This window comes from Streptomyces sp. PSU-S4-23 (assembly GCF_055632315.1).
Window position 1 is genome coordinate 1,855,775 of the sequence record NZ_JBVMUU010000002.1, and the last position, 115,343, is coordinate 1,971,117.

At 72.1% G+C, this 115,343-nt stretch carries 98 protein-coding genes, 1 tRNA gene and 2 pseudogenes (2 of these 101 running past the window's edge); 37 read left to right on the plus strand and 64 right to left on the minus strand.

Annotated features, from left to right (window positions below; translation table 11 throughout):
• A protein-coding gene (gene polA / locus ACZ79I_RS09285; protein WP_471495925.1) for a DNA polymerase I crosses the window boundary here: on the minus strand, nt 1-673 show its start. It extends 2,054 nt beyond the left edge of the window; the window shows 673 of its 2,727 coding nt (coding positions 1-673); its start codon is at nt 671-673; its stop codon lies beyond the left edge, outside the window.
• A 188-nt stretch (nt 674-861) separates the two neighbouring features.
• Between polA and ACZ79I_RS09290 the strand changes: the two genes are divergently transcribed.
• The 8 genes from ACZ79I_RS09290 to ACZ79I_RS09325 all read left to right on the plus strand — a co-directional run bounded on the left by ACZ79I_RS09290 (nt 862) and on the right by ACZ79I_RS09325 (nt 10,437).
• Nucleotides 862-3,141, plus strand: coding sequence for an FdhF/YdeP family oxidoreductase (locus ACZ79I_RS09290; protein ID WP_471495926.1), 2,280 nt, complete (start codon nt 862-864; stop codon nt 3,139-3,141).
• Between the two features lie 54 nt (nt 3,142-3,195).
• Nucleotides 3,196-3,684, plus strand: a complete 489-nt coding sequence (locus ACZ79I_RS09295) for a PaaI family thioesterase (RefSeq protein ID WP_471495928.1) — start codon at nt 3,196-3,198, stop codon at nt 3,682-3,684.
• A gap of 187 nt (nt 3,685-3,871) precedes the next feature.
• Complete coding sequence (locus ACZ79I_RS09300) at nt 3,872-4,654, plus strand: hypothetical protein (protein WP_471495930.1); 783 nt, start codon at nt 3,872-3,874, stop codon at nt 4,652-4,654.
• Nucleotides 4,655-4,764: 110 nt separating this feature from the next.
• Nucleotides 4,765-5,985: a branched-chain amino acid ABC transporter substrate-binding protein gene (locus ACZ79I_RS09305; RefSeq protein WP_471504842.1), complete on the plus strand. Its 1,221-nt coding sequence runs from the start codon at nt 4,765-4,767 to the stop codon at nt 5,983-5,985.
• A 129-nt stretch (nt 5,986-6,114) separates the two neighbouring features.
• Nucleotides 6,115-7,041, plus strand: a complete 927-nt coding sequence (locus ACZ79I_RS09310; protein WP_471495932.1) for a branched-chain amino acid ABC transporter permease — start codon at nt 6,115-6,117, stop codon at nt 7,039-7,041.
• Nucleotides 7,042-7,046: 5 nt separating this feature from the next.
• A complete protein-coding gene (locus tag ACZ79I_RS09315; protein WP_471495934.1) occupies nt 7,047-8,846 on the plus strand; it encodes a branched-chain amino acid ABC transporter permease in 1,800 nt (599 codons plus the stop codon).
• A gap of 8 nt (nt 8,847-8,854) precedes the next feature.
• Nucleotides 8,855-9,724: an ABC transporter ATP-binding protein gene (locus ACZ79I_RS09320; protein WP_471504844.1), complete on the plus strand. Its 870-nt coding sequence runs from the start codon at nt 8,855-8,857 to the stop codon at nt 9,722-9,724.
• The gene (locus ACZ79I_RS09325; RefSeq protein WP_471495936.1) at nt 9,721-10,437 is read left to right on the plus strand and encodes an ABC transporter ATP-binding protein; all 717 of its coding nucleotides are present in this window, start codon (nt 9,721-9,723) and stop codon (nt 10,435-10,437) included. The genes ACZ79I_RS09320 and ACZ79I_RS09325 overlap by 4 nt, the downstream gene beginning before the upstream one ends.
• Nucleotides 10,438-10,546: 109 nt before the next feature.
• Here the strand turns inward: ACZ79I_RS09325 and ACZ79I_RS09330 are convergent, their stop codons facing one another.
• Nucleotides 10,547-11,197, minus strand: a complete 651-nt coding sequence (locus ACZ79I_RS09330; RefSeq protein WP_471495938.1) for an ANTAR domain-containing response regulator — start codon at nt 11,195-11,197, stop codon at nt 10,547-10,549.
• Nucleotides 11,198-11,299: 102 nt separating this feature from the next.
• Between ACZ79I_RS09330 and ACZ79I_RS09335 the strand changes: the two genes are divergently transcribed.
• Nucleotides 11,300-11,374, plus strand: a tRNA-Leu gene (locus ACZ79I_RS09335).
• A 351-nt stretch (nt 11,375-11,725) separates the two neighbouring features.
• Here the strand turns inward: ACZ79I_RS09335 and pyk are convergent.
• Both pyk and ACZ79I_RS09345 read right to left on the minus strand, forming a co-directional pair.
• Nucleotides 11,726-13,162, minus strand: coding sequence for a pyruvate kinase (gene pyk, locus ACZ79I_RS09340; protein WP_471495940.1), 1,437 nt, complete (start codon nt 13,160-13,162; stop codon nt 11,726-11,728).
• 242 nt (nt 13,163-13,404) lie between these two features.
• Nucleotides 13,405-14,112 (minus strand): SIMPL domain-containing protein, encoded by a 708-nt coding sequence (locus tag ACZ79I_RS09345; RefSeq protein WP_471495942.1) that lies wholly within the window; start codon nt 14,110-14,112, stop codon nt 13,405-13,407.
• A gap of 139 nt (nt 14,113-14,251) precedes the next feature.
• Here ACZ79I_RS09345 and ACZ79I_RS09350 point away from each other — a divergent pair, with 139 nt between their 5' ends.
• Nucleotides 14,252-16,057: a bifunctional metallophosphatase/5'-nucleotidase gene (locus ACZ79I_RS09350; protein WP_471495944.1), complete on the plus strand. Its 1,806-nt coding sequence runs from the start codon at nt 14,252-14,254 to the stop codon at nt 16,055-16,057.
• 52 nt (nt 16,058-16,109) lie between these two features.
• On the opposite strand, the gene ACZ79I_RS09355 is transcribed toward ACZ79I_RS09350, so the two are convergent.
• From ACZ79I_RS09355 to ACZ79I_RS09375, 5 genes are all read right to left on the minus strand, one after another.
• Nucleotides 16,110-17,519, minus strand: a complete 1,410-nt coding sequence (locus ACZ79I_RS09355) for a lysine N(6)-hydroxylase/L-ornithine N(5)-oxygenase family protein (RefSeq protein ID WP_471495946.1) — start codon at nt 17,517-17,519, stop codon at nt 16,110-16,112.
• Nucleotides 17,516-18,871: a pyridoxal phosphate-dependent decarboxylase family protein gene (locus ACZ79I_RS09360; protein WP_471495948.1), complete on the minus strand. Its 1,356-nt coding sequence runs from the start codon at nt 18,869-18,871 to the stop codon at nt 17,516-17,518. The genes ACZ79I_RS09355 and ACZ79I_RS09360 overlap by 4 nt, the downstream gene beginning before the upstream one ends.
• Before the next feature lie 189 nt (nt 18,872-19,060).
• Complete coding sequence (gene pepN, locus ACZ79I_RS09365) at nt 19,061-21,559, minus strand: aminopeptidase N (RefSeq protein WP_471495950.1); 2,499 nt, start codon at nt 21,557-21,559, stop codon at nt 19,061-19,063.
• A 294-nt stretch (nt 21,560-21,853) separates the two neighbouring features.
• Nucleotides 21,854-22,204, minus strand: coding sequence for a chorismate mutase (locus ACZ79I_RS09370; RefSeq protein WP_471495952.1), 351 nt, complete (start codon nt 22,202-22,204; stop codon nt 21,854-21,856).
• A 563-nt stretch (nt 22,205-22,767) separates the two neighbouring features.
• A complete protein-coding gene (locus tag ACZ79I_RS09375; RefSeq protein ID WP_471504846.1) occupies nt 22,768-23,538 on the minus strand; it encodes a S1 family peptidase in 771 nt (256 codons plus the stop codon).
• Between the two features lie 241 nt (nt 23,539-23,779).
• Between ACZ79I_RS09375 and ACZ79I_RS09380 the strand changes: the two genes are divergently transcribed.
• Together ACZ79I_RS09380 and ACZ79I_RS09385 are read left to right on the plus strand one after the other, a co-directional pair.
• The gene (locus tag ACZ79I_RS09380) at nt 23,780-24,682 is read left to right on the plus strand and encodes a hypothetical protein (protein WP_471504848.1); all 903 of its coding nucleotides are present in this window, start codon (nt 23,780-23,782) and stop codon (nt 24,680-24,682) included.
• Between the two features lie 37 nt (nt 24,683-24,719).
• Nucleotides 24,720-25,439 (plus strand): ankyrin repeat domain-containing protein, encoded by a 720-nt coding sequence (locus ACZ79I_RS09385; protein ID WP_471495954.1) that lies wholly within the window; start codon nt 24,720-24,722, stop codon nt 25,437-25,439.
• A 165-nt stretch (nt 25,440-25,604) separates the two neighbouring features.
• Here ACZ79I_RS09385 and ACZ79I_RS09390 read toward each other — a convergent pair whose 3' ends face one another.
• Both ACZ79I_RS09390 and ACZ79I_RS09395 read right to left on the minus strand, forming a co-directional pair.
• Entirely contained in the window at nt 25,605-26,513 is a 909-nt protein-coding gene (locus ACZ79I_RS09390; RefSeq protein WP_471495956.1) for an SDR family oxidoreductase, read from the minus strand.
• Between the two features lie 168 nt (nt 26,514-26,681).
• Nucleotides 26,682-27,416 (minus strand): SDR family oxidoreductase, encoded by a 735-nt coding sequence (locus ACZ79I_RS09395; protein ID WP_471504851.1) that lies wholly within the window; start codon nt 27,414-27,416, stop codon nt 26,682-26,684.
• Nucleotides 27,417-27,594: 178 nt separating this feature from the next.
• Here ACZ79I_RS09395 and ACZ79I_RS09400 point away from each other — a divergent pair, with 178 nt between their 5' ends.
• The 4 genes from ACZ79I_RS09400 to ACZ79I_RS09415 are packed head-to-tail and all read left to right on the plus strand — an operon-like array spanning nt 27,595 to nt 31,075.
• Nucleotides 27,595-28,338: an enoyl-CoA hydratase family protein gene (locus ACZ79I_RS09400; protein WP_471495958.1), complete on the plus strand. Its 744-nt coding sequence runs from the start codon at nt 27,595-27,597 to the stop codon at nt 28,336-28,338.
• Nucleotides 28,339-29,265 (plus strand): CoA transferase subunit A, encoded by a 927-nt coding sequence (locus ACZ79I_RS09405; RefSeq protein WP_471495960.1) that lies wholly within the window; start codon nt 28,339-28,341, stop codon nt 29,263-29,265.
• Nucleotides 29,262-30,017 carry a CoA-transferase subunit beta gene (locus tag ACZ79I_RS09410; protein ID WP_471495962.1) on the plus strand — a complete coding sequence of 252 codons (756 nt, stop codon included), beginning with the start codon at nt 29,262-29,264 and terminating at the stop codon, nt 30,015-30,017. Before ACZ79I_RS09405 ends, ACZ79I_RS09410 begins: the two co-directional genes overlap by 4 nt.
• Complete coding sequence (locus tag ACZ79I_RS09415; RefSeq protein WP_471495964.1) at nt 30,017-31,075, plus strand: NAD(P)H-dependent flavin oxidoreductase; 1,059 nt, start codon at nt 30,017-30,019, stop codon at nt 31,073-31,075. The genes ACZ79I_RS09410 and ACZ79I_RS09415 overlap by 1 nt, the downstream gene beginning before the upstream one ends.
• On the opposite strand, the gene ACZ79I_RS09420 is transcribed toward ACZ79I_RS09415, so the two are convergent.
• From ACZ79I_RS09420 to ACZ79I_RS09430, 3 genes are read right to left on the minus strand one after another with little or no spacing between them, the layout of a single operon-like run.
• Complete coding sequence (locus tag ACZ79I_RS09420; protein ID WP_471495966.1) at nt 31,059-32,216, minus strand: acetyl-CoA C-acetyltransferase; 1,158 nt, start codon at nt 32,214-32,216, stop codon at nt 31,059-31,061. The two genes, ACZ79I_RS09415 and ACZ79I_RS09420, sit on opposite strands and share 17 nt — an antisense overlap.
• Nucleotides 32,217-32,254: 38 nt before the next feature.
• The gene (locus ACZ79I_RS09425; RefSeq protein WP_471495967.1) at nt 32,255-32,866 is read right to left on the minus strand and encodes a TetR/AcrR family transcriptional regulator; all 612 of its coding nucleotides are present in this window, start codon (nt 32,864-32,866) and stop codon (nt 32,255-32,257) included.
• A 15-nt stretch (nt 32,867-32,881) separates the two neighbouring features.
• On the minus strand, nt 32,882-33,667 hold the full coding sequence (locus ACZ79I_RS09430; RefSeq protein ID WP_471495969.1) for an SDR family oxidoreductase: 786 nt from the start codon (nt 33,665-33,667) through the stop codon (nt 32,882-32,884).
• A gap of 47 nt (nt 33,668-33,714) precedes the next feature.
• Between ACZ79I_RS09430 and ACZ79I_RS09435 the strand changes: the two genes are divergently transcribed.
• Both ACZ79I_RS09435 and ACZ79I_RS09440 read left to right on the plus strand, forming a co-directional pair.
• The gene (locus tag ACZ79I_RS09435; protein ID WP_471495971.1) at nt 33,715-34,854 is read left to right on the plus strand and encodes an acyl-CoA dehydrogenase family protein; all 1,140 of its coding nucleotides are present in this window, start codon (nt 33,715-33,717) and stop codon (nt 34,852-34,854) included.
• On the plus strand, nt 34,854-35,810 hold the full coding sequence (locus ACZ79I_RS09440) for an acyl-CoA dehydrogenase family protein (RefSeq protein ID WP_471495972.1): 957 nt from the start codon (nt 34,854-34,856) through the stop codon (nt 35,808-35,810). The genes ACZ79I_RS09435 and ACZ79I_RS09440 overlap by 1 nt, the downstream gene beginning before the upstream one ends.
• A gap of 28 nt (nt 35,811-35,838) precedes the next feature.
• Here the strand turns inward: ACZ79I_RS09440 and ACZ79I_RS09445 are convergent, their stop codons facing one another.
• On the minus strand, nt 35,839-36,564 hold the full coding sequence (locus tag ACZ79I_RS09445) for a vWA domain-containing protein (protein ID WP_471495974.1): 726 nt from the start codon (nt 36,562-36,564) through the stop codon (nt 35,839-35,841).
• A gap of 146 nt (nt 36,565-36,710) precedes the next feature.
• Here ACZ79I_RS09445 and ACZ79I_RS09450 point away from each other — a divergent pair, with 146 nt between their 5' ends.
• Nucleotides 36,711-40,151, plus strand: coding sequence for an NACHT domain-containing protein (locus ACZ79I_RS09450; RefSeq protein WP_471495976.1), 3,441 nt, complete (start codon nt 36,711-36,713; stop codon nt 40,149-40,151).
• Nucleotides 40,152-40,323: 172 nt separating this feature from the next.
• On the opposite strand, the gene ACZ79I_RS09455 is transcribed toward ACZ79I_RS09450, so the two are convergent.
• The 3 genes from ACZ79I_RS09455 to ACZ79I_RS09465 form a co-directional block, all read right to left on the minus strand.
• On the minus strand, nt 40,324-41,787 hold the full coding sequence (locus tag ACZ79I_RS09455; RefSeq protein ID WP_471495978.1) for a glutamate synthase subunit beta: 1,464 nt from the start codon (nt 41,785-41,787) through the stop codon (nt 40,324-40,326).
• Nucleotides 41,780-46,402, minus strand: a complete 4,623-nt coding sequence (gltB, locus tag ACZ79I_RS09460; protein ID WP_471495980.1) for a glutamate synthase large subunit — start codon at nt 46,400-46,402, stop codon at nt 41,780-41,782. Before gltB ends, ACZ79I_RS09455 begins: the two co-directional genes overlap by 8 nt.
• A 373-nt stretch (nt 46,403-46,775) precedes the next feature.
• Complete coding sequence (locus ACZ79I_RS09465) at nt 46,776-47,507, minus strand: VIT1/CCC1 transporter family protein (RefSeq protein ID WP_471495982.1); 732 nt, start codon at nt 47,505-47,507, stop codon at nt 46,776-46,778.
• A 269-nt stretch (nt 47,508-47,776) separates the two neighbouring features.
• Between ACZ79I_RS09465 and ACZ79I_RS09470 the strand changes: the two genes are divergently transcribed.
• The 6 genes from ACZ79I_RS09470 to ACZ79I_RS09495 are packed head-to-tail and all read left to right on the plus strand — an operon-like array spanning nt 47,777 to nt 54,789.
• Complete coding sequence (locus ACZ79I_RS09470; RefSeq protein ID WP_471495983.1) at nt 47,777-48,958, plus strand: ADP-ribosylglycohydrolase family protein; 1,182 nt, start codon at nt 47,777-47,779, stop codon at nt 48,956-48,958.
• The gene (locus ACZ79I_RS09475) at nt 48,955-50,085 is read left to right on the plus strand and encodes an ADP-ribosylglycohydrolase family protein (protein WP_471495985.1); all 1,131 of its coding nucleotides are present in this window, start codon (nt 48,955-48,957) and stop codon (nt 50,083-50,085) included. Before ACZ79I_RS09470 ends, ACZ79I_RS09475 begins: the two co-directional genes overlap by 4 nt.
• A gap of 7 nt (nt 50,086-50,092) precedes the next feature.
• The gene (locus tag ACZ79I_RS09480) at nt 50,093-51,373 is read left to right on the plus strand and encodes an ADP-ribosylglycohydrolase family protein (RefSeq protein ID WP_471495987.1); all 1,281 of its coding nucleotides are present in this window, start codon (nt 50,093-50,095) and stop codon (nt 51,371-51,373) included.
• 1 nt (nt 51,374) lies between these two features.
• Nucleotides 51,375-52,763: an ADP-ribosylglycohydrolase family protein gene (locus tag ACZ79I_RS09485; protein WP_471495988.1), complete on the plus strand. Its 1,389-nt coding sequence runs from the start codon at nt 51,375-51,377 to the stop codon at nt 52,761-52,763.
• Nucleotides 52,760-53,950, plus strand: a complete 1,191-nt coding sequence (locus ACZ79I_RS09490; protein ID WP_471495990.1) for a CaiB/BaiF CoA transferase family protein — start codon at nt 52,760-52,762, stop codon at nt 53,948-53,950. The genes ACZ79I_RS09485 and ACZ79I_RS09490 overlap by 4 nt, the downstream gene beginning before the upstream one ends.
• Nucleotides 53,947-54,789 carry an HpcH/HpaI aldolase/citrate lyase family protein gene (locus tag ACZ79I_RS09495; protein ID WP_471495992.1) on the plus strand — a complete coding sequence of 281 codons (843 nt, stop codon included), beginning with the start codon at nt 53,947-53,949 and terminating at the stop codon, nt 54,787-54,789. Before ACZ79I_RS09490 ends, ACZ79I_RS09495 begins: the two co-directional genes overlap by 4 nt.
• A 527-nt stretch (nt 54,790-55,316) precedes the next feature.
• On the opposite strand, the pseudogene lgt reads toward ACZ79I_RS09495, so the two are convergent.
• The 11 genes and pseudogenes from lgt to hisI all read right to left on the minus strand — a co-directional run.
• A pseudogene (lgt, locus tag ACZ79I_RS09500) lies at nt 55,317-56,142 on the minus strand (prolipoprotein diacylglyceryl transferase); the annotation flags it as partial.
• A gap of 110 nt (nt 56,143-56,252) precedes the next feature.
• Nucleotides 56,253-57,032, minus strand: a complete 780-nt coding sequence (locus ACZ79I_RS09505; RefSeq protein ID WP_471495994.1) for a DsbA family protein — start codon at nt 57,030-57,032, stop codon at nt 56,253-56,255.
• 98 nt (nt 57,033-57,130) lie between these two features.
• Nucleotides 57,131-57,946 carry a tryptophan synthase subunit alpha gene (trpA, locus tag ACZ79I_RS09510; protein WP_471495996.1) on the minus strand — a complete coding sequence of 272 codons (816 nt, stop codon included), beginning with the start codon at nt 57,944-57,946 and terminating at the stop codon, nt 57,131-57,133.
• Nucleotides 57,943-59,229, minus strand: coding sequence for a tryptophan synthase subunit beta (trpB, locus tag ACZ79I_RS09515; protein ID WP_471495998.1), 1,287 nt, complete (start codon nt 59,227-59,229; stop codon nt 57,943-57,945). Before trpB ends, trpA begins: the two co-directional genes overlap by 4 nt.
• Before the next feature lie 159 nt (nt 59,230-59,388).
• Nucleotides 59,389-59,586: a tryptophan biosynthesis modulator TrpM gene (gene trpM / locus ACZ79I_RS09520; RefSeq protein ID WP_471496000.1), complete on the minus strand. Its 198-nt coding sequence runs from the start codon at nt 59,584-59,586 to the stop codon at nt 59,389-59,391.
• Nucleotides 59,587-59,608: 22 nt separating this feature from the next.
• The gene (trpC, locus tag ACZ79I_RS09525) at nt 59,609-60,418 is read right to left on the minus strand and encodes an indole-3-glycerol phosphate synthase TrpC (protein ID WP_471496002.1); all 810 of its coding nucleotides are present in this window, start codon (nt 60,416-60,418) and stop codon (nt 59,609-59,611) included.
• Nucleotides 60,419-60,641: 223 nt separating this feature from the next.
• The gene (locus ACZ79I_RS09530) at nt 60,642-61,100 is read right to left on the minus strand and encodes a DUF2752 domain-containing protein (protein ID WP_471496003.1); all 459 of its coding nucleotides are present in this window, start codon (nt 61,098-61,100) and stop codon (nt 60,642-60,644) included.
• Nucleotides 61,101-61,202: 102 nt separating this feature from the next.
• Entirely contained in the window at nt 61,203-61,439 is a 237-nt protein-coding gene (locus tag ACZ79I_RS09535) for an HGxxPAAW family protein (RefSeq protein WP_471496005.1), read from the minus strand.
• A gap of 114 nt (nt 61,440-61,553) precedes the next feature.
• Nucleotides 61,554-62,192, minus strand: a complete 639-nt coding sequence (locus ACZ79I_RS09540) for a TIGR02234 family membrane protein (RefSeq protein ID WP_471496007.1) — start codon at nt 62,190-62,192, stop codon at nt 61,554-61,556.
• Nucleotides 62,193-62,255: 63 nt separating this feature from the next.
• Nucleotides 62,256-63,734 (minus strand): anthranilate synthase component I, encoded by a 1,479-nt coding sequence (locus ACZ79I_RS09545; RefSeq protein ID WP_471496009.1) that lies wholly within the window; start codon nt 63,732-63,734, stop codon nt 62,256-62,258.
• Between the two features lie 11 nt (nt 63,735-63,745).
• On the minus strand, nt 63,746-64,147 hold the full coding sequence (gene hisI / locus ACZ79I_RS09550; protein ID WP_471496011.1) for a phosphoribosyl-AMP cyclohydrolase: 402 nt from the start codon (nt 64,145-64,147) through the stop codon (nt 63,746-63,748).
• Nucleotides 64,148-64,229: 82 nt separating this feature from the next.
• Between hisI and ACZ79I_RS09555 the strand changes: the two genes are divergently transcribed.
• Entirely contained in the window at nt 64,230-64,865 is a 636-nt protein-coding gene (locus tag ACZ79I_RS09555; RefSeq protein ID WP_471496013.1) for a TIGR03085 family metal-binding protein, read from the plus strand.
• Between the two features lie 43 nt (nt 64,866-64,908).
• Here the strand turns inward: ACZ79I_RS09555 and ACZ79I_RS09560 are convergent, their stop codons facing one another.
• The 10 genes from ACZ79I_RS09560 to hisD form a co-directional block, all read right to left on the minus strand.
• Nucleotides 64,909-66,180 (minus strand): MFS transporter, encoded by a 1,272-nt coding sequence (locus ACZ79I_RS09560; protein ID WP_471496015.1) that lies wholly within the window; start codon nt 66,178-66,180, stop codon nt 64,909-64,911.
• Nucleotides 66,181-66,192: 12 nt separating this feature from the next.
• On the minus strand, nt 66,193-66,780 hold the full coding sequence (locus ACZ79I_RS09565) for an ArsR/SmtB family transcription factor (RefSeq protein WP_471496016.1): 588 nt from the start codon (nt 66,778-66,780) through the stop codon (nt 66,193-66,195).
• A gap of 84 nt (nt 66,781-66,864) precedes the next feature.
• Nucleotides 66,865-67,620, minus strand: a complete 756-nt coding sequence (gene hisF / locus ACZ79I_RS09570; RefSeq protein ID WP_471496018.1) for an imidazole glycerol phosphate synthase subunit HisF — start codon at nt 67,618-67,620, stop codon at nt 66,865-66,867.
• Between the two features lie 64 nt (nt 67,621-67,684).
• A complete protein-coding gene (locus ACZ79I_RS09575; RefSeq protein ID WP_471496019.1) occupies nt 67,685-68,077 on the minus strand; it encodes a RidA family protein in 393 nt (130 codons plus the stop codon).
• Nucleotides 68,074-68,799, minus strand: coding sequence for a bifunctional 1-(5-phosphoribosyl)-5-((5-phosphoribosylamino)methylideneamino)imidazole-4-carboxamide isomerase/phosphoribosylanthranilate isomerase PriA (priA, locus tag ACZ79I_RS09580; protein ID WP_471496021.1), 726 nt, complete (start codon nt 68,797-68,799; stop codon nt 68,074-68,076). Before priA ends, ACZ79I_RS09575 begins: the two co-directional genes overlap by 4 nt.
• Nucleotides 68,800-68,802: 3 nt before the next feature.
• Complete coding sequence (gene hisH / locus ACZ79I_RS09585) at nt 68,803-69,450, minus strand: imidazole glycerol phosphate synthase subunit HisH (RefSeq protein WP_471496023.1); 648 nt, start codon at nt 69,448-69,450, stop codon at nt 68,803-68,805.
• Entirely contained in the window at nt 69,441-69,605 is a 165-nt protein-coding gene (locus tag ACZ79I_RS09590) for a hypothetical protein (protein ID WP_471496025.1), read from the minus strand. Before ACZ79I_RS09590 ends, hisH begins: the two co-directional genes overlap by 10 nt.
• A 4-nt stretch (nt 69,606-69,609) precedes the next feature.
• A complete protein-coding gene (hisB, locus tag ACZ79I_RS09595) occupies nt 69,610-70,203 on the minus strand; it encodes an imidazoleglycerol-phosphate dehydratase HisB (RefSeq protein WP_471496027.1) in 594 nt (197 codons plus the stop codon).
• On the minus strand, nt 70,200-71,309 hold the full coding sequence (locus tag ACZ79I_RS09600) for a histidinol-phosphate transaminase (protein WP_471496029.1): 1,110 nt from the start codon (nt 71,307-71,309) through the stop codon (nt 70,200-70,202). The genes hisB and ACZ79I_RS09600 overlap by 4 nt, the downstream gene beginning before the upstream one ends.
• Complete coding sequence (gene hisD, locus ACZ79I_RS09605; protein ID WP_471496031.1) at nt 71,306-72,631, minus strand: histidinol dehydrogenase; 1,326 nt, start codon at nt 72,629-72,631, stop codon at nt 71,306-71,308. Before hisD ends, ACZ79I_RS09600 begins: the two co-directional genes overlap by 4 nt.
• A gap of 865 nt (nt 72,632-73,496) precedes the next feature.
• Here hisD and ACZ79I_RS09610 point away from each other — a divergent pair.
• The 4 genes from ACZ79I_RS09610 (at nt 73,497) to ACZ79I_RS09625 (ending at nt 76,811) form a co-directional block, all read left to right on the plus strand.
• Nucleotides 73,497-75,077 (plus strand): oxidoreductase, encoded by a 1,581-nt coding sequence (locus tag ACZ79I_RS09610; RefSeq protein WP_471496033.1) that lies wholly within the window; start codon nt 73,497-73,499, stop codon nt 75,075-75,077.
• Nucleotides 75,078-75,378: 301 nt separating this feature from the next.
• Entirely contained in the window at nt 75,379-76,119 is a 741-nt protein-coding gene (locus ACZ79I_RS09615; RefSeq protein WP_471496035.1) for an LON peptidase substrate-binding domain-containing protein, read from the plus strand.
• 25 nt (nt 76,120-76,144) lie between these two features.
• Nucleotides 76,145-76,645, plus strand: a complete 501-nt coding sequence (gene ybaK, locus ACZ79I_RS09620) for a Cys-tRNA(Pro) deacylase (protein ID WP_471496037.1) — start codon at nt 76,145-76,147, stop codon at nt 76,643-76,645.
• Between the two features lie 91 nt (nt 76,646-76,736).
• On the plus strand, nt 76,737-76,811 hold the full coding sequence (locus ACZ79I_RS09625; protein WP_465269763.1) for a hypothetical protein: 75 nt from the start codon (nt 76,737-76,739) through the stop codon (nt 76,809-76,811).
• A gap of 140 nt (nt 76,812-76,951) precedes the next feature.
• On the opposite strand, the gene ACZ79I_RS09630 is transcribed toward ACZ79I_RS09625, so the two are convergent.
• From ACZ79I_RS09630 to ACZ79I_RS09645, 4 genes are all read right to left on the minus strand, one after another.
• Nucleotides 76,952-77,641, minus strand: a complete 690-nt coding sequence (locus tag ACZ79I_RS09630) for an AAA family ATPase (protein ID WP_471496039.1) — start codon at nt 77,639-77,641, stop codon at nt 76,952-76,954.
• 34 nt (nt 77,642-77,675) lie between these two features.
• Nucleotides 77,676-78,491 (minus strand): ABC transporter permease, encoded by an 816-nt coding sequence (locus tag ACZ79I_RS09635; protein WP_471496041.1) that lies wholly within the window; start codon nt 78,489-78,491, stop codon nt 77,676-77,678.
• Nucleotides 78,492-78,582: 91 nt separating this feature from the next.
• Nucleotides 78,583-79,599, minus strand: coding sequence for an ABC transporter ATP-binding protein (locus ACZ79I_RS09640; protein ID WP_471496043.1), 1,017 nt, complete (start codon nt 79,597-79,599; stop codon nt 78,583-78,585).
• Nucleotides 79,600-79,744: 145 nt separating this feature from the next.
• On the minus strand, nt 79,745-80,956 hold the full coding sequence (locus ACZ79I_RS09645) for an NYN domain-containing protein (RefSeq protein WP_471496045.1): 1,212 nt from the start codon (nt 80,954-80,956) through the stop codon (nt 79,745-79,747).
• 224 nt (nt 80,957-81,180) lie between these two features.
• Between ACZ79I_RS09645 and ACZ79I_RS09650 the strand changes: the two genes are divergently transcribed.
• Complete coding sequence (locus ACZ79I_RS09650) at nt 81,181-81,378, plus strand: hypothetical protein (protein ID WP_381086585.1); 198 nt, start codon at nt 81,181-81,183, stop codon at nt 81,376-81,378.
• 70 nt (nt 81,379-81,448) lie between these two features.
• On the opposite strand, the gene dnaE is transcribed toward ACZ79I_RS09650, so the two are convergent.
• Nucleotides 81,449-84,985, minus strand: a complete 3,537-nt coding sequence (gene dnaE / locus ACZ79I_RS09655) for a DNA polymerase III subunit alpha (protein ID WP_471496047.1) — start codon at nt 84,983-84,985, stop codon at nt 81,449-81,451.
• Nucleotides 84,986-85,356: 371 nt separating this feature from the next.
• On the opposite strand from dnaE, the gene ACZ79I_RS09660 reads away from it, so the two are divergent.
• The 4 genes from ACZ79I_RS09660 to ACZ79I_RS09675 all read left to right on the plus strand — a co-directional run bounded on the left by ACZ79I_RS09660 (nt 85,357) and on the right by ACZ79I_RS09675 (nt 90,112).
• The gene (locus ACZ79I_RS09660; RefSeq protein WP_471496049.1) at nt 85,357-86,682 is read left to right on the plus strand and encodes a DUF2252 domain-containing protein; all 1,326 of its coding nucleotides are present in this window, start codon (nt 85,357-85,359) and stop codon (nt 86,680-86,682) included.
• A gap of 91 nt (nt 86,683-86,773) precedes the next feature.
• Nucleotides 86,774-87,460 (plus strand): hypothetical protein, encoded by a 687-nt coding sequence (locus ACZ79I_RS09665; protein WP_471496051.1) that lies wholly within the window; start codon nt 86,774-86,776, stop codon nt 87,458-87,460.
• Between the two features lie 74 nt (nt 87,461-87,534).
• A complete protein-coding gene (locus tag ACZ79I_RS09670) occupies nt 87,535-88,347 on the plus strand; it encodes a thioredoxin domain-containing protein (protein ID WP_471496053.1) in 813 nt (270 codons plus the stop codon).
• Between the two features lie 103 nt (nt 88,348-88,450).
• On the plus strand, nt 88,451-90,112 hold the full coding sequence (locus ACZ79I_RS09675) for an alkaline phosphatase D family protein (protein WP_471496055.1): 1,662 nt from the start codon (nt 88,451-88,453) through the stop codon (nt 90,110-90,112).
• A 7-nt stretch (nt 90,113-90,119) separates the two neighbouring features.
• On the opposite strand, the pseudogene ACZ79I_RS09680 reads toward ACZ79I_RS09675, so the two are convergent.
• Nucleotides 90,120-90,721: pseudogene (locus tag ACZ79I_RS09680) on the minus strand (dienelactone hydrolase family protein).
• Between the two features lie 111 nt (nt 90,722-90,832).
• On the opposite strand from ACZ79I_RS09680, the gene ACZ79I_RS09685 reads away from it, so the two are divergent.
• A complete protein-coding gene (locus ACZ79I_RS09685) occupies nt 90,833-91,942 on the plus strand; it encodes a mechanosensitive ion channel family protein (RefSeq protein ID WP_471496057.1) in 1,110 nt (369 codons plus the stop codon).
• Between the two features lie 10 nt (nt 91,943-91,952).
• On the opposite strand, the gene ACZ79I_RS09690 is transcribed toward ACZ79I_RS09685, so the two are convergent.
• From ACZ79I_RS09690 to ACZ79I_RS09710, 5 genes are all read right to left on the minus strand, one after another.
• Nucleotides 91,953-92,693, minus strand: a complete 741-nt coding sequence (locus tag ACZ79I_RS09690; RefSeq protein WP_471496059.1) for an SDR family NAD(P)-dependent oxidoreductase — start codon at nt 92,691-92,693, stop codon at nt 91,953-91,955.
• Between the two features lie 73 nt (nt 92,694-92,766).
• A complete protein-coding gene (locus tag ACZ79I_RS09695; protein WP_471496061.1) occupies nt 92,767-93,234 on the minus strand; it encodes a GNAT family N-acetyltransferase in 468 nt (155 codons plus the stop codon).
• Complete coding sequence (locus tag ACZ79I_RS09700) at nt 93,231-94,175, minus strand: RluA family pseudouridine synthase (protein WP_471496063.1); 945 nt, start codon at nt 94,173-94,175, stop codon at nt 93,231-93,233. The genes ACZ79I_RS09695 and ACZ79I_RS09700 overlap by 4 nt, the downstream gene beginning before the upstream one ends.
• Nucleotides 94,176-94,226: 51 nt before the next feature.
• Entirely contained in the window at nt 94,227-94,847 is a 621-nt protein-coding gene (gene lspA, locus ACZ79I_RS09705) for a signal peptidase II (protein ID WP_471496065.1), read from the minus strand.
• A gap of 78 nt (nt 94,848-94,925) precedes the next feature.
• On the minus strand, nt 94,926-96,113 hold the full coding sequence (locus ACZ79I_RS09710) for a TraR/DksA family transcriptional regulator (RefSeq protein ID WP_471496067.1): 1,188 nt from the start codon (nt 96,111-96,113) through the stop codon (nt 94,926-94,928).
• Nucleotides 96,114-96,735: 622 nt separating this feature from the next.
• Between ACZ79I_RS09710 and ileS the strand changes: the two genes are divergently transcribed.
• Nucleotides 96,736-99,873, plus strand: a complete 3,138-nt coding sequence (gene ileS, locus ACZ79I_RS09715) for an isoleucine--tRNA ligase (RefSeq protein WP_471496069.1) — start codon at nt 96,736-96,738, stop codon at nt 99,871-99,873.
• 197 nt (nt 99,874-100,070) lie between these two features.
• On the opposite strand, the gene ACZ79I_RS09720 is transcribed toward ileS, so the two are convergent.
• The 14 genes from ACZ79I_RS09720 to ACZ79I_RS09785 all read right to left on the minus strand — a co-directional run.
• Nucleotides 100,071-101,258 (minus strand): DivIVA domain-containing protein, encoded by a 1,188-nt coding sequence (locus ACZ79I_RS09720; RefSeq protein ID WP_471496071.1) that lies wholly within the window; start codon nt 101,256-101,258, stop codon nt 100,071-100,073.
• 52 nt (nt 101,259-101,310) lie between these two features.
• Complete coding sequence (locus ACZ79I_RS09725) at nt 101,311-101,601, minus strand: YggT family protein (RefSeq protein WP_381086541.1); 291 nt, start codon at nt 101,599-101,601, stop codon at nt 101,311-101,313.
• Nucleotides 101,602-101,651: 50 nt separating this feature from the next.
• Complete coding sequence (locus ACZ79I_RS09730) at nt 101,652-102,293, minus strand: cell division protein SepF (protein ID WP_471496073.1); 642 nt, start codon at nt 102,291-102,293, stop codon at nt 101,652-101,654.
• A 129-nt stretch (nt 102,294-102,422) separates the two neighbouring features.
• Complete coding sequence (locus tag ACZ79I_RS09735; protein ID WP_471496075.1) at nt 102,423-103,142, minus strand: YggS family pyridoxal phosphate-dependent enzyme; 720 nt, start codon at nt 103,140-103,142, stop codon at nt 102,423-102,425.
• A gap of 6 nt (nt 103,143-103,148) precedes the next feature.
• A complete protein-coding gene (gene pgeF, locus ACZ79I_RS09740; protein ID WP_471496077.1) occupies nt 103,149-103,877 on the minus strand; it encodes a peptidoglycan editing factor PgeF in 729 nt (242 codons plus the stop codon).
• On the minus strand, nt 103,874-105,058 hold the full coding sequence (gene ftsZ, locus ACZ79I_RS09745) for a cell division protein FtsZ (protein WP_471496079.1): 1,185 nt from the start codon (nt 105,056-105,058) through the stop codon (nt 103,874-103,876). The genes pgeF and ftsZ overlap by 4 nt, the downstream gene beginning before the upstream one ends.
• Nucleotides 105,059-105,337: 279 nt before the next feature.
• Complete coding sequence (locus ACZ79I_RS09750) at nt 105,338-106,123, minus strand: cell division protein FtsQ/DivIB (protein ID WP_471496081.1); 786 nt, start codon at nt 106,121-106,123, stop codon at nt 105,338-105,340.
• A 168-nt stretch (nt 106,124-106,291) separates the two neighbouring features.
• Entirely contained in the window at nt 106,292-107,386 is a 1,095-nt protein-coding gene (gene murG / locus ACZ79I_RS09755; protein WP_471496083.1) for an undecaprenyldiphospho-muramoylpentapeptide beta-N-acetylglucosaminyltransferase, read from the minus strand.
• A 6-nt stretch (nt 107,387-107,392) separates the two neighbouring features.
• Entirely contained in the window at nt 107,393-108,742 is a 1,350-nt protein-coding gene (gene ftsW / locus ACZ79I_RS09760; protein ID WP_471496085.1) for a putative lipid II flippase FtsW, read from the minus strand.
• 135 nt (nt 108,743-108,877) lie between these two features.
• On the minus strand, nt 108,878-110,302 hold the full coding sequence (gene murD / locus ACZ79I_RS09765; protein ID WP_471496087.1) for a UDP-N-acetylmuramoyl-L-alanine--D-glutamate ligase: 1,425 nt from the start codon (nt 110,300-110,302) through the stop codon (nt 108,878-108,880).
• Entirely contained in the window at nt 110,284-111,357 is a 1,074-nt protein-coding gene (gene mraY, locus ACZ79I_RS09770; protein WP_381086516.1) for a phospho-N-acetylmuramoyl-pentapeptide-transferase, read from the minus strand. Before mraY ends, murD begins: the two co-directional genes overlap by 19 nt.
• Complete coding sequence (locus ACZ79I_RS09775; protein ID WP_471496089.1) at nt 111,354-112,784, minus strand: UDP-N-acetylmuramoyl-tripeptide--D-alanyl-D-alanine ligase; 1,431 nt, start codon at nt 112,782-112,784, stop codon at nt 111,354-111,356. Before ACZ79I_RS09775 ends, mraY begins: the two co-directional genes overlap by 4 nt.
• Nucleotides 112,785-112,788: 4 nt before the next feature.
• On the minus strand, nt 112,789-114,498 hold the full coding sequence (locus ACZ79I_RS09780; RefSeq protein ID WP_471496091.1) for a UDP-N-acetylmuramoyl-L-alanyl-D-glutamate--2,6-diaminopimelate ligase: 1,710 nt from the start codon (nt 114,496-114,498) through the stop codon (nt 112,789-112,791).
• 36 nt (nt 114,499-114,534) lie between these two features.
• A protein-coding gene (locus ACZ79I_RS09785; protein WP_471496092.1) for a peptidoglycan D,D-transpeptidase FtsI family protein crosses the window boundary here: on the minus strand, nt 114,535-115,343 show its final stretch. It continues 1,150 nt past the right edge of the window; the window shows 809 of its 1,959 coding nt (coding positions 1,151-1,959); its start codon lies beyond the right edge, outside the window — the gene reads right to left on this strand; the stop codon is at nt 114,535-114,537.

The following is a 115,343-nucleotide window of genomic DNA, read 5'->3' on the forward strand; positions in this document are numbered from 1 at the left end:
ACTGGTTGATCCACTTCGCGGCCGTCTTCTCGCCGACCCCGGGGATGCCCGGCAGGTTGTCCGAGGGGTCGCCGCGCAGCGCCGCGAAGTCCGGGTACTGCGCCGGCGTCAGCCCGTACTTCTCCAGGACCTTCTCCGGGGTGAACCGGGTCAGCTCCGAGACGCCCTTCGTCGGGTACAGCACCGTCGTGTTCTCGGTGACCAGTTGGAAGGAGTCGCGGTCCCCGGTGACGATCAGCACCTCGAAGCCCTCGCTCTCGGCCTGGGTGGCGAGCGTGGCGATGACGTCGTCCGCCTCGAATCCCTCGACCGCGAAGCGCGGGGCGTGCATGGCGTCCAGCAGCTCCCCGATCAGCTCCACCTGGCCCTTGAACTCGTCCGGGGCCTTCGAGCGGTTCGCCTTGTACTCGGTGAACTCCTCGGAGCGCCAGGTCCTGCGCGAGACGTCGAAGGCCACCGCGAAGTGGGTGGGCGCCTCGTCGCGCAGCGTGTTCGCCAGCATCGACGCGAAGCCGTAGATCGCGTTCGTCGGCTGGCCCGTCGCGGTCGTGAAGTTCTCCGCGGGCAGCGCGAAGAACGCGCGGTACGCCAGTGAGTGCCCGTCCATGAGCATCAGCCGGGGACGGCCGCCGCCGGAGGTCTTCTGGGTCTTCTTCGATGCTGTCTCTGCCACGTCCCCGATCCTGCCACGCCCCACTGACAGCGGGAGCCGCCCGTGAGCCACGGGACCGCCCGCCGGGACCGACGGCGGCCGCCCGTGTCCGACCGGCCGGCGGGCGGAAACCGGGCGAGGGCGTCGACGGTGGCCCGTGCGAGGATCGAAGACGCAGCCCACACAGGTACGCGAAGGGGAGAGCCGAGATGGCCAGCAAGCCGCCCAAGGGTGACCCGGTGCAGGACGCTCCGCAGGTCGCCGAGCCCCAGCACGCGGCCGCGGGTCTTCCCGCCATCGGGCACACCCTGCGCGTCGCCCAGAAGCAGATGGGCGTGCGCCGCACCGCGCTCACCCTCCTTCGCGTCAACCAGAAGGACGGCTTCGACTGTCCGGGCTGCGCCTGGCCCGAGCCCGGCCACCGGCACACGGCGGAGTTCTGTGAGAACGGCGCCAAGGCGGTCGCCGAGGAGGCCACCCTGCGCCGGGTCACCCCGGAGTTCTTCGCCGCGCACCCGGTGGCCGACCTGGCGACCCGCAGCGGCTACTGGCTGGGCCAGCAGGGGCGCCTGACCCACCCCGTGTACCTCCCGGAGGGGGGCGAGCGCTACGAGCCCGTCACCTGGGAGCGCGCCTTCGGCATCATCGCCGAGGAGATCGCCGCGCTCGGCTCCCCCGACGAGGCGGTCTTCTACACCTCGGGCCGCACGAGCAACGAGGCGGCGTTCCTCTACCAGCTCTTCGCCCGCGAACTGGGCACCAACAACCTGCCCGACTGCTCGAACATGTGCCACGAGTCGTCCGGCTCCGCGCTCTCCGAGACGATCGGCATCGGCAAGGGCAGCGTCCTCCTGGAGGACCTCTACCGGGCGGACCTGATCATCGTGGCCGGGCAGAACCCCGGCACCAACCACCCGCGCATGCTCGCGGCCCTGGAGAAGGCCAAGGCGAACGGCGCGAAGGTCATCAGCGTCAACCCGCTCCCCGAGGCGGGCCTGGAACGCTTCAAGAACCCGCAGACCCCCCAGGGCATGCTCAAGGGCGCGGCCCTGACCGATCTGTTCCTGCAGATCCGCCTCGGCGGGGACCAGGCCCTCTTCCGTCTCCTCAACAAGCTGGTCATCGAGACGGAGGGCGCGGTCGACGAGGAGTTCGTACGCGACCACACGCACGGCTTCGAGGAGTTCGCCGAGGCGGCCCGCGCCGCCGACTGGGACGAGACCCTCGCGGCGACGGGCCTCACCCGCGCGCGGATCGAGGAGGCCCTCCGCATGGTCCTGGCCTCCCGCCGCACCATCGTGTGCTGGGCCATGGGCCTGACCCAGCACAAGCACTCGGTCCCCACCATCCGCGAGGTCGTCAACTTCCTCCTCCTGCGCGGCAACATCGGCCGGCCCGGCGCGGGCGTGTGCCCCGTGCGCGGCCACTCGAACGTGCAGGGCGACCGCACCATGGGCATCTTCGAGCGCCCCGCCCCCGCCTTCCTGGACGCCCTGGAGAAGGAGTTCGGGTTCGCGCCGCCGCGCGAGCACGGCTACGACGTCGTACGGGCCATCCGCGCCCTGCGCGACGGCGAGGCGAAGGTCTTCTTCGCGATGGGCGGCAACTTCGTGTCGGCCTCCCCCGACACCGAGGTGACCGAGGCCGCCATGCGCCGCGCCCGCCTCACCGTGCACGTCTCGACCAAGCTGAACCGCTCGCACGCGGTCACCGGCGCGCGCGCCCTGATCCTGCCCACCCTCGGCCGCACCGAGCGCGACCTCCAGGGCAGCGGCGAGCAGTTCGTGACGGTCGAGGACTCCATGGGCATGGTGCACGCCTCGCGGGGGCGGCTGGAGCCCGCGAGCCCCCACCTGCTGTCCGAACCGGCCATCGTGTGCCGTCTGGCCCGCCGCGTGCTCGGCGCCGGCAGCACGGTGCCCTGGGAGGAGTTCGAGAAGGACTACGCGACCATCCGCGACCGCATCGCGCGGGTGGTCCCCGGCTTCGAGGACTTCAACGCGCGCGTGGCCCGCCCGGGCGGCTTCGCGCTCCCCCACGCCCCGCGCGACGAGCGCCGCTTCCCGACGGCCACCGGCAAGGCCAACTTCACGGCGGCCCCCGTCCAGTACCCGAAGCTGCCCGAGGGCCGGCTCCTTCTGCAGACCCTGCGCTCGCACGACCAGTACAACACCACGATCTACGGCCTGGACGACCGCTACCGCGGCATCAGGAACGGCCGCCGCGTCGTCCTCGTCCATCCCGAGGACGCCCGCGCGCTGAGCGTGGCGGACGGCTCGTACGTCGACCTGGTCAGCGAGTGGCACGACGGCGTCGAGCGCCGGGCGCCCGGCTTCCGCGTCGTGCACTACCCCACCGCCCGGGGCTGCGCCGCCGCCTACTACCCCGAGACCAACGTCCTGGTCCCGCTGGACGCCACCGCCGAGACCAGCAACACCCCCGCCAGCAAGTCCGTCGTGGTCCGCCTGGAACAATCGGCGACCGACTGAGCGTTTGCTCAGCCAGCAGCCGAGTAACCGATCACCACGAACGGAGCCGTACCCATGGGCGAGCAGCACGCCGTGAAGTTCCCGCAGGACGTCGTCGACGAGTACGCCGCGCTCGGCGTCGACCTGCCCGCCCTGTTCTCCGCCGGGCACCTCGGCACCCGCATGGGCGTCCAGATCGTCGAGGCGTCCGCGGACCGGGTCGTCGGCACCATGCCGGTGGAGGGCAACACCCAGCCGTACGGACTGCTGCACGGCGGCGCCTCCGCGGTCCTCGCCGAGACCCTCGGCTCCGTCGGCTCCATGCTGCACGGCGGCAGCTCCAAGATCGCCGTCGGGGTCGACCTGAACTGCACCCACCACCGGGGGGTGCGCTCGGGCCTGGTCACCGGTGTCGCCACACCCGTCCACCGGGGGCGCTCGACCGCGACGTACGAGATCGTGATCAGCGGCGAGGACGGCAAGCGGGTGTGCACCGCCCGTCTCACCTGCCTGCTGCGCGACGTGAGGCCGGGCGACGCGGAGCAGGTCCCGGCGGCCGGCTGACACCGAGGGGGCGGCCGGGTACCGGGGCCGCCCCCCTCGCCTCCGTGCCCCGGTCACCCTGCCGAGCACCCCGGCCGGCCGGGGCCCCACCGCGGGTCCGCCCCGGCTCCCGGGCGCGGCACGGCGCGTCACCACACCTTCCGGGCCCCGCCCGGGGCCCCTACCGTTGCCCCATGAGGCCCCGGCCATGAGCGGCATCGGACCGGTCGAACCGGCCGAACCGGCCGAACCCCGGACCGGTCACGACGTCATCGGCAGCGACCCGCCCCGGCTGTCCGACCGCTGGGCCCGGCTGCCGGCACGCACCCGCGCGGCGGTCCTGGGCACCGCCGCGGCCCTCGCCGTCACGGGCGCCCTCCTGCTGCCGCCCGCGCCCGCCTCCACGGCGCCCCCGCAGCCGGACCTGCCGCCCTGGCCCGCGAACGTGACCGAGTTCACCTACGCGGGAGTCGCCCGCCGGGCCACCGCCGCCTCCCCCACCGGCACCTTCCGCTTCGACATCTCCGTCCGCAGCGGCCCGCCCGTGACCGTCTACGACATCACGGCCGGGTTCACCGGCCTCCACGCCCGGACCACCCCGGACACGTCCGTCAGCGTGCCCGTCGGGACCGCACGCCGCATCGGGCTGGAGATATCCGTGGCCGACTGCGCGGGGCTGCCGCTGAATCCGGACCTTCCTTTTCTCGATGTAACGCTGCGTAACGCGCGCGCAATACAACAGCACAGTTTCATCTTCAGCGGCGCCTACTCCCGGGACCTTTCCGCACTCCTCCACACGGTCTGTGACGCCTCCGGGCGCCGGGCTCGTCCACGGCCGACGGGAAGTGCGGGTTCTCAAAATGCGGACCGCGCGGAAATTCCGCCAAACCGTCCAAGAGCAGCCATCCCCGATACCCACCAACCGGCACGTCATAACAAGAAAGTCACAAGCCAGCCTTCGACGATGCCCATCCTGTCAGACCGGGCTTAGAGTCACGGCCAGTCACCGCTCCATCGGGAGTTCGGTACCAGCGCGGCACTCGCGCCGCCCCACAAGAGGCGGCCACGCTGCGGAAAGGACTGATTGTGCGACAGCGTTCTCTGGTGATCCTCACCTCCGTGCTCACCACCGGAGCTCTGACCCTCACCGCGTGCGGCTCCCGCGACAACAACAGCGACAAGGGCGGCGACAGCGGCACCACCATCACCATCGGCGTGGACGCCCCGCTCTCCGGGGAGAACTCGACCACCGGCCTCGGCATCCAGTACGGCGTCCAGATCGCCGTCGACGACGCCAACAAGAAGAACACCGTTCCCGGCGTGAAGTTCGCGGTCAAGGCCCTGGACGACAAGGCCCAGCCCGCCAACGGCCAGCAGAACGCCACGGCCCTGGTCGGCGACAAGACCGTCGTCGGCGCCGTCGGCCCGCTGAACTCCGGCGTCGCCCAGTCGATGCAGCAGGTGTTCGCCTCCGCCAACATGGTCCAGATCTCGCCGTCGAACACCAACCCGACCCTGACCCAGGGCAAGGACTGGCAGACCAAGAAGACGCGTCCGTACAAGACGTACTTCCGCACCGCCACCACCGACGCCCTCCAGGGTGGCTTCGCCGCCGACTACGCCTACAACGGCCTCAAGAAGAAGAAGGCCTTCGTCGTCGACGACAAGCAGACCTACGGCGCCGGCCTCGCCAAGATCTTCAACGACACGTTCAAGAAGGTGGGCGGCAAGATCGCCGGCACCGACCACGTCAACACCGGCGACAAGGACTTCGGCTCCCTCGTCACCAAGATCAAGAACTCCGGCGCCGACATCCTGTACTACGGCGGCCAGTACGACGAGTCCGAGCTGATCACCAAGCAGCTCAAGGACGCCGGCGTCAAGATCCCGCTGATGGGCGGTGACGGCATGTACGCCACCACCTACATCCAGACCGCCGGCAAGGCGGCCGAGGGCGACCTCGCCACCGCCGTCGGTGTCCCCGTCGACACCCTGCCCGCCGCCAAGACCTTCGTGGACACCTACAAGGCCAAGGGCTACAAGGGCGACTACGGCGCCTACGGCGCCTACGCCTACGACGCCGCCACCGCCATCATCAACGCGGTCAAGGCCGCCAAGGACGCCAACGGCGGCAAGCTGCCCACCGGTGACGACCTGCGCGCCAAGGTCGTCGAGGGCGTCCAGAAGAGCGACTTCGAGGGCATCTCCGGCCACATCTCGTTCGACGAGTTCGGCGACACGACCAACAAGCAGCTCACCGTCTACCAGGTCGAGAAGGGCGCCTGGAAGGCCGTGAAGACCGGCACGTACAACGCCAGCTGACCTTTCACCCCAGCAGTGCACCGACGGGCCGCGCGGAAGGAGGACCCCGACCGCGCGGCCCGTCTCCTTACATCCCGTCCTGCACATGACAGTGCACAACACGACCACCAGTGACATGGAGGCCATGCGGTGAACACCCTGCCGCAGCAGCTGGCCAACGGGCTGCTCCTAGGCTCGATGTACGGGCTGATCGCCATCGGCTACACGATGGTGTACGGCATCGTCCAGCTCATCAACTTCGCACACGGCGAGATCTTCATGACCGGGGCCTTCGGTGCGCTCACGGTCTCCCTGATCCTGCCCTCCGGCACTCCGATGTGGGCCCTGGTGCCCCTGATGCTGATAGGCGGTGGCATCGTTGCCATCCTCATCGCCGTCGGAGCCGAACGGTTCGCCTACCGGCCACTTCGCGGAGCCCCGAGGCTGGCACCACTCATCACCGCCATCGGCCTTTCCCTGGCCCTCCAGGAAGTCGTCCGCAACTTCTACCCCCAGGCGGACCGCGCCCGCCCCTTCCCCGGCCTGGACGCCACGCACGACCTCGGCTCCGTCACCATCAAGGACGCCGACATCTTCCTGATCATCGCCGCCGCGGTCTGCATGGCGGCACTCGCCGTCTTCGTCCGCCGCAGCCGCACCGGCCGCGCCATGCAGGCCACCGCCCAGGACCCCGACACGGCACAGCTCATGGGCATCGACACCAACCGCATCATCGTCGTCGCCTTCGCCATCGGCGGCTTCTTCGCCGCCGTCGCCGCCGTCGCCTACGGCCTCAAGTACGGCAGCATCGACTACCGCATGGGCTTCCTCATGGGCCTCAAGGCGTTCACCGCGGCCGTCCTCGGCGGCATCGGCAACATCTACGGCGCCATGCTCGGCGGCGTCGTCCTCGGCATCGCCGAGACCCTCGCCTCCGCCTACATCGACAACATCCCCGGCATGCAGCAGCTCGGCGGCGCAAGCTGGGCCAACGTCTGGGCCTTCTGTCTCCTCATCCTCGTGCTGCTGTTCCGGCCCCAGGGCCTCCTCGGCGAGCGCGTCGCAGACAGGGCGTGATCACCATGACCGACACGAAGACCCCAGAGATCCCCGAGACGCCCATGGCCACCGAACGCGGTCTCATCCCGCTGCCGCCCGCCGCCGCCCGCGCCCTCACCCTCGTCGGCGGCATAGGCACCACGGCCTCCGCCTTCCTGGCCTGGACCTGGACCGCCGACTTCCCCGGCGACCTCACCGTCTACGGCTACCCCGGCGGCCTGCAGTGGCTGACCTTCACCGCCGGCATCCTCGTCGCCCTCTTCGCCCTCGCCGGCTACGGCGTCAAGGGCCTCGGCTGGCTCACCCCGGCCCGCAACAACGCGCCCACGGTCCTCGCCGCCCTCGGCGCCTTCGGCACCACCTGGTTCACCGTCATCGCCATCGCCGCCAAACTCGGCGGACTGGTCAACCTCGAACCGGGCGGCTACGTCGCGGCGGTCGCCTCGCTCCTCACCGCCCTCGGCGCCCTCGCCCTCCCCCAGCCCGGCGGAGAGTCCGCCAAGGACACCCTGCGCGCCGCCATCGCGAAGCCCGACCGCATCCCGCCGGCCGGCGCCACCGCCCCCTGGATCCAGCGCGCCGTCATCACCGCCGTCACCGCCATCGGCCTGTTCGCCTTCGCCTACGGCATCGACACCGAGTACGGCGAACTCTTCATCGGCTACCTCATCGTCGTCGTCTTCGCCGTCTGGGCGGCGCACACCGCGGGCCTGCTCGACCGCTTCTCGCACATCGTCGCCGGCAACCGCAGCTTCACCCTCGCGATGGGCTTCGTCGCCGCCATCGCCTTCCCCCTCACCCAGTCCGACGACCACTACGCCAACATCGGCGTCAACATCCTGATCTTCGGAACGGTCGCCCTCGGCCTCAACATCGTCGTCGGCCTCGCCGGCCTCCTCGACCTCGGCTACGTCGCCTTCCTCGGCGTCGGCGCCTACACCGCGGCCCTGGTCTCCGGCTCCGAGTTCTCCCGCTTCTCCGGCGTCCAGTTCCCCTTCTGGGCCGCCGCCCTCTCCGGCGCCGCCGCATCCCTCGTCTTCGGCGTCCTCATCGGCGCCCCGACCCTGCGACTGCGCGGCGACTACCTCGCCATCGTCACCCTCGGCTTCGGAGAGATCTTCCGCATCGCCGTCAACAACATGGACGGCGACTCCGGCCCGAACATCACCAACGGCCCCAACGGCATCCCCTCCATCCCCGACCTGAAGTTCTTCGGGTTCGACTTCGGGCAGGCCCACGACCTCGGCAGCTTCACCATCGGCCGGTTCGCGAACTACTACCTGCTGATGGTCCTCATCATGGCCATCGTCGTCCTCGTCTACACCCGCGCCGCCGACTCCCGCATCGGCCGCTCCTGGATCGCCATCCGCGAGGACGAGACCGCCGCCACCGCCATGGGCATCAACGGCTTCCGCGTCAAGCTCATCGCCTTCGCCCTCGGCGCCTCCCTGGCCGGCCTCGCAGGCACCGTCAGCGCCCACGTCACCTACAGCGTGGTCCCCAACCCCTATCAGTTCGCCGGATCCACACCCCCCAACTCGGCCTTCCTCCTGGCCGCCGTCGTCCTCGGCGGCATGGGCACCGTCGCAGGCCCGCTGCTGGGCGCCGCCCTGCTGTACCTGCTCCCGGAGAAGCTCGTCTTCCTCCAGGACAAGTCCCTCCTCGCCTTCGGCATCGCCCTGATCCTGCTGATGCGCTTCCGGCCTGAGGGCATCATCGCCAACCGCCGCCGCCAGCTCGAATTCCACGAGACCGGCCAACTCGACGTACCAGCACAAGAAACACTCGCCGACGAACCGGCCGTCACCAAGGCGGGGGCGTGACCACCACCATGACCACACCAGTACTCGAAGCCCGCGCCGTCACCATGCGCTTCGGCGGCCTCACCGCCGTACGCTCCGTCGACTTCACCGTCAACAGCGGCGAGATCGTCGGCCTCATCGGCCCCAACGGCGCCGGCAAGACCACCTTCTTCAACTGCCTCACCGGCCTGTACATACCGACCGAAGGCACCGTCTCCTACAAGGGCACCGTCCTGCCGCCCAAGCCGCACCTGGTCACCCAGGCCGGCATCGCCCGCACCTTCCAGAACATCCGGCTCTTCGCCAACATGACCGTCCTGGAGAACGTCCTCGTCGGACGCCACACCCGGACCAAAGAGGGCCTCTGGTCCGCCCTGCTGCGCGGCCCCGGCTTCAAGAAGGCCGAGAAGGAGTCCGAGGAGCGGGCCATGGAGCTCCTCGACTTCGTCGGGCTCGCCCCCAAGCGCGACCACCTCGCACGCAACCTGCCCTACGGCGAACAGCGCAAGCTGGAGATCGCCCGGGCGATGGCCAGCGAGCCGGGACTCCTCCTGCTGGACGAGCCCACCGCCGGCATGAACCCGCAGGAGACCCGCACCACCGAGGAACTGGTCTTCGCCATCCGCGACAAGGGCATCGCCGTCCTCGTCATCGAGCACGACATGCGCTTCATCTTCAACCTCTGCGACCGCGTCGCCGTCCTCGTCCAAGGCGAAAAACTCGTCGAGGGCACCTCCGAGGTCGTCCAGGCCGACGAACGCGTCGTCGCCGCCTACCTCGGCACCCCCTTCGAAGGCGAACCCGGAGAAGAGGAGGCCGCCGAGGTCGCGGCGGCCGAAGCCGTCGCCGACGCGCCCGCAGACAGCACCACCGGCAGCACCAAGGGAGAGACCCAGTGACCGCACTGCTCGAGGTCGAAGACCTCAGGGTGGCCTACGGCAAGATCGAAGCCGTCAAGGGCATCTCCTTCACCGTCGAGGCCGGCCAGGTCGTCACCCTCATCGGCACCAACGGCGCCGGCAAGACAACCACCCTGCGCACCCTGTCGGGCCTGCTCAAGCCCACCGGCGGCAAGATCGTCTTCGACGGCAAGCCACTCACCAACGTCCCCGCCCACAAGATCGTCGCCCTCGGGCTCGCCCACTCCCCCGAGGGACGGCACATCTTCCCCCGCCTCACGATCGCGGAGAACCTCCATCTCGGCGCCTTCCTCCGCAAGGACAAGGAAGGCATCGAAAAGGACATCCAGCGCGCCTACGACCTCTTCCCCATCCTGGGCGAACGCCGCAAGCAGGCCGCAGGTACCCTCTCGGGCGGCGAGCAGCAGATGCTGGCCATGGGCCGCGCCCTCATGTCCCAGCCCAAGCTGCTCATGCTCGACGAGCCCTCCATGGGCCTCTCGCCGATCATGATGCAGAAGATCATGGCGACCATCGCCGAACTGAAGTCCCAGGGCACCACCATCCTGCTCGTCGAGCAGAACGCCCAGGCGGCACTGTCACTCGCCGACCAGGGCCATGTGATGGAGGTCGGCAACATCGTCCTGTCCGGCACCGGCCAGGACCTGCTGCACGACGAATCCGTACGCAAGGCGTACCTCGGCGAGGACTGAACGGCTCCCGTCGCGGCGTCGGCGTACACACCGAGGCCCGCACCCCGGCGTCAGGGGGTGCGGGCCTCGCCGTACGCGCGCCGCCGCGGGCGTCAGCCCTTCGCGGGCGTCAGCCCTTCGCGGCCTTCTTCTCCTCCGCGTCCTGGATGACGGCCTCCGCGACCTGCTGCATCGACATACGGCGGTCCATGGACGTCTTCTGGATCCAGCGGAAGGCGGCCGGCTCCGTCAGCCCGTACTCGGTCTGCAGCACCGACTTCGCCCGGTCGACCAGCTTGCGGGTCTCCAGCCGCTGGGCGAGGTCCGCGACCTCCTTCTCCAGCGTCTTCAGCTCGTTGAACCGCGAGACGGCCATCTCGATCGCCGGTACGACATCACTCTTGCTGAACGGCTTCACCAGATACGCCATGGCACCGGCGTCACGTGCCCGCTCCACGAGGTCGCGCTGCGAGAAGGCGGTCAGCATCAGCACCGGGGCGATGCTCTCCTCCGCGATCTTCTCGGCGGCCGAGATGCCGTCCAGCTTGGGCATCTTCACATCCAGGATCACCAGGTCGGGCCGGTGCTCACGGGCCAGCTCGACGGCCTGCTCACCGTCGCCGGCCTCACCGACGACGTGGTAGCCCTCCTCCTCGAGCATCTCTTTGAGGTCGAGCCGGATGAGGGCCTCGTCCTCGGCGATGACGACACGGGTCGTCAGCGGAGGCACATGCGACTTGTCGTCGTCGGCGACGGGCTGGGGCGACTCGGCGGAGGTCACGGGGGCTCCTTGTCCGGGGCAGGCCAGGTACTGCTCCCAAGAGCCTACCTAGCTGCGGTAAGGTGGTGCCTCATGGGGGCACCCTCCCCCTTAGTTTCCAAGGCCCCAGTACTCCAACTGGTCAGAGAGGCCGCTCTCAAACAGCGGACAGTGTGGGTTCGAATCCCACCTGGGGCACTTTTCCTTGGATTCCAAGGCCGCACACCGAAGAAGCGGATGTTCACCGCCGCCATGAATGGCACAGGGTGACCATGCCTCTCGACTCGAACCGCTCAACTCCGTGCCCACGATGCCGCGACACCCCTGGCGCACCCGACGAGCCCGCCGCCTACGCCTGCTTACGGGGGCTCTATCTCGGAGACGGCTGCGTGAGCTACCTCAGAAGGGGCGTCCACTTCCTCCGCATTGCGTGCGCCGACTGGACGACTCGCCTGGTCGCCGGTGAACGCAAGCGCAACGTACACGTGGGCCCCAAGTACTGACCACCGCCCCCAGCGTGGGGAAGGACCGCGGGGAGGGCCACGGCCCCTACCTCGGCCTGTCTTCCTCTCCGATGCGGTGCACCCGGACCATGTTCGTCGAGCCCGGCACCCCGGGCGGCGAGCCGGCCGTGATCACCACGGTGTCGCCCTTCTGGCAGCGGCCGTACTTCAGCAGCAGTTCGTCGACCTGGTCGACCATCGCGTCCGTGGAGTCGACGTGCGGGCCCAGGAACGTCTCCACGCCCCAGGTGAGGTTGAGCTGGGAGCGGGTGGCCGGGGCGGGCGTGAAGGCCAGGAGGGGGATCGGGGAGCGGTAGCGGGACAGTCGGCGGGCGGTGTCGCCGGACTGGGTGAAGGCGACGAGGAACTTCGCGCCGAGGAAGTCGCCCATCTCGGCGGCCGCGCGGGCGACGGCGCCGCCCTGGGTGCGCGGCTTGCTGCGTTCCGTCAGCGGGGACAGGCCCTTGGCGAGGATGTCCTCCTCCGCCGCTTCCACGATGCGGGCCATCGTCCTGACCGTCTCGGTGGCGTATTTGCCGACGCTGGTCTCGCCGGAGAGCATCACCGCGTCCGTGCCGTCGATCACCGCGTTGGCCACGTCGGATGCCTCGGCCCTGGTCGGGCGGGAGTTGTCGACCATCGAGTCGAGCATCTGGGTGGCGACGATGACGGGCTTGGCGTTGCGCCTGGCGAGCTTGATGGCGCGTTTCTGGACGATGGGGACCTGTTCCAGGGGCATTTCGACACCGAGGTCGCCGCGGGCGACCATGATGCCGTCGAAGGCGGCCACGATGTCGTCGATGTCCTCGACGGCCTGCGGTTTCTCGATCTTGGCGATGACGGGGAGGCGGCGGCCCTGCTCGTCCATGATGCGGTGGACCTCCGTGATGTCCCGGCCGCTGCGGACGAAGGAGAGGGCGATGACGTCGAAGCCGGTGCGCAGGGCCCAGCGGAGGTCGTCCTCGTCCTTCTTGGAGAGGGCGGGGACGGAGACGGCGACGCCGGGGAGGTTGAGTCCCTTGTGGTCGGAGACCATGCCGCCTTCGACGACGGTGGTGTGGACGCGGGGGCCGTCGACGGAGGTGACTTCGAGGGCGACCTTGCCGTCGTCGACGAGGATGCGTTCGCCGGGGGTGACGTCGGCGGCCAGTCCGGCGTAGGTGGTTCCGCAGGTGTGGCGGTCGCCTTCGGTGCCTTCCTCGACGGTGATGGTGAAGGTGTCGCCGCGTTCAAGGAGTACGGGGCCTTCGGTGAACCGGCCGAGTCGGATCTTCGGGCCCTGAAGGTCGGCGAGGATTCCGATGCTGCGGCCGGTCTCGTCGGCGGCCTTCCGCACGCGCTGGTAGCGCTCCTCGTGGTCGGCCTGGCTGCCGTGGCTGAGGTTGAAGCGGGCGACGTCCATTCCGGCTTCTACCAGTGCCTTGATCTGGTCGTACGAGTCGGTGGCGGGTCCCAGGGTGCAGACGATCTTTGCTCGGCGCATGGTTCGAGCCTAGGGCTTACCGGCGGGTAGAGAATTGGCCGGGCGTGACTACTCAACAACCTTTGGGTGAAGCATTATTGACAAGTGTTGAATTGTGCGGTGGCGTGCTCCGATGAGCATCCCGGGATATTCCCGGGGGTGTTCCTGGGGTGTTCCTGGGGTGTTCCCGGTGGCCGCCGGGTCTCTTCCGGCCCGCCTGTCCGCGGTTTTCCGGGCCTGGCCCCGGGGGGTTGTCCGGGTGACTACAGCCGCGGGGGCGCCATGGTGAACCGGGCGTTGACGCGGGCGTAGATGTGCTGGCGCTCGGGTTCGAGGTCGAGGGGCGCGGCCTCTTCGGGGGCGGCGGCACCGTAGGCCATGGACCGCATGGCGGGGGCGGCGGCGACCGCGATGGGGTGGGCGTCCTCGGCGCCGATGTCGGCGAGTTCGACGAGGGCGGTGAGGGTGGTGTCGAGGGCCTCGGCGTACTCGCGGGCGCGCTGTACCGCCTCGCGTACGGCCTGCTGCCGGGCCGTACGGTGGGCGGGTGAGTCGGGGCGGAGGGACCACCAGGGGCCGTCGACGCGGGTGAGTTCGAGGTCGGCAAGGCGGGTGGTGAGTTCGCCGAGCGCGGTGAAGTCGGTGAGTTCGGCGGTGAGGTGCACACGGCCGTGGTAGGCGCGGACGCGTTCGCCGCGGCCGTACTTGGTGAGTTCGGGGCTGAGGGTGAAGGCTCCGGTCTCCAGTTTCTCGACCGCCTGCCCGTAGCTCTTGATGAGGTCGAGGGCGGCGGCGTTGCGGCGTGTGAGGTCGTCGAGTGCGGTGTGGCGGTCGGTGCCGCGGGCGCTGACGGTGACGCCGATGCGGGCGATCTCGGGGTCGGCTTCGAGGTGGGCCTCTCCGCAGACGGCGATGCGGGGGGCGTCGGGGGTGCCGTAGGGAGCGGGGGCCGGGGCGGGGCTGGAGGTCATACGTCCCACTCTGTCACCGATGCGCCGTGGGGGTGCATGTTCCGGTCATCAGATCGCAACCTGCGGGGTCTGTTGCGGTTCGTCATGGACAAGCCAGAATCTACGCGCGTCGTTGACCGTTTTCCGAGGAGTCGCAGACATGCCGTTGAACCGCCGGAAGTTCCTGAAGAGATCCGCTGCGACCGGGGCGGGGGTGGCGCTGACGGGTGCCGCGGCGGCTCCGGCGGCCCGCGCCGCGTCGGGCGTCCCGTCGGGCGGGCGCCGCAAGCGGTACTCCCTGACGGTGATGGGTACGACGGATCTGCACGGGCACGTGTTCAACTGGGACTACTTCAAGGACGCGGAGTACGCGGACAAGGCGGGCAACGCCCAGGGGCTGGCGCGGATCTCGACCCTGGTCAAGCAGGTCAGACAGGAGAAGGGCCACTGCAACACCCTGCTGCTGGACGCGGGCGACACGATCCAGGGCACTCCGCTGGCGTACTACTACGCCAAGGTCGATCCGATCACCGCCGAGGACGGTCCGGTGCATCCGATGGCGCAGGCGATGAACGCGATCGGGTATGACGCGGTGGCGCTCGGGAACCACGAGTTCAACTACGGCATCGAGACGCTGCGGGCGTTCGAGGCGCAGTGCCGCTTCCCGCTGCTCGGTGCGAACGCGCTGGACGCGAAGACGTCGAAGCCGGCGTTCCCTCCGTATGTCATCAAGAAGTTCCGGGTCCGGGGCGCCCCGCCGGTGAGGGTGGCGGTGCTGGGTCTGACCAATCCGGGTATCGCGATCTGGGACAAGGCGTATGTGCAGGGCAGGCTGACGTTCCCGGGTCTGGAGGAGCAGGCGGCGAAGTGGGTGCCGAAGCTGCGGTCGATGGGCGCGGACGTGGTGGTGGTGTCGGCGCACTCGGGCGCGTCGGGTACGTCGTCCTACGGGGACCAGGTGCCGTACGTGGAGAACGCGGCGGCCAATGTGGCCAGGCAGGTTCCGGGGATCGACGCGATCCTCGTGGGGCACGCGCATGTGGAGATCCCGGAGTTGAAGGTCACGAACGAGCAGACGGGGCGGACGGTCGTGCTGTCCGAGCCGCTGTGCTACGCGGAGCGGCTGACGCTCTTCGACATCGAGTTGGTGTTCGAGAGGGGCAGGTGGGAGGTGGAGTCGGTCGCGGCGTCCCTGCGCAACTCCAACGCCGTCGCCGACGACCCGGAGATCACCCGGCTGCTGTCCGACGAGCACGCGGCCGTGGTGGCGTACGTGAACCAGGTCGTGGGCGAGGCGACGCAGACGCTGACGACGGTCGAGGCGCGCTACAAGGACGCCCCGATCATCGATCTGATCACCACGGTGCAGGAGGATGTGGTCAGGGCGGCGCTGGCGGGCACGGAGTACGCCTCGCTGCCGGTGATCGCGCAGGCGTCGCCGTTCTCGCGGACGTCCGAGATCCCGGCCGGTGAGGTGACGATCCGGGATCTGTCGAGTCTGTACGTCTACGACAACACGCTGGTGGCGAAGCTGATGACGGGCGCCCAGGTGCGGGCGTACCTGGAGTACTCGGCGGAGTACTACGTGCAGACGGCGGCGGACGCCGCGGTCGACGTGGACAAGCTCACCAACGCGAACAACCGTCCCGACTACAACTACGACTATGTGTCGGGCCTCCGGTACGAGATCGACATCGCGCAGCCGGCGGGTTCGCGGATCAGGAACCTGACGTTCGGCGGTGCGGTGCTGGACGACGCGCAGCAGTTCGTGTTCGCGGTGAACAACTACCGCGCGAACGGCGGTGGCGCCTTCCCGCACGTCGCGACGGCACGGGAGGTGTGGTCGGAGTCGACGGAGATCCGGACCAGGATCGCGGAGTGGGTGACGGCGAAGAAGGTCCTGGATCCGCGGGACTTCGCGTCGGTGGACTGGAAGCTGACCCGGAACGGCACGCCGGTGTTCTAGCTGCGCGCGCCCCGTGAGGCCGACGGCGCCCCGTGAGGGCGCCGTCGCGCTTCTAGCGTCCGTCGGCGAGGGGCGCGAGGGCCTCGCCCCGCCGGGCGGGCGGGATCGGGGCGGGTTCCTGGAGGCCGAAGGTCGTGAAGGCGGTGCGCCGGGGCAGCGGGTAGGGGTCCTTGCCGGTGAGGGAGTTGAGGATGGTGGCGCTGCGCCAGGCGGCGAGCCCGAGGTCAGGGGTGCCGACGCCGTGGGTGTGGAGTTCGGCGTTCTGGACGTAGACCGAGCCGGTGACGGCGGGGTCGAGGACCATGCGGAACTGGCCGTCGATGCGGGGGCGTTCGCTCCTGTCGCGGCTCAGGTGCCGGTCGAGTCCGGCGAGGATGCGGTCCAGGGGGCGCTCGCGGTAGCCGGTGGCGAGTACGACGGCGTTGGTGGTGAGGCGCGAGCGGGTGCGCTGCTGGACGTGTTCCAGGTGCAGTTCGACCATGGTGGTGGCGATGCGTCCGGCGGTGCGGACGTGGACGCCGGGGGTGAGTACGGCGTCGGGCCATCCGCCGTGGAGGCTGCGCCGGTAGAGCTCGTCGTGGATGGCGGCGATGGTGTCGGTGTCGATGCCCTTGTGGAGCTGCCACTGGGCGCAGATGAGGCGGTCGCGGACGGGTTCGGCGAGGCCGTGGAAATAGCGCGTGTAGTCGGGGGTGAAGTGTTCCAGGCCGAGCTTGGAGTACTCCATGGGGGCGAAGGCCTCGGTGCGGGCGAGCCAGTGGATCCTCTCCCGGCCGGCGGGGCGGTGGCGGAGGAGGTCGAGGAAGACCTCGGCACCCGACTGGCCCGCGCCGATGACGGTGATGTGGTCGGCGGCGAGGAACGCCTCCCGGTGCTGGAGATAGTCCGCGGCGTGGATGACGGGCACGCCGGGGGTGTCGACGAGGGGTTCCAGGGGTTCGGGCACGTACGGCGCGGTGCCGACGCCCAGGACGATGTTGCGCGCGTGGGTGCGGCCGAGTGAGGTGGCCGCGCCGTCCTCGCCGATGTGGAGGAAGTCGACTTCGAAGACCTCGCGTGCGGGGTTCCAGCGGACGGCGTCGACCTGGTGGCCGAAGTGGAGTCCGGGGAGGTTGCCGGCGACCCAGCGGCAGTAGGCGTCGTACTCGGCGCGCTGGATGTGGAAGCGCTCGGCGAAGTAGAAGGGGAAGAGGCGGTCGCGGGCCTTGAGGTAGTTGAGGAAGGACCACGGGCTGGTCGGGTCGGCGAGGGTCACCAGGTCGGCGAGGAAGGGCACCTGGAGGGTGGTGCCGTCGATGAGCAGGCCCGGGTGCCAGTCGAACCCGGGGCGCTGTTCGTAGAAGGCGGTGTCGAGTTCGGCCAGGGGGTGGGCGAGGGCGGCGAGGGAGAGGTTGAGCGGGCCGATGCCGATGCCGACCAGGTCGCGGGGGGTGTCGGGCTCGTGGTGTCGGGGGTGGGTCATCGGGGCGTGCTTCCTTCCACCAGATTCAGGAGCGCGGCCAGGTCGCCGGGCCGGGTGTGGGGGTTGAGGAGGGTGGCCTTGAGCCAGAGGCGGCCGTCGAGGCGGGCGCGGCCGAGGACGGCGCGGCCGTCGTGCAGGAGGGCGCGGCGGACGGCGGCGACGGTTTCGTCGGACGCGGCGGCGGGCCGGAACAGGACGGTGCTGATGGTGGGCCGGTCGTGGAGTTCGAAGGCGGGGTGCGCCCGGACGAGGCGGGCGAACTCCTGTGCGCGGGCGCAGACGTGGTCGGTGAGGGAGCCGAGTCCGGTGCGGCCGAGGGCCTTGAGGGTGACGGCGATCTTGAGGATGTCGGGCCGGCGGGTGGTGCGCAGGGAGCGGCCGAGGAGGTCGGGGAGGCCGGCTTCGGTGTCGTCGTCGGCGTTGAGGTAGTCGGCGCGGTGGCGCAGTGCGTCCAGGTCGTGGGGGTCGTGGACGGCGAGGAGGCCGGCGGCGACGGGCTGCCAGCCGAGTTTGTGCAGGTCGAGGGTGATGGTGTGGGCGCGGTCGAGGCCGGTGAGCCGTGCGCGGTGGTGGTCGCTGAAGAGGAGTCCGCCTCCGTAGGCGGCGTCGATGTGGAGGCGGGCGCCGTGGTGGGCGCTGAGTTCGGCGATCTCGGGCAGCGGGTCGATGAGCCCTGCGTCGGTGGTGCCGGCGGTGGCGGCGACGAGGAGGGGGCCGGTGAGGCCGGCGAGGGCGGCGGCGAGGGCCGCGGGGTCGAGGATGCCGCGGGGGGCGGGGACGACGACGGGTTCGGGCAGCCCCAGGAGCCAGGCGGCGCGGGTCAGGGAGTGGTGGGCGTTGGATCCGCAGACGAGCCGGACGCCGCCGTGGGATTCGCGGGCGAGGAGGAGGGCGAGCTGGTTGGACTCGGTGCCGCCGGTGGTGACGAGGGCGTCGGCGGCGCCGGCCTCACTGGCCAGGGCCCGGGTGACGAGCGCCTCCAGTTCCGAGGCGGCGGGCGCCTGGTCCCAGGAGTCGAGGGAGGGGTTGAGGGCGCAGGCGGCAAGGTCGGCGGCGGTGGCAACGGCAAGGGGCGGGCAGTGCAGATGGGCGGCGCACAGCGGGTCGGCGGGGTCGGCGGAGCCCTCGGCGAGGGCGTGGACGAGGGCTCGTAGCGCGTCCGGGTCGCCCTCCTGCGGCAGTACGTCGCCGGCGGCGTCGCGCACTCGTGCGGCGACCGCTCGGGGCCCGCCCGCGGGCAGCGGGCCGCCGCGTGATCGTGCGCCCTCCCGCAGGGCGTGGAGGACGGTGTCCAGCAACGGCCGCAGCGCGGCGGGGCCTTGGGGTCCCGAGGCGAGGGGCGGCAGGCTCATGGGACGTCCTCCAGGCGCTCGGCGGGCGGGTCAAGCCGCCTGCGAGGGTCCGGCCCACCCGAAGAGGACAACGATCAGACCGGGAGGGGGTATTGCCGGGGGACGGAATGGTTGGCGGTGTGGTAAGGCAGTAGCGTTCCCGGTACCGGCCGGCGCCCGGTGTCGGACCGCGCGCCGGCCGGCCGGGGGCTATGCCTCGCGGATGCGCAGGGCGCGTCCCAGGTCGTCGAGTTGGTCGACGAGTGTGCGGTGCAGGGCGGGGGTGAGGTCGGCCTCGCGCAGGCACTGCTCGCCCCGGCTGAGGGTGTCCGCGGAGACGAGGTGGCGGGGGAAGGCCCAGCGGCCGGCGGCGACGGCGACGGCGGGGCCGCGGCGGGCGGCGACGGCGGGCGCGTCGCTCCAGTAGCGGTCGGCGTACTCCTCGACCAGGTCGGCCTGTTCGGGCTGCCAGAAGCCCTGGGCGGTGGCGGTGAACAGGTAGTTGGAGAGGTCGTCGGTGGTGAACATGGCCTCCCAGGCGCGCCGTTTGGCATCGGGGTCCGGGAGTGCGGCGCGGCAGCGGGCGGCGCCTTCCCGGCCGGTGGCGCTCGGGTCGCGGTGGAGTTCCCCGGCGATGGTGGGCTCGTCGACGGCGCCGAGGACGGCGAGCCTGCCGAGGATGCGCCAGCGCAGTTCGGGGTCGAGTTCGGGTCCGCCGGGCACGGTGCCGTCGGCGAGCCAGGCGGCGATGGTGTCGGGGTGGGCGGCGGCGTCGATGAAGTGGCGTACGGCGGTCAGCCGCAGGCCGGGGTGCGAACCGTCCTCGGTGCGGCGGATGAGGTCGCGGCACAGGCTGGTGAGGGTGGTGAGCGCGGCGGGCCGGTCGGCCGCGGGCAGATAGCAGTCGGCGACGTGGACGGAGGCGAAGGCGAGGACGCCTTCGGCGAGGGCCAGGTCCGTCTCGCGCGGCAGATGGGCGCGGGCGGTCTCCAGGTAGGCGGCGGCGGGGAGGTGGCCGTCGCGCACGGCGTCGCGCAGGGCGTTCCAGACGACGGCCCGGGTGAGCGGTTCGGGCAGTCCGGACAGGGCCCCCCGCAGGGTCTGGAAGGACTCGGGGTCGAAGCGGACCTTGGCGTAGGTGAGGTCGCCGTCGTTGAGCAGGAGCAGGGCGGGGCGCTTGCCCAGGGGCCGTGGCGCGCTCTGCGGGATGTCCAGGGCGAGGCGCTCGCGCAGGGTGAGGCCGCCGTTGTCGGCGAGGTCCTGGTCGTAGAGGCCGACGGTGATGCGGTGCGGGCGGCTGCCGTGGTGGTCGACGGTGAGCGAGCAGGTGCCCTCGGCGTGCGTGAGCCGGGGGGTGAGGGTGTCGACGCCGCTGGTGCGCAGCCAGGTGTCGGCCCAGGCGTGCACGTCGCGTTCGGTTGCGCTGGCGAGGGAGTCGATGAAGTCGGCGAGGGAGGCGTTGCCGAAGCGGTGGCGGGCGATGTGGGTGTTGATGCCGGCGAGGAAGTCCTTCTCGCCGAGCCAGGCCACCAGTTGCCGCAGGGCGGAGGCGCCCTTGGCGTAGGAGATGCCGTCGAAGTTGAGGAGCGCGGAGGCGGTGTCGTCGACCGCTTCGGGGGCCACGGGGTGGGTGGAGGGGCGTTGGTCGGCGTCGTATCCCCAGGACTTGCGGGCGACGCCGAAGTGGGTCCATGTGTCGGTGAAGCGGGTGGCTTCGGTGAGGGTCTGGTAGCCCATGTACTCGGCGAAGGACTCGTTCAGCCAGATGTCGTCCCACCAGCGCAGGGTGACGAGGTCGCCGAACCACATGTGGGCCATCTCGTGGGCGATGACCATGGCGCGGGTCTGCCGCTCGGTGTCGGTGACGGCGGAGCGGTAGACGAAGTCGTCGCGGAAGGTGACGAGGCCGGGGTTCTCCATGGCGCCGGCGTTGAACTCGGGGACGAACGCCTGGTCGTAGGAGTCGAAGGGGTAGGGCTCCTCGAACTTCTCGTGGTAGCGGTCGTAGCACTGGCGGGTGATCTCGAAGAGTTCGTCCGCGTCGGCGTCGAGGTGGGGGGCGAGGGAGCGGCGGCAGTGGATGCCGAAGGGCAGCCCGCGGTGTTCGGTGTGCACGGAGTGCCAGGGTCCGGCGGCGACGGCGACCAGATAGGTGGAGATGACGGGCGTGGTGGCGGCCCGCCAGGTGCCGTTGCCGTCGTGTGTGGTGGTGCCGTTGGCGAGGACGCTCCAGCCGTCGGGTGCGGTGACCGTCAGGTCGAAGACGGCCTTGAGGTCGGGCTGGTCGAAGGCGGCGAAGACGCGCTGGACGTCGTCCAGGAACAGCTGGGTGTAGACGTAGGTCTCGCCGTCGGTGGGGTCGGTGAAGCGGTGCATGCCCTCGCCGGTGCGCGAGTAGCGCATGAGGGTGTCGAGGCGCAGTTCGTGCTCCCCCGCGGGGAGGGCCTTCAGCGGCAGCCGGTTCCCGACGAGGGTCTCCGGGTCGAGGGGCTGTCCGTCGAGGGTGGCGGAGCGCAGTTCGGCGGGCTTGAGCTCGACGAAGGTGTCCGTGCCGTCCTGGTCCGAACGCACCGTGAAGCGGATGACGGTACGGGAGTCGAAGGTCTCGTCGCCACGGGTCAGGTCGAGGGTGATCTCGTAGCGGTGGACGTCGAGGAGCCTGGCACGGGTCTGCGCTTCGTCGCGCGTCAGTACGGACATGAGGGACATGCTGCCCGATGCCGCCGACAGCGCACAGGGGCGGTCCGGTACACGTTCTATGTCCGTCTCCGGGGGCGCTCCCGGACTGGTGGGGGCGCCGGTCGTGCGCCCCCGGGCGCCCGCTTCATCCGGGTGACGCACCGCCTCCCGGAGGCCGGCGGCCGACGCCGGTGGTGGTCTCATTCCGCCGGGCGTGCCCGGGATCGTGCCGCGGCTCGCGCGCCGGGGCCGGCGCCGCGGCATCGCGGGCCCGGTCGGTCCGGTCAGGGGGCTCGCCGCGGCATGCCCGGCCACCCCCGCCGGTCACTCTCCCGGGGCGGGGGTGCTGCCCGTGACGTCCTCGGCGATGCGTTCGTGGTGGCGGATGACCTCGGCGACGATGAAGTTCAGGAGCTTCTCCGCGAACGCGGGGTCGAGTTTGGCGCTCTCGGCGAGCCGGCGCAGCCGGGCGATCTGGGTGGCCTCGCGGGCCGGGTCGGCGGGCGGCAGCTGGTGCGCGGCCTTGAGGTGGCCGACCTGCTGGGTGCACTTGAAGCGTTCGGCGAGCATGTGGACGACGGCGGCGTCGATGTTGTCGATGCTGTCGCGCAGCCGGGCGAGTTCGGCGCGCACGGCCGGGTCGACTTCGCCGTTGGCGGTGTGGCGGGTGGTCATGGGCGCCCAGCCTACGGGGCGTGCGGGTCCTCGATCGCCACCGCTTCGGTGCCGGATCAGGCCCGCAGGGTGCGAGGGATCGCCGCCGGAGCGCACGGGTTCCGGGCCACGGGCCCGCGATGCCGCGGCACGAGCCCGGCGCGCGAGCCGCGGCACGAGCCCGGGCGCGCCCGGCGGAGGCTCTCGGTCCTGCGGAGGTGGCCGGGAGCGGGCGCGCCCCGGACGGAGGCCGGGCGGTCGGTGCAGGAGTGCGCGACACGGCCGGGGCCGAGGGGCCGGTGTCGTGCCGGGCGCGGATTCCGGGCGCCGGGGCGCCCCCGGACGGGTCGCCGCTGTCGCGGCGGGCCCGGACCGGCCGACCGGCCCGGTGACCACGACGGCGGGCCCGGACCCGGCCGGTGACAGCCGCGGGCCCAGACCGGACCGGTGACCACGCTGGCGGGCCCGGACCGGACCGGTGACCGCGGCGGCGGCCGGGCGCGGCGGATGGCGGGAGGGGGCGCCCGCGGCCGGGGCGGGCCGCGGGCGCCCGCGTACCCGCGAGGGGTACGCGCGGATTCCGGTCAGAGGCCCGAGGCGGCCTGGGCTATGTCGGCCGCGAACGTGGAGACCTCGGTGTAGACGCCCGGGTAGCCGGGCCGTGCGCAGCCCTGGCCCCAGCTGACGATGCCGACCTGGACGTAGGCGCCGGTGTCGTCCTTGCGGAACATGGGCCCGCCGGAGTCGCCCTGGCAGGTGTCGACGCCGCCCTGCGGGAAGCCGGCGCAGATCTCCTCGCCGGGCACCAGATCGCTGCCGTACGCCTGCTCACAGGTGGCGTCGTCGACGAAGGGGACCGTGGCCTTGAGCAGGTAACGCTGCTGGCCGCCGCCCTCGCGGGCGGCGCCCCAGCCGGCGACGGTGAAGTCGCCGCTGTTGTACGCGGTGGTGGTGGCGGTCTTCAGGGTGGGCAGGTCGATGGGCTGGGCGAGCTTGATCAGGGCCCAGTCCCTGCCTTTGCCGTTGTAGCCGGGGGCCTGCAGCACCTTGGTCGACTTCACCTTGATCGCGCTGCCGCTCTGCAGGTCGACGACGCCCGCCGTGGCGGTGATCGAGGTGTTGGAGCCGGATCCGCTCACACAGTGCGCGGCGGTCAGGACGATGTTCTTGGCATACAGCGCACCGCCGCAGCCCATGGAGAGCCGGACCATGAACGGGAACTCGCCCTGCGCGGCCCGCGTCCCGCCGACGACGGGCTGGGGGGCGGCATGGGCGGACAGGGGCTGGAGCGAGAGGGCGGCCAGCGCGACGGCGACCGTCGCGAAGGCTCTGTTGAGGCCGCCGATCTTCTTCAGGAGCTTCAACGCGTTTCCTTCCGTGGGGGGTTGACCGCATGGCGGCAGCACGGAAGAGCGTCAATGACATGCTCCCGCCAAGACTGTGCAAATTATTTGAAGCGCCGAGGGGGGCGACAAGAAGGGTTTTCCGGCCACAGGGCCGTGCGACGCCCCGTCCGGGCGCCCGCGCACGCCCCGCCACCAGGAGGAAGCGCGCCTACAGTGGAAGGCAGTGCTGGCGTCTTCAGGGGGTGCGGCCGTGGCGAACGGCGGACCGGTGGAGCACGGCTATCCGCATCTGGAGACGGTGCGGTCGGCCATCACCGCGCTGTACAAACGGCTCTCGTACGACACCATCCACACCTTCGCGACCAGCGTGAGCCCCGCCGACGTGGCGTTCTGCGACCAGGACGACCTGCACCTGGGCGCGCAGCGCGTGGCACGGGAACTCGTGCGGCACTTCCGGCTGCCCGACGCCCGGATCATCGTCAGCTTCCGTGAGATGACGCACGCGGCGAACGTCGAACTGGCCGCGGGTCCCGAGTACTTCGTCGAACTCAACGACCGGTTCCGCACCCACCGCCGGGACATCGGCGCGGCGCTCGCGCACGAGGTGATGCACGTCTACCTGCACCGTCTGGGCCTGTCCTTCCCCGGCACCCGTGACAACGAGATCCTCACCGACACGGCGACGACCTACCTGGGCGCGGGCTGGCTCCTCCTCGACGCCTTCCGCGAGGACGCGATGTCGTCGCAGAAGCTCGGCTATCTCACCCCGGAGGAGTTCGGCTACGTCCTCGCCAAGCGGGCGCTGCTGTTCGGCGAGGACCCGGCCGTCTGGTTCACCAGCCCGCAGGCGTACACGGCGTACACCAAGGGCATGGCGCAGGCCCGCCGCGACGAGCAGCAGCCGCCGCTGACCGCCGCCGGCTGGACGGGCCGCCACCGCTACGCCAAGGACCGCCGCCAGGCCCAGGACCACCCCTCCGCCGGCCCCGGCCCGCATCCGGGAGTCCCGTACTCCTTCACCTCCTCCGGCCACGGCCCGCTGCGCGTGTCGTTCCCGTGCCCGACCTGCCGGCAGCGGATCAGGGTGCCGGTACGGGGGCGGGTGCGGGCGCGCTGCGCGCTGTGCCGTACGGTGCTGGAGTGCGACACGTGAGACGCGGCCGCGACCGGTGAGGCACGGACCGCGGAGGTTGTTCACGGCGGTACGCGAAGGGGACGAGGACGCGATCCTGCGACTGCTGCGCGCGGGTGTGAGCCCCGAGTCGGCCGACGAGGAGGGCCGGACCGTCCTGTACGAGGCCGCGGTGAGCGGCGCGCCGGGCACCGCAGGGCTGCTGCTGGCGGCCGGCGCCGACCCCGACCGCCTCAGCGAGGGCGCCGACGCGCCGCTGTGCGGCGCGGCGTGCGGGGGCCGCACCGAGGTCGTGCGAGTGCTGCTGGCGGCCGGGGCGACGCCGGATCTGGCCGAGGAGGGCGGGTTCCGGGCACTGACGTGGGCGGTGCGGTGGGGGCACGCGGAGGTCGTACGGGCGTTGCTGGCGGCGGGCGCGGACCCGGATCTGCCCGGCCCCACCGGCGAGCCCCCGCTGGTGGCGGCCGCCCGGCGCGGCTCCCCCGGCTGCGTGCGTGCCCTGCTGGCCCACGGGGCGCGGGCGCGGCGGGAGGCGCTGGCCGAGACCCGGCGCCTGCGGGCGCCGGACGTCGCGGCGGAACTCCGTGCGGGCCTGGAGGCGGCGTACGGCCCCGGCCACACGTACGTCACGCGCCGCTGGGAGCAGGAGCCCGGCACGGTGACCGTGGAGGTCACGCTGGTGCGCGACGGCATGACGGTGGCGGGCGACAACCGGCAGACCGGACACGACGCGATCGTCCGCCTGTTGGAGGACGTGCCCGCAGCGGGCGGCGGATGAGGCGGGCGGAAGCCCTCGTCCTCACCCCTGGTGGGCGCCACCGCCCGCCGGCGCGGTGCCGTGCACGGCACCGCGCAGTACACGAACACGGCCGTCAACCACGACATCGCCCCGGGCGCAGGGCCGCGTCGTGCGCAGGGCCGCGTCGTGCGCAGGGCCGCGTCGCTACTCCGCCCCGTACACCGGCCCCGGCGCCTCGGCCTCCGCCAGCAGCTTCAGTGCCGCCTCCCCCGCCTCGGCCGGGCTCCAGCGCGCGCCCTTGTCGGCGGTCGGGCCCGGCCGCCACCCCTCCATGACGGTGATCCGCCCGCCCTCGGCCTCGAAGACCCGCCCGGTGACCCTGGCGCTCCCGGCGGAGCCCAGCCAGACGACCAGGGGCGAGACGTTCTCGGGGGCCATCGCGTCGAAACCGGCGTCCGGCGCTGCCATCGCCTCGGCGAACGTGCGCTCGGTCATCCGGGTGCGGGCGGCCGGAGCGATGGCGTTGACCTGCACGCCGTAGCGCCCGAGTTCCGCCGCCGCGACCAGCGTCAGCGCGACGATCCCGGCCTTCGCCGCGCTGTAGTTCCCCTGCCCCACCGAGCCCAGCAGCCCCGCCCCGCTGCTGGTGTTGACGACACGGGCGCGGGGGGCGCGTCCCGCCTTCGCCTCGGCCCGCCAGTGCGCCGCCGCGTGCTTGAGCGTCAGGAAGTGGCCCTTGAGGTGGACGCGCAGCACGGCGTCCCAGTCGTCCTCGTCGAGGTTGACCAGCATCCGGTCGCGCAGGAACCCGGCGTTGTTGACGAGGGTGTCGAGGCGCCCGTACGTCTCCAGGGCGGTCGCCACCAGCGAGGCGGCCCCGGCGTCCGTCGCGATGTCGCCGCCGTGGGCGACCGCCTCCGCGCCGGCCGCGCGGATCTCGTCGGCGACCCGGCCGGCCGGGCTGTCGGCGCCGGGCGCCCCGTCGAGGCCGACCCCGAGGTCGTTGACGACGACCTTCGCGCCCTCGGCGGCGAACGCGAGAGCGTGGGCGCGGCCCAGACCACGGCCCGCACCGGTCACGACCACTACCCGGCCATCGGCGATACCCGTCACATCTGTCCCCTTGTCGTCGTGTCGATGGATCGATCCATCGATGTAAACCGTCAGTGACGTGCCGTCATCCGTGACGTGCCGTCATCCGTGACGTGCCGTCATCCGTGACGTGCCGTCATCCGTGACGTGCGGTCACCCGTGACGCGCCGTCATCCGTGACGTGCGGTCTCATGTGCGGCGGTTGACGGTCGCCGCGTCGAGGAACGCCGGGCGTTCCCCTCCCCCGTGGACCAGCAGGCTCGCACCGGTGATGTACGCGGCGGCGTCCGAGGCGAGGAAGACGGCGGCCTCGCCGACGTCGGACGGCTCGGCGAGCCGCCCGAGCGGCACGGTGCGGGAGACGGCCGCCACGCCGTCCTCGCCCCCGTAGTGGAGGTGGGACAGCTCGGTGCGGACCATCCCGACGACCAGCGTGTTGACCCGCACCCGCGGCGCCCACTCCACGGCCATGGACCGGGCGAGGCTCTCGACCCCGGCCTTGGCCGCCCCGTACGCGGCCGTGCCCGGTGAGGGCCGGCCGCCGCTGACGCTGCCGATCATCACGACCGCTCCGCCGGCACGCCTGAGGTGGGGGTAGGCCGCGAGCGAGACGGTCAGCGGGGCGAGGAGGTTGAGCGCGACGACCCGGGCGTGCCGTTCGGGTGCGGCGTCGGCGAGGAGCCGGTAGGGGGCGCCGCCCGCGTTGTTGACCAGCACGTCGACGCGGGGCAGCGCGTCGAAGAAGTCCCGTACGGCGGTGGGGTCGCACACGTCGAGCGCGACGAACTCCATGCCCGGCAGGGGGACTTCGGGAGGCCGGCGGGCGCACACCACGACCTCCGCGCCGGCCGCGGCGAAGGCCCGGGCGATCCCGGCCCCGACGCCGCGGGTGCCGCCGGTGACGACGGCGGTCCGGCCGTGCAGGCTGCGGACGGTCCCGCCGGAGTCCCCGCGCGCGCCGGAGTCCCCGCGTGATGGTCCGTCGCCCGACGCCGGGGACGGAACGGCTGAGTTGTCCACAGGGCCTCCCGCCGGAATGCGATGACTGCTAGCGTCGAATCGCACCTAACAAACGTTTGGTGGAAAGGTAGCTGATGTGTCCATGGGTGTCTCCACCTCGTGCCCGGAAAAAGGGATCGCGGTCGTCACGGTCGACTTCCCACCGGTGAACGCGCTGCCGGTGGGCGGCTGGTTCGCCCTGGCCGATGTCGTGCGGTCGGCGGGCCGCGACCCGGAGGTCCGCTGTGTCGTGCTGGCCGCCGAGGGGCGCGGTTTCAACGCGGGCGTGGACATCAAGGAGATACAGGCCCGGGGCAGCGAGGCGCTCATAGGGGCCAACCGCGGATGCTTCGAGGCGTTCGCGGCGGTGTACGAGTGCGAGGTGCCGGTCGTGGCGGCCGTGCAGGGCTTCTGCCTGGGCGGCGGGATAGGACTGGCGGGCAACGCGGACGCGATCGTGGCGAGCGAGGACGCCGTCTTCGGGCTGCCCGAGCTGGACCGCGGGGCACTGGGCGCGGCCACCCACCTGGCGCGGCTGGTCCCCCCGCACCTGATGCGCGCCCTGTACTACACCGCGCGGACGGCGACGGCGGCCGAACTGCACGCGCACGGCTCGGTGTGGCGGGTCGTACCGCGGGAGGGGCTGCGCGCGGCCGCCCTGGAGCTGGCCCGCGAGATCGCCGCCAAGGACGGCGAGCTGCTCCGTCTCGCCAAGGCCGCGATCAACGGCATCGACCCGGTCGATGTCCGCCGTAGCTACCGCTTCGAGCAGGGCTTCACCTTCGAGGCGAACCTGAGCGGCGTGGCCGGCCGTATCAGGGACACCTTCGGGACAAAGGGGGCGTAGATGGGCGACAAGACGATGACCGCCGACGAGGTCGTCTCCCGGCTGGAGAGCGGCATGACCCTCGGCATCGGCGGCTGGGGTTCGCGCCGCAAGCCGATGGCCCTGGTGCGGGCGCTGCTCCGCTCGGAGGTCACCGATCTGACGGTCGTCTCCTACGGCGGCCCGGACGTCGGCATGCTCGCGGCCGCCGGACGGATCCGCACCCTGGTCGCCGCCTTCGCGACCCTCGACTCGATCCCGCTCGAACCGCACGTCCGGGCGGCGCGCGAGAGCGGCGCCTTCGAACTGGTGGAGATCGACGAGGCGATGTTCATGTGGGGGCTGCACGCGGCGGCCAACCGGCTGCCGTTCCTGCCGGTGCGGGCGGGCATCGGCTCGGACGTGATGCGGGTCAACCCCGGCCTGCGGACGGTCACGTCACCGTACGAGGACGGGGGGCCGTTCGCGCGCCGGGCCCGCCCGGACGCGCCCGGGGATGCCGTCGCTCCCGGCGGGGGCGGGCCCGGTGCCCGCGAGGAGTTCGTGGCCATGCCCGCGCTGCGGATGGACGCCGCCCTGGTCCATGTCAACCGTGCCGACCGGCTGGGCAACGGCCAGTACCTGGGCCCGGATCCCTACTTCGACGACCTGTTCTGCGAGGCCGCCGACGCGGCGTACGTCTCGTGCGAGCGGATCGTGGACACGGCGGAGCTGACGAAGGAGGCGGCGCCGCACACCCTGCTCGTCAAGCGGCACACCGTGACCGGCGTGGTCGAGACGCCGAACGGCGCGCACTTCACGTCCTGCGCACCCGACCACGACCGGGACGAGCCCTTCCAGAAGCACTACGCGACCACGGAGTGGCCCCGGTTCGCCGAGCGGTTCCTCGCCGGGGACGAACAGACCTATCAGTCGGCCGTCCGGGCCTGGCACAAGGAGCGGTCATGAGCGGAGCGACCCGCGCCGAGTACTGCGTGATCGCCTGTGCCGAGGCATGGCGCGGCGCGGGGGAGATCCTCGCCAGCCCCATGGGCCCGGTCCCGTCCGTCGGGGCGCGCCTCGCCAGGCACACCTTCTCCCCGGACCTGCTGCTCACCGACGGCGAGGCGATGCTCGTGGGCCTCGACGGAACGGTGGAGGGCTGGCTGCCCTACCGGCAGCATCTGGCGCTGGTCACCGGTGGCCGGCGGCACGTGATGATGGGTGCGAGCCAGATCGACCGCTTCGGCAACCAGAACATCTCGTGCGTCGGCGACTGGGCACGGCCCCGACGGCAGCTGCTGGGGGTGCGCGGCGCACCGGTGAACACCCTCAACAACCCGACCAGTTACTGGATACCGCGGCACTCGCGGAGGGTGTTCGTCGAGCGGGTCGACATGGTGTGCGGGGTGGGGTACGACCGGGCGGCCCGGCACCCGGCCTCCGCCCGCTTCCACCGCATCCCGCGCGTGGTGTCCGACCTCGGCGTCTTCGACTTCGCCACCCCGGACCGGTCGATGCGGCTGGCCTCGCTGCACCCGGGGGTGACGGTGGAGGAGGTGCGCGAGGCGACGGGCTTCGAGCTGACGGTCCCGGACGAGGTGCCGTACACCCGCGAACCGACGCCGGACGAGCTGCGGCTGATCCGCGAGGTGATCGATCCGCGGGGGACACGGGAGCGTGAGGTTCCCGATCGGTCCGCCGAGAGCGGAGGACGCTGATGGACACCGCGCTCACCCGGCTCGTCGGCATCCGGCACCCGGTCGTCCAGACGGGCATGGGCTGGGTGGCCGGGCCGCGGCTGGTGTCCGCCACGGCGAACGCGGGCGCGCTGGGCATCCTGGCCTCCGCGACCATGACGCTCGACCGGCTGCGGGAGGCGATACGGGAGGTCCGGTCGCGTACGGACGCGCCGTTCGGGGTGAATCTGCGCGCGGACGCCTCGGACGCGGCCGACCGGGTGCGGATCCTCGTCGAGGAGGGCGTGCGGGTGGCGTCCTTCGCGCTGGCACCCTCCCGTGAGCTGATCGCCGGGCTGAAGGCGGCGGACGTGATCGTGATGCCGTCCGTGGGCGCCCGGCGGCACGCGGAGAAGGTGGCCGCCTGGGGTGCGGACGCGGTGATCGTGCAGGGCGGCGAGGGCGGCGGTCACACCGGTGAGGTGGCGACGACCGTGCTGCTGCCGCAGGTGGTGGACGCGGTGGACATCCCGGTGGTGGCGGCGGGCGGCTTCCACGACGGGCGGGGGCTGGTGGCGGCGCTGGCGTACGGGGCGTCGGGGGTGGCGATGGGCACGCGGTTCCTGCTCACCTCGGACTCGACGGTGCCGGACCCGGTGAAGGCGAGATATCTGGCGGCGACCGTGAAGGACGTCACCGTGACGAGGGCGGTCGACGGACTGCCGCACCGTATGCTGCGCACCCCGCTCGTCGACGCGCTGGAGCGCGCGGGCCGTGCGCGGGCGCTGCTGCACGCGGTGCGCCGGGCGTCCGGCTTCCGGAGGCTGTCGGGCCTGACGTGGCGGCGGATGGTCCGCGACGGCCTCGCGCTGAGGCACGGCAAGGACCTGACCTGGAGCCAGGTCCTGCTCGCCGCGAACACGCCGATGCTGCTCAGGGCCGCCATGGTGGAGGGGCGGACGGACCTCGGGGTGATGGCGTCCGGGCAGGTCGCCGGGGTGATAGGTGACCTGCCCTCGTGCGCGGAGCTGGTGGAGCGGATCATGGCGGAGGCGGAGGAGGCGCTGGCGTCGCTGGGATCCCTCAGAGCCGCTCGATGATCGTCACGTTCGCCTGGCCGCCCCCCTCGCACATCGTCTGCAGTCCGTAGCGGCCGCCGGTGCGCTCCAGTTCGTGCAGCAGGGTGGTCATCAGCTTGGCGCCCGTGGCGCCCAGGGGGTGGCCGAGCGCGATGGCGCCGCCGTTGACGTTGACCTTCTCCGGGTCGGCCCCGGTCTCCTTCAGCCAGGCGAGGACGACCGGGGCGAACGCCTCGTTGATCTCGACGAGGTCGATGTCGTCGATGGTGAGGCCGGTCTTCTTCAGCGCGTGCGCGGTCGCCGGGATCGGCGCCGACAGCATGCGGATGGGGTCCTCGCCGCGCGCCGAGAGGTGGTGGACCCGGGCGCGCGGGGTCAGGCCGTGTTCCCGTACCGCCCGCTCGGAGGCCAGCAGCAGGGCCGCCGCTCCGTCGGAGACCTGCGAGGAGCAGGCGGCGGTGATGGTGCCGCCGTCGAGGACCGGCTTCAGCGCGGCCATCTTCTCCAGCGAGGTGTCCCGGCGCGGGCCCTCGTCGGCCGTGACATCCCGGTGGGCGACGACCTCACGGTCGAAGCGGCCCTCGTCGATCGCCCTCAGGGCCCGCCGGTGGGAGCGCAGCGCGAACTCCTCCTGGTCGCGCCGGCTGATGCCCCACTTGGCGGCGATCAGTTCGGCGCCGTGGAACTGGTTGACGGGCTGGTCGCCGTAGCGGGCCCGCCACCCCTCGCTGCCCGCGAACGGCCCCTGGGTGAGCCCCAGCGGTTCGGCGGCCTGGCGGGAGGCGAAGGCGATCGGGATCTGCGACATGTTCTGGACACCACCCGCGACCACCAGGTCCTGGGTGCCGGAGAGCACGGCCTGCGCCGCGAAGTGCACGGCCTGCTGCGAGGAGCCGCACTGGCGGTCCACCGTCACACCCGGCACCTCCTCGGGCAGCCCGGCCGCCAGCCAGCAGGTGCGGGCGATGTCCCCGGCCTGCGGCCCCACCGTGTCCAGGCAGCCGAAGACGACGTCCTCCACGGCGGCCGGGTCGATGCCGGAGCGCGCCATCAGGGCCCCCAGCACATGCGCGCCCAGGTCCGCCGGATGGACCCCGCTCAGGCCACCCCCGCGCCGCCCGACGGGCGTGCGGACCGCTTCGACGATGTATGCCTCGGCCATGGTCAACTCCTCCACATGGGACGGCCGTTCGGATGCGACTAGGTGCGCACGGCGATTCCGTCGAGCACCATCGACAGGTACTGCCGGGCGATCTCCTCCGGGCTGTGCTGTCCGCCGGGCCGGTACCAGGACGCCGCGACCCACACCGTGTCGCGCACGAACCGGTAGGTGAGCCGGACGTCGAGGTCGGACCGGAACACCCGGGCGGCGACCCCGCGCTCCAGCGTGGACAGCCATGCCTTCTCGAACTTGCGCTGCGATTCGGCGAGGAACGCGAACCGTTCCTGCGCCGCCAGCTGCCTGGACTCCTTCTGGTAGATCGCGACGGCCGCGCGGTGCCGGTCGATCTCCCGGAAGGACTCGGTGACCAGTGCCTCAAGCGTCTCCCGCGGACCGAGTCCGGCGTCCAGGACGGTGTCGTAGCCGTTCCACAGCTCGTCCAGGAACGTGCGCAGGATCTCCTCCAGCATCGACTCCTTGGAGTCGAAGTGGTAGTAGAGGCTGCCCGCGAGCATCCCGGCGTGATCCGCGATCGTGCGGACGGTGGTGGCGTTGTAGCCCTGCTCGGCGAAGACCTCGGCGGCGGTGTCGAGGAGTTCACGACGGCGGGCCGGCGCGGCGGTCACCTGGGGCTTCTTCTTGGTCGGCACGGATCCATTGTCGTCCTAGGCGTGCTGGCTGCTGACGGCGACCACCTCGCCGGTCATGTACGAGGAGTAGCCGGACGCCAGGAAGACGATCACGTTGGCGACCTCCCACGGCTGTGCGTAGCGCCCGAAGGCCTCCCGCGCGGTCAGCTCCTCCAGCAGCTCGGGCGTCGTCACCTTCACCAGGTGCGGGTGCATGGCGAGGCTCGGCGCGACGGCGTTCACCCGCACCCCGTACGGGGCCGCCTCGATCGCCGCGCACCGGGTCAGGGCCATGACGCCCGCCTTCGCGGCGGCGTAGTGGGCCTGGCCGGCCTGGGCGCGCCAGCCGATCACGGAGGCGTTGTTGACGATCACGCCGCCGCCCGTCTCCCTCATCGCGCGCAGGGCCGCCCGGGTGCAGCGGAACGTGCCGTTCAGGGTCACGTCCAGCACCGTCGTCCACTGCTCGTCGGTCATGTCGGCGAGGGGGGCCGTGCCGCCCAGGCCGGCGTTGTTGACGACGATGTCGAGGCGCCCGTGCATCTGGACGGCCGTGTCGAAGAGGGCCCGCACCTGGGCCTCGTCGGTGACGTCGCAGGGGACCGCCGCCACCGCCCCGGCGAACCGCCGGCCCAGCTCCGCCTCGTACTCCTTGAGCCGGCGCACATGAGCATCGCTGATCACCACCCGTGCGCCCTCTTCCAGGAACCGGCACGCCGTCGCCCCTCCGATCCCCGCCCCGGCCGCCGCGGTGATGACGGCGGTGCGGCCCTTCAGCAGCCCGTGGCCGGGTACGTACGACGGACTCTCGACGTCTGTCATGGGCCCACGCTAACCTACCAAACACTTGTTAGGGAAGGACGGTGACCGTGGACCTCACGCACTCCCCCGCCGACGAGGGCTTCCGCGCGCAGGCCCGCGCCTGGCTCGCCGCGCACGTGCCCGCCGTCCCGCTGCCCTCCCTGGAGACCGAGGAGGGCTTCGCGGCGCACCGCGCGTGGGAGGCCGAACTCGCCGCGGACCGCTGGTCGGTGGTGTCCTGGCCGGCCGCGTACGGCGGACGGGACGCGGGGCTGGTGCGCTGGCTGGTCTTCGAGGAGGAGTACTACGCGGCGGGCGCGCCGGGCCGCGTCGGCCAGAACGGCATCAACCTGCTGGCGCCGACCCTCTTCGAGTACGGCACGCAGGAGCAGCGGGCGCGTGTCCTGCCGCCGATGGCGTCGGGCGAGGTGGTCTGGGCGCAGGCGTGGTCCGAGCCGGAGGCGGGCTCGGACCTGGCGTCGCTGACGTCGAAGGCGGTCCGCACGGAGGGCGGGTGGCTGCTGCGGGGTCAGAAGACGTGGTCGTCGCGGGCGGCCTTCGCCGACCGCGCGTTCGGGCTGTTCCGCAGCGACCCGGAGGCGCCCAGGCCGCACCAGGGCCTCACCTACCTCATGTTCGACCTGCGCGCGCCCGGGGTGACGGTACGGCCGATCGGCCGTCTCGACGGCAAGCCGGCCTTCGCCGAGCTGTTCCTGGACGACGTCTTCGTGCCCGACGAGGACGTGATCGGCGAGCCGGGCCGGGGCTGGCGGATCGCCATGTCGACGGCGGGCAACGAGCGCGGGCTCACGCTGCGCTCACCCGGCCGTTTCCTGGCCGCCGCCGGCCGGCTGGTCGAGCTGTGGCACGCCCGGGGATGCCCCGTCGAGGCGCGGGACCGGGTGGCCGACGCGGTGATCGGGGCCCGGGCGTACCAGTTGTTCACCTACGCGGGCGCGTCCCGCTTCCTCGACGGCGAGGCCATCGGCCCGGAGTCCAGCATGAACAAGGTGTTCTGGTCGCAGTACGACATAGCGCTGCACGAGACGGCGCTCGAACTGCTGGGCGCGGAGGGCGAGTCGGCGGACACCGGCTGGGCGGAAGGCTATGTCTTCTCCCTCGCGGGCCCCATCTACGCCGGCACCAACGAGATCCAGCGCGACATCATCGCCGAGCGCCTGCTCGGCCTGCCGAAGGGCCGCCGCTGATGCGTTTCCTGCTCACCGGCGAACAGCGCGCCTTCGCCCGCTCGCTGGACGCCCTGCTGACCGCCGCGGACACACCGGCGGTCGTACGGTCATGGAGTACCGGCGACCACACGGCCGGACGGGCGCTGTGGTCCCGGCTCGGCGAGGCGGGCGTCTTCGCGCTGGCGGTCCCGGAAGCGTACGAGGGGCTGGGCCCGCTTCCCGTCGAACTCGCCGTGGCCTTCGTGGAGCTGGGCCGCCATGCGGTACCGGGGCCGGTGGTGGAGACGGTGCTCGCGGCGGCCCTGCTCGCGGGGGCGCCCGAGCAGGCCGAGCGGCTGCTGCCCGGGACGGCCGCGGGCCGGGTGATGGTCACGGTCGGCGCGCCGTACGCGCTGGACGGTGACGCGGCCGACGCCGTACTCGCCCTCACCGGCGGGGAGGTGTGGCTGTCCCCCGGCTGCCGGCCGGAGGTCCGGCCGTCGCTGGATCCGGCCCGCAGGCTGGCCACCCCGCTCCCCGGCGGCCGGCTCCTGTCCCCCGCAGTCCCGTCCGGCGCCCTCGCCTGGGCCCGTCTGGCCACCGCGGCCCAGGCCCTGGGCGTCGGCCTCACCCTGCTCGACAGAACCGTCGCGTACGTCAGGCAGCGGGTCCAGTTCGGTGTGCCCATCGGCTCGTTCCAGGCGGTCAGGCATCGGCTGGCCGACGCGAAGACCGCTCTGGAGTTCGCGCGGCCGCTGCTCTTCGGCGCCGCCCTGTCGATGAGCCCCGGGGACGTCGCGGCCGCCAAGGTCGCGGCCTGCGAGGCGGCCTACGCCACCGCCCGGACCGCCCTCCAGTTGCACGGGGCGATCGGCTACACCGCCGAGTACGACCTGTCCCTGTGGCTGACGAAGGCCCGTACGCTGCTCACCGCGTGGGGGACGCCGGCGCAGTGCCGGGCCGCCGTCGTCGACGCCGTCCGCCCGGGCCCGTGAGAGCGCGCCGCCCGTCCGGCCCGCCGGCTCACCCCGGTGCCATGATCCCCTGCGCCCGCGCCGCCGCCAGCCACTGCGGGAACTCGCCCACCAGACGGTCGTACAACGCGTCGTCGGACACCTCCCGCGGGTCCGGGCCGGCGTGGAAGAACCCGGCGTTGTCGACGACGCGCCTGTGCGGCACGGCCAGTTCGTCGAGCCTGCGCAGAAAGTCGAACTGCTTGCTGCCGGGGTCCCCGAACCCGATGAACTGCCAGAACATCGGCAGCCGGGCCGCCTTGCACAGGTACCGTTCCGCGGCGAGCTTGTTGACGGGACCGCCGTCGGTCTGGAAGACGACGAGCGCGGGGTCCTTGGAGCCGCTGTCGAGGTAGTGGTCGATGACGGCGTCCATCGCCAGGTGGTAGCTGGTCTTGCCCATGTGCCCGAGCCCGGCCACGATCCGGTCGATCCTGCCCCGGTGGTCGGCGAGGGAGATGTCGGTGACCGCGTCGATGTCCGTGGAGAAGAAGACGACCGGCACGCTCCCGTCGTCGTCGAGGTGCGCGGACAGCCCGAGCACCCGGTCGGCGAGCGCCTGCACGCTGCCGTCCTTGTAGTACGGCTTCATGGACCCGGAGTGGTCGACCACCAGATAGACGGCCGCCCGCTGCCCGCCCAGTCCGTGCTTGCGCAGCGAGACCCCGGCGCTCTTGTAGAGGCCGACCAGCGCGGGCGCGGCCTCCTCCACCTTGGCGAGGCTGATGGCGGCCATGGGACTCCCTTCGGTCGCGGGGGACGGGTGCCGAGAGGCTACGCCACCGCCCTCCCGCGGTTCCGCGAACCGTGCGCCCCGCCCGGACACCTCCTGCCCGGACGCGAACCGGGGCCGCTGGGAAGGGAGTTCAGTACGCTGGCGGAGTGGGGGACAACCGGATCCACGGTGGCCGATTCGAGCACGTGGTGCAGGCACAGCACATCGGGCACGTGCACTTCCACGTCCCGCCGCCCCGGCCCCGGGCGCTCGCATGGCGGCTGCGGCAGATCTCGGCGGTCGGGCTCGCGTGCGGTGGTGGCGCGCTGCTCCTGCTGGGCCGCTACCGGTCTTCCGCCGTGGCCCCCGGGGCGGCGGCGGCCGTGGGGGTGCTGTGCCTGGCGGCCGCCGTGTGCGTGGAGCTGCTGGCGCTGTGGGATCTGCACGCCCAAAGACGCCCGGAGCACCGGCCGTCGGTCGCGGAGCTGGAGCGGGCCACCGACGAGCTGGCCGAGGTGCTGAAGGACCGTTACGACCGCGACGAGCGGCTGTCGCGCATCCACGACCCCTTCCCCATCCCCGTGCGCTGGACGGCCGCGGACCCGCTGCTCACCGACCACTGGCCCAACATCCGCCGGGCCGGGCCCGCGTCGCCGGACGGCCACGGCGCCGGCCCGCCCCTGGAGGTGGACGGCCGCTTCGACGAGATCGCCGGCCTGTTCACCTCCCTGCCCGTGCAACGGCTCGTGGTGCTCGGCGGCCCCGGTGCCGGGAAGTCGGTGCTGGCCCTCCACCTCGCCCGTAGGCTCGTGGGGGCACGCGGCCCGGCCTCCGCGGACCCCGTCCCGGTGGTCTTCCCGCTCGCGTCCTGGGACCCGAGGCACGACGGCCTGTGGAACTGGGCGGCCGGCCGTATCGCCGCGGACCATCCCACGGTCGTGGCCCGACGCGGCGCCGGCGCGCACGCGCTCGCCCTGGCGCTGATCACCTCGGGGCGCGTCCTGCCGGTCCTGGACGGCTTCGACGAGCTGCCCGGGCCCTCCCAGGCCGGCGCCCTGCGGGAGTTACGGGCCAGCCTCGCGGGTCCCGCCCGGTTCCTGCTGACCAGCAGGACGGAGGAGTACGCGGCGGCCGTCGAGGCCGGGAACACGGTGCTCCCGTCGACCGCCGTGGTGGAACTGCAGCCGCTGACCGCCGACGAGGTCGCCGCCTACCTTCCCCGTACCGCCCGCAGGACCAGTCGCGACGACGCCTCGCGTACCGCGTGGGAGCCCGTGCTGCGACGGCTGAACGACCCCGCGGACCAGAGCCGTGAGGTGCGGGTGCTGCGGGCCGTCCTCGGCACTCCGCTGATGATCGGCCTGGCCCGGGTCGCCTACAGCGACGGCGGCGCGGGCGCCGATCCGGCCGAACTGCTGTCCGCAGGCCGCTTCACCACCCGAGCGGCCGTCGAGCAGCACCTGTTCGACACCTTCCTGTCGGCGGCCTACGGCGGAGCGCTCGACGACCGCGCCGGACGGCCCGCCTGGGCCGCGGACGACGCCAGGCGCTGGACCGGTTTCCTCGCCCGGCATCTGCGCGCCTCGGCGACGCAGGACCTGGAGTGGTGGCGCCTCGACGAGGCGGTGCCGCGCGCCCTCCGCATCCTGGTGGCGCTGCCGGCGTTCGCCCTGATCATGCTGGCCGTCCAGACCGCGCACTTCGGCACTCCGTCGTGGCACAAGTGGGTGGGGCTGCCGTTCAGCGCGGCCGTGGCGCTCGTCATGGCCGGCACGCTGAGCGCGGACCTGGCGGACCCCGAGCCGCTCCCCGGGCCCCAGCGGCTCCACCGGCCGTCCGGGGCACGGCTGCGAACGGCGGTCCGCAGCGGGCGGCACTGGGCGAGTACGGCGTTCTTCCTGTGCGGCATGACACTCGGCACCACGGCCATGGTGCTGCTGTCTCCCGGCACCGGCCGCACGCTGGCGGTCCTGGGGACGGTCTGGTTCGCCGTGCACCGGACGGCTCGTCTCGCCGGCTCGCTGCGCAGACCCGCCGACCCGGCCGAGGCGACGGAGCCGTCGGTGCTGCTGGTCGCCGACCGGAAGGCCACGATCGCCCTGGCGGTCTTCGATCTGCTCGGTCCCGCACGGTACGCCGAACACCACAAGAGTCTGTTCGGCTTCGTCCTCTGGTCCGTTGCCTGGTGGCAGCTCATCGTGGCGCACGACCTCCTGGACCCGGCCGACCGGGCGCGCGCGGGCGCCTGTTTCCTGGCGGCCTCGCTGTGCCACGGCGTGGCGATGTCGGCCTGGGGCCGCTACACGGTGGCCCGGTCCTGGCTGGCTCTCACGGGCCGACTGCCCTGGCGGCTCATGGCCTTCCTGCGGGACGCGCACGCACGCGGAATCCTGCGGCAGGCGGGCGGGGTGTACCGGTTCCGGCACATCGAGCTCCGCAACCGGCTGGCCCGTACGTCCGAGCCGGCCTCCGCACCGGAGCCGGCACGGAAGTGGCGGGCACGGTTCTCCACGTGGGTGAGGGCCGTCGCGTCGTTGGGGGTCGTGGGCATGCTCCTGCTGCCGATGGGCGTGCTCTCCATGGCCCCGCCCGCGCCGTACACGGCCGTGCCCCGGGCGTGTGCGCTGCTCGACGATCATCTGCTCGGCCAGGTGATGTCGGATGCGGTGAAGACCGCGGACGGCGCGCACGCCTGCGGGGCCGGCGAGCAGTCGCCGTTCCGTCCGGACGTCAGCGTCGATCTGCGGACGTTCGTGACCGGCATGAGCGCCCACGGCCCCACGTACCAGTCGGCGACCACCATGATGCACGGCGTCCCGTTCGCCTCCGGCCCGGTGAAGGGCCTCGGCGACGAGTCGCTCGAAGGAACCCGGTACGCGCCGCATGCGCACATGGAGGGCTACCAGTACACCGCCGTGCTGGCCGCCAGGGTCGCCAACGTGGTCGTGGTGGTCACCTACACCGAGGAGTTCGCCAAGGAGTCCCGGGCCGTCGAAGTCGCCCGCGTCCTCATGCGGGCGGCCCTGCGGCGCGCGCACCTCGCGCCGAAGCACCGGCAGTCGGCCCAGCGCCCACTCGGCGACCTGCCGCGCACCAGGCTCCCGTCGGACACCCGGTTCGCCCACTACTCCCGGCAGACACCGCAGACCCTGGTGGGAGCCCACTGGGGTGCGGCCGAGCGGTCCCACCTCTGGCGGCTGCCCGGCTTCGACTACGTGTTCCGGGCGCCGAAGTACATCGACTGCAAGGCGCCGGCCCAGGACGGCACCGTGATCTGCACGTCCGCGGGGCCCAAAGGCGTACGCCTCCCCCGCCTCCGGCTGTCGCTCGCCTCCCACCACTGCGTCCGGCCGTGCGCCGACGCCGCCCGCTTCTGGCACGCCCGCCCCGGCTTCGCCTCCACCCCGTGGAAGCGGGTCAGCCCGTCGGTGTGGTACGCCGAGGACACGCGTGAGGCCGGCACGTACCGCATGGTGCTCGCCCGTTCCGCCTCCTACGGGAAGAGGGACGTGTACCTCGTGTGGGCCCGGGCCGAGACCGGTGCCTCCGGCCGGGCCCTGGCACAGAAGATCATCAACGATCTCTGCACACAGACCGGTGGTCGCTGACCGCCGGCCCGAACGGCCCCGGCGGCCCCGGCAGCCCCGGCCCCGGCGGCCCCGGACATGCGACGGCGCCTGCCCCGTCGTCCGGTCGGGGACGTGGGGGCAGGCGCCGTCCGTGTCCGTACACCGTTGTACGGGACGCGGATGAGTGACCGTCAGGTCACGCCCGGGGCCGTCAGACCATCAGCGCGCGGTCCGTGGGCCGGACCGGGGCCGGCAGGTCGCTGGCGCCCGTGAGGTAGCGGTCGACGCCGCGCGCCGCCGAGCGGCCCTCGGCGATCGCCCACACGATGAGCGACTGGCCGCGGCCCGCGTCACCGGCCACGAACACACCCGGGACGTTGGTCTGGAAGCCGGCGTCGCGCGCGATGTTGCCGCGCTCGTCCAGCGCCAGGCCGAACTGCTCCACCAGGCCGTTGTCCTGGTCGGTGCCGGTGAAGCCCATCGCCAGCGTCACCAGCTGCGCGGGGATCTTCCGCTCGGTGCCCGGCTTCTGCGTCAGCCTGCCGTCCACGAACTCGACCTCGATCAGGTGCAGCCACTGCACGTTGCCGTCCTCGTCGCCCTCGAAGTGGGTCGTCGAGACGGAGTAGACCCGCTCGCCGCCCTCCTCGTGCGCGGAGGTGACCTTGTACAGCATCGGGAAGGTCGGCCACGGCTGGGAGACCGGGTTCCGCTCATCGCCCGGACGGGGCATGATCTCCAGCTGCGTGACGGAGGCCGCGCCCTGCCGGTGGGCCGTGCCCACGCAGTCCGCGCCCGTGTCACCGCCGCCGATCACGACCACGTGCTTGCCCTCGGCCGAGATCGGCGAGGTGACGTAGTCGCCCTCCTGGACCTTGTTGGCCAGCGGCAGGTACTCCATGGCCTGGTACACGCCCTTGAGCTCCCGGCCGGGCACCGGCAGGTCGCGGGCGGTCGTCGCGCCCGCCGCGATCACCACGGCGTCGTACCGCTTGCGCAGGTCCGCCGCCTTGACGTCCCGGCCGATCTCGACGCCCGTGCGGAAGCGGGTGCCCTCCGCGCGCATCTGCTCGATGCGGCGGTTGATGTGCCGCTTCTCCATCTTGAACTCGGGGATGCCGTAGCGCAGCAGACCGCCGACCCGGTCCGCGCGCTCGTACACCGCGACCGTGTGGCCGGCCCGGGTCAGCTGCTGGGCCGCGGCCAGGCCCGCGGGCCCGGAGCCGATGACGGCCACGGTCTTGCCCGACAGGCGCTCGGGGATCTGCGGCCTCACGGTGCCGCTGTCCCACGCCTTGTCGATGATCGAGACCTCGACGTTCTTGATGGTGACCGGCGGCTGGTTGATACCGAGGACGCACGCCGACTCGCACGGAGCGGGGCACAGCCGGCCGGTGAACTCCGGGAAGTTGTTCGTGGCGTGCAGCCGCTCCGACGCCTCGGCCCAGTCCTCGCGGTACGCGTAGTCGTTCCACTCGGGGATCAGGTTCCCCAGCGGGCAGCCGTTGTGGCAGAACGGGATGCCGCAGTCCATGCACCGGCTGGCCTGCGTGCTGATGATCGGCAGCAGCGAGCCGGGAACGTAGACCTCGTTCCAGTCCTTGACGCGCTCGGCCACCGGGCGGGACGTGGCGACCTCGCGGCCGTGCGTCAGGAAGCCCTTGGGATCAGCCATTGGTCGCCGCCTCCATCATCTTCTCGGTGATCTCGGTCTCGGAGAGACCGGCTCGCTCGGCGGCGTCCTTGGCGGCGAGCACTGCCTTGTACGTGCTGGGGATGATCTTGCTGAAGCGGTCCACGGCGACGGACCACTCGGCGAGGAGCTTCCCGGCGACCGTGGAACCGGTCTCCTCGGCGTGGCGGCGCACCACGTCGTGCAGCCACTGCTTGTCCGCGTCGTCCAGCGCCTCGACGGCGTCGAGGTTGCCGGCGTTGACGTTGTCGCGGTCGAGGTCGATGACGTAGGCGATGCCGCCCGACATGCCGGCCGCGAAGTTGCGGCCCGTCTCGCCGAGCACGACGGCGTGGCCGCCGGTCATGTACTCGCAGCCGTGGTCGCCCGCGCCCTCCGAGACCACGAGCGCACCGGAGTTGCGGACGCAGAACCGTTCGCCGGTACGGCCGCGCAGGAACATCTCGCCGCCGGTCGCGCCGTAGGCGATGGTGTTGCCCGCGATCGTCGAGTACTCGGCGAGGTGGTCGGCGGTGCGGTCGGGCCGCACGATCACACGGCCGCCGGACAGGCCCTTGCCGACGTAGTCGTTGGCGTCGCCCTCCAGGCGCAGCGTGACACCGCGCGGCAGGAACGCACCGAAGGACTGGCCCGCCGAGCCGGTGAAGGTGATGTCGATCGTGTCGTCGGGCAGGCCCGCGCCGCCGAACTTCTTCGTCACCTCGTGGCCGAGCATGGTGCCGACCGTGCGGTTGATGTTGCGGATCGCGACCTGGGCGCGCACCGGCTGGGCGTCGTTCGCCGAGTCCGCGGCGAGGGCGTCGGCGGCGAGCTTGATCAGCTCGTTGTCGAGCGCCTTCTCCAGGCCGTGGTCCTGGGCGACGAGCTGGTGGCGCACCGCGCCCTCGGGCAGCTCGGGCACGTGGAACAGCGGCTCCAGGTCCAGGCCCTGCGCCTTCCAGTGGGTCACGGCCCGCGTCACGTCGAGGACCTCGGCGTGGCCGACGGCCTCCTCGATGGAGCGGAAGCCCAGCTCCGCGAGGAGCTCGCGGACCTCCTGCGCGATGAACTCGAAGAAGTTCACGATGAACTCGGGCCTGCCGGAGAAGCGCTCGCGCAGCACCGGGTTCTGGGTGGCGATGCCGACCGGGCAGGTGTCCAGGTGGCAGACGCGCATCATGACGCAGCCGGAGACGACCAGCGGCGCCGTCGCGAAACCGAACTCCTCGGCGCCGAGCAGCGCGGCGATGACCACGTCGCGGCCGGTCTTGAGCTGGCCGTCGGTCTGCACGACGATGCGGTCGCGCAGGCCGTTGAGCAGCAGCGTCTGCTGGGTCTCGGCGAGGCCGAGCTCCCAGGGACCGCCGGCGTGCTTCAGCGACGTCAGCGGGGAGGCGCCCGTACCGCCGTCGTGGCCCGAGATCAGGACGACGTCCGCGTGCGCCTTGGAGACACCCGCGGCGACCGTGCCGACGCCGACCTCCGACACCAGCTTCACGTGGATCCGCGCCTGCGGGTTCGCGTTCTTCAGGTCGTGGATCAGCTGGGCCAGGTCCTCGATGGAGTAGATGTCGTGGTGCGGCGGCGGCGAGATCAGCCCGACGCCCGGCGTCGAGTGACGGGTCTTGGCCACCCACGGGTACACCTTGTGGCCGGGCAGCTGGCCGCCCTCGCCGGGCTTGGCGCCCTGGGCCATCTTGATCTGGATGTCGTCCGCGTTGACCAGGTACTCGGAGGTCACGCCGAAGCGCCCGGAGGCCACCTGCTTGATCGCGGAGCGGCGCGCCGGGTCGTACAGGCGCTCGGGGTCCTCGCCGCCCTCACCGGTGTTGGACTTGGCGCCCAGGCGGTTCATGGCGATGGCGAGGGTCTCGTGCGCCTCCTTGGAGATGGAGCCGTACGACATGGCGCCCGTGGAGAAGCGCTTGACGATCTCGGAGACCGGCTCGACCTCGTCGACGGGGATCGGCGCACGGTCGGACGTGAGGCCGAACAGGCCGCGCAGCGTCATCAGTCGCTCGGACTGCTCGTTCACCCGGTCCGTGTACTTCTTGAAGACGTCGTAGCGGGCCGTGCGCGTGGAGTGCTGGAGGCGGAAGATCGTCTCCGGGTCGAACAGGTGCGGCTCGCCCTCGCGGCGCCACTGGTACTCGCCGCCGATCTCCAGCGCGCGGTGCGCGGGAGCGATGCCGGAGGCGGGGTACGCCTTGGCGTGCCGGGCGGCGACCTCCTCGGCGATGACGTCGATGCCTACGCCGCCGATCTTGGTGGCGGTGCCGTTGAAGTACTTCTCGACGAAGGCGTCGTCGAGGCCGACGGCCTCGAAGACCTGGGCGCCGCGGTAGGAGGCGACGGTCGAGATGCCCATCTTGGACATGACCTTCAGGACGCCCTTGCCGAGGGCGTAGATCAGGTTGCGGATGGCCTTCTCGGGCTCGATGTCCGGCAGGAACGTTCCGGCCCGGACCAGGTCCTCGACGGACTCCATCGCCAGGTACGGGTTCACGGCCGCGGCGCCGTAGCCGATGAGCAGGGCGACGTGGTGGACCTCGCGGACGTCGCCGGCCTCGACCAGCAGGCCCACCTGGGTGCGCTGCTTGGTGCGGATGAGGTGGTGGTGGACGGCCGCGGTGAGCAGCAGCGACGGGATCGGGGCGTGCTCGGCGTCCGAGTGGCGGTCGGAGAGGACGATCAGGCGGGCGCCGTTGCCGATCGCGGAGTCGGCCTCGGCGCAGATCTCCTCGATGCGCGCGGCGAGGGCGTCGCCGCCGCCGCTGACCCGGTACAGGCCGGACAGCGTGGCGGCCTTCATGCCCGGCATGTCGCCGTCGGCGTTGATGTGGATGAGCTTGGCCAGCTCGTCGTTGTCGATCACCGGGAACGGCAGCACGACGCTGCGGCAGGAGGCCGCGGTCGGCTCCAGCAGGTTGCCCTGCGGGCCCAGCGACGAGCGCAGGGAGGTGACCAGCTCTTCGCGGATCGCGTCCAGCGGCGGGTTGGTGACCTGGGCGAACAGCTGGGTGAAGTAGTCGAAGAGCAGGCGCGGGCGCTCGCTCAGCGCGGCGATCGGCGAGTCGGTGCCCATCGAGCCGATCGGCTCGGCGCCGGCCTTGGCCATCGGCGCGAGGATGACGCGCAGCTCCTCCTCGGTGTAGCCGAAGGTCTGCTGGCGGCGGGTGACCGAGGCGTGCGTGTGCACGATGTGCTCGCGCTCGGGCAGGTCGCCCAGTTCGATCTCGCCGGCCTCCACCCAGTCCGCGTAGGGCTGCTCGGCGGCGAGGGCCGCCTTGATCTCGTCGTCCTCGATGATGCGGTGCTCGGTGGTGTCGACGAGGAACATGCGGCCGGGCTGCAGGCGGCCCTTGCGGACGACCTTGGCGGGGTCGATGTCGAGGACGCCGACCTCGGAGGCGAGGACGACGAGGCCTTCGTCGGTGACCCAGTAGCGGCCCGGGCGCAGACCGTTGCGGTCGAGCACAGCGCCGACCTGGACGCCGTCGGTGAAGGTGACGCAGGCCGGGCCGTCCCAGGGCTCCATCATCGTGGAGTGGAACTCGTAGAAGGCGCGCCGCTCCGGGTCCATGGCGTCGTGGTTCTCCCACGCCTCCGGGATCATCATCAGCACGGAGTGCGGCAGGGAGCGTCCGCCGAGGTGCAGGAGTTCGAGCACCTCGTCGAAGGAGGCGGAGTCGGACGCCTCCGGCGTGCAGATCGGGAAGATCCGCTCCAGCTTCTCCTGGGGACCGAACAGGTCGGAGACCAGCTGGGACTCGCGGGCGCGCATCCAGTTGCGGTTGCCCTTGACCGTGTTGATCTCGCCGTTGTGCGCGATGAAGCGGTACGGGTGGGCGAGCGGCCAGCTCGGGAAGGTGTTCGTGGAGAAGCGCGAGTGGACCAGCGCGATCGCGGTGGCGAACCGGCGGTCGGACAGGTCCGGGAAGAAGGGCTCCAGCTGGCCGGTGGTCAGCATGCCCTTGTAGACGATCGTGCGCGCGGACAGCGACGGGAAGTACACGTCGGCCTCGCGCTCGGCGCGCTTGCGCAGCACGAAGGCCGTGCGGTCCAGGTCGATGCCCCTGCTGACGCCTCCCCCGGACTCCGTCCGGGAGGTGCCCCCAGCCACGAAGAGCTGGCGAAAGACGGGCATCGTGGCGCGGGCGGTCGCGCCGAGGAGCTCGGGGGCGACGGGTACCTCGCGCCAGCCGAGGACGGTCAGGCCCTCCTCCGCGGCGATCGCCTCGATCCGGGCGACGGCCTCGGCGGTGTCCTCCTCGGGCAGGAAGGCGATACCGACGGCGTAGGAGCCCGCCTCGGGCAGTTCGAATCCGGCCACCTCGCGGAAGAAGACGTCGGGGACCTGGGCGAGGATGCCCGCGCCGTCGCCCGAGTCGGGCTCGGAGCCGGTGGCACCGCGGTGCTCCAGGTTGGTCAGAACCGTCAGCGCCTGCTCGACCAGCGCATGGCTCGCCTCACCGGTGAGGGTGGCCACGAAGCCGACGCCACAGGCGTCGTGCTCGTTGCGGGGGTCGTACATACCCTGCGCAGCAGGGCGAGCATCCATGAACGACCAGTTCTGGCCGTTCTCGGAGTGCTGGGACGGCTGGCGCGGTGTGCGCATCGGCTCTCCCGTCGTCGTCGTGGCATGTGCAAGTGCCGAGGGACGACGTTGGCCCTCTGCGCAAAATTTCGTGCAGGTTACATGATGGAGTGGCTCTCGTGAACCGGATAGCTCGTTCCAGCATGCGGACATCGTCGGGGCGTGGTAGGGATGTCACGCGCGACGACGATGGGATCAAGGGGGCACGAACGGACAGGTCGGTGCCCGTCGGCCCGGGGTGCGGTGGACATCGTCGCCCACCGCGACAGGTGCGGAGCAGGCGTCATTGCCCGCGGCGCTTACGGCTCATGCCCCGTGGTCATGCGGTCGAAACCGCCGGGTAACAACTACTTGTGCGGTCCCTCGCACCGGCAGCACACACAGGGGGCGACACTCATCCTACGGCGGTACCGAACAAAGTACCCAGGACGTACGTCACACCCGCCGCCGCACCGCCCAGCGCCAGCTGCCGCACACCGCTGAACCACCAGGTGCGCGCCGTCACCTTGGCCACGACCGCGCCGCACGCGAACAGCCCGATCAGGGCGACCAGCAGGGCGGGCCACAGGGCCCGGGCCCCGAGCAGATACGGCAGGACCGGCAGGATGGCGCCGAGCGCGAACGCCCCGAAGCTGGAGACCGCGGCGACCATCGGGGAGGGCAGCTCGCCCGGGTCGACGCCGAGCTCCTCGCGCGCGTGTATCTCCAGGGCCTGCTCGGGGTCGCGGGAGAGCTGCTTGGCGACCTTGCGGGCGAGGTCCGGGTCGACGCCGCGCGCCTCGTACAGCGCCGCCAGCTCCTCCTCCTCGTCCTCGGGGTGCTTCCTGAGCTCGCGGCGCTCCACTTCGAGCTCGGCCTCGACGAGCTCGCGCTGCGAGGCGACAGAGGTGTACTCGCCTGCGGCCATGGAGAAGGCGCCGGCGGCCAGGCCCGCGAGCCCCGTGATGATGATGGTCTGCCGGCTGACCGCTCCGCCGGCCACACCCGTGATCAGGGCCAGGTTGGAGACCAGCCCGTCCATCGCGCCGAAGACGGCCGGGCGCAGCCAGCCACCGTTCACATCACGGTGCGTGTGGTTGTCGCGGTGCGCCTCGTGCAGCGTCGCTTCGGTCTCGATGATGGCCATGGCCGGCCCCCCAGAGGTGCGTGATTGGACTGCTTCCACTTTTCGACAACTACAAAAGTACGCTCGGATTTTCTGTCCCGCCAGCAAGGAAAGGCTGGGCTAACCTGCGCGTTTGTCTGTGGAGGCCACTCGTGAGAGTACCCGCATCCCGGTGTCGGACGGGTGATGCTGAGGTCCCTCAGGCTCTGACGGGCCCCTCCGGTGGGACAGATCACAGGGGGCTCCGTCGCCCCGGGACGAGGGGGGTGCCCTGAGAGGAGTGGCACCGCATGGGTTCCATCGCCCGTATTCCCCCGGCCCCCGCACCCGAGGACGCCGCCGGTCTGCGCGAACGGGCGCGCGGTGCGCTGCTCGGCCTCGCCGTGGGGGACGCGATGGGCGCGCCCGCCGAGAACATGAAACCGTCGGAGATCCGCGCCCGCTGGGGCCGCATCACAGGGTACGTGGCGCAGCAGCCCTCCGGCACGGACGACACCGAGTACGCGATCTTCTCGGGACTGCTGCTGGCCCGGCACGGCTCGGCGCTCACCGTCGCGCACGTCGAGTCGGCCTGGCACGAGTGGATCGCGGACCGCGACGAGGGGCCGTTCCGCGGGGCGGGGTTCAGCGAGCGGGGCACGCTGGAGAACCTCAGGCGGGGCCTCGCGGCACCCATTTCGGCGCAGCACCGGCACGCCTGGAGCGACGGCCTGGCCATGCGCGCGGCCCCCTTCGGCGTCTTCGCCGCGGGACGCCCGGCGGAGGCCGCCCGGCTGGTGGCGATCGACGGCTCGGTGAGCCACGAAGGGGAGGGCATCTACGGCGGACAGGCCGTCGCGGCCGGGGTCGCGGCGGCGATGGCGGGCGCGCCGACGAGCACCGTGGTGGCCTCGGCCCTCGCGGTCGTCCCCGAGGATTCATGGACGGCCCGCTCCCTGCGCCGCGCGGTCGCCGCGGCCCACCGCGGCGCCCGCGCCGTCCGCTCCGCGGTGGTGATCGGCGGCTATCCCTGGACGGACCTGGCCCCCGAGGCGGTGGCCCTGGCCTTCGGCGCGTACGCGGCGGCGGACGGCGACTTCCCCGAGTCGGTGCTCACCGCGGTCAACATGGGCCGGGACGCCGACACCACGGCCGCGGTCGCCGGGGCCCTGGCGGGCGCGGCGCGCGGCGTCTCGGCGATCCCGGCCGAGTGGGCCGCGGCGATCGGCCCGGCACGCGGCCGCTGCCTGCCGTCCATGGAGGGGCACCACGTGCTGGACGTGGCGGAGTTGCTGACGCCGGGCGAGGGCGGGAAGTGGGGGGCGGGGATCGCCGGGGTGTGGGGGGCGGGGATCGCCACAGGGCGGGAAGACCTCGTGGAGCACGCCGGCCCCGCGCGCCCGCACTCCGGCCCCGCGCGGGGCGGTTGCCGGGCGCGTCCCGGTCCCGCGGGGTGCGCGCCTGCGGGCGACGGGGGGAAGGCGGGGCCGTGAACGCGTGCGCCGGCCCCCGCCGTATCGAAGGGCTCCTGCTCGGGCTCGCCGCGGGCGACGCCGCCGGGTGGCCCGCCGCCCGGCACCGCGCCGCCCGGATGCCCGAGTGGACCCGGCGGCTGACCCGGGAGCTGGACACCTTCGCCGAGCAGAACGCGACCACCACCCTGCCCGTCCCCATCGCCCTCAACCAGCCGCCGGAACCGCTCAGGCTCGGGCCGTCGGACGACGCCGAGTGGGCGGCGTTCGCCGCGGAGGCCGTGCTGCGGGCCGGGGACGACGGCGCGCTCGGCGACCTCGGACGGCAGCGGCGGATGCGCGCGGCCATCGACCTGTCCTGGAACGCCGTCGCCAGCGAGGTCGCCGCCGCAGCCGAGCGCGCGCCCGAGGTCGAGTCGGCGCTCCTGCCGCTGCGCGCCCGTATCTCCGTACGCGCGGGGCTCGGCAACCTCGCCGCCGGTCTGCGGCCGCCCGCCACCGGTCACGACAACCCGCACTACTTCGACGACGCGGCCTGCGTGCGGGCCTGCGTCCTCGCGGTGGCACATCCGGGCGATCCCCGACTCGCCGCGGAACTCGCCGAGTTCGACGCCCGCTACACGCAGGACGGCGACGGGGTGCACGGCGCGCGCGCCATGGCCGCGGCCCTCTCGCTCGCTCTGACCGGGGAGGCCGTGGACACCTGCGTGGCGGCCGCCCTGGCGGAACTCCCCGAGTCGACCGAGATCGGCCGCAACGCCCGGCACGCGCTGCTGCTGGCCCGCGACGGCGACGGAACCTTCTCCGTCGTGCCGTTGCTGGAACACCAGATCGTCGACCACGTCTACAGCTACGGCATCGCGGCCGCGGAGACCGTCCCGGTCGCACTCGCGCTGGCGACGGCAGCGCGCGGCCGGATCGCGGAGGCGGTGCCCGCCGCGGCCTGCCTGTCACGGGTCGCCGACTCCGCCCCGGCGCTGACGGGCGCCCTCACGGGTGCCCTGGGCGGAGGCGATGCGATCCCGCCCGCCTGGCGCGACGCCTGCCGCACCCTCTCGGGCTGTGTGCTCCCCCGCCTGACCGGCACCGACCTCGTACACCTCGCCGAACTCCTGGAGGCGACGGAACTGGTCGCTCCAGGTGGATGATTCGGGCATGACGCCCACTCCTGACGAGACACTCACTCCCGACGAGACGCATGTTTCCGACGGGAGGCCCGCCTCCGCCGGACAGCCCGCACCCGGCGCGACTCCCACTCTCGGCGCGACTGCCACTCTCGGCGCAACTCCCACTCTCGGCGCGACTCCCACTCTCGGTGAACGCATCACCGGCGCCCTGGTCGGCGCCGCCGTCGGCGACGCCCTCGGCGGACCCGTCGAGGGCCGCTCCCCCGAGGAGATCGTCGAGCGGCACGGCGGCCGCGTGCACGGGATCGTCGGGCCCTGGCACGGCGACGCCTGGCGCACGGCCCGCCCCATCGCCCCGTACCACAAGGGCGACGGCCACGTCACCGACGACACCTTGATGACCCATGCGCTGGTCCGCGTGTACGCGGCCGTCCGCGACCATCTCGACGCCTACGCGATCGCCGACCACCTGGTCCCCGACCTGATGGCCAACCCCCGCTGGATTCCGGAACTCGAGGCGGAGGCGATCCCCCTCCAGCGGGTCTTCCTCGCGGAGAAGTGGCTGGTGGCCCGGCTGCACTACGGCCACGCCGACCCCCGCGAAGCCGGCGTCGGCAACATCGTCAACTGCGGTGCCACGATGTACATGGCGCCGGTCGGTCTGGTCAACGCGGCCCATCCGGCGGGTGCGTACGCCGAGGCGCTGGACATCGCGGGCGCGCACCAGTCGTCGTACGGCAGGGAGGCCGCGGGCGTCTTCGCGGCGGCGGTCGCCGCGGCCTGCGCACCCGGTGCGACCCCCGACTCGGTCGTGGCGGCGTGCCTGTCGCTGGCGAAGGACGGGACGCGCGCCGCCATCGAGACGGTCTGCGAGACGGCCTCCCACTACTCGGACTTCGAGTCGGCGCTGGGCCCGCTGCGGGAGGCGGTGGCGCCCTACGACACGGTGGGCCCCGACTACCGGGCGCCGTCCCTGGGTGCCCGGCGCCCGTCCCGGCTGCACACCATCGAGGAACTCCCGGTGGCGCTGGGCATGATGGTGGTGGCCCGCGGCGACTACCGCCATGCGGTGCTCGGTTCGGTGAACTACGGCCGGGACTGCGACTCCATCGCGACGATGGCGGGCGCGATCACGGGAGCGCTGGGCTCGGAGGTCCCGTCGTACTGGGCGAAGACCGTCGCCGAGGCGAGCCGCCTCGATCTGCACGCACCGGCGGGCGCGCTCACGGAGGTCGCACGGGAGATCTTCGCCCGGGACGTGCACCGCCGCCGGGCCCACGAGGCGGCGTTCGCCGGGATCGGGGGCTGAGGTGCTCCGACTGACCTGGGCGCAGCCGGAGGACCTGCTCGGCCACGAGCTCCGCCAGGCGGAACAGGACGGCCGGGAGCCGTCGGCGATCGCGGCGCGGTGGACGGCGGCGGGCGGTCCACCGGCGCCGGACCGCGCCGGGGCGTCACCGGAGCCGGTGTCTCCGTACCTGCGGCTCCTCGCGGAGGATCTGCTGGACGAACTCGCCGACCTGCCCAGCAGCCTGACGGAGCGTGAGCCGACGGACCTGGAGCGCATCAAGTCACTGTGCCCCGACTGGCCGGTCCGCGGACCCGGCCCGGGGGCGACGGACCCCGCTCGTTCGTCCGCGGCCCCGGCCGAGGCACGCCTGGAGGCCGCATGGCTCGGCCGGGCCGCCGGCTGCCTGCTCGGCAAACCCGTCGAGAAGCTCCCCCTGGACGGCATCCGCCGACTCGCCCGGGCCACCGGCAACTGGCCGCTGAGGACCTGGTTCACAGCGCGGGGAGTGCCCCCGGAGCTGACGGCGGCCCACCCCTGGAACCGCCGCTCCGCGGCGACCTCCCTCGCCGAGAACATCGACGGCATGCCCGAGGACGACGACCTCAACTACCCGCTGCTGAACCTTCTGTTGCTCCAGCGATACGGCAGGGGCTTCACCACCGCCGACGTGGCACGGCTCTGGCTCGACGAACTCCCCGCCGGCCGCACCTTCACCGCCGAACGCGTCGCCTACCGCAATCTCCTCTCCGGCGTCGAGCCCCCGCGCACCGCCCGCCACCGCAACCCGTTCCGCGAGTGGATCGGCGCCCTGATCCGCGCCGACGTGCACGGCTGGACGAACCCCGGCGACCCGGCCGCCGCCGCCGAACAGGCCCACCGCGACGCCACCCTCACCCACACCGCGAACGGCGTCCACGCGGCGATGTTCACGGCCGCCGCCGTCGCCGAGGCGGCCACCGGAGCTCACGACGTCCACCACTGCCTGCGCACCGGCCTCTGTGTCGTGCCGCCCGGCTCCCGGCTCGCACGCGCCGTCCGCCACGCGGTCCGGCTCGCCCGCGGCACGGAGGACTTCGACTCGGTCGTCGACGAACTCCACGCCGCGCACCGCGCGTACCACTGGGTCCACGCCGTCCCCAACACCGCGCTGATCGCCGCGGCCCTCACCCACGCCGACGGCGACTTCACGGGCTCCATCTGCCGTGCGGTGGCGGGGGGCTGGGACACCGACTCGGCCGGCGCGACGGCCGGCTGCATCGCGGGGCTGCTGGCCGGACACCCCCGCGCGCTGCCCGACCGCTGGACGACCCCGCTCAAGAACCGGCTGGCCACGTCCGTCGGCGACTTCAACGGCATCGGTTTCGACACCCTGGCCCACCTCACCCACCGGGAATCCCTCCGCTCATGACCCCTCCCCTCACCGGCCTGCGCGTCCTCGATCTCGCGACCCTCTTCGCCGGCCCCCTCGCCGCCACGCTGCTCGGTGACTTCGGTGCCGAGGTCATCAAGGTCGAGCATCCGTCCCGGCCCGACCCCTCACGCGGGCACGGCCCGGCGAAGAACGGGGTGGGCCTGTGGTGGAAGCTGCTCGGCCGCAACAAGCGCGCGATGACACTGGACCTGTCGAAGCCCGGCGGCCGGACGACGCTGCTGCGTCTCGCCGCCGGCGCCGACGTGGTCATCGAGAACTTCCGCCCGGGCACCCTGGAGAAGTGGGGCCTGGGCTGGGAGGAACTGTCGGCCGCCAACCCCCGTCTGGTGCTGGCCCGGGTGACCGCCTTCGGCCAGTTCGGCCCGTACGCGCACCGCCCCGGCTTCGGCACGCTCGCCGAGGCGATGAGCGGGTTCGCGGCGATCACCGGGGAGCCGGACGCGCCCCCGACGCTCCCGCCCTTCGGGCTGGCCGACTCGATCGCCGGCCTGGCGACGGCGTACGCGGTGATGACGGCCCTCGCGGCCCGGGACCGCACCGGCGCCGGCCAGGTGGTGGACATGGCGATCATCGAACCGATCCTCATGGTCCTCGGTCCGCAGGCGACCTGGTACGACCAGCTGGGCCATGTGCAGCCACGCACCGGCAACCGCTCCCAGAACAACGCCCCGCGCAACACCTACCGCACCGCGGACGGCCACTGGGTCGCCGTCTCCACCTCCGCGCAGTCCGTCGCCGAGCGGGTGATGCGCCTGGTCGGCCGCCCGGAGCTGGCCGACGAGCCGTGGTTCGCGACGGGTACCGGGCGGGCCCGCCATGCGGACGTGCTCGACGCGGCGGTCGGCGGATGGATCGCCCGCCGCACGCGCGCCGAGGTACTGGAGGTGTTCGAGAAGGCGGAGGCCGCGGTGGCGCCGGTCCAGGACGTACGGGATGTGATGACCGACCCGCAGTACACGGCCCTGGAGACGATCACCACGATCCCCGACGATCCCGAGCTGGGCCGGCTGCGCATGCAGAACGTCCTGTTCCGCCTCTCCGCGACGCCCGGCACGATCCGCTGGGCGGGCCGCCCGCACAGTGCCGACACGGACGCGGTCCTGACCGAGCTCGGGCTCACGGGCCCGGAGATCACCGCGCTCCGGGCGGAGGGCGCCCTGTGACCGCGGGAGGAGCCTTCCCCCCGCTGACCTTGCTGTACGCGCCCGGAGACCGCCCGGAGACGGTCGGCAAGGCCCTGGTGTCCGGGGCGGACGTGGTGCTGATCGACCTGGAGGACGCGGTCGCCCCCGACCGCAAGGAGTACGCGCGGACGGCGACGGCGGAACGGCTGTCGCAGCGCCCCCCGGTCCCGGTGCACGTCCGGGTGAACGCACTGGACAGCCCCTGGGCGGAGGCGGACCTGGCGGCGCTGACCGCCCTGCCCGGACTGTCGGGGCTGCGCCTGCCGAAGGTGACGTCTGCGTCGGACGTGGTCCGCGTCGCGGAGCGGGCGGTCTCCGCGGGCGGCGCGGTCCCCCTCCATGCCCTCCTGGAGACAGCCCTGGGTGTGGAGCGGGCGTTCGCGATCGCCTCGGCACATCCGGCCGTACGGGGCATCGCGCTGGGCGAGGCGGATCTGCGGGCGGACCTGGGGGTGCGCGAGGACGCGGGTCTCGACTGGTCACGCTCGCGCGTGGTGGTGGCCGCGCGGGCGGCGGCGCTGCCTCCGCCGGCCCAGTCGATCCACCCGGACATCCGGGACCTGGAGGGCCTGGCGGCCTCCTGCGCCCATGGCCGCACCCTGGGCTTCCTGGGCCGCGCCGCGATCCACCCCCGACAGCTGCCCGTCATCGAGCGGGCCTACGCGCCCACCGCGGAGGAGATCTCCCGCGCGGAGGAGGTCCTGAAGGCCGCGGCCAGGGACCAGGGCGCCCAGGCCCTCCCCGACGGGCGCTTCATCGACACGGCGGTGGTGCGGGAGGCCCAGCTGACACTGTCCCTGGCCCGGCGGCGGCGATGAGAAGCCGGACCGCGGCGGCCGGGCCTTCCTCTCCGGGAACGGACCGGGGGCGCCGTATCGGGCGATACGGCGCCCCCGGTCGGGTGCGTACGGTCCTCAGACCCTCTTGGCCGACTCGGCCTCGTCCTGCCCGGCCCCGACCGTCTCCGCGTCCGTGGCCTCGGCGACCTCCGTGGCCTCGGCGACCTCCGCGGTCTCGACGGTCACGACAGTCTCCGCGGTCCCGGCGGCGTCATCCGTCTTGACGGCGTCGTCCGTCTTGGCGGTCTTGACGGTCTTGACGGTGCCGGCGCCCTCGGCAGCGGCAGCGGCAGCGGTCTTGCCGGCGTCAGCGTTCTCGGCGCCGTCAGCGTTCTCGGCGGCCTCCGCCGCTTCCGTGGTCTGTCCGGTCTTCGGGGCGTCCGCGGCCCCCGGAGCGTCCGAAGCCTCCGCGGACGTCGTCTTCTCGTCCGTGGCCTGCGGCTTCTTCTTCTGCTGCTCCGCCGCGTCCCCGTCCGGCACCTCACCACCGGAGGCGTCCTCGCCCGTGGCCTCGGAGGCACCCGGCTCGACCACTGCCTCCCGGCCGGGCCGCAGCCGGGCCGACACCACGATGTAGATCACGGCGAGCAGGAACACCCCGATCGCGGTCCAGTCGTTCAGCCGCAGACCGAGGATGTGGTGCGCGTCGTCGACCCGCATGTACTCGATCCAGAAACGGCCCACGCAGTACGCCGCCACGTACAGCGCGAACGCCCGCCCGTGCCCCAGTGTGAAGCGGCGGTCCGCCCAGATCACCAGCAGCGCGACACCGATGCACCACAGCGACTCGTACAGGAAGGTCGGGTGGTAGTAGCCCGGGACCCGTCCGTCGGTCGACGAGGTGATGTGCAGTGCCCAGGGAACATCCGTCGGCCGTCCGTACAGCTCCTGGTTGAACCAGTTGCCCCAGCGTCCGATCGCCTGGGCGAAGGCGATGCCGGGCGCGACGGCGTCGGCGTACGCGGGCAGCGGGATGCCCCGGCGCCGGCAGCCGATCCACGCGCCGACCGCCCCGAGCGCCACCGCGCCCCAGATGCCGAGCCCGCCCTGCCAGATCTTGAAGGCGTCCACCCAGTCACGGCCCTCGCTGAAGTACAGCTCGTAATCCGTGATCACGTGGTAGAGGCGCCCGCCGACGAGGCCGAACGGCACCGCCCAGACGGCGATGTCGGCCACCGTGCCGGCTCGGCCGCCCCGGGCGATCCAGCGCTTGTTGGCAAGCCACACGGCTACGAAGACACCGATGATGATGCAGAACGCGTAGCCGCGCAGCGGGATGGGGCCGAGATGCAGCACCCCGCGCGACGGGCTGGGAATGTAGGCAAGTTCCATGGCAGGACCGACGCTACCGTGCCGGACACACGGGGTGGCAACCCGCACCGGCTACGGGTCCATAACGTACGGTGCCCGCGCCGGCGGACCGGGATACCGCCCGGCGCGCCTCAGCGTTTGGTGGCCGCCTCCACCATCAGCTTCAGTTTCGCCGGTGTCATCGTCCGGTCGGCGTAGATGTTCTTCCCGCCGAACAGCACGGTCGGCGTGCCCGGGAAGCCGCCGCTCTGGAACGCGGCGTGCGACTTCACCACCCAGCTGTTGTGCCTGCCGTCCTCGACGCATTTCCGGAACGCCGGTGTGTCCAGACCGGGCACCTTGCCCGCCAGCCCGATGAGCTTGCCGTCGTTGCCGAACGTGTCCTGGGTCTCCTGGGGCTGGTTCCGGTACAGCGTGTCGTGGTAGCTCAGGAACTTGCCGGCGTCCTGGGCGCACGCCGCCGCGTTGGCCGCGCGACGGGATCCGCTGCCGCCCAGGTTTCCGTCGATCAGCGTGACGAGGTGGTACTCGACCTTGAGCTTTCCGGCGTCGACCAGTTGGTGGATCGTCGGGCGGTAGGCGGTCTCGAACGCCTCGCAGGCCGGGCAGCGGAAGTCCTCCCACACCGTGAGGGTCGACTTGGCGGAGTCCCGGCCGACCGGGATCGCAAGGCCGTCCTTGCCCACAGCCCCCGAGGGAGCCACGGCGGGCCCTGCGGAGTCGCTCTGCTTGCCGCCCTTGCCGGCGTTCGCCGCAAGGACGCCCACCACCGTCGCCAGGGCCAGGACGCAGACGACCGAGGCGCCCACGATCAGCGCCCGGCGGCGCTTGTCCGCGGCCCGCTGCTTCTCTCGCTCGATCGCCATCCGCTCACGGGCGGTGCGCTTTCCGTCACGGTTCTTCTCGCTCACATGGGGCAGAACGAACCGGGGAGGCGCAGCGCGCCTCCCCGGCCCCAGGTCCACCCCTTCGAGTGAGGGGAATGGCCTCCCGGCCACCCCTCGCCGCGTCAGGCGGCGGCGCGGACGCCTTCGGCCAGCTCGCCCGCCAGGGCGCGCACGGCCGCCAAGGCCGCCGCCTCGTCCTCCGCGTCCAGGATCCGCTTCACGAACGCCGAGCCCACGATGACACCGTCGGCGAACCCGGCCACCTCGGCTGCCTGCGCGGCATTGGAGACGCCGAGGCCGACGCAGACCGGCAGCCCGGTGGTCGCCCGGGTGCGGCGGACCAGGTCCTGGGCCTGTGCGCCGACGGACTCGCGGGTGCCGGTGACGCCCATGAGCGAGGCCGCGTAGACGAAGCCGGAGCCCGCCGCGGTGATCGCGGCGAGCCGCTCGTCCCTGCTGCTGGGCGCGACCACGAAGACCGTGGCGAGCCCGTGCTTGTCGGCGTGCTCCCGCCACAGGGCCGACTCCTGCACGGGCAGGTCCGGCAGGATGCAGCCGGCGCCGCCCGCCTCGGCCAGCTCGGCGCTGAAGCGCTCCACGCCGTAGCGGTCGATCGGGTTCCAGTACGTCATCACGAGCACCGGCTTGCCGGTCGCCGCGTACACCTCGCGGACCGTGCGCATGACGTCGGCGATCTTGACCCCTCCGCGCAGGGCGATGTCGTCGGCGGTCTGGATGACGGGCCCGTCGAGGACGGGGTCGCTGTGCGGCAGGCCCACCTCGACGATGTCGGCGCCGCCGTCGAGGACCGCCCTGATCGCCGCGATACCGCCGTCGACGGTCGGGAAGCCGGCCGGCAGGTAGGCGATGAGCGCGGACCGCCCCTCCGCCTTCGCGGCGGCGATGGTGTCGGACAGCAGCCGGATGTTCCCGCTCACTTGGCGTCCCCCTCGATCTCGGCGGTGTCGCTGTCGGCGTCCGCGGCGACGGACGCGTCGGTGTCGTACAGGCCGAAGTAGCGGGCGGCCGTGTCCATGTCCTTGTCGCCGCGGCCGGACAGGTTGACCACGATCAGCCCGTCCTTGCCCAGCTCCCTGCCGACCTCCAGGGCGCCGGCGAGCGCGTGGGCGCTCTCGATGGCCGGGATGATGCCCTCGGTGCGGGACAGCAGGCGCAGGGCCTGCATCGCCGCGTCGTCGGTGACGGCGCGGTACTCGCCGCGGCCGCTGTCCTTGAGGTAGGCGTGCTCGGGGCCGATGCCCGGGTAGTCGAGACCCGCCGAGATCGAGTACGGCTCGGTGATCTGGCCCTCCTCGTCCTGCAGCACGTACGACCGTGAGCCGTGCAGGATGCCGGGCTCGCCGGCGCTGAGGGTGGCGGCGTGCTCGCCGGTCTCGATGCCGTGGCCGGCGGGCTCGCAGCCGATCAGCCGCACGGACGTGTCGGGGATGAAGGCGTGGAAGAGCCCGATGGCGTTGGAGCCGCCGCCGACGCAGGCGACGGCGGCGTCGGGCAGGCGCCCGGCGCGCTCCAGGATCTGCCGCCGGGCCTCGACCCCGATGACCCGGTGGAAGTCGCGGACCATGGCGGGGAAGGGGTGGGGTCCGGCCACGGTGCCGAAGAGGTAGTGGGTGTGGTCGACGTTGGCGACCCAGTCGCGGAACGCCTCGTTGATGGCGTCCTTCAGGGTGCGCGAGCCGGACTTCACGGCGACGACCTCGGCACCGAGCATGCGCATGCGGGCCACGTTGAGGGCCTGGCGCCGGGTGTCGATCTCACCCATGTAGATCGTGCACTCGAGCCCGAACAGCGCGCAGGCGGTCGCGGTCGCGACGCCGTGCTGGCCGGCGCCGGTCTCCGCGATGACCCGGGTCTTGCCCATGCGCCGGGTGAGCAGGGCCTGCCCGAGCACATTGTTGATCTTGTGGGATCCGGTGTGGTTGAGGTCCTCGCGCTTGAGGAACACCCGGGCGCCGCCGGCGTGCTCGGCGAACCGCGGCACCTCGGTGAGGGCGCTGGGCCGGCCGGTGTAGTTGACGAGCAGGTCGTCGAGTTCGCGGGCGAACTCGGGATCGGTCTTCGCCTTGTCGTATTCGACGGCGACCTCGTCCACGGCGGCGACGAGGGCCTCCGGGATGAACTTGCCGCCGTACGCGCCGAAGTAGCCCTCGGCGCTGGGAACCCGGCCTTCGGGGTCGGGGATGAAGAACTCGCTGGGCATGCGGTTACCTCGCAGGGGCGTGCTGCCCCGGGTTGGTCGGACGGGAGTCACGTGTGTGGCGTGCGCGCGTCGTCCCCCGCGTCCGCCGCCGCCCGTCGTCGCGGGAGGCGGGGAGCGGCGGACGGAGCGGTCCGGCCCGTGTGGCGGACGGCGTCCGGCTCAGGCCGGCCGCCGGCGGGCGGCGCGCACGCGGCAGCGCCATCGCCTGCCGTTCACCTGGCCCGGCTCGTCACCGATGACGTACCGCACCCGTCGCCCGTGCACGCGCCGCGCGGGCGCCCGGCAGCCGCGCGGCCGGCATCCGCGGGCGAGGCGGGCATACGGATCCCTGGTCGCCATGGTGATCGTGAGCATCATCAGCGCCAACCCTACCGGGGTGTCAGCCCCGCCCGTGCCGCAGCGCCGGGTGCGCGCCCGCCGCCACCAGGTCGGCGACCGCCGTCTTCGGGTCGCGCCCGGTCACCAGCGACTCGCCCACGAGCACCGCGTCGGCACCCGCGTTGGCGTACGCGATCAGGTCGTGCGGTCCGCGGACGCCGGACTCGGCGACCTTCACGATCCCCGCGGGGACCTCGGGGGCGACCCGCTCGAACGTGGAGCGGTCGACCTCCAGGGTCTTGAGGTTGCGGGCGTTGACGCCGATCACCTTCGCGCCGGCGTCCACCGCCCGCTCGACCTCCTCCTCGTCGTGCACCTCGACGAGCGCCGTGAGCCCGATGGACCCGGCGCGCTCGATGAGGGACTCGAGGGCGGGCTGGTCGAGGGCGGCGACGATCAGCAGCGCGAGGTCCGCGCCGTACGCCCGTGCCTCCCACAGCTGGTAGGAGGTGACGATGAAGTCCTTGCGCAGCACCGGGATGTCGACCCGGGCCCGCACGGCCTCCAGATCGGCCAGCGAGCCGCCGAAGCGGCGCTGCTCGGTGAGCACGGAGATGACGGCGGCACCGCCCGCCTCGTAGTCCGCCGCGAGACCCGCCGGGTCGGCGATCGCCGCGAGCGCACCCTTGGACGGGCTGGACCGCTTGACCTCGCAGATCACCTTGACCCCGTCACCGCGCAGGGCGGCGAGGCCGTCCCTGGCCGCGGGCGCCTTCGCCGCGCGCTCCTTGAGCTCGTCGAGGCTGACGCGCGCCTGCCGCTCCGCGAGGTCGGCACGGACTCCGTCGATGATCTCGTCGAGCACACTCACGCGAGCGGCCCCCTTCCTGGCGGTTGACGATTCAAGCGGCTCAACCGGATTGAGCCTCGGCCCACCGGGACCGCTTGTCGGACGAAACCGATGGTCACTGTGATGGTATCCGGAGGAAGGCGTAGGCCTCGCATCCGGTTGACGCCGGTCCCTCCCCCACCCTCGAACCAGCTTCGCACGGCTCGGGCGGGAGGTGCCCCCATACTGGACATTCGTCAGTTGATCAAGGATGTAGCCAGCCACCGAACGGCAGGTTCCGGACAACCGTGAAGACCAGCAGCAACGCTCCCAGGCTCCACAGGTGCACCGGCCGGAGGTCGATGCCCAGCGGCCGTCCCCGCACCGCGCGGACCACCCACACGGCCCACAGCACGGCGAAGACCGGATAGCCGACGGCGGCCAGGGCGTTGTCCTGGAGCGCCGCCAGTACGTCCCCGTGCACGAAGGCGTGCGCACCCCGCAGTCCGCCGCAGCCGGGGCAGTACACGCCCGTGAGGCGCAGCAGCGGGCAGACCGGGTAGTGCCCGGGCTCGTTGGGGTCCACGGCCCCGACGTACGCGAAGGCCGCGACGACACTCGCGAGCACCCCGGCGGGGACGGCGGCACGCCGGAGCGCGGCGGCTGCCCCGGGGCCCGTAGGCGACGCGGTCACAGGAGCGGATTCGGCGTTCACACCTCGCATTCTGCCCGTCCCGCGCCCGGTTCGCCCACCGCGCCCGGACACGCGAGAGGCGGCCCCCGCGCTCAGGGCGGGGGCCGCCTCTCGTGCACAGTCGGGGAGGGCTCAGCGCTCCGTCGCGCTCGCCGGCTGGTGCGCCGAGTGCGCCGGCTTCGGCTGGCCGAGGCCCATCTGCCGCATGATGCCGCCGACGACGGCGCCGCCGACGATCAGCACCATGCCCGCCCAGAAGCCGATGGGCTGGTCCATCACGGTGAAAGCGCCCGCGACGCAGAAACCGATGAAGGCGATGATGACGCCGGTCCAGGCGGCCGGGGTGTGACCGTGGCTGCTGCCCGCCATGACTTGCTCCTCGTTAGCTGAATGTGCACATGTGAGTCGGACGCTCGGCAACCATTGTCCCGTACCCGCGCGTATGAGGTGACTCGGGGTCGCCCTCGCGTGGCGGTGGGCCGTTCAGGCGCCGGTCGGGTCCTCGCCCCGGTCGAGCGCCTTCCACAGGTCCTCGGGGCGGTCCGGGTCGACCGGAGCGGTCCTGCGCGGGCCGGGCGTGCCGCCGCGCTCGTGGCGGCCGGACATGGCCGGCCACAGCCGGCCGTGGCGCAGGGCGAGCAGCCCGGCGAGAAGGACGAGCGCCCCGCCGGCCGCCGTGATGTACGGCCAGACGGTGTGGGTGAGCGCGGCGGCGGTCGCGGCGGTGTCGCCGGCCGCCTGGGCCGCCTTCTCGTCCAGCGCCGAGCTGTCGCCGGCGCCCAGGAGCGCCGCGGCGACGGTGCCCGCGCCGGAGAGCGCGAGCAGCCCGGAGACGAGCAGACGGCCGGTGCTGCGGACGGCGAAGACGGCGACGAGCGCGGCGAGGCCCACGACGGCGAGGGCCGCGGGCACGCCCGTGACGTCGCTTCCCTTGGCGGTCAGCGGGAAGTCCCCGCCGGCCACCGCCACGGTCCCCGAGGACCAGCTCTGCCGGGAGGAGAGCAGCACCACGGCCGCGCCTGCCGCCCCGCACAGCAGGGCGAGGGCGAGGCTGCGGCGGCCGGAGCGCGCGGGCGCGGCGGCCTCGGATCGGGGGTGAGGTACGGCAGTCACGTAGTCCACTATCGCCTGAGCCCCGGGCGAACCGTCACCCGGGACCCCTTGTCGGCCCGTCGGCCGATCGGCTCACCGGCCGAGCCGGTTCGCCGTGTGGACCGCCCGCAGCACCGCCGCCGCCTTGTTGCGGCACTCGGTGTCCTCGGCGACCGGGTCGGAGTCGGCGACGATGCCCGCGCCCGCCTGGACGTACGCGGTGCCGTCGCGCAGCAGGGCCGTTCGGATGGCGATGGCGGTGTCGGAGTCGCCGGCGAAGTCGAGATAGCCGACGCAGCCGCCGTACAGGCCCCGCCTGGACGGTTCGAGCTCGTCGATGATCTGCATCGCGCGTGGTTTGGGCGCGCCGGAGAGCGTGCCCGCCGGGAAGCAGGCCGTCAGGACGTCGAAGGCCGTGCGGCCGCGGGCGACCCGGCCCGTCACGGTGGAGACGATGTGCATCACGTGCGAGTACCGCTCGACGGACATGAAGTCGACGACCTCCACCGAGCCCGGCTCGCAGACCCGGCCCAGGTCGTTGCGGCCCAGGTCGACGAGCATCAGGTGCTCGGCGCGCTCCTTGGGGTCGGCCAGCAGCTCCTCGGCGAGGGCCTGGTCCTCCTGCGGGGTGGCGCCGCGGTGCCGGGTTCCCGCGATCGGGTGAACCATCGCCCGGCCGTCCTCGACCTTCACCAGGGCTTCCGGGCTGGACCCGACGACGTCGAAACCGTCGAAGCGGAACAGGTACATGTACGGCGACGGGTTGGTGGCGCGCAGCACCCGGTACACGTCCAGCGCGCCGGCCGTGCACGGCGTCTCGAAGCGCTGCGAGGGGACCACCTGGAAGGCCTCGCCCGCGCGGATGCGCTCCTTGATGTCCTCGACGGCGTCCTGGAAGTCCGTACCGCCCCAGCGGGCCGTGTACTCGGGCAGCTCGGAGGGCGGGAGCACGGCGGGCGGCTGGGCGACCGGGCGGGACAGGTCGGCCTCCATCGCGTCGAGGCGGGCCACGGCGTCCGCGTAGGCCTCGTCGACGCCGGTGTCGAGGTCGTTGTGGTTGATCGCGTTGGCGATCAGCAGGACCGAGCCCTCCCAGTGGTCCATGACGGCGAGGTCGCTGGTGAGCAGCATGGTCAGCTCGGGGAGCCCGAGGTCGTCGCGCTCGCCGGGCCCGATCTTCTCCAGGCGGCGCACGATGTCGTAGCCCAGATAGCCGACCATGCCCCCGGTGAAGGGCGGCAGACCCTCCTGGTGGGGCGTGTGAAGGGTCTCGATGGTGGCCCGGAGGGCGGCCAGCGGGTCACCGTCGACGGGGACGCCGACGGGCGGAGCGCCGAGCCAGTGGGCCTGGCCGTCCTTCGCGGTGAGGGTCGCCGCGCTGCGGACGCCCACGAAGGAGTAGCGGGACCAGGAACGGCCGTTCTCAGCGGACTCCAGCAGGAAGGTGCCGGGGCGCTCGGCGGCGAGCTTGCGGTAGAGCGCGACCGGCGTGTCGCCGTCGGCCAGGAGCTTGCGCGTGACCGGGATGACGCGGCGGTCGGTGGCCTGCTTGCGGAACGTCTCGAGGTCCATGGCGGCCGACCTTACTGATCCCCGGACGGCGCGCCGGAACCGGCGTCCTTGAGCAGCACGTCGGCGTCGAAGCAGGTGCGGTCGCCGGTGTGGCAGGCGCCGCCGACCTGGTCGACCTTGACCAGCACGGCGTCGGCGTCGCAGTCGAGGGCGACCGACTTCACGTGCTGGAGGTGGCCGGACGTGTCGCCCTTGACCCAGTACTCCCGGCGGCTGCGCGACCAGTATGTGCACCGCCCGGTCGTCAGCGTGCGGTGCAGCGCCTCGTCGTCCATCCAGCCGAGCATCAGCACCTCCCCGGTGTCGTACTGCTGGGCGATGGCGGGGAGCAGCCCGTCTGCGCTGCGCTTGAGACGCGCCGCGATCTCGGGGTCCAGGCCGCTGGGCCTGCTGGGCGGAGGCGTGCTGGTCATGCCGCCCATTGTGCCGCGCCGGGCCGCCGTGCCCGGCCGGCGTCCGGTGGGCGGACCGTGCCCCCGGTCGTAGGCTGACTGCATGTCGACCCATGCCAAGCGTGAACGACTCCTCCTCGCCGACCTGTTGGAGGCCACGGGCCCGGACGCGCACACCCTGTGCGAGGGCTGGACCACCCGTGACCTGGCCGCGCATGTCGTGGTGCGCGAGCGCCGCCCCGACGCGGCCGGCGGCGCCCTCCTCAAGCAGCTCGAACCCCGGCTGAACCGGGTCATGGCCGAGTACACCGACAAGCCGTACGAGGAACTGATCCAGCTCATCCGTACGGGTCCGCCGCGGTTCTCGCCCTTCTCGCTGAAGCAGATCGACGAGATGGCGAACATCGTCGAGTTCTACGTCCACACGGAGGACGTGCGCCGCGCGCAGCCCGACTGGACGCCGCGCGAGCTCGACCCGGTCTTCCAGGACGCCCTGTGGTCGCGGCTGGAGCGCACCGCCCGCCTGGTCAGCCGCGGCGCGCCCACGGGTCTGGTGCTGCGCCGCCCCGACGGGCAGACGGCGGTCGCGCACCGGGGCACACCGGTCGTGACGGTCACGGGCGAGCCCTCCGAGCTGCTGATGTTCACGATGGGACGGCAGCGGGCGGCGGACGTGCAGCTGGAGGGCGACAAGGACGCCGTGGCCAAGATGCAGGACGCGAAGGAGCTGGGGATCTAGGGTCGTCCGGGGCTCCGCGGCGTCCGAGGGCGGCCGGGGCCCCTCAACGGGGGAGTTCGGCGCGGCGCAGGTCGCGCACCCCCAGGGCGATCACCCCGCCGAGGCCGCAGACCGCGGCGCTCACGGCGAACACGGGGCCGGTGCCCCACGCTCCGATGGCGGCGGCGGTCAGCGGCATGGTCAGCGGCGCGATGCCGAGGCTGACGATGCCGCCGACCGCGCTGACCCGGCCGAGGTAGGCGGGGTCGGCCAGGGTCTGCAGCAGGGCACCGCACAGTGCCCCGCTGAGGCCGGCGAGCAGCCCGATGAGAAGGGCGGTGCCGACGGCCGCGGGCAGGCTCGGTGCCCGGGCGAGGGCGCCGATCGCGACGGAGCCCGCCAGGACGGAGACCCCGGCGACCCGTCCCGCGGACGGCAGCCGCCCCCGCACCGTCAGCGCCAGCGCGGCCGTGCCCGCGCCGGTGCCGAACCCGGCGAGCACCCAGCCCATGCCGGAGGCCCCCCAGCCGCGCTCGTCGGCGAGCAGCGCCAGGCCGACGTTGAGCGGGCCGACGAAGCCGAGGTCCCCGAGGGCGATGGCGACGGTCAGGGGCGCGAGGACACGGTGGCCGCGGAGGTAGCGCAGTCCTTCGCGCAGATCGCGCCAGGGCGTCCCCCTCCCGGGTGCCGCCGTGTCGTCGGGCGGCAGCTCGCGGAACCGTACGGAGACCAGCAGCGGCACCGACACCGCGATCAGCAGCCCGGCGAGCCCGAACGCGGCCGCCGCACCGCCCATCGCCACGCCGAGGCCGCCGAGCGGGGCGCCGGCGACGTTCGCGAACCGCTCCACGAGCCCTCGCATCCCCTGGACCCGGGCGAGCTGGCTCCTGCCGGTGATCCGCGCCGGGAGCGCGCCGACGGCGGGCACGAACACCGCGTCGACGGAACCGAAGACCAGCGCGAGCAGGGCCAGCGGCCACAGGCCCGGGCGCGTCAGGAACAGCAGCCCGGCCACGGCGAGCGCGGTCGCGCAGCGCACCGCGTCGCCGCCGATGACGACCCGCCGCGGTCCGAACCGGTCGGCGACCACTCCCCCGCCCAGCATCAGCACGGCGCGCGGCAGGGCGCTGAGCGACATCACCACCCCGGCCTGGGCGGGGGATCCGGTCCGCACGGCGGCCCAGGACAGGGCGACGTAGTAGACGCTGTCGCCCACCGCCGACGCGGCGTAGGCGCCGATCCAGCGCAGGACGTTGCCGTCGCGGTGGGCGGGGAGCTCGGGCGCGTGCGGTCCGGCGGCGGTCGCGGTCGGGGTCGGGGTCGCGGTACCGGTCACGGCAATGGCCTCTCAGACGCGGAACGGGAATCCGTACAGGTGCAGCGCGACGTACTCGCGCCCCTCGGTGTCACCCGCGGCCTCGGCGGCGCGGCCCTTCTCGTCGTACTTCCGGGCGATCGCCTCCAGCTCCTCGCGCAGCTGGTTCAGTTCGCCCGCGGTGAGCCGCAGCCAGGACTCGTTGTCCACCGAGGCGGTGTTCCACTCGGCGCTCCAGGCCGGGCGCTCGTCGAGGTAGCGGCGGTAGCGGTCGGCACGCTGGTCGTGGAAGAGCCGCGAGGCGGCCAGATGGGCCGCGGCCCTCGCCGGTTCGCCGCGGAAGTCCTCGTCGTGGATGCTCACCCCGTCCGAGGCGGGCCGCCACCAGCGCTCCCGCCCGTCCGCGCTCTGCGGCTCCGCCTCTTCGATCAGCCCGTGCTCGGCGAGCTTGCGCAGGTGGTAGCTGACCAGCGAGACGGCCTCGTCGACGTCGTCGGCGAGCTGTGAGGCGGTCGCGACGCGATGGATGCAGACCAACCGGTACAGGTCCGCCCGCAGCGGATGCGCGAGCGCCTTCAGCGTCCCCACGTCCGTGATCCGGCGGTTCTCCTTGCGTGTCATGCCGCTCACCGTAGATACGAAAGAAAAGTTGCGCAATTGATTTTGCGCAACTTCTCTTTCCTGTCTTGCCGGTGCAGGCCGGTGTCAGCGGACGGGGTGGCCCGCCTTCCGCAGGGTCTCCTTCACCTCGGCGATCCGCAGATCCCCGAAGTGGAACACCGACGCCGCCAGCACCGCGTCCGCGCCCGCGGCGACGGCCGGCGGGAAGTCGGCCGGGCTGCCCGCGCCGCCGGACGCGATGAGGGGCACGGTCACGTGCTTGCGCACGGCCGCGATCATCTCCAGGTCGTAGCCGTCCTTGGTGCCGTCCGCGTCCATCGAGTTGAGCAGGATCTCCCCCGCGCCCAGCTCGGCGGCGCGGTGCGCCCACTCCACCGCGTCGATGCCGGTGCCGCGGCGGCCCCCGTGGGTGGTCACCTCGAAGCTCCCCGACGGGGTGCGCCGCGCGTCCACGGACAGCACCAGCACCTGCCGGCCGAACCGCTCGGCGATCTCGCGGATCAGATCCGGGCGGGCGATCGCGGCCGTGTTGACGCCCACCTTGTCGGCGCCCGCCCGCAGCAGCCTGTCCACGTCCTCGGCGGAGCGCACGCCGCCGCCGACGGTGAGCGGGATGAACACCTGCTCGGCGGTGCGGCGCACCACGTCGTACGTCGTCTCGCGGTTGCCCGAGGACGCGGTGATGTCCAGGAACGTCAACTCGTCGGCGCCCTCGGCGTCGTAGACCTTGGCCATTTCGACGGGGTCGCCCGCGTCGCGCAGGTTCTGGAAGTTGACACCCTTGACGACCCGGCCGTTGTCCACGTCCAGGCAGGGGATGACTCGGACCGCCAGGGTCATGAATCCACGGCTCCTCTTGCTGCTCCGGCCCCAGAAGGCTGCTTCCCGCCTCTGAAGGCTCCTTCTAGCCCCTGAAGGCTTCCAGTTCCACTTCGACCAGGATGCGCGGATCGACGAAGCCCTCCACGACCAGCAGGGTCGCGACCGGGCGCACCGCGTCGAACAGTTCCTTGTGGGCTCGGCCCACCTCGTCGACGTCCCGCAGATGCGCCAGGTACATCCGGGTCCGTACCACGGACTCGATGCCGAGCCCGAACTCGCCGATCGCCTCGACCGCGCCGGCGAAGGCCACCTTGGCCTGCTCGTACGGGTCGCCCTCGCCGTACAGCACCCGGCCCCGGAAGGCCGTCGTGCCCCCCACCAGCACACGGTCGCCCGCCGCGACGGCGCGTGCGAAACCGAAGGTCTCTTCCCAAGGACTTCCGCTCTGCACACGCCGCACGGCTTCGGACGTCATGACGACACAGCCTCCAGTGCCTCTTCCAGGGTGAACGCCTTCGCGTAGAGGGCCTTCCCGACGATCGCGCCTTCGACACCGAGGGACACGAGGCCGGCGATCGCCCGCAGGTCGTCCAGGGACGACACGCCGCCGGAGGCCACGACCGGGCGGTCGGTGGCGGCGCAGACGTTCTTCAGCAGCTCCAGGTTCGGGCCCTGCAGCGTGCCGTCCTTGGCGATGTCGGTGACGACGTACCGCGCGCAGCCCTCCGTGTCGAGGCGCTCCAGCGTCTCGTAGAGGTCGCCGCCGTCACGGGTCCAGCCGCGGCCGCGCAGGGTGGTGCCGCGCACGTCGAGGCCGACCGCGATCCGGTCGCCGTGTTCGGCGATGACCTTGGCGACCCACTCGGGGGTCTCCAGGGCGGCCGTGCCGAGGTTCACACGCGTGCAGCCGGTGGCCAGTGCGGCGGCCAGGGTGCCGTCGTCCCGGATGCCGCCGGACAGCTCCACCTTGATGTCCATGGCCTTCGTGACCTCGGCGATCAGCGCGCGGTTGTCGCCGGTGCCGAACGCGGCGTCAAGGTCGACCAGGTGCAGCCACTCGGCGCCCGCCCGCTGCCAGGCGAGGGCAGCCTCCAGGGGAGAGCCGTACGAGGTCTCCGTGCCGGACTCGCCGTGCACGAGGCGGACGGCCTGGCCGTCGCGGACGTCGACGGCGGGAAGCAGTTCGAGCTTGGCCATGGTCTACAGGGTTCCGATCCAGTTGGTGAGCAGCTGTGCACCGGCGTCGCCGGACTTCTCGGGGTGGAACTGCGTGGCCCACAGGGCGCCGTTCTCCACGGCCGCCACGAAGCGCTTGCCGTGCGTCGACCAGGTGACCTTGGGGGCCCGCAGGGCCGGGCTGTGCGTCTCGAGCTGCCAGTCGTGGACGGCGTAGGAGTGCACGAAGTAGTAGCGCGCGTCCGCGTCCAGGCCGGCGAACAGCTCCGAGTCGGCCGGCGCCTCGACGGTGTTCCAGCCCATGTGGGGCACGATGTCGGCCTGCAGCGGCTCGACCGTGCCGGGCCACTCGTCCAGGCCCTCGGTCTCCACCCCGTGTTCGATGCCGCGCGCGAACAGGATCTGCATGCCGACGCAGATGCCCATCACGGGGCGTCCGCCGGCCAGCCGCCTGCCGATGATCCAGTCGCCGCGCGCCTCGCGCAGGCCGTGCATGCAGGCGGCGAAGGCGCCGACGCCCGGCACCAGCAGTCCGTCGGCGTTCATGGCCCTGTCGAAGTCACGGGTGATCTCGACGTCGGCCCCGGCGCGGGCGAGGGCGCGCTCGGCGGAGCGGACGTTCCCGAAGCCGTAGTCGAAGACGACGACGCTCCTGGGCGTGCTCAATTCCACACCTCCAGGCGCATGACGCCGGCGACGAGACACATCGCCGCGCCGATCGAGAGCAGCACGATGAGGCTCTTCGGCATCTTCTGCCGGACGAAGGAGATGATCCCGCCGACGAGGAAGAGGCCGACGACGATCAGGACGGTCGAGGTACCGTTCATGGCTCTACAGCGCACCCTTCGTGGACGGGAGAATGCCGGCCGCGCGCGGATCGCGCTCGCTGGCGTACCGCAGGGCCCGCGCCAGCGCCTTGAACTGGCACTCCACGATGTGGTGCGCGTTGCGCCCGTACGGCACGTGGACGTGCAGCGCGATCTGGGCCTGGGCGACGAAGGACTCCAGGATGTGCCGGGTCATCGTGGTGTCGTACGCGCCGATCATCGGCGCCATGTTCTCGGGCTCGGTGTGCACGAGGTAGGGGCGGCCGGACAGGTCGACGGTCACCTGGGCCAGCGACTCGTCCAGCGGGACCGTGCAGTTCCCGAAGCGGTAGATCCCCACCTTGTCGCCGAGGGCCTGCCGGAAGGCGGCGCCGAGGGCGAGCGCGGTGTCCTCGATGGTGTGGTGCGAGTCGATGTGCAGGTCGCCCTCGGTCTTCACGGTCAGGTCGAACAGACCGTGCCGGCCCAGCTGGTCGAGCATGTGGTCGTAGAAGCCGACGCCGGTCGCGATGTCGGTCCTGCCGGTGCCGTCGAGGTCGATCTCGACGACCACGGAGGTCTCCTTGGTGGTCCGCTCCACGCGGCCTACCCGGCTCATGCGCTCTGCTCCTTCTTCAGCTCACGTGCCGCGTCCAGGAACGCGTCGTTCTCCTGCGGTGTTCCGGTGCTGACCCGCAGCCACCCCGGCACGCCGTTGTCCCGGACCAGGACGCCCCGGTCGAGGATCTTCCGCCAGGCTTCGTGGGCGTCGGCGAACCGCCCGAACTGCACGAAGTTGGCGTCGGACTCGGTGACGTCGTAGCCGAGCGCGCGCAGCTCGGTGACCAGCCGGTCCCGCTCGGACTTCAGCTGCTCGACGTACTTGAGCAGCGTGCCGGTGTGCTCCAGCGCGGCCAGGGCGGTCGCCTGGGTGACCGCCGACAGGTGGTAGGGCAGCCGGACGAGCTGGACGGCGTCCACGACCGCCGGGTGCGCGGCGAGATAGCCGAGACGCAGTCCGGCCGCGCCGAACGCCTTCGACATCGTCCGCGAGACGACGAGATTCGGCCGCCCTTCGATGAGCGGCAGCAGCGAGCGGCCGTGGCTGAACTCGATGTACGCCTCGTCCACGACGACCATCGACGGCTTCGCCGCCTGCGCTGCCTCGTACAGGGCGAGGACCGTCTCGGGCGGCACCGCGTTGCCGGTGGGGTTGTTCGGGGAGGTGACGAAGACGACGTCCGGGCGGCTCTCGGCGATCGCCCGCTCGGCGGCCGCGAGGTCGATCGTGAAGTCGTCGTTGCGGGGGCCGGAGATCCAGCCGGTGCCCGTGCCGCGCGCGATGAGCGCGTGCATCGAGTACGACGGCTCGAAGCCGATCGCGCTGCGGCCCGGTCCGCCGAAGGTCTGCAGCAGCTGCTGGATGACCTCGTTGGAGCCGTTGGCCGCCCAGACGTTCTCCAGGCCGACCCGGTACCCCGCGGTCTTCGTCAGGTACTCGGCGAGCTTCGTGCGCAGCTCGACCGCGTCACGGTCGGGGTAGCGGTTGAGGCCGCGGGCGGCCTCGCGCACGCGCTCGGCGATCCGCTCGACCAGAGGCTCGGGCAGCGGATAGGGGTTCTCGTTGGTGTTCAGCCGTACGGGCACGTCCAGTTGGGGCGCGCCGTAGGGGGACTTGCCGCGCAGCTCGTCCCGTACAGGAAGATCGTTGATTCCGAAGGTCACTTGCTCTCGGGCACCTTCCATGCGAACCGGGCCTTGATCGCCGCGCCGTGCGCCGGCAGGTCCTCCGCCTCCGCCAGCGTCACCACGTGCTGCGCGACCTCGGCCAGCGCGTCCTTCGTGTAGTCGACGACGTGGATGCCGCGCAGGAAGGACTGGACGGACAGGCCCGAGGAGTGGCAGGCGCAGCCGCCGGTCGGGAGTACATGGTTGGAACCGGCCGCGTAGTCGCCGAGCGAGACCGGCGCCCACGGGCCGACGAAGATCGCGCCCGCGTTGCGCACGCGGTCCGCGACGGAGGCGGCGTCCGCGGTCTGGATCTCCAGGTGCTCGGCCGCGTACGCGTCGACCACCCTGAGGCCCTCGTCGATGCCGTCGACCAGGACGATCGCGGACTGCTTGCCCGTGAGCGCCGGGCGGATCCGGTCCTCGACGTGCCGGGTGGCCTCGACCTGCGGCAAGAGCTCCTTCTCCACCGCCTCGGCCAGCTCGACCGAGTCGGTGACCAGGACGGCGGCCGCCAGCGGGTCGTGCTCGGCCTGGCTGATCAGGTCCGAGGCGACGTGCACGGGGTCGGCGGTCCCGTCCGCGAGGATCGCGATCTCGGTGGGGCCTGCCTCCGTGTCGATGCCGATCCTGCCGGTGAGGTAGCGCTTGGCAGCGGCGACCCAGATGTTGCCGGGGCCGGTGACCATGGTGGCGGGCGGGCAGGACTCGGTGCCGTACGCGAACATCGCGACCGCGGTCGCGCCGCCCGCCGCGTAGACCTCGTCGACGCCCAGCATGGCGCACGCGGCGAGGATCGTCGGGTGCGGCAGGCCCCCGAACTCGGCCTGGGCCGGGGAGGCGAGGGCGATCGACTCGACGCCGGCCTCCTGCGCGGGCACGGCGTTCATGACCACGGACGACGGATAGACGGACCGGCCGCCGGGCGCGTACAGCCCGACGCGGTCCACCGGCACCCACTTCTCGGTGACCGAGCCGCCGGGCACGACCTGGGTGGTGTGCGTGGTGCGGCGCTGAGCGCGGTGGACGACGCGGGCTCGGCGGATGGACTCCTCCAGGGCCGCGCGCACGGCCGGATCGAGCCGTTCGAGCGCCTCGTCGAGCGCCTCGGCCGGGACCCGCACCGACTCCAGGCGGACGCCGTCGAACTTCTCGGCGAAGTCGATCAGCGCCGCGTCGCCCCGATGATGCACGGCCTCGCAGATCGGGCGCACCTTCTCCAGGGCGGCCTGAACGTCGAAGTCGGCTCGGGGCAGCAGGTCGCGCAGGGCCGGGCCCTCGGGGAGGGCGTCGCCGCGCAGATCGATTCGGGAGATCACGGGGCCAATTCTCGCAGACGGCGACGAGGCGCCGGACGACCGTATCAATGGCTGATACAGAGTGTGGGCGGTCGGGCGGTCTGCGTGGCGGGGCGCCCGACCGCCGTCCGCCGGGGCGCGGGCCGGGCGCGGCGGGACGGCGGGCCGAGCGACCGGTTCGGTCCCGGCTCAGGCACGCGCGGGGAGGGCCGCCCGTTCGGGGGGCGTGTCGCGCTGTGGGGCGGGGCGTCCCGGGCCGGGCGGGGTGCGGGTGGAGCGTCCCTCCGGGCCTCCTGGGTGGGCGGTCCGGCCAGGCGCTCCAGGTCGATCCGGGCCCGTACCAGGCGCTCCGGATCGATCCCGGCCCGAGCCCATGCGTTCGGGATCGACCCAGGTCCGCACCAGGGGCTCCGGATCGATCCGCGCCTGATCCGGGCCCGTACCAGGCGCTCGGGCGGCGTCGGCCGGGTCCGGGGGCCGGGCGGATCGCGCCGCGGTCGGCCGCTCCGGAGCGCTCGACGCGCTCGATCGGGCCGGGCCCCGGGCCGGGCCGGGACGGATGGCCGGATGGACCGGCACGGGCGGCCCCTGGGGCCGTCCCCGCGCGGCGGCCGGGGCCGTTCCCCGCGCGGCGGCCGGGCGGGCGCCTCGCAAACCGTCGGGGGCGCGCGGCGGCCGGGCGGGCGCTTCGCTAACCGTGGAGGACGCGCGGCGGCGGGCTGCGGGCGCCCGGTGGGTGGCGCGCGTGGGTGCGGGCCCGCGGTGGCCGGATCCGGTGGCTGATACCGGACCCGGAAGATCGCCTTCACCGGTAGCGTTCGGGCCGTCACCCAGCGGGCATGACGGTCGTACGAACCCGCGAGTAGCCGGGGAGGAAGGAAGAGCCGTGACCGAGGGTGCCGGCTTCCGTGCCGGAGACCTGCCGGAGGAGCTGACCGCCGCCGAGGCCGGGATGTGGCAGGCGTTCCGCAACGGCAGCCCGTACGACCTGCGCAGCGGGGACACCGCCGTGGACGATCCGCACGGCGGCCACCCCTGGGGTCCCGAGCGCAGCGTGCGGGCGCGGATCGTGGCGTGGCTCCTGCTGGACGGGCCGCCCGCGCTGGCGGGGCGGGTCTCGTCGCTGAAGCTGGCCGGTGTGCAGATCACCGGCGCGCTGGATCTGGCCGGCGGCACGATCGTGCCGTACGTGGAGCTGAAGGGCTGCCGGTTCGAGCGGGAGATCCTGCTGCCGGAGGCCCGCTTCACGACCATACGGCTGGTGAATTGCTCCGTGCCGCGGCTGGAGGCGGCGCGTGTGCACACCGAGGGCGATCTGCATCTCCCGCGCTGCCGCTTCCACAACGGGGTACGGCTCACCGACGCCCACATCGGCACCGACCTGCTGCTCAACCAGGCCGTCGTCTACCGGGACCGGCGCGGCCGTTCGATCACCGCGGACGGGATGACGGTCGGCCAGGACCTGCAGGCCGAGATGCTGGAGTCGCACGGCGAACTGAGCCTGCGCGGCGCCAAGGTCGGGGTCTCACTGAGCCTTCGCGGGGCCCGGCTGAACAACCCCTACACCCGGCTGGCGCTCAACGCGCCGCAGATGACGGTCGAGCGGACGCTGTACCTGACGCCGGCGGGCCTCGGCAATCCGCTGCTGACCAGCGGCACCACGCCCGCGCGTGGCACGCGGGTGCAGCGGTTCGAGTGCCGGGGCGGAATCCGGCTGGACGACGGGCGGTTCGGGGACGCGGTCGACCTGGAGCAGGCCCGGTTCGTGCTCGACGAGGACCACGAACTGTCCCTGCGCCGGGTCCAGACCCCCGAGCTGCGTTTCCTGTGCGAGCGGCCCGAGCGCGGCAAGGTGACCCTTTCGGGCGCGCGCGTCGTGAACCTGGTCGACCGGTGGGCGAGCTGGCCGGGCCTCGGCGACCTGCACATGGGGGGCTTCGGCTACGAGAACCTCGTCCCCCAGGACGCCTTCCCGCTCGCCCGGCGTCTGGAGTGGGTCGCGGCGGCGACCGCCGAGTACAACCCGGAGCCGTACGAGCGCCTCGCGGCCGTGCTGCGCAACTCCGGGGAGGACGAGGACGCGCGCGAGGTGCTGCTCGCCAAACAGCGACGGCGCCGGGAGACACTGCCGCTCGCGGCCAAGCTGTGGGGTTACGCGCAGGACTGGACCGTCGCCTACGGGTACCGGCCCGGCCGTGCGGCGGTGTGGATGGCGGTGCTGTGGGCGGCGGCGTCGATCGCGTTCTCGCACGCGAGCCATCCGCCGGTCAACAAGGACGCGCATCCGCCGTGGAACCCCTCGTTGCTCGCCCTGGACCTGCTGCTGCCGGTCATCGATCTCGGCCAGGCCGGCCAGTGGCAGCTGAGCGGGGGCTGGCAGTGGCTGTCGGCGGTGGTGATCCTGCTGGGGTGGATCCTGGCGACCACGGTCGCGGCGGGGGCGACGAGACTGCTGCGGCGCGGCTGACGCGGAGGTCCGCGGCCTCCTCACGTGCGTCCTGGTCGAACTGGAGCGCCGGCAGGGCGCGTTGCCGCGACTGGGGATGACCGTGGATGGCTGTGGACGGCTGTGGACGGCCGGACCGTATGCCACGTCGTTCCCCTGGGACCGGATCCCGGACGATCCGCTCGGCGCGTTCCCGGCCGTGCGGGGCGGCGTGCGGCGGAACGCGCTGTCGCCCCGGACCACCGCCTTCCGTGCGGCTTCTTCTCCCCCGCGGGGGGCGGGCCGGACGCGTGCGCTCCCGCTCCCATTAGGCTTTCCCGTCGTGACCACCGTCCGGCTCCCGCTCTTCCCGCTGAACTCGGTGCTGTTCCCGGGGCTCGTGCTCCCGCTGAACGTCTTCGAGGAGCGCTACCGCGCCCTGATGCGCGACCTGCTGAAGATCCCCGAGGACGAATCGCGCCGCTTCGCCGTCGTGGCGATCCGCGACGGTCACGAGGTGGCGCCGAGCGCGCCGGGGATGCCGGACCCGACGGCCCTGCCCGCGCGCGGCCCCGCGGCGGGCTTCGGACCCGACCCGGCCAAGGCGTTCCACACGGTGGGGTGCGTCGCGGACGCGGCGACGATCCGGGAGCGGGCCGACGGCTCGTTCGAGGTCCTGGCGACGGGCACGACACGCGTCCGGCTGCTGTCCGTGGACGCGTCGGGCGCGTATCTGACGGCCGAGCTGGAGGAGCTGCCGGAGCAGCAGGGCGACGAGGCCGGCGCGCTCGCCGAGGGGGTGCTGCGGGCGTTCCGCCAGTACCAGAAGCGGCTGGCGGGCGCGCGGGAGAGGTCCCTGTCGACGGGCGCGGAGCTGCCGGACGAACCGGCCGTGGTGTCGTACCTGGTCGCGGCCGCGGTCATGCTGGACACGCCGACGAAGCAGCGGCTGCTGCAGGCCCCGGACACCGCCTCCCGCCTGCGTGACGAGCTGAAACTGCTTCGCTCGGAGACGGCGATCATCCGTAGTCTGCCGTCGTTGCCCGCGTCGGACCTGACGCGGGCTCCGACGAGCCTGAACTGAAGCGCGACGGGTGGGGAACGGCCGGATGGCGAAGAAATCGAAGAAGCAGCAGCCGGGCGGTACGCCGGCGACGGTGGCGCTGACGGCGGCCGGGGTGGAGTTCACGGTCCACTCCTACGACCACGATCCGTCGCACCCCTCCTACGGCGAGGAGGCGGCGGAGGCGATGGGGGTGTCCCCGGAACGGGTCTTCAAGACCCTGGTGGCGGACGTGGACGGCGCTCTGGTGGTCGGGGTGGTCCCGGTGGCGGGCTCGCTGGACCTGAAGGCGCTGGCGACGGCGGTGGGCGGGAAGCGGGCGGCGATGGCGGACCCGGCGCTCGCCGAACGCACCACGGGATACGTGCGCGGCGGTATCTCCCCGCTCGGCCAGCGCAGGAAGCTGCGTACGGTCCTGGACGCGTCGGCGTCGTCGCACGGCACGATCTGCGTCTCGGCGGGCCGCCGGGGCCTGGAGGTGGAAGTGGCCCCCGAGGACCTGGCGAAGCTGACGGACGCGACGCTGGCCCCGATCGCCCGGGCCTGAGCACTGCCCCGACCGCCCGCGCCTGAGCACTGCGACGACCGCCCGCGCCTGAGCACTCGACGAACGGCCCGTCCTCGGCTAGTACGGAAATATGTCGAAGAGGACACGCAAGCGCAAATGGCGCATGAAGAAGGGCCACGCGAACCACGGCCACCGTCCGGCGTAACCACGCCCCTCACCTCGGCGCCGGGCAGCCTCGCATCGGCCGTCCGGCGCCCAAGGAGGTCTCCGGGGGCACGCGCGGACGGGCCTGCGCGGGTACCCAAGCAGCCGGTCCCCGTGCGGCAGGTCCCCGTGCGGCCGGTCCTACGCCGGTGGCGCCGCCGGCCCGCCGTAGGGGGTCGCGTAGGGGTCCGGGTCCCGGGGCCCGAACAGCGCCGTCAGCCCGAGGTGCATCACCAGCGCGGCCACCGACCACGCGAGCAGCGCCCCCTTCGCCCCGAGCTTCAGCGGCGCGGGGAAGGTCACCCCCTTGCCCACGGCCTGCGCGTGCGCGATCACATCCTGTGTGGGGCCCAGCCACACGCCCACACGCCACGCGAGCAGGGACCCGAGCACCCCGCCCAGGGCGAGCGCCATCACCAGCGGCACCCCGCCCCGCTTGCGCACCAGGAAGACGACCAGCGCACTGAGCACACCGAACCCGAGCGCGAGCAGGGTGAACGTTCCGTCCACCCCGATGGCCTGCTCCCCCTCGGTGTCCTTCAGATACACGACCCAGTTCTTGTCGACCAGGTCGCCCACCAGCGGCACATGGGGGGCCAGCCGCGACCACAGCACGCCGAGCAGCACCCCGGCGAGGGCCACGCCCACCGTGATCACGGCCGCCTCGCGCACCTCGGTCTTCATGCCGGGCCCGTCCGCCCCGTACACGGCGGTGGCACCGTGCGGGGCGGGTCCCATCGCCGACGGGGCGGGCACGGATTCCCAGGCGGGGTGCGCGGAGCGCGGGGAGGGTTCGTGCGGCGGCGGAGGCGGAGTCAACGGAGCGGTCACCTTCACATCCTGCCAGTCGTGTCCATCGGCCGCGTCATCGCACGGCGGCCCGGCGGTAGGCCCAGGTCGCCAGGGTCAGCGAGGCCACCCCGACGACGGCGCAGACGGCGAGGTCACCGAGGACCAGTGCCCAGTCCGGATGCCCTCCGAAGGTCCGCGCAAACGCCTCGACGCCGTACGTCGACGGCAGTAGGTCCCGTACGACCTGCACGGCCTCCGGCATCCGGTGGGCCGGCAGCACCCCCAGCAGCAGCGCGGCCGACATGCCCAGCTGTCCCAGCAGCGTCGCCAGTTCGGGTCGCGGCGCAAGCAGCCCGAGCGCGGCGCCGAGCCCGGACAGCGCGGCCCCGGAGAGCGGGATCACCGCGGCCAGCACCCAGAGGTGGGAGAGGGGCAGCCCGAAGATCACACACCCGAAGACGGCGGTCACCACGGTGCCGGGCACGGTGAAGGACGCGTAGGCCCCCGCCGCCCCCAGCACCACCGCGGCCGCCGGCACCGGGAGGGTGGCGTAGTGGTCGAGTCCGCCGCTGCCCCGCAGCTGGCCGAAGTACTGGGCGAGCAGGTTCAGGCCGACATAGGCGACCACCAGCACCGAGGCCCCGGAGACCACGGACCGGGCGTCGCCGCCGCCGTCCACGACCCCGCGCATCATGATCATGATCCCGATCGACTGGAACGTCGCCACGAACAGCAGCGGGATCCGCGAGACCCGGGCCCGGGACAGCTGTGCCCGGTACACTGCGGCCAGCGACGGCCACAGCCGCGCCCTGGGGCCCAGCGCGGCGGTGCCTCCGGCGCCGCCCTCCGCCCCGGCGCCGCGCAGAACCTCGGCGGGTACGACACTCACGTCGCGCTGCTCCTCTTCGCTCCTGCCGCCACCGCGCCCCCTTCGGACGCGGCGCCCCCTGCGCACCCTACGGGCACCCCGGCCCGCGCGCTCATGCCTTCACCAGCCCCTGCGCACTGCCGCCGAGTTCCAGATAGACGTCCTCCAGGCTCGGCGTGGCCAGGGTGAAGTCGTCGAGGGCGGCGAAGGCGGCGCCCCCGGTCACGGTGGCGACGGCCGTGCGCGCCTCCTCGGGCGCCATCCGCAGCGACCAGCGGCGCCCTGACTCGGCGGCGCGGGCGCGCAGGGCCGCCACCTCGGGCACCTCCAGCGGCGCCCGCTCGCGCCACACGAGTTCTACGCGCACCTCGCCCGCGACCCGCTCCTTGAGTCCGGCCGGGGTGTCACAGGCGATGACGCGGCCCCGGTCGAGGACCGCGACCCGGTCGAGGACGGTCTCCGCCTCGATGACGTTGTGGGTGACCAGCAGGACGGTCGTCCCGCGCTCGGCCCGCCGCCGGTCCACCGCGGCCCACACGGCCCGCCGGGCCACGGGGTCCATCCCGGTGGTCGGCTCGTCGAGCACGAGCAGCGGCCGCTCCCCCACCAGGGCCGTGGCGAAGCAGGCGAGCCGGCGCTGACCGCCGGAGAGCTTCTTGAGCGGCCGCGAGGCGATCGGCGCGAGCCCGAGTTCGTCGAGGACGGCGTCCCGCTCCCGGCGCGCCTGCCGCAGGCCGAGCCCGCGCAGCCGCCCGGTCGTCTCGGCGGCGAGCGAGACGGTCAGCTCGTCGAGCGCGGTGGTCTCCTGGCCGAGGTAGGCGAGGATGCGGGCGGCCCGCTCGGGATGGCGCACGATGTCGTGGCCGAGGATCTCGACGCTGCCGCGGTCGGGCCGCATCAGCCCCGTCAGCTGCCGGACGAAGGTGGACTTCCCGGCGCCGTTCGGCCCGAGCAGCCCGAAGATCTCCCCGCGCCGGATGTCCAGGCGCACGTCGTCGGTGGCCCGCACCTCGGGCGTCCCGGGCGCGCCGCGCCTGCCCCGCACCGCCGGGTAGGTCTTGGTCAGCCCGCGCACGGCGCATACGACATCGCTGCCCTGCGGATCTGCCGGTGCGGTGCGCGTGTTCACAAGGGACGAGAGTACGTGGTGCCACGCCGAAAGCCACGCTCGGGTCGGCCCGTGCGGGCGAATCCGCCGCCCGGCGCCGCCGCGCGCGCCGGAACGCGGCCGCCTCTCCCGGCCTCCCGCGTGCCTCTGCCTCCCGCTCCCCGGCCTACTCCGCGGGGGAGGCGTGCTCCGTGGCCGTCCGCTGGTCGATCTCACGCCAGAATCCCGCCCGGATCGCGTACCGGTCGTGCTCGTCGATCTGGTCGTCCTTGTGCGCGAGCAGCCCGAAACGCGCCGCGTACCGCAGCAGTTCCCCGTCGATGCGGTGCGGCACCCGCGGATACATGCCCGACAGCTTCTGCAGATGCGACTGGTCGGCGAGCCGCCCGATCCAGCGCCGCGCGAACACCTGCCCCACCTCGTACGGATCGCCGCCGACCGTGGTGATGTCCTCCTCACGGTCGGCCCAGCGCTGTTCGGCGGTGGTCAGTTGCGCCAGCGTCGGCAGCGAGGCGGCCTCCGGCGACTCGGCGGCGACCGGGCGGTCCACCCAGCCCTTGTCGGACGACCACCTCAGCGTCGCCCCGGCGGGCTGCTGCACGGCCTGGGTCCCGGGCGCCCGCAGCGCCGCCAGGTCCTTCGGCGTCGGTACGCCCTTGGAGGCCGGCAGCCGTTCCTGGCCGCCGTTGTGCGCGGTGGCCGCCGAGACGTGCTCCGGCCGGGCGGCGGCCCGGTCCGCCGCCGCGAGCGCGGACTCGGGCAGTGGCGCCGACAGGATCGCCGCGATCTCCGGCCGAGGGGCCGGCGGGGACGCGCAGACCCCGCCCAGGTCCTTGGCCCGGACGGCCCGGGTGATCCACTCCCGGTCGAGCACCCGCCGCTCGTCGGCCTCGGCGACCAGGTCCTCGGACTGGTTGTAGTCGCCGTCCGCGGCCTGCACGGCCCACAGGTGCACGGCGACCCCGTGCTCCTTCGCGGCCATCATGCCCGGCAGCAGATCCCCGTCCCCGGTGACGAGCACGACGTCCGAGCAGGCGCGGTTGCGGGCCAGCTCGGTCAGCTCGGCGTGCATCGCGGCGTCCACGCCCTTCTGCGCCCACCGCCCGTCGCTGCGGGTCAGGGCGCCCAGGCGCACGGTCACCCGCGGCATCACGCGCAGCCTGCGGTGTTCCGGCTGCGGTACGCGGTCGGGGGCGCCGTCGAACCAGTAGATGCGCAGCAGCGGCCGCTCCGTGTCGGACTCGGCGCGCTCCCGCAGCCCCTGGATGAGGGCGGCGTGATCGACGGTGATCCGGGCCCTGGAGGGCTCTCCTGCGAGCAGGCTGGCGGCGGCCCCCAGCAGATACCCGGCATCCACCAGGACGATGCAGCGGTCCACGCGATCCACCCTCTTTCCGGGAGGTTTGCTTCGGGCTTCTTTCGAGTCTGCCCGACCACGGGGAGGTTAACGGCCCGAACTCGATCTTCGGCGTGGCGTATCGGGGCACGGCCTCCCGACGAGCCTTGTCACGGACGGTAATTGTTCGACATGCAGCTGTGGTCGGCCTGTGTGAATCTGGATCCGGCCCTGGCCCCTAGATCCCCCACAGGAGGCAGATCACCATGGCCAAGAACAAGAACCGCAAGCAGGCCGGCCCGCAGAACCGCTCCTCGCAGGCCACGCAGGCCCCCCACGCCGCGCACGCCCAGGAGCAGGCCCAGGTGTCCGTGGCGGAGGCGCAGCCGGCTCCGGCCGCTCACGCCCAGGGCAGCCCCGCGGCTGCCGCCCGTAAGCAGCAGAAGCGCTTCGGCCACAACTGAGGCCCCCGGCGGACTTCGAGGGGCGCACCCGTGACCGGGTGCGCCCCTCGCATATGTGTCACACCGGTGATCAGCCTGCCAGGCAGGACGGACCGAGCAGCACCTTCAAGTCGCCGTAGAGCGCCGGGTCCGGCTTCACCCGGTGCCGGTCCAGTCGCAGCACGGTCGTCTTGCGCGGTCCCTGGAGCTTGATGCGCACCTCGCTGTCGCCCTTGTGCTGGCTGAGGATCTCGCCGAGCCGGCTCACCATCGGCGGGGTCACCTTCACCGCCGGGATGGTGAGCACCACGGGCGCGTTGGCACCCGCGGTCGACAGGTCGGGGACCGTCAGCTCCATCGCGACCAGCCGTGGCACGTCCTCGCGCTTGTCGAGACGGCCCTTGACGAACACCACGGCGTCCTCGACGAGTTGGGTGGACACCAGCTGGTAGGTGGCCGGGAAGAACATGCACTCGATCGAGCCGGCGAGGTCCTCGACCGTGGCGATGGCCCAGGCGTTGCCCTGCTTGGTCATCTTGCGCTGCAGGCCCGAGATGATGCCGCCGATGGTGACGACCGCGCCGTCCGCGTGCTCGCCCCCGGTGAGCTGGGCGATGCCCGCGTCGGCCTTGTCGGACAGCACGTGCTCCAGGCCGAAGAGCGGGTGGTCGGAGACGTACAGACCGAGCATCTCCCGCTCCTGGGCGAGCAGATAGGTCTTGTCCCACTCCTCGTCGGTGAAGGTGACGTCGAGACCGAAGCCCGGCTCGGCGTTGTCCTCCTCCGCGCCGCCGAAGAGGTCGAACTGCCCCTCGGCCTCCTTGCGCTTGACCGCGACCACGTTGTCGATCATCGGTTCGTACTGCGCGGTGAGGCCCTTGCGGGTGTGCCCCATCGAGTCGAAGGCGCCCGCCTTGATCAGGGATTCGGTGGTGCGCTTGTTGCAGACCACCGCCTCGACCTTGTCGAGGTAGTCCGGGAAGGAGGCGTACTTCCCCTTGGACTTGCGGGTCTTGATGATCGACTCGACGACGTTGGTGCCGACGTTGCGGACGGCGGAGAGGCCGAAGAGGATCACGTCGTCGCCCTGCGCGGCGAAGTTCGACTCCGACTCGTTGACGTTGGGCGGGAGCACCCTGATGCCCATGCGGCGGCACTCGTTGAGGTAGACGGCCGACTTGTCCTTGTCGTCCTTGACGGAGGTCAGCAGCCCGGCCATGTACTCGGCGGGGTGGTTCGCCTTCAGGTAGGCGGTCCAGTACGAGACCAGGCCGTACGCGGCGGAGTGGGCCTTGTTGAAGGCGTAGCCGGCGAACGGGACCAGCACGTCCCACAGGGCCTGGATGGCCTCGTCGCTGTAGCCGTTCTTGCGGGCGCCCTCCTGGAAGATGGTGAAGTTCTTCGCCAGTTCCTCGGGCTTCTTCTTGCCCATCACACGGCGGAGGATGTCGGCCTCGCCGAGCGAGTAACCGGCGATGATCTGGGCGGCCTTCTGCACCTGCTCCTGGTAGACGATCAGGCCGTAGGTGACGTCCAGGACCTCCTTGAGCGGCTCCTCCAGCTCCGGGTGGATGGGGGTGATCTCCTGCTGCCCGTTCTTGCGCAGCGCGTAGTTGGTGTGGGAGTTCATGCCCATGGGGCCCGGGCGGTACAGGGCCGACACGGCGGAGATGTCCTCGAAGTTGTCCGGCTTCATCAGCCGCAGCAGCGAGCGCATGGGGCCGCCGTCGAACTGGAAGACGCCGAGCGTGTCGCCGCGCTGGAGCAGTTCGAAGGTCGTGGGGTCGTCCAGCGGGAGCCCCAGCAGGTCGATGTCGGTGCCCTTGTTGGACTTCACCATCTTGACGGCGTCGTCCATGATCGTCAGGTTGCGCAGGCCGAGGAAGTCCATCTTCAGCAGGCCGAGCGACTCGCAGCTCGGGTAGTCCCACTGGGTGATGGTCACGCCGTCGGTGTGGCGGACCCAGACGGGCACGTGCTCGGTGATGGTCTCGCTGGACATGATCACACCGGCGGCGTGCACGCCCATCTGCCGGACCAGGCCCTCCACGCCGCGCGCGGTGTCGATGACCTTCTTCACGTCCGGCTCGTTCTCGTACATCCCGCGGACCTCGCCCGCCTCCGAGTAGCGGGGGTGGCTCGGGTCGGTGATGCCGGACAGCGGGATGCCCTTGCCGAGGACGTCGGCGGGCATGGCCTTGGTGATGCGGTCGCCCATCGCGTACGGGTAGCCCAGCACGCGCGCGGAGTCCTTGATCGCGTTCTTGGCCTTGATGGTGCCGTAGGTGCCGATCATGGCGACCTTGTCGGCGCCGTACTTCTCGGTCACGTACCTGATCACCTCGACGCGCCGGCGCTCGTCGAAGTCGATGTCGACGTCGGGCATCGAGATGCGCTCGGGGTTGAGGAACCGCTCGAAGATCAGGCCGTGCGGGATCGGGTCGAGGTCGGTGATGCCGAGCGCGTAGGCGACGATCGAGCCGGCGGCGGAACCCCGTCCGGGGCCGACGGCGATGCCGTTCTTCTTGGCCCACATGATGAAGTCGGCGACCACGAGGAAGTAGCCCGGGAACCCCATCTGGATGATGACGTCCATCTCGTACTCGGCCTGCTTCTGGCGGTCCTCGGGGACGCCGCCCGGGTAGCGGCGCTCCATGCCGCGGCGGACCTCCTCCTGGAACCAGGTGACCTCGGTGTAGCCCTCGGGGATGTCGAACTTCGGCATGAGGTCGCGCTTCTCGAACATGCCCGTGGTGTCGATCTGCTCCGCCACCAGGAGGGTGTTGCGGCAGCCCTCCTGCCAGGCGTCCGAGGAGTCGATGGCGTACATCTCCTCCGTGGACTTCAGGTAGTAGCCGGTGCCGTCGAACTTGAAGCGGTCCGGGTCGGAGAGGTTCTTGCCCGTCTGGATGCACAGCAGGGCGTCGTGGGCGCCCGCCTCGTGCGCGTACGTGTAGTGGGAGTCGTTCGTGACCAGCGTAGGGATGCCGAGTTTCCGGCCGATCTCCAGCAGACCGTCGCGGACCCGGTGCTCGATGTCGATGCCGTGGTCCATCAGCTCCAGGAAGTAGCGGTCCCTGCCGAAGATGTCCTGGTAGTCGGCGGCCGCCTTGAGGGCCTCGTCGAACTGGCCGAGCCGCAGCCGGGTCTGCACCTCGCCGGAGGGGCAGCCGGTGGAGGCGATCAGCCCCTCGGACCACTGGGCGATGGTCTCCTTGTCCATGCGCGGCCACTTCTGCAGCCAGCCCTCGGCGTACGCGTCCGAGGAGAGCCGGAAGAGGTTGTGCAGGCCCGTCCTGTCCGCCGCCCAGATCGTCTTGTGGGTGTAGCCGCCGGAACCGGAGACGTCGTCCCGCTTCTGGTGCGGCTGGCCCCACGTGATCTTGCGCTTGTTGCGCCGCGACTCCGGGGCGACGTACGCCTCGATGCCGATGATCGGAGTGATCCCGGCCTTCTTCGCCGAGTGGAAGAAGTCGTAGGCCCCGTGGAGGTTGCCGTGGTCGGACATGGCGATGTGCGTCATGCCCATCTCGTTGCACGCGTTGAACATGTCCTTCAGCCGCGCGGCACCGTCCAGCAGGGAGTACTGGGTGTGGACGTGCAGGTGCGTGAACGGCGGCTTCGACACGGTTTCGGCCTCCAGATGGGCGGTCGGGTGACACGCGGGCGGACGGACGTCGACGGGGGCCCGGCAGGCTGCGGACAGTCTGGGGGACAGCGTCGAAGTCTATGCCCCGGCACTGACACCGCAGGCGCATACTGTGGCGCGAACGCCCCGACGGGGGTGGCGGTCGGGTGACGCAGGAGCGGCTTCCACGCGTACCTTCGTCCGGGGGACACGGACCGCGCACCCGTGCCCTCGCGCGACGGACACGGGTCCCGGCATCCGTGTCCGCGAGCGGGGAGAGAGGGCACTCCCGCGTACCGTCGTCCGTTGGAAGGGAACGGGCGCTCCGTCCCCACACACCACGCACCACCTGCACCTGGAGGCACCCAGCGATGTCGGTTCCGCAGCTCAGCGCCGAGCAACGCGGCGAGGAGATCCTCGCCGTCTTCGACACCGCCTTCGGCGAGCTGCTCGCCGCCGACCCGGCCGCGTTCCGCGTGAAGTTCCGCAAGATGGCGGCCTCCGCCTTCGCGTTCTACCGGGGCACGGCGTGCCTCTTCTACCACGACCTCGACACCGAGAAGCGGGGCGGTCCGTATCTGGACGACCGCACGTCCCGCGTGTGGATCCACGGCGACCTGCACGCCGAGAACTTCGGCACCTACATGGACTCCACGGGCCGTCTGATCTTCAACGTGAACGACTTCGACGAGGCGTACGTCGGCCCCTTCACCTGGGACCTGAAGCGCTTCGCCGCCTCCATGGCGCTGATCGGGTACGCGAAGGCGCTGAGCGACGAGCAGATCACCGAGCTGGTCAGGGTCTACGCGGCGGCCTACCGGGAGCGGGTGCACGCCCTGGCGACCGGCGCCAAGAGCGACGAGGTGCCGCCCTTCACCCTGGACACCGCCCAGGGCCCGCTGCTGGACGCGCTGCGCGACGCCCGCTCGCTGACCCGCTTCGGGCTGCTGGACTCGATGACGGAGATCCGCGACTTCGAGCGCCGCTTCGCGCCGGGCGGCGGCGCCATCGAGCTGGACGCGGCCACCCGCTACAAGGTCCTCGCCGCCTTCGACGGCTACCTGGAGACGCTGCCCGAGTCCTCCCTGGCCCGCCCGGACTCCTACCGGGTCAAGGATGTGGTCGGCCGCCGCGGCATCGGCATCGGCTCGGCGGGCCTGCCGTCGTACAACATCCTTCTCGAGGGCCACAGCGACGCCCTGGAGAACGACGTGGTGATCTACATCAAGCAGGCTCAGACCCCGGCCGTCTCCCGGCACATCACGGACCCGGCGATCCGCGACTACTTCCGGCACGAGGGCCACCGCACGGTGATCTCCCAGCGCGCCCTGCAGGCACACGCCGACCCGTGGCTCGGCTGGACGGAACTGGACGGCGCGGGCCAGCTGGTGGCCGAGGTGTCGCCGTACGCGGTGGACCTGGACTGGGGCGACATCGACGACCCGGAGGAGATCGCGGCGGTCGTCGCCGACCTGGGCCGGGCCACGGCCACGATGCACGGGGCGGCCGACGACCAGTCCGGCGAGTCCCTGGTGCCCTTCTCCACGGAGCGGGCCATCGACGCGGCGATCGCGGCCGACGAGTCCGGCTTCGAGGACCTGCTGGTGGACTTCGCGCACGGGTACGGGGCACGCGCGCGCGGCGACCACCAGATCTTCCTGGACCTGTTCCGCAACGGCCGGATCCCCGGTCTGTGAGCCGCCCCGGCCGCTCCCCCACAACGCTCCCGTAACGCATGGCCCCCTTTAAGGGGCCCTTACGGGAGCGCGTGGGACACTCTCCCCTGCTATGAACATATCCGGGACCCAGCTCAGAGCCGTACGGGCGGCGCTGTTCACGGCGATGGCCGTGACGCTCAGCACCGCCTCGCACGTGCTGCTGTCCGAGGTCCCCCTCCCGATGGGCACGGTGGCGGCGATCGCCGCCACCGTCTTCGTCGTCGCCTACGCGCTGGCGGGCCGCGAGCGCGGCTACGGGAAGATCGCCGCCCTGCTGGTTCCGCTGGAGCTGACGGCGGACACCGTGTTCACCACGGGCCAGCACGCCTGCTACGGACAGGCGGGCGGCCCGGTCACCGGCCCGCTGCGCTCGGTCGGCCTGGACGTCCTGTGCAGCGGCGGCAGCGTCGGCACCCCGCTCAGCCGGGTCACCGGCCCCGGCACCGACCGGGTAGCGGCGCTCCTCGCCCATGCCGACCCGGCGACCGCCTGGCTGCTGCTCGCCGCGCATGTGGGCGTGGGCCTCCTCGCGGCGGCCTGGCTGCGCCGGGGCGAGCGGGCGCTGGCCCAGTTGCTGGGCGCCGTGGTCGTGACCACCTTCCGGCCGCTGCTGATCGCGGTCGCGGCGGTGACGGTGCGGCTCGCCCCGGTCCGCCGGGCGCCGCGTCCGGTACGGCACGTCACCACGACCCGTACCCGTCTGTTCGTGCACTCCCTGGGGCGGCGGGGGCCGCCGCGCTCGGCCGCCTTCGCCTGAAGCACCCGAGCACCGGAAACCCCCACGTACATCCCGCGTACCGCGCGTACGCGCATCCCCAGGGAGATCACCCAATGAGCAAGCGGAACAGCCAGGCGGCGAAGACGGCGGCCCGTGAGCGGCTGCGCCTGGAGCGCGAGCGGCAGGCCAAGCGCGACAAGGTCAAGCGGCAGCTGGTCGTCGTCGGCGCGATCGTGGCCGTCCTCGCCGCCGCCGGCGGCATCGGCTACTTCGTCGTGCAGAACAACAAGCCCGGTTACTGGGAGGCCGCGAAGGACGACAAGCTCGTCAAGCCGGCCAACACGACCGGCGCGAACGGCACCACCGTCGTCATCGGCAAGAGCAGCGCCGAGAAGACCCTGGTCATGTACGAGGACCCGCGCTGCCCGATCTGCGCCCAGTTCGAGCAGTCCCTCGGCGCGACCATCAAGAAGGACGTCGACAGCGGCAAGTTCAAGCTGCAGTACGTCGGCGCGTCGTTCATCGACAGCAACACGCAGGGCGAGGGCTCGAAGAACGCGCTGAGCGCGATGGGCGCCGCGCTGAACGTCAGCCCCGAGGCGTTCCTGGAGTACAAGTCGGCGCTCTACTCGGCGAAGTGGCACCCCGAGGAGACCGATGACAAGTTCAAGGACGACAGCTACCTGATCAAGGTCGCGGACACCGTGCCGGCCCTGAAGGGCAACGCGGCGTTCCGTAAGGCCGTGCAGGACGGCACCTACGACAAGTGGGCGCTGGAGATGTCCGCCCAGTTCAACAAGAGCGGGGTGCAGGGCACGCCGACCCTGAAGATGGACGGCAAGACGATCACCGGGTCCGACGGCCAGAACGCGCCGATGACGGTGCCCGAGTTCGGCACGGCGATCGACAAGGCGCTCAAGGCCTGACCCGGCGGCGGCCGGGAATACCGGGCGACCCGCGGCCGAAGAGCGGGCGAACTTTCCGCGTTCGCCCGCTCTTAGCGTGTACGCGTCAGTAATCTGGTCGGCCGTGACCAGTCGATACAGATCATCCGAGAGCGCGGACACCCTCTTCCCGCGCCGTCGCACGGTCGTCAAGGCCGCCGCCGCCACCGCGGTCCTCGGCGCCCCGCTCGCGGCCGCCCTCCCGGCCCGCGCCGCCACCGACACCCCCGCCTTCCTGCACGGCGTCGCCTCCGGAGACCCCCTGCCCGACGGCGTCCTGCTGTGGACGCGGGTGACACCCACCGCCGAGGCCGTACCCGGCTCCGGGGCCGGGCCGGACACCGAGGTGAGGTGGACCGTCGCCAGGGACAGGGCCCTGACGGACGTCGTCGCCACCGGGTCCCTCACCGCGACCGCCGCCTCCGACCACACCGTCAAGGCGGACATACGGGGCCTGGAGCCGGCCACCGACTACTGGTTCCGCTTCTCCGCCGGCGGCACCGACTCCCCGGTCGCCCGCACCCGCACGGCCCCGGCCGCCGACGCGGCCGTCACCGGCCTGCGGTTCGGCGTCGTCTCCTGTGCCAACTGGGAGGCGGGCTACTTCGCGTCGTACCGCCATCTCGCGGCCCGCGGCGATCTGGACGCCTGGCTGCACCTCGGCGACTACATCTACGAGTACGGGACCGGCGACTACGGGACGCGCGGCACCGTCGTACGACCGCACGCACCGGCCCACGAGATCCTCACACTGGCCGACTACCGCACCCGGCACGGACGGTACAAGACGGACCCCGACCTGCAGGCCCTGCACGCGAAGGCGCCGGTCGTCGCGATCTGGGACGACCACGAGTTCGCCAACGACACCTGGTCGGGCGGCGCCCAGAACCACACCGAGGGCGCGGAGGGAAGCTGGTCCGCGCGCCAGGCCGCGGCACGGCAGGCGTACTTCGAGTGGATGCCGGTCCGCCCGGCGATCGAGGGCACCACCTACCGCCGGCTGCGCTTCGGCAAGCTCGCCGATCTCTCCCTGCTGGACCTGCGCTCCTTCCGCTCGCAGCAGGCGTCCCTGGGCAGCGGGTCGGTCGACGACCCGAACCGCACGATCACCGGCCGCGCCCAACTCGACTGGCTGAAGGCGGGCCTGAAGGCGTCCGACACCTCCTGGAGGCTGGTCGGCAACTCGGTGATGATCTCGCCCTTCGTCATCGGCTCGCTCACCGACGATCTGCTGGGGCCGCTGGCCGAGCTGCTGGGCCTGCCGCAGGGCGGCCTCGCCGTCAACACCGACCAGTGGGACGGCTACACCGACGACCGCCGGGAACTGCTGGCCCATCTGCGCTCGAACGCCATCCGCAACACCGTCTTCCTCACCGGGGACATCCACATGGCCTGGGCCAACGACGTGCCGGTGGACGCCGGGACGTACCCGCTCTCCGCGTCGGCCGCCACCGAGTTCGTGGTCACCTCGGTGACCTCGGACAACCTCGACGACATCGTCAAGGTCCCCGAGGGCACGGTCTCTGCGCTGGCCTCGCCGCTCATCCGCGCCGCCAACCGGCACGTCCACTGGGTGGACACCGACCGCCACGGCTACGGCGTCCTGGACATCACCGCCGACCGCGCGCAGATGGACTACTACGTGCTGTCCGACCGCACGGACCCGAACGCGACCTCCGCCTGGGCCCGTTCGTACCGCACGCGCAGCGGCACGCAGAAGGTGGAGCGGACGTACAACCCGGTGTAGCCGCCGGCTACAGAGTGCCGAGGAAGCCGAGCGCCACCCGCCAGGTGGCCTCGGCCGCCTCCTCGTCGTAGTCCGGCAGGCCGGGGTCGGTGTAGAGGTGGCCGGCGCCCGCGTACCGGTGGATCTCCACCTCCGCGCCCGCCCGGCCCATCTGCAGATACCAGGCGCTCAGCCAGTCGTCCGGCTCTGGGGGCACCTCCCACGCCCTTGAGGCAGTGGGGGAGGATCCGGCTCGGCCACGTGCAGCTGCACCGGCAGCCCGTCCGCCGAGGCGTTCGCCGCGATGTCCGACGTGCCGTGCAGCAGCAGGAGTCCGCGGGCCTTCTTGTCACCGAGCGCCAGGGTCTGCGCGATGGCCGCGCCGAGCGAGAACCCCGCGTACACCAGCCCTCGCTCCGAGTAGGGCGCGGCGGCCAGGACGGCCCGTCTGAGCAGCTCGTCCTTGCCCGTCCCGTCCTTGAAGGCCATGCCCTCCTCGACCGTCCCGAAAGTGCGCCCGTCGAACAGGTCGGGGGTCCACACCTCATGTCCGGCGGCGCGGAGCCGGTCGGCGGCGGCCCGGACAGCGGGCCGCAGACCGTACGTCGAGTGGAAGAGCATGATGTCCATGAGGCCATGGTGCCAGCCGCCGCCGACAACGCCGGACGGACGGCGCAGCGGGTTCCGGGGCGGATCCGGGCCGTGCGTTCATCATGCCGCCGGCTGGTTACGTTCCAGGGCATGGAGAACGTACTGCGCCCGGTGATCGTCGTCGGTGGCTCGGTCGCGCTCACCCTGCTCATGGGATGGGCCACGGACCTTCTGCTGCGCAAGGCGAACGGCACGCACCCCGAGACACCCCTGTGGGGCCTGCTCCGGCGCGGCCGCATCCCTTACCAGTTCCTGCTGTGCGCGGCCCTGCTGAGAGGCTCCTACGACCAGGCGGAGCTCCTCCAGGCGCACCGGACCGGGATGGGACGGGCCCTGACGCTGGTGCTGATCGGTGCCGCCGCCTGGCTGGTGGTCCGTATCGCGGCCGCGGTCGTCGAGACGACGTACACCCGTTACGCCCGCGCCCACCACGATCCGGCCCGCGTCCGGCGCGTGCGCACCCAGGTGACGCTGATCATGCGGGTGGTGGCGGCGGTCGTCGGCGTGGTGGCGGTCGCCGCCATGCTGCTGACGTTCCCGGCGATGCGGGCGGCCGGCGCCTCGCTGCTGGCCTCCGCCGGCATCCTCGGCATCGTCGCCGGTGTGGCCGCGCAGTCCACGCTGTCCAATCTCTTCGCCGGTCTGCAGATCGCGTTCGGCGACATGGTCCGGCTGGGCGACACGGTCGTCGTGGACGGCGAGTGGGGCACCGTCGACGAGATCACGCTGACGTTCCTCACGGTGCGCACCTGGGACGAGCGCCGGATCACCGTGCCGGTGTCGTACTTCACCTCGAAGCCGTTCGAGAACTGGTCCCGCGGCGGCGCCCAGATGACGGGCATCGTCTACTTCCACGTCGACCACTCCGCGCCCGTGGAGGCCATGCGCGACAGGCTCCGCGACATCCTGCGCGCGTGCCCCGCGTGGGACGGCCGCGCCTGCGGCCTCCAGGTCACCGACTCGACGCCCACCACCATGGAGGTGCGGGCACTGGTGACCGCGAAGGACGCGGACGACATCTGGACGGTGCGCGTCACGGTCCGCGAGCGGATGATCCGCTGGCTGACCGAGGAGCACCCGTACGCGCTGCCGCGGGTCAACACGGCCGACGCGGTCCGGCCGCCCGGCGTGGACGGCCGCACACGCCACGACGGAGCGGCGTACCGGACGCACGAGCCGCCGCGGACCGGCCGGGGCTGAGCCGCGTCCGTCAGTGCCCCCGCTCCGCCCCGCCGTTGACCTGGATCACCTGCGCGGTGATGTGACGGGCACCGGGAGACGCCAGCCAGTGCAGGGTCTGGGCGATGTCACCGGGCGTACCGGCCCGGCCGGTCGACGTCTCCGCGACGAGCCGCTCACGTCGCGCCGGGTCCATCGCGTCGCCGAAGAACTCGGTGTTCTCCACGTAGCCCGGCGCGACCACGTTCACCGTGACCCCCCGCGGTCCCAACTGCCGGGCGAGATCGAACGCGTACGGGTGGAGCGCGGCCTTGGCGGCGGCGTAGGCGCCGCTGCCGGACCCACGGTAGGCGGCGATGGAACTGATGAACAGCACGCGCCCGCCGGGCGAGGCGAGCCGTTCCCGCAGCGCCTCCGTGAGCAGGGCCGCGGTGAGCACGTTCAGCCGGAAGTTGACGGTCCAGGTGTGCGCGACGGCTTCGAGCGGGTCGTCGGCGGCGGCGGCCGGCTCCAGATTCCCGGCGCCGCCCGCGCTGTTGACGAGGACGTCCACGGTCCCGAACTCCTCCGCCACGAAGCGGGCGGCCCCGCGCACCGCGTGAGGGTCGCTCAGATCCGCCGCGCAGGTCAGTGCCCCCGGCACCCCGGCCTTCGCCAGGACCTCCGCCCGCCGCCCGAGGAGCATCACGCGGTCACCGTCCGCGGCGAAGGCCCGTGCGGCCGCCAGCCCGATTCCCGTACCACCGCCGCTGATCACCACGTTGCGCGCCACGGTCCGATCGTACAAAGGCGGATGACCGCCCGCCCGGCACCCACCGCGGATGCCGGCCGCGCGGCGCGCCGGCCTACAGGGGGCGGCGCATCGCCCGGTGCGGTATGCCGGCGTCCGGGAACTCCGGTCCGTAGGTCTCGTAGCCCAGCCGCTCGTAGAACCCGAGCGCGTGCGTCTGCGCATGCAGGTCCACCGCCGCCAGCCCGCGCGCGCGTGCCGCGTCCTCGATCGCCGCCACCAGTGCAGCCCCGACACCCAGCCCACGCGCCTGACGGGTCACGGCGAGCCGCCCCAGGGAGCCCACGGCCGGGTCGCCGCCGTTCTTGGAGGCGGCCGCCTCGCCGTACAGCAGCCGGCCCGTCCCGAGCGGCACGCCGTCCTCACGCACGGCCAGGACGTGCACGGCGCCGGCGTCGTACGCGTCGTACTCGATGTCCTCCGGGACGCCCTGCTCGCCGACGAAGACCTCCTTGCGGACGGCGAAGCACGCCTCCCGGTCGGCGAGGTCCTCGGCGACCCGCACCACGTACGCGGCGCTCATGCCCAGCTCTCCTCGCGCACCGTGTCGAGCGCCTTCTGCAGGTCGGCCGGGTAGCCGCTCTCGAACTCCACCCACTGCCCGTCCGCGGGGTGCTCGAAGCCCAGGCGTACGGCGTGCAGCCACTGGCGGGTCAGGCCGAGCCGCTTGGCGAGCGTGGGGTCCGCGCCGTACGTCAGGTCACCGACGCACGGGTGGCGGTGGGCGGCCATGTGGACGCGGATCTGGTGGGTGCGCCCGGTCTCCAGCTTGACCTCCAGCAGGGAGGCCGAGCGGAACGCCTCGATCAGGTCGTAGTGCGTGACGGAGGGCTTGCCGTCGGCCGTGACCGCCCACTTGTAGTCGTGGTTCGGGTGGCGGCCGATGGGCGCGTCGATGGTGCCGCTGGTCGGGTCGGGGTGTCCCTGCACGAGCGTGTGGTAGCGCTTGTCGACCGTGCGCTCCTTGAACTGGCGCTTGAGCGACGTGTACGCGTACTCCGACTTGGCGACGACCATGAGACCCGACGTGCCCACGTCGAGGCGGTGCACGATGCCCTGGCGCTCGGCGGCACCGGAGGTCGAGATGCGGTAGCCGGCGGCGGCGAGACCGCCGATCACGGTGGGCCCCGACCAGCCGGGCGAGGGGTGCGCGGCCACGCCGACCGGCTTGACGATCACGACCACGTCCTCGTCGTCGTGCACGATCTCCATGCCCTCGACCGGCTCGGCGACCACCCGCACCGGCGCGGGCGCCTGCGGCATCTCGACCTCCAGCCAGGCGCCGCCGCGCACCCGCTCGGACTTGCCGACCGCCGTGCCGTCGACCAGCACCTTGCCCGCCGCGGCCAGCTCCGCCGCCTTCGTACGGGAGAAGCCGAACATGCGGGAGATGGCGGCGTCGACGCGCTCGCCCTCCAGGCCGTCGGGCACGGGCAGGGTACGGATCTCGGGAAGGCTGCTCACCCGTCGAGTATGCCGGACTCCCCGGACACCGCCGCAGCGGAGTCCCGGGGTTCAGTCCCGGTGGACGGTTCCGTCCGGGTCGAGGCCGCGGAAGGACAGCAGCACGATCAGGATGCCGCCGCAGACGATCGCCGAGTCCGCCAGGTTGAAGACGGCGAAGTGCTTGGGCGCGATGAAGTCGACGACCGCGCCCTCGAAGACGCCCGGCGAGCGGAAGATCCGGTCGGTGAGGTTGCCCAGGGCGCCGCCGAGCAGCAGGCCCAGCGCGATCGCCCAGGGCAGGCTGTACAGCTTGCGCGCCAGCCGGGCGATCACCACGATCACGGCGGCCGCGATCACGGTGAAGATCACGGTGAACGCCTCACCGAAGCCGAAGGCGGCGCCCGCGTTGCGGATGGCCTCCAGTTGCAGCCAGTCCCCGATGATCCGGATCGGCGCGTGGTGCTCCAGCCTGGCGACCACGAGCAGCTTGCTGCCCAGGTCGAGGACGTAGGCGAAGGCGGCGACCGCGAACAGGACCGCGATCCGCCGCCGGCCCCGGGCCGGGGGCGCGGTGTCGGTGTCCGGGGCGGTTCGCTCGCCGGACGGGGCCCGCCCGCCGGACTCCTCCGGCCCGGCCCCCGCCGCTCCTGGGGTTTCCGGCGTACCGATGATGCGCTCCGCCTCTGCCACGTGAGTCCCTCAACCTAGGTTCCTGACTGAGGACGAGACTACGACACGACCCCGCCGGTCCATGTGTTCAGGACGGGATCATTGACGGCGTTCCTGTTTCTGCTTGCACTCCACGCACAGCGTGGCGCGCGGGAACGCCTGCATACGGGCCTTGCCGATGGGGTTGCCGCAGTTCTCGCACAGGCCGTAGGTGCCGGCGTCGAGGCGTTCCAGGGCGCGCTCGGTCTGTTCGAGCATCTCCCGGGCGTTGGCGGCGAGCGCCATCTCGTGCTCGCGCGTGATGTTCTTGGTGCCGGTGTCCGCCTGGTCGTCGCCGGCCCCGTCCCCGGAGTCCCGCATCAAGCCGGCCAGCGCCCGCTCCGACGCGTCGATCTCACCGCGCAGCCGCACCGCGTCGGCCTGCAGTTCCGCGCGCGCCTCGGCCACCTCTTGGAGGGTCCACGGCTCCTCACCGGGGCGCACCGCCAGTTCACCCGGCTCCACGGCGGCGATCCGCGCCTTGGGGACCGCGGTGGAGTTGTCCTCTGCTGTGGCCGTGCCAGGAGTCTTCTTCGCAACCACGGTCGTGGCTCCCGTCTGCTTCGCGGCCTCGACCGTGCCCGCCGTCGTGGCGGTGCCCTTCTCGGCCGCACTCTGTGTGGGGGTGCTCTTGGTGGCGCCCTTCGCGGCGCCGCTCCGTCCGGCGGCCCTGGCAGGGGCCGCCTTCCCGGCGGCGGCCTTCTTGGACGCCGCCTTGCGGGGGACGGCCTTCTTCGCCGCCGCCTTCCCGGCAGCAGTGCCGGTCGCCGCCGTCTTCCTGCCGGCCGCCGCCTTCCTCGCCGCCGGCCGCTCGGGACCGCCTTTCTCCTCGGCCGCCTTCTTCGAGGGGACCGCCTTCCCGGCCGCTCTCTTCGAGGGCGCCGCCTGGGACGCCGCCGCCTTCCTGGCGGCGGACCTCTTGCCTGCGGAGGTCCTGGCCGAGGAGGGCTCGGCCGCGGTCGTCACGGACGTCGCCTTCTCGGCGGCCGTCTTCGCTGTGGCCTTCTTCCCCGTGGCCTTCTTCCCTGTGGCCTTCTTCCGGGGGGCTGCCTCGGCAGACTCCGTACGGGCCGCCTTCTCGGCGGCCGAGGCCGCGCCGGCCCTCTTCGTGGCCGCCGTCTTCTTCGCCGGTGCCGAACGGGTGCTCTTCTTGCCGTTCACGTCCTTGGCCGCCACACCGCCGGAGGCAGCCGCACCCGTGGGTCTGCCGGACGCCGACTGCTGTACGGCGGTCTTCTTCGCCACCATGGCCGCGGCCCCTTCACATATTGTGATATTGCGCGCAAATCGTGCTGGGACGATAAATCGACTTCTGGCCCGCGGCAACGGGGCACGCCAACGAATCGCCCGCCGCACGAGCGCCGCACGGTGAGCCTGCATCCGTTGTGCCCAGCTCTCCGCCCGGTAATCCGCCAGGATCCGTGTCCCGGGATCCGGACGCCGCGGCCCTCGCCATTCGGGTCACCCGCCGCCCCGCACAGCCTCCTGCCGCGGGACCCGGAAAACCGGTCGGCCGCGGTCCGTGCGGCGCCGTACACTGGGCGGAGCGAAAAGCGTGGATGGGGACGAGTAGCGGCGTACGCAGCCATCAGCGATCCGGGGACGGTGGAAGCCCGGAGGCGAGCGCGACGTGAAGATCACCCCGGAGCCGCCGGAAGAAAGCCTTGGACAGTGGCTGCGCCCACGGCCCAGGGCCGGTAGAACCGGCATCGCGACCCCAATGAGGGGGCTCACCGGCGCGTACGGCGCACCGGGGAGCCAAGGAGGGTGGTACCGCGGGAGCGCGCCGCACACGGCGTACGGAGGATTCACGGAATTCCCGGCTCTCGTCCCTCCGACGGAAGGCAGTACGTCCGCCGGAGGAAGATCCATGACGCAGTACCGCCAGGTGCCCGCCCAGATCGACCTGCCCGCTCTCGAGCACGCGGTGCTCGACTTCTGGCGCGAGCAGAAGATCTTCGCCAAGAGCCTGGAGCAGTCCGAGGGCCGCCCCGAGTGGGTGTTCTACGAGGGCCCGCCCACGGCCAACGGCATGCCGGGAGCCCACCACATCGAGGCCCGTGTCTTCAAGGACGTCTTCCCCCGCTTCCGCACCATGCGCGGCTACCACGTGGCCCGCAAGGCCGGCTGGGACTGCCACGGCCTGCCCGTAGAGCTGGCGGTGGAGAAGGAGCTGGGCTTCTCCGGCAAGCAGGACATCGAGGCGTACGGCATCGCCGAGTTCAACGCCAAGTGCCGGGAGTCCGTGACCCGGCACACCGACGCCTTCGCCGAGCTGACCACCCGCATGGGCTACTGGGTCGACCTGGACGACGCCTACCGGACGATGGACCCCGAGTACGTGGACTCCGTCTGGTGGTCGCTGAAGGAGATCTTCACCAAGGGCCTGCTGGTCCAGGACCACCGCGTCGCCCCCTGGTGCCCGCGCTGCGGCACCGGCCTGTCCGACCACGAGCTGGCGCAGGGCTACGAGACGGTCATCGACCCCTCGGTCTACGTCCGCTTCCCCCTCACCTCCGGTCCACTCGCCGGCGAGGCCGCGCTCCTGGTGTGGACGACGACCCCGTGGACGCTGGTCTCCAACACCGCGGTCGCCGCCCACCCCGACGTCACCTACGTCGTCGCGACGAACGGCGAGGAGAAACTCGTCGTCGCCGAGCCGCTGCTCGGCAAGGCGCTGGGCGAGGGCTGGGAGCCCACGGGCCGGACCTTCTCGGGCACCGAGATGGAACGCTGGACGTACCGGCGCCCCTTCGAGCTGGTCGACTTCCCGGCGGACACGGAGACCCACTACGTGGTGAACGCCGAGTACGTCACGACGGAGGACGGTACGGGCCTGGTCCACCAGTCCCCCGCCTTCGGTGAGGAGGACCTCAAGGTCTGCCGCGCCTACGGCCTGCCCGTGGTCAACCCCGTGCGCCCCGACGGCACCTTCGAGGAGGACGTCCCGCTGGTCGGGGGCGTCTTCTTCAAGAAGGCGGACGAAAAGCTCACGGAGGACCTCCAGCAGCGCGGTCTGCTGTTCCGGCACATCCCGTACGAGCACAGCTATCCGCACTGCTGGCGTTGCCACACCGCGCTGCTCTACTACGCGCAGCCGTCCTGGTACATCCGCACCACGGCCGTCAAGGACCGGCTGCTGCAGGAGAACGAGAAGACGAACTGGTTCCCGGAGACGGTCAAGCACGGCCGCTTCGGTGACTGGCTGGACAACAACATCGACTGGGCGCTGTCCCGCAGCCGCTACTGGGGCACGCCACTGCCGATCTGGCGCTGCGAGGACGACCACCTCACCTGTGTCGGCTCCCGCGCGGAACTGACCGAGCTGACGGGCACCGACCAGTCGGAGCTGGACCCGCACCGCCCGTTCATCGACGAGGTCACCTTCGCGTGCCCGCAGTGCGCGAGGACGGCCACGCGCGTACCCGAGGTCATCGACGCCTGGTACGACTCGGGCTCGATGCCGTTCGCGCAGTGGGGCTACCCGTACAAGAACAAGGACCTCTTCGAGTCCCGCTACCCGGCGCAGTTCATCTCGGAGGCCATCGACCAGACCCGGGGCTGGTTCTACACCCTGATGGCGGTCGGCACGCTGGTCTTCGACAGGTCGTCGTACGAGAACGTGGTGTGCCTGGGCCACATCCTCGCCGAGGACGGCCGCAAGATGTCCAAGCACCTGGGCAACATCCTGCAGCCGATCCCGCTCATGGACCAGCACGGCGCGGACGCGGTCCGCTGGTTCATGGCGGCCGGAGGCTCCCCGTGGGCCGCCCGCCGGGTCGGCCACGGCACCATCCAGGAAGTCGTCCGCAAGACGCTCCTGACGTACTGGAACACGGTCGCCTTCCAGGCGCTGTACGCGCGCACGTCCGCCTGGGCGCCGAGCGAGGCCGACCCGGCCCCGGCCGACCGCCCCGTGCTCGACCGCTGGCTGCTGTCGGAACTCCACGCGCTCACCGACCAGGTGACCGAGGCCCTGGAGTCGTACGACACCCAGCGCGCCGGCAAGCTCCTGTCGGCGTTCGTCGACGATCTGTCCAACTGGTACGTCCGCCGCTCGCGGCGCCGCTTCTGGCAGGGCGACAAGGCGGCGCTGCGCACGCTGCACGAGGTCCTGGAGACGGTCACGAAGCTGATGGCGCCCATCACCCCGTTCATCACCGAGCGGGTCTGGCAGGACCTCGTCGTGCCGGTGACCCCGGGCGCCCCCGAATCGGTGCACCTGGCGTCCTGGCCGCAGGCGGACCTGTCCGCGATCGACCCGGAGCTGTCCCGGCAGATGGTGCTGGTGCGCCGCCTCGTCGAACTGGGCCGCGCCACGCGCGCGGAGTCGGGCGTCAAGACCCGTCAGCCGCTGCGGCGCGCCCTGGTCGCGGCGAGCGGGTTCGAGACGCTGGACCCGCAGCTGCACACACAGATCACCGAGGAGCTGAACGTCGAGGCGCTGGCATCGCTGAGCGAGGTCGGCGGGTCGCTCGTCGACACCACGGCGAAGGCGAACTTCCGCGCGCTGGGCAAGCGCTTCGGCAAGCGCGTCCAGGAGGTGGCGAAGGCCGTCGCGAACGCCGACGCGGCGGCGCTGTCCCTGGCACTACGCGAGGGCACGGCGTCGGTCGAGGTCGACGGCGAGACGATCGCCCTCGCCCCCGACGAGGTGATCATCACGGAGACCCCGCGTGAGGGCTGGTCGGTGGCGTCCGACTCCGGTGCCACGGTCGCCCTCGACCTGGAGATCACCGAGCAGCTGCGGCAGGCGGGCCTGGCCCGTGACGCGATCCGCCTGATCCAGGAGGCCCGCAAGAACAGCGGCCTGGACGTCGCCGACCGGATCGCGCTCCGCTGGACCGCCACGGACCCGGCGGTCATCGCGGCCCTGACCGAGCACTCCGGCCTGATCGCCGACGAGGTCCTCGCCACCGACTTCGCCCAGGGCGAGGCGGACGGCACATTCGGCGAACCGTTCACCGACGAACCGCTGACCCTGACGTTCCGCCTGCGCAAGGCCTGACGGCCCACACGAAGGCCGGCCCCGCCGAAAAATCTCGGCGGGGCGCGGCCTTCGGCGTTGTGTGCGCACGTACAACCGCTCCCCCGCCCGAACACACGGCGCACGAACCGGACCGCACAGCACAAGGGCGGGGCCCCGGATCGGAATCCGGGGCCCCGCCCTTGAGGCTGCCGACGCCTACGGCGTACGCGTCGCCGTCAGTTGTCGTCCTCGTCGATGAGGAACCCGCGCATCGGCGAGGGGGCCTGGCCCATGGGCGACGGGCCCTGCGGGCGCACCGGCGCCATCGGCTGCGTCATCGCCGGGGACATCTGCTGCTGACCGCCGTAGGACGGGCCGGAAGGACCCGGGCCACCGCCCATGGTCTGGTTGCCCCCGTAGGACGGGGCACCGGCACCCGCGGGAGCCATCGACGGCGCGGACGGCGACGGCAGAGAGGGCGCGGCCGGGGTGCGCGGCGGGGCCAGCGAGTCGTCCGCCTGGGTCTCCAGCTGGCGCAGCTGGGACTCCAGGTAGGACTTCAGCCTCGTGCGGTACTCGCGCTCGAAGCCGCGCAGGTCCTCGACCTTGCGCTCCAGCGTGGCGCGGGCGGACTCCAGGGAGCCCATCGCGACACGGTGCTTCTCCTGCGCGTCCCGCTCCAGGGCGTCGGCCTTGGCCCGGGCGTCGCGCTCCAGACCCTCGGCGCGGCTGCGGGCCTCGCCGACGATCTTGTTGGCCTCGGCACGGGCCTCGGCGATCGCCTGGTCGGCGGTCTGCTGGGCCAGCGAGAGGACACGGGCGGCACTGTCGCCGCCGGGGCCCTGACCGGGCATCCCCGGACCGCCCATGGGGCCGCCCATAGGACCGCCCATGGGGCCGCCCATCTGCTGCATCGGGGGCTGGCCCATCGGACCGTGTCCCTGGCCCATCGGACCGTGCCCCTGACCCATCGGCCCAGGACCCTGACCCATCGGACCGTGCCCCTGACCCATCGGCCCAGGACCCTGACCCATCGGGCCGGGACCCTGAGGACCGCCCTGCCCGCTGGGGCCCGCGGGCAGCTGCGGGGCACCGCTCGGCAGCTGGGGCGGGCCACCCATGGGGCCACCCATCTGCTGCTGCGGCGGGCCCGATATCCCGGCGGGCACGGGGGCACCCGGACCTCGCATACCCTGCTGCTGGTCCTGGGGCTCCGGGGGTTTCCGCATGTTCTGCTGGTTCTGCGCGGCGGCACGCGTGGCGGCGGCCAGCTTGGCGCGCAGATCCTCGTTCTCCCGGAGCAGACGGGTCAGTTCGGCTTCGACCTCGTCGAGGAAGGCATCGACCTCGTCCTCGTCATAGCCTTCTCGGAGGCGGACGGTCGTGAACTGCTTGTTCCGCACGTCCTCGGGGGTCAACGGCATCTCTTCACCTCAACGTAGTCATCGGCAGTCGGCAAGACCGTATCGTCCACAGTCACCTCGCGAGGTTGCCCACGATGGAGATCAGGATGTAGACGATGATCATCAGTACGAAGAAGGACAGGTCGAGCGCCACGCCCCCGAGACGCAGCGGCGGGATGAACCGCCGCAAAAGCTTCAACGGTGGATCGGTGACAGTGTAGGTGGCCTCCAGAACGACCACCATCGCCTTGCCGGGTTGCCATGAGCGGGCGAACTGGAAGACGTAGTCCATGACCAACCGGAAAATCAGCACGATGAGGAAACACATCAGCGCGATGTAGAGAACCTCCAAGACCACGCCCATGATCCGTGCTTCCCTCTCCCCTGTTCCGTGCGGCTTTCCGGTGGTACGTCTCAGCTCTGGTTGAAGAACCCGCCCTCTGCGATGCGGGCCTTGTCCTCCGCCGTGACATCGACGTTAGCAGGAGACAGCAGGAACACCTTCTGCGTCACCCGCTCGATACTGCCGTGAAGACCAAACACCAAACCGGCCGCAAAGTCGACAAGTCGCTTCGCATCTGTGTCATCCATCTCAGTCAGATTCATGATCACCGGGGTGCCCTCACGGAAGTGTTCCCCGATGGTACGGGCTTCGTTGTACGTCCGGGGGTGCAGCGTGGTGATCCGGTACGGCTCTCGTTCGGACACGACCTTGGGCATGATCACCGGTGCGTTCTTCTCCAGACTCTGACGTTCTTGTGTGATGGACGCCACGGGCGCGATGCGCGCCGGACGTCCGGAATCCGCGGGGAGGGAAGCAGAACGGGACACCGGATCACGCTGCGCCGGCGGCTGCACCGCTCGCACCGGTTCGTCCCTTTGGGACTGAAGTGCCTGGTGCGACTGATGAGACGGCTCGTGCCGCCTGCGGTCCCGCTCCGGCTCCGGGTCGAGCTCGGGCTCGAAGTCGTCGTCGGGGTCGAACCCCCTGCCGTCGTACCCATCGTCCTCCACGAGGCCGAGGTAGACCGCCATCTTGCGCATCGCGCCGGCCATGCTCTGAGTCCTCCGCTCTGTGGTGGATCGGCTGACGACTGCCAAGTGCCCGCGATCCACGAGGTCGTTATGCCCGCCTTTCGGCGGTAATGACCATATTTTCTGCTGTGGTCCGACTTCTTGGCGACGTTACCCGAGCCTGGGGCGGACTCCGAGTACCGCAGTGCCGACGCGCACATGTGTCGCCCCGGCGGCCACGGCCTGTTCGAGGTCCGCACTCATCCCTGCCGAGACCATGGTTGCAGCCGGATGGGCTCGGCGCAGGTCAGTCGACAAATCCATCAACCGCTCGAACGCCGCCTGTTGACGGCCCGCGTACTCTCCGGTGAGCGGCGCCACGGTCATCAGGCCGTCCAGCCGCAACCCGGGGGCCTGTGCGACGAGGTCGGCCAACTCTTCGATTCCCCCGGGCGCCACGCCCCCGCGCTCCCCCCGCCCGCCCTCGCCCGCGTCGAGCGCGACCTGGAGGAGGCACCCCACCTCGCGCCCGGCCCGAACGGCCTCCCTCGACAGCGCCGCCACGAGCCTGGGGCGATCGACGGACTGCACGAGATCCGCATAACCGACCACCGAGCGCACCTTGTTGGTCTGCAATTGACCGACAAAATGCCATGTAAGCGGCAGATCCGAGCATGCGGCCGCCTTGGGGGCCGCGTCCTGGTCACGGTTCTCGGCGACGTCACGCACACCGAGTTCCGACAGAATCCGCACATCGCTCGCGGGATAGGTCTTGGTGACCACGATCAGGGTCACTTCTTCCCGCTCGCGCCCCGCGGCCCGGCACGCAGCCGCGATGCGCTCCTCCACCTTCGCCAGGTTTGCGGCGATTTGATGCTTACGGTCCGTCATGCCTCATCAGTCCAGCCAGACATAGCCCGCGAGCCGTCCGGTGGTGCGGTCGCGGCGGTACGAGAAGTGATCACGCGATTCGCGCGTGCACACCGGCGACTGCGCCCGGTCGCGCACCCCGAGCCGTTCGAGCTGGGCGTGCACGCCGGCGGTCACGTCGACCGCGGGAGTGCTCCAGCTCGTCTCGGCGTACGCCGCCGGTTCGACGGCGGACACCTCGGCGCGCATCGCCTCCGGCACCTCGTAGCACCGGCCGCAGACGGCCGGTCCCGTGCGGGCGACGATCCGGGACGGTTCGGCACCCAGTTCCGTCATCGCGCGGACGGCGGCGGGGACGACCCCGGCGACCATGCCGGGGCGGCCCGCGTGGACGGCGGCCGCGACCCCGGCGGCCGGGTCGGCGAGCAGGACGGGCGTGCAGTCCGCCGTGAGCACGGCGAGGGCGAGACCGCGCCGTGCGGTGACGATCGCGTCCACCTCGGGTACGGCCGCGGCACCCCACGGCTCGTCGACCACGGCCACATCCGCCCCGTGCACCTGGTTCATCCAGACCACCCGGGCCGGGTCGAGGCCCAGCGCCCCCGCGGCCAGCTCCCGGTTGGCCCGTACCGCCCCGGGGTCGTCGCCGACCGCTCCGCCGAGATTGAGCTCCTCGTACGGAGCGGCGCTCACCCCGCCCCACCGGTCGGTGAAGGCGAAGTGCGCGCCGCTCACGGTGTCGCGCTGTCCTATCACTTCAGGAAGTCCGGCACATCCAGCTCCTCGGCCGCGCTGTCCGAGTAGGTCCGCGACGGCGGCACCGACGGGGTGACCGGGAGATCGCCCACCGGCTCCGGGGCCGGTTCCGGCGCCTCCTTCGGTGTGACGCTGCCGAGCGAGCCGAAGGAGGGGCGGCTGTCCACGGGGCGGACCGGCTCCTCGCGCTTGACCGAGGACGCGCCGAGGACGTTGTCCCGCTTGGCGGGGGGCTGCCCGCCGTCGAAGCCGGCCGCGATCACCGTCACCCGCACCTCGTCGCCGAGGGCGTCGTCGATGACCGCGCCGAAGATGATGTTGGCCTCGGGGTGCGCGGCCTCGCTCACCAGCTGGGCGGCCTCGTTGATCTCGAAGAGGCCGAGGTCCGAGCCGCCGGAGATGGACAGCAGCACGCCCCGGGCGCCGTCGATGGACGCCTCCAGCAGCGGGGAGGAGATCGCCATCTCGGCCGCGGCCACCGCGCGGTCGTCACCGCGGGCCGAGCCGATGCCCATGAGGGCCGAACCGGCTTCGGACATCACGGACTTGACGTCGGCGAAGTCGAGGTTGATGAGACCGGGGGTGGTGATGAGGTCGGTGATGCCCTGGACACCGGAGAGCAAGACCTGGTCGGCCGACTTGAAGGCGTCGAGGACGGAGACCTGGCGGTCCGAGATGGACAGCAGCCGGTCGTTCGGGATGACGATGAGGGTGTCGACCTCTTCGCGCAGCTCGGCGATGCCGTCCTCGGCCTGGTTGGCGCGGCGCCGCCCCTCGAAGGTGAACGGGCGCGTGACCACGCCGATGGTGAGGGCGCCCAGCGAGCGCGCGATGTTGGCCACGACGGGCGCGCCGCCGGTGCCGGTGCCGCCGCCTTCACCGGCCGTCACGAAGACCATGTCGGCCCCCTTGAGGACCTCCTCGATCTCCTCGCGGTGGTCCTCGGCGGCCTTGCGGCCCACGGCCGGGTTGGCGCCGGCGCCGAGTCCGCGGGTGAGTTCGCGGCCGACGTCGAGCTTGACGTCGGCGTCGCTCATCAACAGAGCTTGCGCGTCGGTGTTGATGGCGATGAACTCGACGCCCTTGAGACCGACCTCGATCATCCGGTTGATGGCATTGACACCACCGCCGCCGACACCGATGACCTTGATGACTGCGAGGTAGTTCTGCGGTGCTGCCACGTCGAAGGCCTCTCGCCTCGAATTACGTCGCCGTCGTTCCGCGGGTGCTCCGCGAGGCGACGGCTGATGCCGAATGGGACGGTCCGAACGCCGACCCGAACCCTAACCCTGAAGTTTAGGGTTACCAGTGTGCCTGTTCCTTGGACTCTTCCGAACAGGACACTAAGTCGACAAGCGGCGCCCGTTCAACGAACACGCCGAACCTCCCGTTTTTCTTTTCACCCTATGTGATCAGCCATAGCGCTGCCCAACCAGGGTGCTGGCCTGCGCTGATGTGCGTCAACTACCCGATGACGCGGGGGCGGTGGGGACACTCACGTCGAAGTGCCGGGCGCGGGGCGCGGCTTTCATCAGCGCGGTCAGCGCGGCCGCCTTGGCCCGTCCCCTCTCCCCGCTGCCCCACATCACGCCGCGGCCTCCCGTCAGCTCCAGCGAGATGGAGTCGTAGGAACGGACCTTGACGGTCCGGGTGTCGCGGGCGACGGCGGCCGGAATGTCCCGGGCGACCCGCACCGCCTCGCGGATCAGCCGGTCGGTGCCGAAGCGGCGCATGCCGGGCGACGGGGTCAGCGTCAATTCCAGTACGGGAACCGCCCTGGGCGGCTCCGGAACCGTGGCGAACCGCACCCCCTCCTTGTCCACTTCGTCGAATTTCCCCCTGTTTCCGACCAACAGAACCGGAGTACGTTCGGTCACGTCCAGCCGGATTCCACGGGGCCAGGAACGGACGACGTCGACCGAGTCGATCCGGGGCAGTTTCCGGCGCACACGCGCCTCGATCGCATCGGTGTCGAGGGAAATCAGGGGCGATCCGAGCGGCACGTCGGCCGCCTCGCGCACCTGCGCCCCCGTCAGGACCCGAGTTCCGGAGACGGAGACATGCCGTACGCGCAGATACGGTGAGCCGTACAGCAGCCAGACAAATCCGCCTGCCGCCAACACCGCTGCCAGCAAAAGGATGATGAGCATATGAGGGCGGCGCAGCCGGCCACGCCGAGGCGGCCGGGGCGGGCCGGACTCCCGTTGCTGCCGCTTGCCGCGCTCGGCGGTCGTCGGTCCGGCCACGTGCACTCCCCTTCCCTGGCCGGGCTCACCTCCGGGGCGCTCCGGCCGGCGCCGGGAGCCGACCGTGCCCGGCCCTTTGGGCCTGCGTGCTCCCCCAAGCTCTTCGAGCAGGGGGGACCCCCAGGCCTCCCGGCACCGGCGCGTCCCTTCGGCTCACCCGCCGATGTGTCACTGGTGGTGGCGCGAGGCGATCGCCTCGTACACCATGCCGACGAGCAGGTCGTCGGCGTCCCGGCGCCCGAACTCCGCGGCGGCGCGGGACATCTCGTACAGCCGGTGCGGATCGGCGAGCACGGGCAGGACATTGCGCTGGACCCACTCGGGCGTCAGTTCCGCGTCGTCGACCAGCAGTCCGCCGCCGGCCTTGACCACCGGCTGGGCGTTCAGCCGCTGTTCGCCGTTGCCGATGGGCAGCGGGACGTAGGCGGCCGGGAGCCCGACGGCGGAGAGTTCGGCGACGGTCATCGCGCCCGCACGGCAGAGCATCATGTCGGCCGCGGCGTACGCGAGATCCATCCGGTCCAGGTAGGGTACCGGGATATAGGGGGGCATTCCCGGCATCTGGTGCACCTGCGGCAGTTCGTTCTTCGGACCGACCGCGTGCAGGATCTGGATGCCGGACTGCTGCAGGTACGGGGCGACCTGCTGGATCACCTCGTTGAGCCGGCGCGCGCCCTGCGAGCCGCCGGAGACCAGCAGCGTCGGCAGGTTCGGGTCCAGCCCGAAGGCGGCGCGGGCCTCGGGACGCATGGCGGCGCGGTCCAGGGTGGCGATGGAGCGGCGCAGCGGGATGCCGATGTAGCGGGCGCCCCGCAGCTTGCTGTCCGGGGTGGAGACGGCGACCTGGGCCGCGTACCGCGAACCGATCTTGTTGGCGAGGCCGGGGCGGGCGTTGGCCTCGTGGATGACGATCGGCACGCCGAGGCGCTTGGCGGCCAGGTAGCCGGGCAGGGCGACATAGCCGCCGAAGCCGACGACGACATCCGCCTTGGTGCGCTCGAGGATCTGTTCCGCCGCCTTGATCGTGCCGCGCAGCCGCCCGGGGACCGTGATCAGTTCGGGGGTCGGCTTCCGCGGCAGGGGGACGGCGGGGATCAGCGCGAGTTCATAGCCCCGCTCGGGTACGAGCCGGGTCTCCAGGCCGCGCTCCGTGCCCAGGGCCGTGATCCCCACGGTCGGGTCCTGCCTGCGCAGGGCGTCCGCGAGGGCGAGCGCGGGCTCGATGTGGCCGGCGGTCCCCCCACCGGCGAGTACGACATGCACCGAAATTCACCGCTCTCCGGACGAGCGCGCCGCCGAGGCGCGCCGTCGCATCGTGTTCCGTCTCCGAGGTCCCGCAGGGCCTCCCGCCCGCTTTCTACCAAAGCGGGGTTGCCGCATCGCAAGCGCCGCCCGCGCAGCGGGCTCGTCGCGCGCGAAGGCGATCAGCAGCCCGATGGCGAACATGGTCGGCAGCAGGGCGGACCCTCCGTAGGAGAACAGCGGGAGGGGGACACCGGCGATCGGCAGCAGGCCGAGCACCGCACCGATGTTGATCATCGCCTGAGCGGTGATCCAGGTCGTCACGCCTCCCGCGGCGTACCTCACGAAGGGGTCCTCCGTGCGTCCGGCCACGCGGATACCCGCATAGCCTAGAGCCGTGAAGAGGGCGAGTACCGACAGCGTCCCCGCGAGGCCCAGTTCCTCACCGGCGACGGCGAAGATGAAGTCGGTGTGCGCTTCGGGGAGTTGACCCCATTTCTCCACGCTCGCGCCGAGGCCGGAACCGAACAGTCCGCCGGACGCCAGCGCGTAGATCCCGTGCACGGCCTGCCAGCACTGGTCGTTCGGGCCCGGGTCGGCGGCACCGATGCAGGCGAGACGGGCCATGCGGTTCGGGCTGGTCTTGATCAGGACGACGCCGATGGCCGCGGCGATCGCCAGCACCCCGACGAACATCCTGGTGGGCGCCCCGGCCAGCCACAGCAGGCCGAACAGGATCGCGGTCAGGATGATCGCCGTGCCCATGTCGCCGCCCAGCATGATCAGCCCGAGCAGCAGGAACGCCACCGGGACGAGCGGCACCAGCATGTGCTTCCACTGCGTGAGCAGCCGCTTCTCCTGCTTGCGCGCGATCAGGTCGGCACCCCACAGCACCAGCGCGAGCTTGCCGAACTCGCTGGGCTGGATCTGGAAGGAACCGCCGAGCGCGATCCAGTTCTGGTTGCCGTTGACCGCCATCCCTATCCCCGGCACCTGCACCAGGACCATCAGGAAGACGGCGCCCGCCAGGATCGGGTACGCCAGCGCCCGGTGCAGCTTCACGGGCATCCGCGAGGCGACGAGCAGCAGCAGGGTCCCGATCGACGCCGCGAGGAACTGCTTCCGGAAGAAGTACGACCCGGGCAGCGACATCTGCAGCGCGGTGATCTGGGAGGCCGAGTAGACCATCACCAGGCCGAGCACGGTGATCAGCAGGCTGCCGCCGAGGATCAGGTAGTACGCGGTGAGGGGCCGGTCCCAGGCCCGCCGGGTCCGCGTGAGCAGGCGTGCCACGGGGTTGTCGCGCGGGGAGCGGAACACATCGGGCCGCTTCGCGGCCCGCTGGACGGGAGGACGGCCGGTACGGCTGCCGGGCACGCCGCTCACCCCGCCGCGACGCGCCGGCACGGCGCCGTGCCACCGGCGGAAAGCCGACGGCGAGACACCAACCACATCCCTGTCACGCGTCCCTCCCAGGGGTCCGGGCGCGCCCGGACTGACCGAGACCCGCCGTCAGGCGCCCGCGCCGAGTTCGCGAACCGCTTCCGCGAAGGCGTCGCCGCGCTTGTTGTAGTTCGCGAACATGTCCATGGAGGCACAGGCCGGTGCCAGCAGCACCGTGTCGCCCGCGCGAGCGAGCCTCCGCGCCTCCCGCACAGCCGCGGGCATCGCCCCAGTGTCGGTCCGTTCGAGGTCGACGACGGGCACTTCCGGCGCGTGTCGCGCAAGGGCTTCACGGATCAGCGCCCGATCCGCCCCGATGAGCACCACGCCCCGCAGCCGCGGTGCCGAACTGGCGACCAGCTCGTCGAAGACCGCGCCCTTGGCGAGCCCGCCCGCGATCCACACGATCGACTCGTACGCCGCCAACGACGCCTGCGCCGCATGCGTGTTGGTGGCCTTGGAGTCGTCGATGTAGGCCACCCCGTCCACGTCCGCCACGTGCGCGATGCGGTGGGCGTCCGGTGTGAAGGCCCGCAGCCCGTCCCGCACGGCCTCCGGGGGCACCCCGAAGGCACGCGCGAGGGCCGCCGCGGCAAGTGCGTTGGCGATGTTGTGCGGTGCCGGCGGGGTGACGTCGGAGACCTCCGCCAGCTCCTGGGCGTTCCGCTGCCGGTTCTCGACGAACGCCCGGTCGACCAGGATGCCGTCCACGACACCGAGTTGGGAGGGCGCGGGGGTGCCGAGCGTGAAGCCGACGGCCCGGCAGCCCTCCTCGACGTCCGCCTCGCGCACCAGGTCCTCGGTGGCCTTGTCGTCGGCGTTGTAGACGCAGGCGACCCGATTGCCCTCGTAGATGCGGCCCTTGTCGGCCGCGTACGCCTCCATGGAGCCGTGCCAGTCGAGGTGGTCGGGCGCCAGGTTGAGCACGGCGGCGGAGTGGGCGCGCAGCGACGGCGCCCAGTGGAGCTGATAACTCGACAGCTCCACCGCCAGGACGTCGTACCGCTCCTCGCCGAGCACGGCGTCCAGCAGCGAGACCCCGATGTTGCCGACGGCGGCCGTGCGCAGGCCCGCCGCCTTCAGGATCGAGGCGAGCATCTGCACGGTCGTGGTCTTGCCGTTGGTGCCGGTCACGGCGAGCCAGGCGGCCGCGTCGGGGCCCCGTAGCCGCCAGGCCAGCTCGACGTCGCCCCAGACCGGGACGCCCGCCCCGGCCGCGGCGGCGAACAGCGGCTTGTCGGGCCGCCAGCCCGGCGCGGTGACGATCAGCTCGGTGCCCTCCGGCAGGGTGGCCCCGTCCCCCAGCCGGACCGTGACGCCGAGCGCCTCCAGCTCCGCGGCCTGCGCCCGGGCCCGCTCGTCGTCGCCGTCGTTGACGACCGTCACGGTCGCGCCGAGGCCGTGCAGCACCCTGGCCGCCGGGACGCCCGAGACGCCGAGGCCGGCGACGGTGACGTGCTTGCCCTGCCAGTCGGTCACTTTTCCGCTGCCCATCCCGCGTAGAAGATGCCCAGTCCCACGATCACGCAGATGCCCTGAATGATCCAGAAGCGGACCACGACGAGGACCTCGGACCAGCCCTTGAGTTCGAAGTGGTGCTGGAGCGGTGCCATCCGGAAGACCCGCTTGCCGGTCAGGCGGAACGAGCCGACCTGGATGACGACGGACAGGGTGATCAGGACGAAGAGGCCGCCGAGCAGCGCGAGCAGCATCTCGGTGCGGGAGCAGATCGCGAGCCCGGCCAGGGCGCCGCCCAGGGCCAGGGAACCGGTGTCGCCCATGAAGATCTTGGCGGGCGAGGTGTTCCACCACAGGAAGCCGAGGCAGGCGCCCATCAGCGCGGAGGCGACCACGGCCAGGTCGAGCGGATCGCGGACCTCGTAGCAGGCGGCCGGGTTGGTCAGGGTCGCGGCGTTGGCGCAGGACTCCTGGAACTGCCAGACGCCGATGAAGGTGTACGCGCCGAAGACCAGCACGGAGGCACCGGTGGCGAGGCCGTCGAGGCCGTCGGTGAGGTTCACGCCGTTCGACATCGCGAGGATCATGAACAGCGCCCAGATCACGAACAGCACCGGGCCGATGGTCCAGCCGAAGTCCTGCACGAAGGAGAGCTTGGTGGACGCCGGGGTGTTGCCCCGGGCGTCGGCGAACTGCAGCGCGAGCACGGCGAAGGCGATGCCGACGATCAGCTGGCCGGCCATCTTCGCCTTGGCCCGCAGACCGAGCGAGCGCCGCTTGACGATCTTGATGTAGTCGTCCAGGAAGCCGACCAGGCCCATGCCGCCCATCAGACCGAGCACCAGCAGCCCGGAGAAGGTCGGCGTGTAGCCCGTGATCACCTTGGACAGGAAGTACGCGGCGATCGTCGCCAGGATGAAGGCGATGCCGCCCATCGTCGGCGTACCGCGCTTGCTGTGGTGCTCGCGCGGACCGTCGTCGCGGATGTACTGACCGTAGCCCTTGCGGGCCAGCAGCTTGATCAGCAGCGGGGTGCCGATCAGGGTCAGGAAGAGGCCAATGACTCCTGCGAACAGGATCTGCTTCATCATCGGGCGGCAACCTCACCCTCGGCACCGGCCTCGAGCAGCGCCTGCGCCACGCTCTCGAGCCCGACCGACCGGGACGCCTTCACGAGTACGACGTCTCCCGGGCGCAATTCGCTGCGCAACAGGTCGACCGCCGCCTGTGCGTCGGACACGTGCACCGACTCCTCACCCCACGAACCCTCGTTATATGCGCCCAGTTGCAGCCAGGACGCTTCTCTGCCCCCGACCGCGACGAGCTTGCTGACGTTGAGCCGGACGGCGAGCCGTCCGACGGCGTCGTGCTCGGCGAGCGCCTCGTCCCCGAGCTCGGCCATCTTGCCGAGCACCGCCCACGTACGCCCCCCTTGTGCCCGTGCGGCCTTGCCCATCGCCGCGAGCGCACGCAGTGCGGCCCTCATGGACTCGGGGTTCGCGTTGTAGGCGTCGTTGACGACGGTCACGCCGTCCGGGCGCTCGGTGACCTCCATCCGCCAGTGGGAGAGGGAGCCCGCCTCGGAGAGCGCGAGGGCGATCTCGTCTGCGGACATGCCCAGCTCATGGGCGACGGCGGCCGCGGCGAGCGCGTTCGACACGTGGTGCTCACCGTACAGGCGCATGGTCACATCGCTGCACCCGGAGGGTGTGTGAAGGATGAAAGAGGGCTGTCCGCTGTCCGTGAGTCTCACGTTCTCGGCGCGTACGTCCGCTTCGCCGGACTCTCCGAAAAGGAGGACCTTCGCCTGAGTACGGGAGGCCATGGCGCGTACGAGCGGATCGTCGGCGTTGAGGACCGCGACGCCGCCGGCGTCCGCCGCGGGCAGGCTCTCGACGAGTTCGCCCTTCGCCTGGGCGATCTGGTCGCGGCTGCCGAACTCGCCGATGTGGGCGGTGCCGACGTTGAGCACGAGGCCGATGCGCGGCGGGGTCAGGCCGGTGAGGTAGCGAATGTGGCCGATGCCGCGGGCGCCCATCTCCAGGACGAGGAACTTCGTGTCCTCGGTGGCGCTGAGGGCGGTGAGCGGCAGCCCGATCTCGTTGTTGAGCGAGCCGGGCGTCCACACGGTCGGTGCCTTGCGCTGGAGCACCTGCGCGATGAGGTCCTTGGTGCTGGTCTTGCCCGCGGAGCCGGTGAGGGCCACGAGGGTGGCTCCCAGCCGCCCGACGACGTGGCGGGCGAGGGCGCCGAGGGCCGCCTGGACGTCGTCCACGACGATCGCGGGCACGCCGACGGGGCGGGACGCCAGCACGGCGGCGGCACCCGCCTCCACGACCGCCTGCGCGTAGTCGTGTCCGTCCACGCGCTCGCCGACGAAGGCGACGAAGAGGCTGCCGGGCTCCACTTCGCGGGAGTCCCGGACGACCGGTCCGGTCACCTGGACGGACGGGTCCGGTATGTCGTGCGTCTGCCCGCCGACGACTGAGGCGATCTCGGCGAGGGAGAGGGCGATCACAAGTTCATCCCTGGGTCTTCTGGATAGCTTCGCGGAGCACCTGGCGGTCGTCGAAGGGACGGACCACTCCGGCGATGTCCTGGCCCTGCTCGTGGCCCTTGCCCGCGACCAGCACGGTGTCCCCGGGCCGCGCACGGGCGACGGCCGCCGCGATGGCGGCGGCCCGGTCCTCGAAGACCTGCACCTCGCCGCGTTCGTGGGCGGGCACGGAGGCCGCGCCTTCGAGCATGGCCGCGAGGATCGCGAGGGGATCCTCGGAGCGGGGGTTGTCCGAGGTGAGCACGGCCGTGTCGGCGAGCCGGGCCGCGGCGGCGCCCATCGGCGCGCGCTTGGTCCGGTCCCGGTCGCCGCCGCAGCCGAGCACCACGTGCAGCCTGCCCTCGGTCACCTTGCGCAGGGCGCGCAGCACCGACTCGACCGCGTCGGTCTTGTGCGCGTAGTCGACGACCGCGAGGTACGGCTGCCCGGCGTCCACGCGCTCCAGCCGTCCCGGTACGCCCGGTACGGCGGCGATGCCGTCGGCGGCGGTCTGCGGGTCGAGGCCGGCGGTGGCCAGGGCGGCGATCGCGGCGAGGGTGTTGGCGACGTTGAAGGGGCCCGGCAGCGGCGACCTGGCGGCGATCCGCTCCCCCTTGGGGCCGGTCACGGTGAACGTCGCGTCCACCGGGCCGATCCGGACGTCCTCGGCGCGCCAGTCGGCGTCGGGGCTGCCTTCGGCGGAGAAGGTGACGACGGGCACGCCGGCCTCCTTGGCGAGCCTGCGGCCGTACTCGTCGTCCTGGTTGACGACGCCGACCCGGCTGCGTTTCTCCGTGAACAGCTGCGCCTTGGCCCGGTAGTAGTCCTCCATGTCCGAGTGGAACTCCATGTGTTCCGGGCTCAGATTGGTGAAGACCGCGACGTCGAAGACGCAACCGTCGACCCGGCCCAGCACCAGAGCGTGGCTGGAGACCTCCATGGCGACCGCCTCGACCCCGCGCTCGCGCATGACGGCGAAGAGTGCCTGCAGGTCGGTGGCTTCGGGCGTGGTGCGCTCGGACTTGACGCGCTCCTCGCCGATCCGCGTCTCGACGGTGCCGACGAGCCCGGTGCTGCGGGAGGTCCGCAGGCCCCCCTCGACGAGGTACGCGGTCGTGGTCTTGCCGGAGGTGCCGGTGATGCCGATCTGGAGCAGAGCGCGCCCGGGGTGGCCGTAGATCCTGGCCGCCAGCTCGCCCATCCGCCCGCGCGGATCGTCGACCACCAGGACCGGGATCCCCGTCTCGGCGGCGCGCCCGGCGCCCGTGGGGTCGGTCAGCACCGCGACGGCGCCGAGGCCGGCCGCCTGGGCGGCGAAGTCGGCGCCGTGCAGCCGGGCGCCGGGCAGAGCGGCGTACAGGTCGCCGGGGCGGACGGCGCGCGAGTCGTGGGTGATGCCCGTGACCTCGGCGGCGGTCTCCGGCGCGGTGACGCCCAGCCGGTCGGCGAGCTCCGCGAGGGGTACGGCGGAGACGTGGACCGGTCGCGGCGGTCCCGGATAGGTCACGGAAGCGCCCTCCTGGGGGGTGGGGGACTGATCAGCGTGTGGCACGGCGGTGAGCGTACCGGGCCCACCCCCGCCCGGGCTAAAACGGAGGCCGGGCGCAGGACGGTCCGGTGAGGGCGGGGCTGGGAGACGGGAGGGCGAGGGCGAGGGCGGGGGCTGGTTCCCGGGATCGGGGGTGATCGTTGTCACGAGCTGGTTCCTGGTCGGTCTTTCCCGTAGTGCTGATCATGGCGTGAACGTGACGGGGAGGTTCGCCGCCCCGGCGCCGGTGGGCGGCACCTGGAGGGTCTTCAGGGCGAACTCCATGACCTGTTTGAAGATCGGACCGCAGATCTGGCCGCCGAAGTAGCTGCCCTTGGTGGGGTTCTGGATCGCACAGTAGACGGTGACCCGGGGCTTGTCGGCGGGTGCGAATCCGGCGAAGGAGGACGTGTAGCCGCGGTACCTGCCGGTGGCCGGATCCACGCGGTTGGCCGTACCCGTCTTCCCCGCGACCCGGTAGCCGGGGATGCGCGCCTTGACGCCCGTTCCCTGCTCGTCGTCCACGACGGACTCCAGCATCTGGGCGAGGGTCCTCGCCGTCTTCTCGCTGACGACCCGGGTCTCCTTGGGCTTCGGGGCGGGCGTGAAGCGCCCGTCCGCGCCCTTGGTGCCGCGCACGAGCGTGGGCTCGATGCGGACGCCTCCGTTGGCGACGGTCGAGTAGACCGACGCGGCCTGCACCGCGTTGATCGACAGGCCCTGGCCGAAAGGAATCGTGTACTGCTGCGACGTCGACCAGCTGCCGGGGGGCGCGAGGATGCCCCTCGTCTCGCCGGGGAACCCGAGCCCGGTCGGACTGCCGATGCCGAACTTGCGCAGGTACGAGTAGAGGACCCGGTTGGCCTCCGCCTGCGTCGTGCCGAGCTGGCCGGCCGCCAGGATGGTGCCGATGTTGCTGGACCTGGCGAGGACTCCGTTGAGCGTCAGGTACCAGGTCGTGTGGTCCATGTCGTCCTGGAACATCCGGTCGCCGCGGTGCAGCCGGTTGGGCA

Bases quoted from the DNA above. Each gene is read 5' to 3' on its own strand.
- ACZ79I_RS09290 (WP_471495926.1), top strand. From the start codon at position 862: ATGGCCAGCAAGCCGCCCAAGGGTGACCCGGTGCAGGACGCTCCGCAG.
- ACZ79I_RS09295 (WP_471495928.1), top strand. From the start codon at position 3,196: ATGGGCGAGCAGCACGCCGTGAAGTTCCCGCAGGACGTCGTCGACGAG.
- ACZ79I_RS09300 (WP_471495930.1), top strand. From the start codon at position 3,872: ATGAGCGGCATCGGACCGGTCGAACCGGCCGAACCGGCCGAACCCCGG.
- ACZ79I_RS09315 (WP_471495934.1), top strand. From the start codon at position 7,047: ATGACCGACACGAAGACCCCAGAGATCCCCGAGACGCCCATGGCCACC.
- ACZ79I_RS09320 (WP_471504844.1), top strand. From the start codon at position 8,855: ATGACCACACCAGTACTCGAAGCCCGCGCCGTCACCATGCGCTTCGGC.
- pyk (WP_471495940.1), bottom strand. From the start codon at position 13,162: ATGCGCCGAGCAAAGATCGTCTGCACCCTGGGACCCGCCACCGACTCG.
- ACZ79I_RS09345 (WP_471495942.1), bottom strand. From the start codon at position 14,112: ATGACCTCCAGCCCCGCCCCGGCCCCCGCTCCCTACGGCACCCCCGAC.
- ACZ79I_RS09350 (WP_471495944.1), top strand. From the start codon at position 14,252: ATGCCGTTGAACCGCCGGAAGTTCCTGAAGAGATCCGCTGCGACCGGG.
- ACZ79I_RS09355 (WP_471495946.1), bottom strand. From the start codon at position 17,519: ATGACCCACCCCCGACACCACGAGCCCGACACCCCCCGCGACCTGGTC.
- ACZ79I_RS09360 (WP_471495948.1), bottom strand. From the start codon at position 18,871: ATGAGCCTGCCGCCCCTCGCCTCGGGACCCCAAGGCCCCGCCGCGCTG.
- pepN (WP_471495950.1), bottom strand. From the start codon at position 21,559: ATGTCCCTCATGTCCGTACTGACGCGCGACGAAGCGCAGACCCGTGCC.
- ACZ79I_RS09370 (WP_471495952.1), bottom strand. From the start codon at position 22,204: ATGACCACCCGCCACACCGCCAACGGCGAAGTCGACCCGGCCGTGCGC.
- ACZ79I_RS09400 (WP_471495958.1), top strand. From the start codon at position 27,595: ATGGGTGTCTCCACCTCGTGCCCGGAAAAAGGGATCGCGGTCGTCACG.
- ACZ79I_RS09405 (WP_471495960.1), top strand. From the start codon at position 28,339: ATGGGCGACAAGACGATGACCGCCGACGAGGTCGTCTCCCGGCTGGAG.
- ACZ79I_RS09410 (WP_471495962.1), top strand. From the start codon at position 29,262: ATGAGCGGAGCGACCCGCGCCGAGTACTGCGTGATCGCCTGTGCCGAG.
- ACZ79I_RS09415 (WP_471495964.1), top strand. From the start codon at position 30,017: ATGGACACCGCGCTCACCCGGCTCGTCGGCATCCGGCACCCGGTCGTC.
- ACZ79I_RS09420 (WP_471495966.1), bottom strand. From the start codon at position 32,216: ATGGCCGAGGCATACATCGTCGAAGCGGTCCGCACGCCCGTCGGGCGG.
- ACZ79I_RS09430 (WP_471495969.1), bottom strand. From the start codon at position 33,667: ATGACAGACGTCGAGAGTCCGTCGTACGTACCCGGCCACGGGCTGCTG.
- ACZ79I_RS09440 (WP_471495972.1), top strand. From the start codon at position 34,854: ATGCGTTTCCTGCTCACCGGCGAACAGCGCGCCTTCGCCCGCTCGCTG.
- ACZ79I_RS09445 (WP_471495974.1), bottom strand. From the start codon at position 36,564: ATGGCCGCCATCAGCCTCGCCAAGGTGGAGGAGGCCGCGCCCGCGCTG.
- ACZ79I_RS09455 (WP_471495978.1), bottom strand. From the start codon at position 41,787: ATGGCTGATCCCAAGGGCTTCCTGACGCACGGCCGCGAGGTCGCCACG.
- gltB (WP_471495980.1), bottom strand. From the start codon at position 46,402: ATGCGCACACCGCGCCAGCCGTCCCAGCACTCCGAGAACGGCCAGAAC.
- ACZ79I_RS09465 (WP_471495982.1), bottom strand. From the start codon at position 47,507: ATGGCCATCATCGAGACCGAAGCGACGCTGCACGAGGCGCACCGCGAC.
- ACZ79I_RS09470 (WP_471495983.1), top strand. From the start codon at position 47,777: ATGGGTTCCATCGCCCGTATTCCCCCGGCCCCCGCACCCGAGGACGCC.
- ACZ79I_RS09480 (WP_471495987.1), top strand. From the start codon at position 50,093: ATGACGCCCACTCCTGACGAGACACTCACTCCCGACGAGACGCATGTT.
- ACZ79I_RS09490 (WP_471495990.1), top strand. From the start codon at position 52,760: ATGACCCCTCCCCTCACCGGCCTGCGCGTCCTCGATCTCGCGACCCTC.
- trpB (WP_471495998.1), bottom strand. From the start codon at position 59,229: ATGCCCAGCGAGTTCTTCATCCCCGACCCCGAAGGCCGGGTTCCCAGC.
- trpM (WP_471496000.1), bottom strand. From the start codon at position 59,586: ATGATGCTCACGATCACCATGGCGACCAGGGATCCGTATGCCCGCCTC.
- ACZ79I_RS09530 (WP_471496003.1), bottom strand. From the start codon at position 61,100: ATGCGAGGTGTGAACGCCGAATCCGCTCCTGTGACCGCGTCGCCTACG.
- ACZ79I_RS09535 (WP_471496005.1), bottom strand. From the start codon at position 61,439: ATGGCGGGCAGCAGCCACGGTCACACCCCGGCCGCCTGGACCGGCGTC.
- ACZ79I_RS09545 (WP_471496009.1), bottom strand. From the start codon at position 63,734: ATGGACCTCGAGACGTTCCGCAAGCAGGCCACCGACCGCCGCGTCATC.
- hisI (WP_471496011.1), bottom strand. From the start codon at position 64,147: ATGACCAGCACGCCTCCGCCCAGCAGGCCCAGCGGCCTGGACCCCGAG.
- ACZ79I_RS09555 (WP_471496013.1), top strand. From the start codon at position 64,230: ATGTCGACCCATGCCAAGCGTGAACGACTCCTCCTCGCCGACCTGTTG.
- ACZ79I_RS09565 (WP_471496016.1), bottom strand. From the start codon at position 66,780: ATGACACGCAAGGAGAACCGCCGGATCACGGACGTGGGGACGCTGAAG.
- hisF (WP_471496018.1), bottom strand. From the start codon at position 67,620: ATGACCCTGGCGGTCCGAGTCATCCCCTGCCTGGACGTGGACAACGGC.
- ACZ79I_RS09575 (WP_471496019.1), bottom strand. From the start codon at position 68,077: ATGACGTCCGAAGCCGTGCGGCGTGTGCAGAGCGGAAGTCCTTGGGAA.
- priA (WP_471496021.1), bottom strand. From the start codon at position 68,799: ATGGCCAAGCTCGAACTGCTTCCCGCCGTCGACGTCCGCGACGGCCAG.
- ACZ79I_RS09590 (WP_471496025.1), bottom strand. From the start codon at position 69,605: ATGAACGGTACCTCGACCGTCCTGATCGTCGTCGGCCTCTTCCTCGTC.
- hisB (WP_471496027.1), bottom strand. From the start codon at position 70,203: ATGAGCCGGGTAGGCCGCGTGGAGCGGACCACCAAGGAGACCTCCGTG.
- ybaK (WP_471496037.1), top strand. From the start codon at position 76,145: ATGGCGAAGAAATCGAAGAAGCAGCAGCCGGGCGGTACGCCGGCGACG.
- ACZ79I_RS09650 (WP_381086585.1), top strand. From the start codon at position 81,181: ATGGCCAAGAACAAGAACCGCAAGCAGGCCGGCCCGCAGAACCGCTCC.
- ACZ79I_RS09660 (WP_471496049.1), top strand. From the start codon at position 85,357: ATGTCGGTTCCGCAGCTCAGCGCCGAGCAACGCGGCGAGGAGATCCTC.
- ACZ79I_RS09665 (WP_471496051.1), top strand. From the start codon at position 86,774: ATGAACATATCCGGGACCCAGCTCAGAGCCGTACGGGCGGCGCTGTTC.
- ACZ79I_RS09670 (WP_471496053.1), top strand. From the start codon at position 87,535: ATGAGCAAGCGGAACAGCCAGGCGGCGAAGACGGCGGCCCGTGAGCGG.
- ACZ79I_RS09685 (WP_471496057.1), top strand. From the start codon at position 90,833: ATGGAGAACGTACTGCGCCCGGTGATCGTCGTCGGTGGCTCGGTCGCG.
- ACZ79I_RS09695 (WP_471496061.1), bottom strand. From the start codon at position 93,234: ATGAGCGCCGCGTACGTGGTGCGGGTCGCCGAGGACCTCGCCGACCGG.
- ACZ79I_RS09710 (WP_471496067.1), bottom strand. From the start codon at position 96,113: ATGGTGGCGAAGAAGACCGCCGTACAGCAGTCGGCGTCCGGCAGACCC.
- ileS (WP_471496069.1), top strand. From the start codon at position 96,736: ATGACGCAGTACCGCCAGGTGCCCGCCCAGATCGACCTGCCCGCTCTC.
- ACZ79I_RS09720 (WP_471496071.1), bottom strand. From the start codon at position 101,258: ATGCCGTTGACCCCCGAGGACGTGCGGAACAAGCAGTTCACGACCGTC.
- ACZ79I_RS09725 (WP_381086541.1), bottom strand. From the start codon at position 101,601: ATGGGCGTGGTCTTGGAGGTTCTCTACATCGCGCTGATGTGTTTCCTC.
- ACZ79I_RS09730 (WP_471496073.1), bottom strand. From the start codon at position 102,293: ATGGCCGGCGCGATGCGCAAGATGGCGGTCTACCTCGGCCTCGTGGAG.
- ACZ79I_RS09735 (WP_471496075.1), bottom strand. From the start codon at position 103,142: ATGACGGACCGTAAGCATCAAATCGCCGCAAACCTGGCGAAGGTGGAG.
- murD (WP_471496087.1), bottom strand. From the start codon at position 110,302: ATGGGCAGCGGAAAAGTGACCGACTGGCAGGGCAAGCACGTCACCGTC.
- mraY (WP_381086516.1), bottom strand. From the start codon at position 111,357: ATGATGAAGCAGATCCTGTTCGCAGGAGTCATTGGCCTCTTCCTGACC.